This window comes from Acinetobacter nematophilus (assembly GCF_026344175.1).
GTDB classification, from domain to species: Bacteria; Pseudomonadota; Gammaproteobacteria; order Pseudomonadales; family Moraxellaceae; genus Acinetobacter; species Acinetobacter nematophilus.
The window spans coordinates 461,373-576,715 of record NZ_JAPKMY010000002.1 but is presented as its reverse complement, the minus strand read 5'-3'; the positions used below and the strand labels follow the sequence as shown (position 1 = coordinate 576,715).

The 115,343-nt window shown below is 37.5% G+C and carries 113 protein-coding genes and 1 riboswitch (2 of these 114 cut by a window edge); of the genes, 67 read left to right on the top strand and 46 right to left on the bottom strand.

Annotated elements, in window-relative coordinates:
* Positions 1-1,475: the 3' portion of a DUF4034 domain-containing protein gene (locus tag OSH00_RS06440; protein ID WP_266129738.1), read on the top strand. Its footprint begins 553 nt before the window's first position; 1,475 of the gene's 2,028 nt are visible here — the last part of the coding sequence; its start codon lies beyond the left edge, outside the window; the stop codon is at positions 1,473-1,475.
* Positions 1,476-1,587: 112 nt separating this feature from the next.
* Here the strand turns inward: OSH00_RS06440 and OSH00_RS06435 are convergent, their stop codons facing one another.
* Positions 1,588-1,812, bottom strand: coding sequence for a hypothetical protein (locus OSH00_RS06435; protein WP_266129737.1), 225 nt, complete (start codon positions 1,810-1,812; stop codon positions 1,588-1,590).
* Between the two features lie 204 nt (positions 1,813-2,016).
* Positions 2,017-3,315, bottom strand: a complete 1,299-nt coding sequence (locus tag OSH00_RS06430; RefSeq protein WP_266129736.1) for an MFS transporter — start codon at positions 3,313-3,315, stop codon at positions 2,017-2,019.
* A 596-nt stretch (positions 3,316-3,911) separates the two neighbouring features.
* On the opposite strand from OSH00_RS06430, the gene OSH00_RS06425 reads away from it, so the two are divergent.
* The 5 genes from OSH00_RS06425 (at position 3,912) to OSH00_RS06405 (ending at position 9,850) form a co-directional block, all read left to right on the top strand.
* Positions 3,912-6,755: a type VI secretion system Vgr family protein gene (locus OSH00_RS06425; RefSeq protein WP_266129735.1), complete on the top strand. Its 2,844-nt coding sequence runs from the start codon at positions 3,912-3,914 to the stop codon at positions 6,753-6,755.
* 2 nt (positions 6,756-6,757) lie between these two features.
* A complete protein-coding gene (locus tag OSH00_RS06420; RefSeq protein ID WP_266129734.1) occupies positions 6,758-8,071 on the top strand; it encodes a LysM peptidoglycan-binding domain-containing protein in 1,314 nt (437 codons plus the stop codon).
* Positions 8,072-8,079: 8 nt separating this feature from the next.
* Positions 8,080-8,559, top strand: a complete 480-nt coding sequence (locus tag OSH00_RS06415; protein ID WP_266129733.1) for a hypothetical protein — start codon at positions 8,080-8,082, stop codon at positions 8,557-8,559.
* A 288-nt stretch (positions 8,560-8,847) separates the two neighbouring features.
* Positions 8,848-9,183, top strand: coding sequence for a hypothetical protein (locus OSH00_RS06410; RefSeq protein WP_266129732.1), 336 nt, complete (start codon positions 8,848-8,850; stop codon positions 9,181-9,183).
* Between the two features lie 214 nt (positions 9,184-9,397).
* Entirely contained in the window at positions 9,398-9,850 is a 453-nt protein-coding gene (locus OSH00_RS06405) for a hypothetical protein (RefSeq protein ID WP_266129731.1), read from the top strand.
* A gap of 102 nt (positions 9,851-9,952) precedes the next feature.
* Here OSH00_RS06405 and benE read toward each other — a convergent pair whose 3' ends face one another.
* The 6 genes from benE to catA form a co-directional block, all read right to left on the bottom strand.
* Positions 9,953-11,179, bottom strand: a complete 1,227-nt coding sequence (gene benE, locus OSH00_RS06400) for a benzoate/H(+) symporter BenE (RefSeq protein WP_266129730.1) — start codon at positions 11,177-11,179, stop codon at positions 9,953-9,955.
* Positions 11,180-11,238: 59 nt separating this feature from the next.
* On the bottom strand, positions 11,239-12,024 hold the full coding sequence (gene benD, locus OSH00_RS06395) for a benzoate diol dehydrogenase BenD (protein WP_266129729.1): 786 nt from the start codon (positions 12,022-12,024) through the stop codon (positions 11,239-11,241).
* 26 nt (positions 12,025-12,050) lie between these two features.
* Positions 12,051-13,067, bottom strand: a complete 1,017-nt coding sequence (gene benC / locus OSH00_RS06390) for a benzoate 1,2-dioxygenase electron transfer component BenC (protein WP_266129728.1) — start codon at positions 13,065-13,067, stop codon at positions 12,051-12,053.
* 95 nt (positions 13,068-13,162) lie between these two features.
* Positions 13,163-13,672, bottom strand: coding sequence for a benzoate 1,2-dioxygenase small subunit (gene benB, locus OSH00_RS06385; RefSeq protein ID WP_196076381.1), 510 nt, complete (start codon positions 13,670-13,672; stop codon positions 13,163-13,165).
* On the bottom strand, positions 13,669-15,069 hold the full coding sequence (benA, locus tag OSH00_RS06380) for a benzoate 1,2-dioxygenase large subunit (protein ID WP_266129727.1): 1,401 nt from the start codon (positions 15,067-15,069) through the stop codon (positions 13,669-13,671). The genes benB and benA overlap by 4 nt, the downstream gene beginning before the upstream one ends.
* Positions 15,070-15,146: 77 nt before the next feature.
* Positions 15,147-16,067 (bottom strand): catechol 1,2-dioxygenase, encoded by a 921-nt coding sequence (gene catA / locus OSH00_RS06375; protein ID WP_266129726.1) that lies wholly within the window; start codon positions 16,065-16,067, stop codon positions 15,147-15,149.
* 279 nt (positions 16,068-16,346) lie between these two features.
* On the opposite strand from catA, the gene OSH00_RS06370 reads away from it, so the two are divergent.
* The 3 genes from OSH00_RS06370 (at position 16,347) to OSH00_RS06360 (ending at position 20,495) form a co-directional block, all read left to right on the top strand.
* Positions 16,347-17,270, top strand: a complete 924-nt coding sequence (locus OSH00_RS06370; protein WP_196076378.1) for a LysR family transcriptional regulator — start codon at positions 16,347-16,349, stop codon at positions 17,268-17,270.
* A 511-nt stretch (positions 17,271-17,781) separates the two neighbouring features.
* Entirely contained in the window at positions 17,782-19,146 is a 1,365-nt protein-coding gene (locus tag OSH00_RS06365) for an MFS transporter (protein WP_266129725.1), read from the top strand.
* Positions 19,147-19,223: 77 nt separating this feature from the next.
* A complete protein-coding gene (locus tag OSH00_RS06360; protein WP_266129724.1) occupies positions 19,224-20,495 on the top strand; it encodes a DcaP family trimeric outer membrane transporter in 1,272 nt (423 codons plus the stop codon).
* Between the two features lie 73 nt (positions 20,496-20,568).
* On the opposite strand, the gene OSH00_RS06355 is transcribed toward OSH00_RS06360, so the two are convergent.
* Both OSH00_RS06355 and OSH00_RS06350 read right to left on the bottom strand, forming a co-directional pair.
* A complete protein-coding gene (locus OSH00_RS06355; protein WP_266129723.1) occupies positions 20,569-21,480 on the bottom strand; it encodes an alpha/beta fold hydrolase in 912 nt (303 codons plus the stop codon).
* An 8-nt stretch (positions 21,481-21,488) separates the two neighbouring features.
* Positions 21,489-22,040: a PadR family transcriptional regulator gene (locus tag OSH00_RS06350; RefSeq protein WP_266129722.1), complete on the bottom strand. Its 552-nt coding sequence runs from the start codon at positions 22,038-22,040 to the stop codon at positions 21,489-21,491.
* A gap of 165 nt (positions 22,041-22,205) precedes the next feature.
* Here OSH00_RS06350 and OSH00_RS06345 point away from each other — a divergent pair, with 165 nt between their 5' ends.
* From OSH00_RS06345 to OSH00_RS06335, 3 genes are all read left to right on the top strand, one after another.
* On the top strand, positions 22,206-24,230 hold the full coding sequence (locus OSH00_RS06345; RefSeq protein ID WP_266129721.1) for an NADPH-dependent 2,4-dienoyl-CoA reductase: 2,025 nt from the start codon (positions 22,206-22,208) through the stop codon (positions 24,228-24,230).
* A 412-nt stretch (positions 24,231-24,642) separates the two neighbouring features.
* Positions 24,643-25,053: a nuclear transport factor 2 family protein gene (locus OSH00_RS06340; protein WP_266129720.1), complete on the top strand. Its 411-nt coding sequence runs from the start codon at positions 24,643-24,645 to the stop codon at positions 25,051-25,053.
* A 75-nt stretch (positions 25,054-25,128) separates the two neighbouring features.
* Positions 25,129-26,214: a YheT family hydrolase gene (locus OSH00_RS06335; protein ID WP_266129719.1), complete on the top strand. Its 1,086-nt coding sequence runs from the start codon at positions 25,129-25,131 to the stop codon at positions 26,212-26,214.
* Positions 26,215-26,719: 505 nt separating this feature from the next.
* Here the strand turns inward: OSH00_RS06335 and OSH00_RS06330 are convergent.
* Positions 26,720-27,184, bottom strand: a complete 465-nt coding sequence (locus OSH00_RS06330; RefSeq protein ID WP_266129718.1) for an internalin — start codon at positions 27,182-27,184, stop codon at positions 26,720-26,722.
* Between the two features lie 229 nt (positions 27,185-27,413).
* Between OSH00_RS06330 and OSH00_RS06325 the strand changes: the two genes are divergently transcribed.
* The 10 genes from OSH00_RS06325 (at position 27,414) to OSH00_RS06280 (ending at position 38,104) form a co-directional block, all read left to right on the top strand.
* A complete protein-coding gene (locus OSH00_RS06325) occupies positions 27,414-29,054 on the top strand; it encodes a CTP synthase (protein ID WP_266129717.1) in 1,641 nt (546 codons plus the stop codon).
* A gap of 25 nt (positions 29,055-29,079) precedes the next feature.
* Positions 29,080-29,937: a 3-deoxy-8-phosphooctulonate synthase gene (gene kdsA / locus OSH00_RS06320; protein WP_004830563.1), complete on the top strand. Its 858-nt coding sequence runs from the start codon at positions 29,080-29,082 to the stop codon at positions 29,935-29,937.
* A 45-nt stretch (positions 29,938-29,982) separates the two neighbouring features.
* On the top strand, positions 29,983-31,272 hold the full coding sequence (gene eno / locus OSH00_RS06315) for a phosphopyruvate hydratase (protein WP_266129716.1): 1,290 nt from the start codon (positions 29,983-29,985) through the stop codon (positions 31,270-31,272).
* A 10-nt stretch (positions 31,273-31,282) separates the two neighbouring features.
* Complete coding sequence (gene ftsB / locus OSH00_RS06310; protein WP_196076781.1) at positions 31,283-31,669, top strand: cell division protein FtsB; 387 nt, start codon at positions 31,283-31,285, stop codon at positions 31,667-31,669.
* The gene (gene ispD / locus OSH00_RS06305; protein WP_266129715.1) at positions 31,632-32,357 is read left to right on the top strand and encodes a 2-C-methyl-D-erythritol 4-phosphate cytidylyltransferase; all 726 of its coding nucleotides are present in this window, start codon (positions 31,632-31,634) and stop codon (positions 32,355-32,357) included. Before ftsB ends, ispD begins: the two co-directional genes overlap by 38 nt.
* Positions 32,358-32,458: 101 nt before the next feature.
* Positions 32,459-33,595 carry a rod shape-determining protein RodA gene (gene rodA / locus OSH00_RS06300; RefSeq protein WP_266129714.1) on the top strand — a complete coding sequence of 379 codons (1,137 nt, stop codon included), beginning with the start codon at positions 32,459-32,461 and terminating at the stop codon, positions 33,593-33,595.
* 392 nt (positions 33,596-33,987) lie between these two features.
* On the top strand, positions 33,988-35,256 hold the full coding sequence (locus OSH00_RS06295) for a D-amino acid dehydrogenase (RefSeq protein WP_266129713.1): 1,269 nt from the start codon (positions 33,988-33,990) through the stop codon (positions 35,254-35,256).
* 20 nt (positions 35,257-35,276) lie between these two features.
* Positions 35,277-35,933 carry an Imm19 family immunity protein gene (locus OSH00_RS06290; RefSeq protein WP_266129712.1) on the top strand — a complete coding sequence of 219 codons (657 nt, stop codon included), beginning with the start codon at positions 35,277-35,279 and terminating at the stop codon, positions 35,931-35,933.
* A 106-nt stretch (positions 35,934-36,039) separates the two neighbouring features.
* Positions 36,040-36,528: a hypothetical protein gene (locus OSH00_RS06285; RefSeq protein WP_266129711.1), complete on the top strand. Its 489-nt coding sequence runs from the start codon at positions 36,040-36,042 to the stop codon at positions 36,526-36,528.
* Between the two features lie 72 nt (positions 36,529-36,600).
* Positions 36,601-36,689: riboswitch (glycine riboswitch) on the top strand.
* A gap of 170 nt (positions 36,690-36,859) precedes the next feature.
* The gene (locus OSH00_RS06280; RefSeq protein ID WP_266129710.1) at positions 36,860-38,104 is read left to right on the top strand and encodes a D-amino acid dehydrogenase; all 1,245 of its coding nucleotides are present in this window, start codon (positions 36,860-36,862) and stop codon (positions 38,102-38,104) included.
* 129 nt (positions 38,105-38,233) lie between these two features.
* Here OSH00_RS06280 and nfsB read toward each other — a convergent pair whose 3' ends face one another.
* The 3 genes from nfsB to OSH00_RS06265 all read right to left on the bottom strand — a co-directional run bounded on the left by nfsB (position 38,234) and on the right by OSH00_RS06265 (position 40,489).
* Entirely contained in the window at positions 38,234-38,887 is a 654-nt protein-coding gene (gene nfsB, locus OSH00_RS06275) for an oxygen-insensitive NAD(P)H nitroreductase (RefSeq protein ID WP_266129709.1), read from the bottom strand.
* 281 nt (positions 38,888-39,168) lie between these two features.
* Entirely contained in the window at positions 39,169-39,888 is a 720-nt protein-coding gene (locus tag OSH00_RS06270) for a UDP-2,3-diacylglucosamine diphosphatase (RefSeq protein ID WP_266129708.1), read from the bottom strand.
* A 91-nt stretch (positions 39,889-39,979) separates the two neighbouring features.
* The gene (locus tag OSH00_RS06265; protein WP_004830577.1) at positions 39,980-40,489 is read right to left on the bottom strand and encodes a peptidylprolyl isomerase; all 510 of its coding nucleotides are present in this window, start codon (positions 40,487-40,489) and stop codon (positions 39,980-39,982) included.
* Positions 40,490-40,656: 167 nt separating this feature from the next.
* Here OSH00_RS06265 and OSH00_RS06260 point away from each other — a divergent pair, with 167 nt between their 5' ends.
* The 3 genes from OSH00_RS06260 to OSH00_RS06250 all read left to right on the top strand — a co-directional run bounded on the left by OSH00_RS06260 (position 40,657) and on the right by OSH00_RS06250 (position 43,587).
* Entirely contained in the window at positions 40,657-42,378 is a 1,722-nt protein-coding gene (locus OSH00_RS06260) for a glutamine--tRNA ligase/YqeY domain fusion protein (RefSeq protein WP_266129707.1), read from the top strand.
* A gap of 134 nt (positions 42,379-42,512) precedes the next feature.
* Positions 42,513-42,833 (top strand): pyrimidine/purine nucleoside phosphorylase, encoded by a 321-nt coding sequence (locus OSH00_RS06255; protein ID WP_196076790.1) that lies wholly within the window; start codon positions 42,513-42,515, stop codon positions 42,831-42,833.
* 310 nt (positions 42,834-43,143) lie between these two features.
* Positions 43,144-43,587, top strand: a complete 444-nt coding sequence (locus OSH00_RS06250) for an SRPBCC domain-containing protein (RefSeq protein ID WP_266129706.1) — start codon at positions 43,144-43,146, stop codon at positions 43,585-43,587.
* A gap of 43 nt (positions 43,588-43,630) precedes the next feature.
* On the opposite strand, the gene OSH00_RS06245 is transcribed toward OSH00_RS06250, so the two are convergent.
* Positions 43,631-44,167, bottom strand: coding sequence for a lecithin retinol acyltransferase family protein (locus OSH00_RS06245; RefSeq protein ID WP_266129705.1), 537 nt, complete (start codon positions 44,165-44,167; stop codon positions 43,631-43,633).
* A 182-nt stretch (positions 44,168-44,349) separates the two neighbouring features.
* On the opposite strand from OSH00_RS06245, the gene OSH00_RS06240 reads away from it, so the two are divergent.
* On the top strand, positions 44,350-45,105 hold the full coding sequence (locus OSH00_RS06240; RefSeq protein WP_266129704.1) for a phosphodiester glycosidase family protein: 756 nt from the start codon (positions 44,350-44,352) through the stop codon (positions 45,103-45,105).
* 72 nt (positions 45,106-45,177) lie between these two features.
* On the opposite strand, the gene OSH00_RS06235 is transcribed toward OSH00_RS06240, so the two are convergent.
* The gene (locus OSH00_RS06235) at positions 45,178-45,423 is read right to left on the bottom strand and encodes a hypothetical protein (RefSeq protein WP_196076794.1); all 246 of its coding nucleotides are present in this window, start codon (positions 45,421-45,423) and stop codon (positions 45,178-45,180) included.
* Positions 45,424-45,594: 171 nt separating this feature from the next.
* Positions 45,595-46,836 carry an OmpP1/FadL family transporter gene (locus tag OSH00_RS06230; RefSeq protein ID WP_266129703.1) on the bottom strand — a complete coding sequence of 414 codons (1,242 nt, stop codon included), beginning with the start codon at positions 46,834-46,836 and terminating at the stop codon, positions 45,595-45,597.
* Between the two features lie 415 nt (positions 46,837-47,251).
* Between OSH00_RS06230 and OSH00_RS06225 the strand changes: the two genes are divergently transcribed.
* Together OSH00_RS06225 and OSH00_RS06220 are read left to right on the top strand one after the other, a co-directional pair.
* Positions 47,252-47,875 (top strand): TetR/AcrR family transcriptional regulator, encoded by a 624-nt coding sequence (locus OSH00_RS06225; RefSeq protein WP_196076796.1) that lies wholly within the window; start codon positions 47,252-47,254, stop codon positions 47,873-47,875.
* A 280-nt stretch (positions 47,876-48,155) separates the two neighbouring features.
* Complete coding sequence (locus OSH00_RS06220) at positions 48,156-48,842, top strand: class I SAM-dependent methyltransferase (protein WP_266129702.1); 687 nt, start codon at positions 48,156-48,158, stop codon at positions 48,840-48,842.
* 118 nt (positions 48,843-48,960) lie between these two features.
* Here OSH00_RS06220 and plsB read toward each other — a convergent pair whose 3' ends face one another.
* Positions 48,961-51,162: a glycerol-3-phosphate 1-O-acyltransferase PlsB gene (plsB, locus tag OSH00_RS06215; protein WP_266129701.1), complete on the bottom strand. Its 2,202-nt coding sequence runs from the start codon at positions 51,160-51,162 to the stop codon at positions 48,961-48,963.
* A gap of 232 nt (positions 51,163-51,394) precedes the next feature.
* Here plsB and cysK point away from each other — a divergent pair, with 232 nt between their 5' ends.
* Complete coding sequence (gene cysK / locus OSH00_RS06210) at positions 51,395-52,393, top strand: cysteine synthase A (protein WP_196076799.1); 999 nt, start codon at positions 51,395-51,397, stop codon at positions 52,391-52,393.
* 123 nt (positions 52,394-52,516) lie between these two features.
* Here the strand turns inward: cysK and OSH00_RS06205 are convergent, their stop codons facing one another.
* Positions 52,517-53,053 carry a lytic transglycosylase domain-containing protein gene (locus OSH00_RS06205; protein WP_196076817.1) on the bottom strand — a complete coding sequence of 179 codons (537 nt, stop codon included), beginning with the start codon at positions 53,051-53,053 and terminating at the stop codon, positions 52,517-52,519.
* 419 nt (positions 53,054-53,472) lie between these two features.
* Between OSH00_RS06205 and OSH00_RS06200 the strand changes: the two genes are divergently transcribed.
* Complete coding sequence (locus tag OSH00_RS06200; RefSeq protein ID WP_266129700.1) at positions 53,473-54,072, top strand: GNAT family N-acetyltransferase; 600 nt, start codon at positions 53,473-53,475, stop codon at positions 54,070-54,072.
* Between the two features lie 54 nt (positions 54,073-54,126).
* Here the strand turns inward: OSH00_RS06200 and OSH00_RS06195 are convergent, their stop codons facing one another.
* The 6 genes from OSH00_RS06195 to OSH00_RS06170 all read right to left on the bottom strand — a co-directional run bounded on the left by OSH00_RS06195 (position 54,127) and on the right by OSH00_RS06170 (position 57,993).
* Complete coding sequence (locus OSH00_RS06195; protein WP_266129853.1) at positions 54,127-54,387, bottom strand: CbrC family protein; 261 nt, start codon at positions 54,385-54,387, stop codon at positions 54,127-54,129.
* 125 nt (positions 54,388-54,512) lie between these two features.
* The gene (locus OSH00_RS06190) at positions 54,513-54,668 is read right to left on the bottom strand and encodes a CbrC family protein (protein ID WP_266129699.1); all 156 of its coding nucleotides are present in this window, start codon (positions 54,666-54,668) and stop codon (positions 54,513-54,515) included.
* Positions 54,669-54,711: 43 nt separating this feature from the next.
* The gene (locus tag OSH00_RS06185) at positions 54,712-55,752 is read right to left on the bottom strand and encodes an AlbA family DNA-binding domain-containing protein (protein ID WP_338150151.1); all 1,041 of its coding nucleotides are present in this window, start codon (positions 55,750-55,752) and stop codon (positions 54,712-54,714) included.
* Positions 55,753-55,951: 199 nt separating this feature from the next.
* Complete coding sequence (locus OSH00_RS06180) at positions 55,952-56,590, bottom strand: DUF4304 domain-containing protein (protein WP_266129697.1); 639 nt, start codon at positions 56,588-56,590, stop codon at positions 55,952-55,954.
* A gap of 41 nt (positions 56,591-56,631) precedes the next feature.
* Positions 56,632-57,315 (bottom strand): hypothetical protein, encoded by a 684-nt coding sequence (locus OSH00_RS06175; RefSeq protein WP_266129696.1) that lies wholly within the window; start codon positions 57,313-57,315, stop codon positions 56,632-56,634.
* A gap of 27 nt (positions 57,316-57,342) precedes the next feature.
* The gene (locus OSH00_RS06170) at positions 57,343-57,993 is read right to left on the bottom strand and encodes an A1S_1983 family putative colistin resistance protein (protein ID WP_266129695.1); all 651 of its coding nucleotides are present in this window, start codon (positions 57,991-57,993) and stop codon (positions 57,343-57,345) included.
* A 103-nt stretch (positions 57,994-58,096) separates the two neighbouring features.
* Between OSH00_RS06170 and ispF the strand changes: the two genes are divergently transcribed.
* Complete coding sequence (ispF, locus tag OSH00_RS06165) at positions 58,097-58,591, top strand: 2-C-methyl-D-erythritol 2,4-cyclodiphosphate synthase (RefSeq protein ID WP_266129694.1); 495 nt, start codon at positions 58,097-58,099, stop codon at positions 58,589-58,591.
* Between the two features lie 306 nt (positions 58,592-58,897).
* Here ispF and rpsT read toward each other — a convergent pair whose 3' ends face one another.
* Positions 58,898-59,164: a 30S ribosomal protein S20 gene (gene rpsT / locus OSH00_RS06160; RefSeq protein ID WP_004720657.1), complete on the bottom strand. Its 267-nt coding sequence runs from the start codon at positions 59,162-59,164 to the stop codon at positions 58,898-58,900.
* 213 nt (positions 59,165-59,377) lie between these two features.
* Between rpsT and OSH00_RS06155 the strand changes: the two genes are divergently transcribed.
* From OSH00_RS06155 to OSH00_RS06110, 10 genes are all read left to right on the top strand, one after another.
* Entirely contained in the window at positions 59,378-60,040 is a 663-nt protein-coding gene (locus OSH00_RS06155; RefSeq protein ID WP_266129693.1) for a Rossmann-fold NAD(P)-binding domain-containing protein, read from the top strand.
* A gap of 15 nt (positions 60,041-60,055) precedes the next feature.
* Entirely contained in the window at positions 60,056-60,568 is a 513-nt protein-coding gene (rraA, locus tag OSH00_RS06150; protein WP_266129692.1) for a ribonuclease E activity regulator RraA, read from the top strand.
* Between the two features lie 42 nt (positions 60,569-60,610).
* Positions 60,611-61,396, top strand: a complete 786-nt coding sequence (locus tag OSH00_RS06145; RefSeq protein WP_266129691.1) for a glutathione S-transferase N-terminal domain-containing protein — start codon at positions 60,611-60,613, stop codon at positions 61,394-61,396.
* A gap of 52 nt (positions 61,397-61,448) precedes the next feature.
* Positions 61,449-61,931: a DUF6678 family protein gene (locus OSH00_RS06140; protein ID WP_266129690.1), complete on the top strand. Its 483-nt coding sequence runs from the start codon at positions 61,449-61,451 to the stop codon at positions 61,929-61,931.
* Between the two features lie 195 nt (positions 61,932-62,126).
* Positions 62,127-63,068: a Dyp-type peroxidase gene (locus OSH00_RS06135; RefSeq protein ID WP_266129689.1), complete on the top strand. Its 942-nt coding sequence runs from the start codon at positions 62,127-62,129 to the stop codon at positions 63,066-63,068.
* A 111-nt stretch (positions 63,069-63,179) separates the two neighbouring features.
* The gene (locus OSH00_RS06130; RefSeq protein WP_266129688.1) at positions 63,180-63,536 is read left to right on the top strand and encodes a hypothetical protein; all 357 of its coding nucleotides are present in this window, start codon (positions 63,180-63,182) and stop codon (positions 63,534-63,536) included.
* Positions 63,537-63,896: 360 nt separating this feature from the next.
* A complete protein-coding gene (locus tag OSH00_RS06125) occupies positions 63,897-64,424 on the top strand; it encodes a hypothetical protein (protein ID WP_266129687.1) in 528 nt (175 codons plus the stop codon).
* 66 nt (positions 64,425-64,490) lie between these two features.
* Positions 64,491-67,952, top strand: coding sequence for a transcription-repair coupling factor (gene mfd, locus OSH00_RS06120; protein WP_266129686.1), 3,462 nt, complete (start codon positions 64,491-64,493; stop codon positions 67,950-67,952).
* A 229-nt stretch (positions 67,953-68,181) separates the two neighbouring features.
* The gene (locus tag OSH00_RS06115; protein WP_004830893.1) at positions 68,182-68,616 is read left to right on the top strand and encodes an HIT domain-containing protein; all 435 of its coding nucleotides are present in this window, start codon (positions 68,182-68,184) and stop codon (positions 68,614-68,616) included.
* 57 nt (positions 68,617-68,673) lie between these two features.
* Positions 68,674-70,110, top strand: a complete 1,437-nt coding sequence (locus OSH00_RS06110) for an adenylate/guanylate cyclase domain-containing protein (protein ID WP_004830892.1) — start codon at positions 68,674-68,676, stop codon at positions 70,108-70,110.
* 131 nt (positions 70,111-70,241) lie between these two features.
* On the opposite strand, the gene fdx is transcribed toward OSH00_RS06110, so the two are convergent.
* The 8 genes from fdx to OSH00_RS06070 form a co-directional block, all read right to left on the bottom strand.
* Complete coding sequence (gene fdx, locus OSH00_RS06105; RefSeq protein ID WP_004830890.1) at positions 70,242-70,580, bottom strand: ISC system 2Fe-2S type ferredoxin; 339 nt, start codon at positions 70,578-70,580, stop codon at positions 70,242-70,244.
* A 17-nt stretch (positions 70,581-70,597) separates the two neighbouring features.
* Positions 70,598-72,457, bottom strand: coding sequence for a Fe-S protein assembly chaperone HscA (gene hscA, locus OSH00_RS06100; protein ID WP_196076814.1), 1,860 nt, complete (start codon positions 72,455-72,457; stop codon positions 70,598-70,600).
* A 66-nt stretch (positions 72,458-72,523) separates the two neighbouring features.
* Positions 72,524-73,039, bottom strand: a complete 516-nt coding sequence (hscB, locus tag OSH00_RS06095) for a Fe-S protein assembly co-chaperone HscB (protein WP_196076815.1) — start codon at positions 73,037-73,039, stop codon at positions 72,524-72,526.
* A 100-nt stretch (positions 73,040-73,139) separates the two neighbouring features.
* A complete protein-coding gene (iscA, locus tag OSH00_RS06090; protein ID WP_004830887.1) occupies positions 73,140-73,460 on the bottom strand; it encodes an iron-sulfur cluster assembly protein IscA in 321 nt (106 codons plus the stop codon).
* A gap of 46 nt (positions 73,461-73,506) precedes the next feature.
* Positions 73,507-73,893 carry a Fe-S cluster assembly scaffold IscU gene (gene iscU, locus OSH00_RS06085; RefSeq protein WP_058971838.1) on the bottom strand — a complete coding sequence of 129 codons (387 nt, stop codon included), beginning with the start codon at positions 73,891-73,893 and terminating at the stop codon, positions 73,507-73,509.
* 108 nt (positions 73,894-74,001) lie between these two features.
* Positions 74,002-75,219 (bottom strand): IscS subfamily cysteine desulfurase, encoded by a 1,218-nt coding sequence (locus OSH00_RS06080; protein WP_266129685.1) that lies wholly within the window; start codon positions 75,217-75,219, stop codon positions 74,002-74,004.
* A 1-nt stretch (position 75,220) separates the two neighbouring features.
* Positions 75,221-75,694: an Rrf2 family transcriptional regulator gene (locus tag OSH00_RS06075; RefSeq protein ID WP_004830884.1), complete on the bottom strand. Its 474-nt coding sequence runs from the start codon at positions 75,692-75,694 to the stop codon at positions 75,221-75,223.
* Between the two features lie 141 nt (positions 75,695-75,835).
* The gene (locus OSH00_RS06070) at positions 75,836-76,489 is read right to left on the bottom strand and encodes a hypothetical protein (RefSeq protein WP_266129684.1); all 654 of its coding nucleotides are present in this window, start codon (positions 76,487-76,489) and stop codon (positions 75,836-75,838) included.
* A gap of 270 nt (positions 76,490-76,759) precedes the next feature.
* Between OSH00_RS06070 and OSH00_RS06065 the strand changes: the two genes are divergently transcribed.
* The 3 genes from OSH00_RS06065 (at position 76,760) to OSH00_RS06055 (ending at position 79,682) form a co-directional block, all read left to right on the top strand.
* A complete protein-coding gene (locus OSH00_RS06065) occupies positions 76,760-77,239 on the top strand; it encodes a phasin family protein (protein ID WP_266129683.1) in 480 nt (159 codons plus the stop codon).
* Positions 77,240-77,404: 165 nt separating this feature from the next.
* Entirely contained in the window at positions 77,405-77,677 is a 273-nt protein-coding gene (locus tag OSH00_RS06060; RefSeq protein ID WP_004720620.1) for an HU family DNA-binding protein, read from the top strand.
* Between the two features lie 130 nt (positions 77,678-77,807).
* Positions 77,808-79,682, top strand: a complete 1,875-nt coding sequence (locus OSH00_RS06055; protein WP_266129682.1) for a SurA N-terminal domain-containing protein — start codon at positions 77,808-77,810, stop codon at positions 79,680-79,682.
* An 82-nt stretch (positions 79,683-79,764) separates the two neighbouring features.
* Here OSH00_RS06055 and OSH00_RS06050 read toward each other — a convergent pair whose 3' ends face one another.
* On the bottom strand, positions 79,765-80,685 hold the full coding sequence (locus OSH00_RS06050) for an AraC family transcriptional regulator (protein ID WP_196076864.1): 921 nt from the start codon (positions 80,683-80,685) through the stop codon (positions 79,765-79,767).
* Positions 80,686-80,876: 191 nt separating this feature from the next.
* On the opposite strand from OSH00_RS06050, the gene OSH00_RS06045 reads away from it, so the two are divergent.
* From OSH00_RS06045 to OSH00_RS06035, 3 genes are all read left to right on the top strand, one after another.
* A complete protein-coding gene (locus OSH00_RS06045; protein WP_266129681.1) occupies positions 80,877-82,094 on the top strand; it encodes an alkane 1-monooxygenase in 1,218 nt (405 codons plus the stop codon).
* Positions 82,095-82,408: 314 nt separating this feature from the next.
* Positions 82,409-82,891 carry a winged helix-turn-helix transcriptional regulator gene (locus tag OSH00_RS06040; protein WP_266129680.1) on the top strand — a complete coding sequence of 161 codons (483 nt, stop codon included), beginning with the start codon at positions 82,409-82,411 and terminating at the stop codon, positions 82,889-82,891.
* 412 nt (positions 82,892-83,303) lie between these two features.
* Positions 83,304-84,617, top strand: a complete 1,314-nt coding sequence (locus OSH00_RS06035) for a hypothetical protein (protein ID WP_266129679.1) — start codon at positions 83,304-83,306, stop codon at positions 84,615-84,617.
* A 78-nt stretch (positions 84,618-84,695) separates the two neighbouring features.
* Here the strand turns inward: OSH00_RS06035 and OSH00_RS06030 are convergent, their stop codons facing one another.
* From OSH00_RS06030 to tusD, 4 genes are read right to left on the bottom strand one after another with little or no spacing between them, the layout of a single operon-like run.
* On the bottom strand, positions 84,696-85,007 hold the full coding sequence (locus OSH00_RS06030; protein ID WP_266129678.1) for a TusE/DsrC/DsvC family sulfur relay protein: 312 nt from the start codon (positions 85,005-85,007) through the stop codon (positions 84,696-84,698).
* A gap of 42 nt (positions 85,008-85,049) precedes the next feature.
* Positions 85,050-85,334, bottom strand: coding sequence for a DsrH/TusB family sulfur metabolism protein (locus OSH00_RS06025; RefSeq protein ID WP_266129677.1), 285 nt, complete (start codon positions 85,332-85,334; stop codon positions 85,050-85,052).
* A gap of 20 nt (positions 85,335-85,354) precedes the next feature.
* On the bottom strand, positions 85,355-85,705 hold the full coding sequence (locus OSH00_RS06020) for a hypothetical protein (protein ID WP_266129676.1): 351 nt from the start codon (positions 85,703-85,705) through the stop codon (positions 85,355-85,357).
* 43 nt (positions 85,706-85,748) lie between these two features.
* Positions 85,749-86,117, bottom strand: coding sequence for a sulfurtransferase complex subunit TusD (tusD, locus tag OSH00_RS06015; RefSeq protein WP_042087054.1), 369 nt, complete (start codon positions 86,115-86,117; stop codon positions 85,749-85,751).
* A gap of 69 nt (positions 86,118-86,186) precedes the next feature.
* On the opposite strand from tusD, the gene OSH00_RS06010 reads away from it, so the two are divergent.
* On the top strand, positions 86,187-87,191 hold the full coding sequence (locus OSH00_RS06010; protein WP_266129675.1) for an NAD-dependent epimerase/dehydratase family protein: 1,005 nt from the start codon (positions 86,187-86,189) through the stop codon (positions 87,189-87,191).
* Between the two features lie 162 nt (positions 87,192-87,353).
* Entirely contained in the window at positions 87,354-88,748 is a 1,395-nt protein-coding gene (fumC, locus tag OSH00_RS06005; protein WP_266129674.1) for a class II fumarate hydratase, read from the top strand.
* A 98-nt stretch (positions 88,749-88,846) separates the two neighbouring features.
* Here fumC and OSH00_RS06000 read toward each other — a convergent pair whose 3' ends face one another.
* On the bottom strand, positions 88,847-88,993 hold the full coding sequence (locus OSH00_RS06000; protein WP_196077782.1) for a hypothetical protein: 147 nt from the start codon (positions 88,991-88,993) through the stop codon (positions 88,847-88,849).
* A 578-nt stretch (positions 88,994-89,571) separates the two neighbouring features.
* On the bottom strand, positions 89,572-90,015 hold the full coding sequence (locus tag OSH00_RS05995) for a BLUF domain-containing protein (RefSeq protein ID WP_266129673.1): 444 nt from the start codon (positions 90,013-90,015) through the stop codon (positions 89,572-89,574).
* 400 nt (positions 90,016-90,415) lie between these two features.
* On the opposite strand from OSH00_RS05995, the gene OSH00_RS05990 reads away from it, so the two are divergent.
* From OSH00_RS05990 to OSH00_RS05980, 3 genes are all read left to right on the top strand, one after another.
* A complete protein-coding gene (locus OSH00_RS05990) occupies positions 90,416-90,880 on the top strand; it encodes a hypothetical protein (protein WP_266129672.1) in 465 nt (154 codons plus the stop codon).
* A gap of 344 nt (positions 90,881-91,224) precedes the next feature.
* Positions 91,225-91,716: a hypothetical protein gene (locus OSH00_RS05985; protein ID WP_266129671.1), complete on the top strand. Its 492-nt coding sequence runs from the start codon at positions 91,225-91,227 to the stop codon at positions 91,714-91,716.
* 548 nt (positions 91,717-92,264) lie between these two features.
* Positions 92,265-92,867: a nitroreductase family protein gene (locus OSH00_RS05980; protein ID WP_266129670.1), complete on the top strand. Its 603-nt coding sequence runs from the start codon at positions 92,265-92,267 to the stop codon at positions 92,865-92,867.
* 70 nt (positions 92,868-92,937) lie between these two features.
* On the opposite strand, the gene OSH00_RS05975 is transcribed toward OSH00_RS05980, so the two are convergent.
* Complete coding sequence (locus OSH00_RS05975; protein ID WP_266129669.1) at positions 92,938-94,725, bottom strand: acyl-CoA dehydrogenase; 1,788 nt, start codon at positions 94,723-94,725, stop codon at positions 92,938-92,940.
* A 127-nt stretch (positions 94,726-94,852) separates the two neighbouring features.
* Between OSH00_RS05975 and OSH00_RS05970 the strand changes: the two genes are divergently transcribed.
* From OSH00_RS05970 to OSH00_RS05950, 5 genes are all read left to right on the top strand, one after another.
* Complete coding sequence (locus OSH00_RS05970; protein ID WP_266129668.1) at positions 94,853-95,830, top strand: GlxA family transcriptional regulator; 978 nt, start codon at positions 94,853-94,855, stop codon at positions 95,828-95,830.
* A 293-nt stretch (positions 95,831-96,123) separates the two neighbouring features.
* On the top strand, positions 96,124-96,561 hold the full coding sequence (locus OSH00_RS05965) for a DUF2946 domain-containing protein (RefSeq protein ID WP_266129667.1): 438 nt from the start codon (positions 96,124-96,126) through the stop codon (positions 96,559-96,561).
* 281 nt (positions 96,562-96,842) lie between these two features.
* Positions 96,843-98,279 carry a cytochrome ubiquinol oxidase subunit I gene (locus OSH00_RS05960; protein WP_266129666.1) on the top strand — a complete coding sequence of 479 codons (1,437 nt, stop codon included), beginning with the start codon at positions 96,843-96,845 and terminating at the stop codon, positions 98,277-98,279.
* Positions 98,279-99,283: a cytochrome d ubiquinol oxidase subunit II gene (gene cydB / locus OSH00_RS05955; protein ID WP_266129665.1), complete on the top strand. Its 1,005-nt coding sequence runs from the start codon at positions 98,279-98,281 to the stop codon at positions 99,281-99,283. The genes OSH00_RS05960 and cydB overlap by 1 nt, the downstream gene beginning before the upstream one ends.
* Positions 99,284-99,381: 98 nt before the next feature.
* On the top strand, positions 99,382-99,489 hold the full coding sequence (locus tag OSH00_RS05950) for a DUF2474 domain-containing protein (protein WP_196076409.1): 108 nt from the start codon (positions 99,382-99,384) through the stop codon (positions 99,487-99,489).
* Positions 99,490-99,645: 156 nt separating this feature from the next.
* On the opposite strand, the gene OSH00_RS05945 is transcribed toward OSH00_RS05950, so the two are convergent.
* Entirely contained in the window at positions 99,646-100,401 is a 756-nt protein-coding gene (locus tag OSH00_RS05945) for a DUF805 domain-containing protein (protein WP_266129664.1), read from the bottom strand.
* A 292-nt stretch (positions 100,402-100,693) separates the two neighbouring features.
* On the opposite strand from OSH00_RS05945, the gene OSH00_RS05940 reads away from it, so the two are divergent.
* Both OSH00_RS05940 and OSH00_RS05935 read left to right on the top strand, forming a co-directional pair.
* Positions 100,694-103,462, top strand: coding sequence for a type VI secretion system Vgr family protein (locus tag OSH00_RS05940; RefSeq protein ID WP_266129663.1), 2,769 nt, complete (start codon positions 100,694-100,696; stop codon positions 103,460-103,462).
* A gap of 9 nt (positions 103,463-103,471) precedes the next feature.
* Complete coding sequence (locus OSH00_RS05935; protein ID WP_266129662.1) at positions 103,472-104,875, top strand: hypothetical protein; 1,404 nt, start codon at positions 103,472-103,474, stop codon at positions 104,873-104,875.
* A gap of 1,254 nt (positions 104,876-106,129) precedes the next feature.
* On the opposite strand, the gene OSH00_RS05930 is transcribed toward OSH00_RS05935, so the two are convergent.
* Entirely contained in the window at positions 106,130-107,047 is a 918-nt protein-coding gene (locus OSH00_RS05930; protein WP_266129661.1) for a LysR family transcriptional regulator, read from the bottom strand.
* 107 nt (positions 107,048-107,154) lie between these two features.
* Between OSH00_RS05930 and OSH00_RS05925 the strand changes: the two genes are divergently transcribed.
* From OSH00_RS05925 to OSH00_RS05905, 5 genes are all read left to right on the top strand, one after another.
* Positions 107,155-108,393: an acyl-CoA dehydrogenase family protein gene (locus OSH00_RS05925; protein ID WP_266129660.1), complete on the top strand. Its 1,239-nt coding sequence runs from the start codon at positions 107,155-107,157 to the stop codon at positions 108,391-108,393.
* Positions 108,394-108,516: 123 nt separating this feature from the next.
* Positions 108,517-109,638 carry a phosphotransferase family protein gene (locus OSH00_RS05920; protein WP_266129659.1) on the top strand — a complete coding sequence of 374 codons (1,122 nt, stop codon included), beginning with the start codon at positions 108,517-108,519 and terminating at the stop codon, positions 109,636-109,638.
* Entirely contained in the window at positions 109,635-110,333 is a 699-nt protein-coding gene (locus OSH00_RS05915) for a histidine phosphatase family protein (RefSeq protein WP_266129658.1), read from the top strand. The genes OSH00_RS05920 and OSH00_RS05915 overlap by 4 nt, the downstream gene beginning before the upstream one ends.
* Before the next feature lie 41 nt (positions 110,334-110,374).
* Positions 110,375-111,118 (top strand): SDR family oxidoreductase, encoded by a 744-nt coding sequence (locus OSH00_RS05910; protein ID WP_266129657.1) that lies wholly within the window; start codon positions 110,375-110,377, stop codon positions 111,116-111,118.
* A gap of 204 nt (positions 111,119-111,322) precedes the next feature.
* Positions 111,323-112,048, top strand: coding sequence for an SGNH/GDSL hydrolase family protein (locus OSH00_RS05905; RefSeq protein ID WP_266129656.1), 726 nt, complete (start codon positions 111,323-111,325; stop codon positions 112,046-112,048).
* Positions 112,049-112,061: 13 nt separating this feature from the next.
* On the opposite strand, the gene OSH00_RS05900 is transcribed toward OSH00_RS05905, so the two are convergent.
* Positions 112,062-112,412 (bottom strand): hypothetical protein, encoded by a 351-nt coding sequence (locus OSH00_RS05900; RefSeq protein WP_266129655.1) that lies wholly within the window; start codon positions 112,410-112,412, stop codon positions 112,062-112,064.
* Between the two features lie 331 nt (positions 112,413-112,743).
* Here OSH00_RS05900 and OSH00_RS05895 point away from each other — a divergent pair, with 331 nt between their 5' ends.
* Both OSH00_RS05895 and OSH00_RS05890 read left to right on the top strand, forming a co-directional pair.
* A complete protein-coding gene (locus OSH00_RS05895; protein WP_266129654.1) occupies positions 112,744-113,445 on the top strand; it encodes a hypothetical protein in 702 nt (233 codons plus the stop codon).
* Between the two features lie 190 nt (positions 113,446-113,635).
* The gene (locus tag OSH00_RS05890) at positions 113,636-114,226 is read left to right on the top strand and encodes a uracil-DNA glycosylase family protein (protein ID WP_266129653.1); all 591 of its coding nucleotides are present in this window, start codon (positions 113,636-113,638) and stop codon (positions 114,224-114,226) included.
* A gap of 18 nt (positions 114,227-114,244) precedes the next feature.
* On the opposite strand, the gene OSH00_RS05885 is transcribed toward OSH00_RS05890, so the two are convergent.
* On the bottom strand, positions 114,245-115,108 hold the full coding sequence (locus OSH00_RS05885) for a DMT family transporter (protein WP_266129852.1): 864 nt from the start codon (positions 115,106-115,108) through the stop codon (positions 114,245-114,247).
* Between the two features lie 154 nt (positions 115,109-115,262).
* Between OSH00_RS05885 and OSH00_RS05880 the strand changes: the two genes are divergently transcribed.
* On the top strand, positions 115,263-115,343 hold the 5' end (the start) of the coding sequence (locus tag OSH00_RS05880) for an aminotransferase-like domain-containing protein (protein ID WP_266129652.1). 1,305 nt of this gene lie beyond the right edge of the window; the window shows 81 of its 1,386 coding nt (coding positions 1-81); it begins with the start codon at positions 115,263-115,265; its stop codon lies beyond the right edge, outside the window.

Below are 115,343 nucleotides of genomic sequence, written 5' to 3'. Positions count from 1 at the left end.
AAATTGCAAAGTTAAGTGGATTATCAACAGATTTAGCTTTGACATTGCCTCAGCAGATTCCAGACATGCTGAAACCTTATCTGGATTTAAAAGCTGATTTGGATTTACCGCAAAATGAAGCAGCATTTTGGTTAAAAGTTTTTCTTGATCAGTCTCAGTATGGTCTTGTTGCTGCAATTGATTATTGTTGGTATTTATTGCCGCGTTGGGGTTATAACTATCAGGCAATTATTGAGTTTATACAATCTGATTGGTGTGATCATTTTACTGAAATAGAAAAAAATGAACTTCACTTTGTAATGTGGTATGACGCTGTAGAGGACAGCTACTCAGATGATCAAACTGGGGAGATCAAAAAACATATTCAAATCGCGTTGGATTTATTAAAACGTCCTTTGAGTGAAAAAAATCGCGCTAAAATCTATCTGCGTTTGGCCTATTTTTATACCTTGTTGAATGAGTCTGATGCAAAAATTCTAGATTGTTATTTACACACGATTGGGCATGATGTATTTGATGAATATGATTTGCAACGTGCTATTTATTATTGGTTTAAATATGCAAAAGATCATGATTTTTTAGGTCATATTGCGATTTCAAACCGAAAAACATTAGCCAGTGCTGCGGTTCTCTATGGATTACTTACTCAACATGGTTGGTCTGGTGTAGAAAAAAATCCATTGGTCGCTCAGTCTTGGTTTGAGTTTGCCAAAAGTTTAGAAAAGCCGAAAGCCTTTCCTGAAGGTGAATACTGTTGCTTCTATCGTGTCTATAAAAGTTTTGATGAACTGGAAAGCTATCCAGATGTGATTGATATGCTGCATGCCGCATCAGAGCTCGGTTATGTCAATCCTAGCTTCACTTGTGGATATATTCATTCAAGAGAAGACTCAAGTTTATATGATGTAGATATAGCAAAAAAATATTCAAATAAGGCCGCTGAACAAGGGCATTATATTGCCATGTACAATATGGGGGTAAATTACCTCAATCGGGGTATTAAAGATGATGAAAGCAATCCCTTTCCGTTATTACAGCAAAGTTTAAACTATTTTGAACAGGCAAGAATTGGGCTTGAAAAATCACGCACGGAGGGGACTTATGAATATCAAGAACTTGAAGATGACATCATAGACCTATATGCGGATCGCCTATATCACTACAGTTATTATCCAGAACTTGGAGATATTATTCTTCCTCAATTGATTTCACATGGCTGGAATCGACATATTAAGGCAATGAGTGCTTTAGCAAGGCTTTATGCAGATCAAGCCAATCGTCCGCACTACTTTGACTATACGACCGCAGTAAAATGGTGTGAAGCGGCTCGCATACAAGAACCTGAAAATGATGATGTGCTGAATGCAATTGCGGTGGTTGAAACAGATTCGATGAAAAAGATTTTAAAATATCAATTCACTGTCGACAAAATCCCTGTTGAAGATATGCCGGGACGACAAGACGTATTGTTTTAATTAACAGTTTATGGTCAAAGTGTTGTATGAAATTTTTCATCAACACTTTGATTTATTTTAAATAAAGAAATATTCAAGATGCGTTTATATCATTGCAAAGTGTGGAGGACGATTATTCGAATAATTTAATGAATTTGATAAAGTAAAATGATTCATCATGACTAGGACCTGCCACCTGTCCTGCATTTTTTTCAAATTTGATCTCTGCCTGAACTTTTTTATCGATATATTGCTTTTTTAATGTTTGTCCATCTATTTCTTCATCTGGATCGAACCATTTTCCACATTTCTGATTGCAATAGGCATGGATCGTCTTGCCCTGCATATTTTTCAACATCAATGAAAGGTCATCTGCGCCACCACCATCCACCAAAAGATAGTTTTGTTTCTGGCATAGGCACTCAAGCTCATCATTAGAAAGGCGGGTATAAGCAACAGTCTTTTTATTATGTGCTCAAAATATTCTATAGTCTTATGATTTATTGGTTTTTTACAGAAAATTTAAGGTCTGTATCAACAGACCTTAAATCATTGCAGGGTATTAATGGTCGTGGTGTAAATATTTGGGTTGTTTGGGCAACTGCATGCTACAGAATAAACAAATAACTAGCATGACAATGACATAAATGAAGAATGTATTTTCATGCCCTAAATCTTTCAGTTTTAATGCAACCGCCGGAGCTGATCCGCCAAAAATAGCATTACCAACGGCATAGGCAAAACCTACACCAAGTGCACGGATATGCGGTGGAAACATTTCGGCTTTTACCAACCCACTAATCGAGGTGTAAAAACTCAGCAACATCATAAGGAAGACCAGTAGCAAAGTTACAATAACAGCTGAACCACTGAAATAAGGCATTGCAATCACCATCACTGGATAGATAAAAATACCACAGGTGATACTGAATAGCATCATGGATGAGCGTCTGCCAATGCGGTCTGCCAGCATGCCAAACAAGGGTTGAGCACACATAAAGATAAACAGTGCAATGGTCATCATGTAACCTACTGTTTTATCAGAAAATCCTAAACTGGTAATATAGGTTTTGGAATATACCGTGATGATATAAAAACATAGAGAACCCGCAGAGGTATAACCCACCACCAGTAAAAAGGTGCTCCAATTTTTAGTCAGCAACTCTTTTAAACTACCTGAGCCTTCTTTACGCCCATCATCTTCAGACAAAGTCTCTTTGAGATGGCGACGTGCAAAAAAGGACAGAATCGCAACCACACCACCAATGATAAATGGAATGCGCCATCCACCATCCATGAGCTGTTCTTTTGACATCAGTGCCAACATGATCACCCCAAGTAAACTCGCCAAGAGCTGTCCGCCCGATAGTGTCACGTACTGGAACGATGAGTAAAAACCACGTTGACCTTTTAAAGCAACCTCACTCATGTAGGTGGCTACGGTGCCATATTCACCACCTACTGAAAGCCCTTGTAATAACCTGACAGCTAACAATAAAAACGGCGCAGCCATACCGACTTGTTCATAGGTTGGAAGTGCTGCAAATAAAAATGAGCTGACTGCCATTAAACTAATGGAAATGATCATTGACTTTTTACGTCCAAAAGTATCTCCAATCCAACCAAACAGCCAACTGCCAATCGGGCGCATAAAAAAACTGGCAGCAAAAACTCCCCATACATAAATCGCTTTGGTGGAGTCATTCATATCAGGAGCAGTCAATGCGTGGGTAAAATAAGTGGCAAAAGCGGCATATATATAAAAGTCAAACCATTCTACTAAGTTACCAGATGCAGCGCCGACAATTGCCATAACACGATTACGTTTTTCATGAGGCGCATAGGTATGTGTTTCAGTCATAAAACATCCTTATTCTAGTGCTGCAATAATTTATGTTTAAAAATGAGAAAATTAGGCTTTTAACTTCCAAATTCTGTGAATGATTTTAGATTTAAATCATGAACGAAATGCGTCATTGGAACAAAAAATACACAGCTTACTACATGCCTATCTATAAATTAATGCATGAATACTGTTGTTTTTATTTGCATAATATGAGAATTTATAGATTAATAGCATGCTATAAAATAAATATACAATATTACTAACCAGACATGTTTAGTGTACTTACAAGTTTTATAATTTTTAAATTTCCTTTGTTAAAAACATATTTAAACTGATCGGATAAAATGAGAATTTTAATGGGAATGGTGAATTGAGTTTTTATTTATCAGGTTTATATAAAAATAACTATAAATTATATAATAACTCAGAGAATTGATAGGCAATCATACAATAAATTGAATTTCATAATATGTCCTGCAATTTATAAAATACTGTGAAAACTATCAATAAATCAATGATTTGGTATTCATGTGAAAAATACTTTATGGTAGACAAATCATGATATTTTATTATATGGTGATGGTGAATTTAGAAAAAATACACAATAGATCATGTTTAATAATATTAATTTTGTTTTGGAAAAAATGGGACTTTCTGCTCAAAAACGGGCTTTACATATTCAATTTAGCAATCCCAATTTGGCTGCCCATGTATTTTTGCAACATATCGATGGGACACATACCATCAATGATGGCTTGAATTTACAACTTATTTGTTTATCTACACGAAACAACATCGCCTTAAAAAGCTTTATTGGGTGTCGTGTAGCCGTTGATATGGTCAATGATCGCTCTGAGCTGCATCGTATTTCAGGAATTGTGACTAAAGCTGAGCTGGGTTCCTCGGATGGTGCGTTGACAATTTATCGCCTTTCTGTAGAAGACCCAACTGCGCTTTGGAAGTATCGAAGAAACTCGCGAGTATTTATGAATATGTCTGCTTTACAGGCAGTAGAAGTCATATTTAATGAATGGCGAGAAAGATCTCCACTGTTTGCTTCAAGTTTGACTTTGGATAAAAGTGGTCTAACCAAAGACTATGATATTCGACCATTCATTATGCAGAATAATGAACGAGATATAGATCTTATTCAAAGACTTCTAGCATCGGAAGGCGTGACGACTTTAATTGATGAGACACAGCTTAAAGTGTCTTATTTTAATGAACAAATCCAACCTCAAAAGCTTCGTTTAATTGATGACAATACTCAATATAAAAGTTTAGAACGTCGCATTATCCGTTTTCATCGAAGTTCGGCTGTCGAACAGCAAGACACCATCACAGCATTGACAGGTTTACGTTCACTTCAACCGACGTCTGTACATATTCAACGATGGCAAGCTGATATATTAGACATAGAAGAAGGCGCAGGCAATGTTTTAAGTAAGCATCAGCAGAGTGAAAACTATGACAATGCCAGTTTAGGTTTAGAACAGGTATGGCAGTTTAGCCCTGCATGGGTCCAAGACCTAAATGGAGAAGATGGTGTAACCCCATCAGGCAACATTCAAGTAGAACGTTTTAACCAAAACCTCAGCGATTACTATGACGCTCAAGCCAAACAATTTACAGCTGTTTCGACAGTAAGAGATGCACAGGTCGGCTATTACTTCGAACTTCACCAACATCCCACACTGGATCAAAAAGATATTGCTGATCGGCAGTTCTTGATCATCTCCAAGACCTTCTATAACCAAAATAATTTACCGAAAGATTTGTCTCATCAAGTTGAAATGTTATTGAAACAAAGCCAATGGCGACTCACGCATATCACCACAAACAACAGCGAACAACGCCATGCGAATCAACTCATCCTACAACGACGCAATATAGCCGTTGTCCCTGAATACAATCCGCTGAAACATCGACCCACTACATATCCAATGCGAGCGAGAGTAGTCGGACCGAGTGGGGAGGAAATATATGTCAATGAACGAGGTCAGATCAAGGTAAATTTCTTGTTTACCCGTCACGAAGACCACCAACATGATGGTGGCGCAGGCGCGAACAATAATGATACTGACTCGGCTTGGGTGGATGTACTGACGCCATGGGCAGGAGAAGGCTATGGAGTACGATTCTTACCGAGGATCGGAGAGATCGTCATGATCTCGTTCAGTGATGGTGACATTGATAGACCATTTGTAGTGGGACGAATTCATGAAGGGTATCGCTATCCGACCAAGTTTGATGACCAAGGCAAGTTGCCAGATACCAAAAAATTAGCAGGGATTAAAACTAAGGAATATCAGGGTGGTGGATATAACCAACTGCGTTTTGACGATACCACCAACCAGATCAGTACTCAGTTACACAGCAGTCATGCGACAAGCCAATTGAATCTAGGGAATTTAAGCCATCCAAAAGAAACCGAGACCAGCGAAGGGAGAGGTGAAGGCTTTGAGTTAAGAACGGATCAATGGGGTGCAGTACGTGCCGGGAGAGGCTTATTACTGTCGACCTATCAACAAGAACATGCCAAAGGCGATCATCTTGACGCAGCGCCTGCCAAGAAACAACTTGAAGGCAGTCAAATCAAAAGTAAAGCACTCAGTGATATCGCCAAGAACCAAAAAACCGATGAGATAGAATCAGTTGATCAACTTAAAGTATTTGCTCAACAGCTCCAACAACAAATTGCCAAATTTAATCAGGCTGTGCTTTTACTCAGTTCCCAGGATGGGATTGCTTTAAGCACGCCTGACAATATCCATTTATCTGCGGATGCCCAAATCAATCAAATTGCTGGTGACAGCATTAACTTTAGTGCGCAAAAGAACTGGATTGTGCATGCAAAAAATAAAATAAGTTTATTTTCTGTGATGAATGGCATCAACCTTATTGCAGCACAGGGAAAATTTAATATTCACGCGCAGGCAAATGCTTTAGAACTATTTGCCAAACTGGGGATCACGATATCTTCGACAGAAGACCGTGTTGAAATCAATAGTTCGAAAGAAGTTCAGATTACAGGCAAATCTTCAAGGATTACCTTGAACGGTTCTGGCATTTTATGCGAAACAGATCGAATGTTTGAAGTAAAGTCTGGACAACAAAAGTTTCAGAGCGGGACTAAAGTTAAAACCGAAATTCCATTACTTCCAATTATGAATAATATTAAATCTTTTACGAATAAATGGGATTTTTATAACTTATTTTATGAAAATAATTTTTCAGAAGTTAAATATAAGTTAATCAATACCAAAAATAGCACCTACATTTCAGGAACTTTAGATGCACATGGTCGAACTCAACATGTAAATACAGATGAAAATCAAGACTATGAAATTCTTATAGGTACAGATGAGGCATGGACTGTATCTATTGATGATGGCAATGAAAATGATGATTTTGAGTATCACTGTAACTGTGATTCACATGAGCAAGAGATATAATTATGGATTGTTTAGCAAATATTCGGTTTTTAGATGCCTTAGATCAACCTATTAATGGTTTAGTTCATCAACTTTGGGTGGGCACATTGCTTATATCAGACTTTGTCACTACTACAAACGGTGAATCAGTGTGGATCAAACGTCCAATAGGTACAATCATAGATATTCGAGTAAGAAATATAACTTCAGGAAAATATGAGTCAAAAGTAAAAATACAGTTAATTGGAGAAAAAACTACTTTTATTATACGTAGCCCAAAAGTACTGTTGAAAGGTTTAAATCTTTCTGCAAAAGATGTCGCTACTGGGGCGTATATAAGATCAACATATGTCGTTGCAGAGGGGGATTATTTATCTCGAATAGCAGTGGATAATAATACCACAACAGCTGAATTAATCAGGATGAACAGTCTAAAAAGTGATACTGATATTCATCCCGGGCAAGTATTAAAGCTTCCCGTTAAACAAACAAATCTAACGTTTTCTCCAGAAAATAAACCAAAACCACAAGAAGCAAAGCCAAGTCAGCAAGAAAAAACGAAGATTATTGTTGTTCAGCAAACTGATACTTTAGCTTTGATCGCCAAACTCACAGGAAATACAGTTGATGAAATTAAAAGACTAAGTGGTCTAAGTCGTGATCAATTGAGTCCTAATCAAAAGTTAAGAGTTTATGACCGTCAAGTAAAATCAGCTACAATGAAGAAAACAGAGGAGAAAAAGCCTGTAACTCCAAAAGTAAAACAAGACGCGTCAAAAAATAAGGAGTCAACGCCTGTGGCGACAGTGGAGTCGCCTGAGTCCGTTAATGCAAATGGTTTGTTGCCTGAAGCATGTGGTGGAGAAAAGCATTACAAAAGGGCATTAGCTCGAATTGCTGAACTTCATCCAGTATATCAGCCATATGTAGTGAAATTAATCAATACAGGCTATCAACAATTAGCTATATGTTGGACAATCACAGATGGATATAGAAGCCCGTCTGCACAAGATGCGCTACCAAGTGCAAATACAAATGCAAAAGCTTTACAAAGCTATCATCAATATGGCTTAGCTATAGATATTTGGTCGGTAAGAGATGGCGAAATAGTTGCATATAATAAAAAAATTGGAAGTAACGCTGAAAAGATTTCAAGCATTGATCATAACGCTTTAGGACCTATTGGAGAATCTTTAGGTTTAGTCTGGGGTGGTCGATGGAAAAGTAAAATAGATCGTCCGCATTTTCAATTAATTCCAAATGGGAAAACATGGAGAGTTTTGAAACCTCAACTTTTAAAAATTGGCGTAAAAAACTATAAGGAACTAACTTTTTAGGTATCATTATGAAAAAAAAATACATGTTTTCTATTTGTTTGCTGGCAATTTTAGCAGGTTCTAATAGTACAAATCTATTTTCGAAAAATTTAACAGGACAGGATTTAAAGTATAAATATAAAAACATTGAGAGTTTTATTTATAGTTTTGAGAACGAAGAATTAGATGGAGCAATAACAGAAACATATGTAAATGTTTATAAAATTAATAATAAAAAATGTGTAATTTTAGGTAGAACTTATGGGGATTCAGGTTATGGAGGGAGTGAAGATTTAATTTTATTTAAAAACAAGGAATTGCTATCAGCTACTTTGAGACCATTTATAATATCAAATATTAAAGATAATAATGTAAAGACTAATGACCCGAAGCGAGTTAATTATGAAGAACCTTTTCCAAATAAAGACGTTAAATCTATACTTGAGAAAAAATTTCAAGGATATTTAAAGAAAATGGATGAAGTTACTTTAAGAAAGTGTTCTAATTAATTAAAAATTTTTCCGTTGACATATTCCCATTTTGGAAGATGTTAAATTACAATTAGAATTACATCCTAATGGTAAAACATGGCGTGATTTAAAACCGCAACTTTTACAACTTGGTGTAAGCAATTATAAAAAACTAAAATTTTAAAATTAGGAATACATATGAGGATTTTTTTTATACTAATATCTATAACATTATTATCTACTGGTTGTCTTGTTAAAAATAATTTTCTCCATAAATATGTAAGTAGTGAAATTGATAGTAGATTTAAAAAATTACAGGAATTTACTATGGAATATGAATTGGAAAATGGCGGCCCTGTCTTTGATAGTGATGTAAGTATCTATAAAATAAATAAAAAACAATGTGTTCTTGTTTCAAAAATTGATGGTGATTCTGGAGTATATGGTACAGAAACCATTTTATATTTTTATAACTCAGAAGTTTTATATGGATACTATGTGAATTACAACTATAGATTTTTAAATGGTGAGGGTTCTATTAAGTTAAATGAGGTAAATTATGAAAACCCTGAAATTGGAAACTCACTGATTGAGTTGGAAAAAGAATTTAGTAAGTATATAAATGATATTGGTAAAAATACTTTAAGTGAGTGTTCTAATTAATATAATTCTTTTATAAATAATTTTTACTCAACTCTAAATCATTAATACCTATTAATTAAGTCTTAAGCTAAGTGGTTTTTTATCTATTTTATTATGATTCTAAGAATTTGCATAGTCATAGTGTTTTTTATAACTACAAATGTCAAAGCAAAAGAGAATTTACTTACTGGTGAAGAAATTAGTAAAAGTAATATATTTTAGTGGAGGGTGTTTGATGAGATTTTTAATTGCAACTATTTTTATATTTAGCGTTTGTAATGTACAAGCAAAAACTGATATTAAATATACTGGTTACGAGATTGGTAATAGATATAAAATGTTACAAAGTTTTATTGCTGACTATGAGATTGAAAATGGAGGTCCTATATTAGATAATAAAGTAACTATTTATAAAGTTAACAAGAATCAATGTGTGATTGTTTCAAGGATTGATGGCGATTCTGGTGGGTATGGGAGTGAGGATATTTTATACTTTAATGGTTCTAAGTTTTTATCAGGATATAGTCTAAATTATAGTTACATATTCTTAAATGAGGAGGGTGTAAAAAAATCAGATAAGCCAAATTATATGGAATTTATTGATGATAATGATAATTTGAAAATTTTAAAAAATGATTTTATTAAATATTTTAGATTATTTAATAAAGTTACTTTAAATAAGTGTTAAATTATTATATTGGATTTAAACTAATGTTCTGCTGTTGGAAAAATATAATAAAACCCCATTTAATCAATGAGGTTTTATAACAAGGATAAATGAGTTTTTACTTTACTGACTCGGTGTAGAGTCGTGAACTGGCGTTGGATTCTGAACTTTTGACTGCTTTGGGGTTAATAACAAATGACTGATCATTCCAATACAAATACCCCAAAAAACCGAACTAAACCCTAAAAAGTGCATTCCAGAAACCGTGGCAAGAAATGTAATTAAGGCGGCATCTCGCTGAGAATCATCTTTCATAGCAACACTCATATTGGTTGCAATTGCCCCTAACAATGCCAAACCCGCAAGTGCTGCAATCAGTTCTTTAGGTAAAATACTAAAGAGCATGACGAGGCTACCTGCAAATAAACCGCCCAGAATATAAAAAATACCATTGGCGATACCTGCAATATAGCGTTTTTCTTTACGCTCATGAGCATCTTTACCTGTGCACAGTGCGGCAGTAATTGCAGCAAGTACAATGGTGATTCCTCCTGTAAACGCAACTGCAATCGAGGTGATACTTGCGACAGTTAAAATAGGTTTGGCAGGAGTTTGATAACCACTGAGTTTTAAAATAGCCATACCAGGTAAAAATTGCCCGGTTAAGCTGACAATGGTGAGTGGAATCGCAAGGTTTAGTGTAGAAGACCATGTCCATTCAGGGTAAATCATATGTGGAATCGCAAGAGCAAAATCCATTGCAACAGGTTGGATTTGCCCTAGACTGAAACTCAGTACGACACCTGCAATCAGTACCCAGATAATGGCATAACGGGGAGAAAACCGTTTTGCCAATAAAAAACAGATCAGCATACCAAAGACAAGGTAAGGCATGTGATCCGTGGCTTTAAAAAGTCCCAGACCAAACTGAAAAAGAATGCCAGCCATCATACCGGCAGCCAGTCCTTGAGGAATCCATTTTAAAAGTTTATCAAATGACCCAGTGATACCAATTATAAAAATAATCACTGCTGATGTGATATAAGCAGCGACGACTTCATTTAAAGAAATATGTGGGAACAATGCCACAAGCAATGCTGTTCCGGGCGCAGACCATGCTGTAATAATTGGGGTTTTAAACTTGATGGATAAAATAATACCCGCAATTGCTGCGCCAATCGAACTACCCCAAATCCATGATGCCATCATGGAAGAAGAAACGTTGGCTTGTTGAGCAGCTTGAAAAAAGATAATCATGGGCCCCGCATAAGAGATCAGTACAGCTAAGAACCCAGCGACTGTTGCGGAAATAGACCAATCTTGCTTAAGTGTTTTTAACAGGGTTGCCATTGGGCAAAGCCTCCATGCGATGAATTCAATGTTCCTGTTGCATAAAATGGGCGATCAGTTTATCCCTGATCACCACCACCGACAGGAACAATCGTACCTGTCATATATGAAGATTCATCTGATGCCAAAAATAAAATGGCATTGACCTGTTCTTGGATCGTGCCATAACGTCCCATAAAAGTACGATCTATGGTTTGATCAACAACATCCTGCATCCATTGTTGTTCATTTTCAGTCAATGCTGTGCTATTGCGTGGTACTTTACGTGGTGGCGCTTCTGTTCCCCCTGTCGCCACAGCATTGACGCGTATTCCATCTTTTGCATGTTCAAAGGCGAGTCCAGTCGTTAAACCATTGACGCCACCTTTGGATGCAGAATAGGGTACACGGTGAATACCACAAGTTGCGATCGAAGAAACATTGACGATCGTGCCTTGTTGGTTTTTAATCATCTCAGGTAAAACTGCACGACAACACCATAACGTCGGGAACAATGAACGATTCACTTCTTTGATAATTTCCGCTTCAGAAAATTCCTGAAATGGTTTCATCCAGATCGCGCCACCGACATTATTGACCAAAATATCGACTCGCCCGTAGCATGTAATCGCTTTGCTGACGACGGATTCAGCACCTACAAAAGTTTCTAAATCTGCATGAATGGTGACGCCTTTACCACCAAGCTGTATGATTTCAAGCAAGACCTCGTCTACATATGCAGAACGATCTGCCATGACTACTTGCGCACCTTCGACAGCCATTTGTAAGGCAACGCCACGGCCAATACCTTGAGCGGCACCTGTAACAATCACCACTTTATTTTCAAATCTTTGTCTGTTTAACATGTTCTCAGCTCCAAAATCAGACCAAATTAATTGGCTGAGAATTTTTCAAATAAGAAATTTGCAGGTTGAATCCCTTCTTGATTTAACCATGTACGAACGGCTTCCACCATAGGTACGGGACCACAGAGATAAACATCGACATCACCTTGATTTAACCAGTCATTTTCAATATGACCCGTCACATAACCTTTACGTTCATGTGTCGATTCTGGATGGGCAACGACTGTTCGAAATTCAAACCACGGTAACTTATTTTGGAGTTCATTGAGCTTGTCTAATGCCACAAGATCAAAGTCATTGGTGACACCGAAAACCAAACGAACCGGTTGTGTTGAGCCTTTTTCTTCAAGCACCTGTAACATGGACATAAACGGCGCAATACCCGTACCGCCTGCGAGCATAAGAACAGGGCGAACAACATTTCTAAGGTAAAAACTTCCAAATGGACCTGTAAATGTCATTTTGTCACCTGCTTTAGCATTGGCACTTAAAAAATCACTCATTTTTCCATTGGGAACATTGCGAACCACAAAGCCTGTTAAACGATGTCCTGGTTTGGAACTAAACGAGTAGGAGCGTGTTTCACTGGTTCCCGGAATAGCAACATTGACATACTGTCCTGCGAGGAAATGAATATCAGGCTGTCCCTCATCCAATTGAATATCAAATGTGATGGTTGAATCAGAGAGGTTTTCTACACGTGACAGCGTACCTTGAAAGGCATGAATTTCGGTTTTACATACCTCAGATGAGGCTTGAATTTGAAAAACAGCATCTGAATTGGGTCTGCATTGGCAAGCTAAAATATAACCTTGTTCTGCTTCTTCTGCTGTTAACGCATCTTCAATATAGTTTTCTTCAGGCATATCGAATGTACCTGATTCACAAAAAGCTCGACAGGTTCCACAAGCGCCATCACGGCAGTCTAATGGAATATTAATTTTTTGACGGTAGGCTGCATCAGATAAAGTTTCACCTTGTGCAACTGAGATAAAACGAGTTACGCCATCTTCAAATTGAAGTGCAACATTATGGTTTGACATGGCTGGTGGTCCTATAAAAATCTTTAAACATTGGATCGCACTTAGCCCAACGATGTTTGAGCTAGAGCAAAGATCAGCTTATGGTGTCTGCACAATTAGAGGTGATAGATATCAATCACTTGATTGATGTAGTCATTTTTCAACACCACATATTTATTTAAAATCTGGGGTTGAGGACCTGAAAAGTCGATTTCGTAGCGTGACATTCCAAAGTAGCTATAACTGGTTTTATAGCGGAAACTTAAAGTGTTCCAATTAAAACGAACCGTGACTTTAAGCCCATCAGTCGCAACCACTTCAATATTATTGATATTGTGACTGGTACGTGTATCAGGCATCGTTGCTGAAGAACGTTCGGTTTTTATACGGAAGATGCGATCTTCCAATCCTTGGCGATCTGGATAGTAGATCAATGAAATTTCTGCTTGCGGGTCTTCTGTAAGACGATCATCATCATCCCAAGCAGGCATCCAAAAAGACGCAGTGGGTGCATAACATGCCAACCATTGATCCCATTCTTCATCATCTAAGAAGCGAGCTTCACGATAGAGAAATTGAGCAATATTTTCTAAAGACACTTGTTCAATATGTGCTGTTGCATTCATGCGATTTCTCCTTGCATGCTCGTTTCCTGTTGAGCCAATTGTTTTTCTGATTGGATGGCATGTTTCATGACCTCTAACCAGTATTGATGCTGTGCAAGGTATAAACCTTCATCTTCTGTTTTAATGCCACTGAGTTTTGGCTTTAAACCGATTTCATTGGCAGCATCGTCTGGACCTTGGATCCAATGCTTTGAACCGCGGCACATATCATTCCATTCCAGTTCAATACCCGCATAACCCGCTTGGCAGGCACGGAACTCTTCGAGGTCGTCAGGAGTCGCCATACCCGATGCATTAAAGAAATCTTCATATTGGCGGATACGGCGTGCACGTGCCTCTGGTGCTTCACCTATAGGTGCAATACAGTAAATCGTGACTTCAGTTTTATTGACTGAAATCGGGCGAAGTACACGTATTTGTGATCCGAATTGATCCATAAAATAAACATTCGGATATAGACATAAATTACGAGAGCGTTCGATCATCCACTTCGACATGGGTGCGCCGAATTTTTCAGTATATTCTGCGGCTTTTGGATAGTTCGGACGATCTTCAGGATTTGCCCATTGGGTCCATAACAGCATGTGACCATGCTCAAACCCATAAGAGCCGCCACCTTGTTTACCCCAGGCGCCTGCGCTCATGGCACGAACATTATCATTTTCCTGTTGTTTTTCTTTTCGTTGTTGGGTGGTTGCAGCGTAGTTCCAATGTACAGCCGAAACATGATAGCCATCAGCACCATTTTCAGCGGTAAGTTTCCAGTTTCCATCGTAGGTATAAGTCGATGCGCCACGTAAAACCTCTAAACCTTGATCAGACTGGTCTACAATCATGTCAATGATTTTGGTGGTTTCACCAAGGAATGAAACCAGACTAGGTACATCAGGATTTAAGCTTCCGAAAAGAAAACCTTTATAACTTTCAAAACGCGTAACTTTTTTGAGATCATGAGACCCTTCTTGGTTAAAGCAATCTGAATAACCTGCTTCGCTTGGATCTTTAACTTTGAGTAATTTACCTGAGTTATTAAATGTCCAACCGTGAAAAGGACAGGTATAAGTCGCCTTATTGCCACGTTTATGACGGCATAACTGTGCGCCACGATGGGAACATGCATTGATCATTGCATTTAATTCACCATTGCGATTACGTGCAATGATGATCGGCTGGCGACCAATATGCGTGGTGTAATAATCATTATTGTTGGGGATTTGACTTTCATGTGCCAAATACACCCAATTACCTTCAAAAATATATTTCATTTCAAGATCAAATAGACTTTGATCTGTAAATACTGAGCGATGAAGTTTAAATTCACCTGTTTCAAAGTTATCGACCAAAAGTTCATCAATACGATCAAGATGGCTGGTGTTTATCACTGGAATACGTGGCATGTTGTTTCTCCGGATTTCCAAATAAGATTGCGGAACCGAAATATCGAAATGAATTTTTTTCGGTTCAATGCGTATGTTTAAGCGTGAGCACGTCGACGATCGACTTCTGTCGATGGGGTTTGAACTTGTGTCTGGATCAGTTGAATATTGAATTCAATCTTTTTAAAGGCTTTGTTCAAACCATAACGGGCAATTTCAACTTCATCGGTGACGTCTATGGCAACTGCGACCAGACCTTCACGTGTAGCAAAAGCAAAGTCATCCCAAAGGTATTGATCACCTTCAATATTGAATTGGGTGGTCAGTTTTCGATAACCTGGTGCTGAAACAAAATAATGTACATGCGAAGGACGATTGCCATGACGCCCCAATTGATTTAAAAGAGCTTGAGTTGTCCCTTGAGGTGGGCATCCATAACCCACAGGCATCGTGGTTTGAGCGACATATTTTCCATTTACATCGGTCAAAATGGTGCGGCGTAAATTAAAATCAGCTTGCGATTTGTCGAAAAAGGAATATGCGCCTAGGCGATTGGCATGCCAAATCTCAACTTTGGCATTGGGGATGAGATTGCCTTGGAGATCTGTAACAGTCCCTTCAATCAACAGGGTATCAATCAGATCAACTTCAGAACCATCATCCATACGGGCAAAACCGACTGATTCTGGTGCGCCAGAAACATAAAGTGGACCTTCGATAGTACGTGGTGTTCCACCTGTAATCCCTGCTTTGACATCGGCTTCATCAGCACGCAGATCTAAAAAATGCTCAACTCCTAAACCTGCGGCCAAGAGCCCCAGTTCATTAGCTTGACCTGCATCGGTAAAATATTCCAGTCCTTTCCAGAGTTCAGTCTGGGAAATATCGAGATCATCGATGGCTTGAAAAAGATCAGCGACTAGGCGAACCACAATTTGTTGAATACGAGGATTAACATTCCCTGTTGCTGTATCGATATTCATTTGCTTGACTAAGGCATCGATTTCTTGACGATTCATACTAAGCTCCTTAAGTATGAGTGGTTTGGCATCGCATGCTGAATAAATTTGCTCGCAACTTTGCTGGCCACTTTCCATGTTCTTGGCAACAAGATTTCTAGCTTAGACTGGTTTGTAAATTCATTTGGCTAACAGAATGTCATTCTTGGGTTGGCTTTGAATCACTTAAATTTTCAGTATTGCTTTACATCTTGCTTTTGATATACCTTAAAAGAATGAATGATCGCTGTCTAAGATCAAATTTGCATTTTTTTATATCTTAAAGGTATGGAGTTTGAGATGGAACTCAGGCATTTACGCTATTTTGTTGCTGTTGTAGAAGAACAGAGTTTTACCAAAGCGGCTGAAAAGCTTTATATTGCTCAGCCCCCGTTGAGCAGACAGATTCAAAACCTTGAAAGTGAATTGGGTATCTCACTTTTTGAACGAGGAAGTCGTCCATTAAAAACTACAGAAGCGGGGCAATTTTTTTATCAACACGCCGTTAAACTTTTGTCTAATGCTGAAGAAGTAAAGTCGATGACCAAACGGATTGGTTTGATTGAAAAAACAGTCACCATGGGTTTTGTCGGCTCACTATTGTACGGTTTACTGCCCAAAATTGTTTATATGTTTCGACAACAACAACCCCATCTCAAAATTGAATTGGTTGAAATGAGTACCAAAGATCAAATTCAAGCTTTAAAAGAGGGGCGTATCGATGTTGGATTTGGGCGTTTAAGGATTTCTGATCCCGCTGTTCGACGAGTTTTATTACGAGAAGAACCCTTAATGCTGGCTGTTCATATCAGTCACCCTTTGGCTGATTCAAAAGGGACCTATTTTGCGGATATAGAAGACGAGAATTTATTCCTCTACCCAAGCCATCCGAAGCCCAACTTTTCTACACAGGTCCGTCATCTGTTCTCTGAACATGGTTTAGATCCTAAAAATTTAAAAGAGGTTCGGGAAATTCAATTAGCCTTGGGCTTGGTTGCAGCAGGTGAAGGTATGTGTGTTGTGCCTGAAAGTGCAAAAACCATTCAATTACCGAATTTAATCTATATCCCCATGTTGGACAGTTCTGCAAAAAGTCCTATCTTTATGGCAATTCGTTGTATGGATGAAAGCGAGGATATTCGATCTTTGTTTGATTGTATTTATCAGGTTTATGATTTGGAAGGTTTTCAATATGATCGTGCAAGTTTTAGCACAATATATTAGAGGCGGTAACCCATCATAAATGGTTGGCATTATGGACTAAAATTAAGGATGTAGATTTATTGCAATGAAACAAGCATGAGATCAGATACTTCATTTAAAAGTTCATAATGCAGACTGACACTTGGGTTTCTTTCTTTATATTATTTTAATTACATGCATTGTCCAAAATATTAATGCCAATGATTAAGGATATTTAATTCTTTTAATTATGATATCCATTATTGTTGCTATATTACGTGAAAAGTAATGTATTGAAAAATCAGAATAAGTCGTTTGATTTGCTTTGAAAATCTAAAAATAGCCAATTAAAAGTTAAAATAAAAAAATAAATGATCAAAAATATAAGGCTGTATTATTTTAATCATACTTTTTAATCTATTGTTTATTCAAACAAAAATATTAAACCGACTTTTTAGGTATGGATATATATTCAATCGGTTTTGGACAAAAAATAGCGCTTACTCCATTGTCTGAGAAAACTTAGATGACGTTTCTCAGCAGGAGGCTGAATATGCAATTAAATATCAATCAGATTGTGGACGAGGCAAAATTTACCCCATTTCATTGGGGGGTTTTATTATGGTGTTTATCTATCATTATTTTTGACGGTTATGATTTAGTCATTTATGGCGTAGCTTTACCGTTGCTGATGCAGGAGTGGGGGCTCACTGCTGTTCAAGCTGGAATGCTTGCCAGTACAGCACTATTTGGCATGATGTTTGGTGCAATGAGTTTCGGGACTTTATCGGACAAACTAGGTCGTAAAAAAACCATTATGATTTGTGTGGCAATTTTCAGTGGCTTTACTTTCTTGGGTGCTTTTGCAAGCACACCTGTTGAATTTGGAAGTTTACGTTTTCTAGCAGGTCTTGGAATCGGTGGTGTGATGCCAAATGTGGTGGCCCTGATGACTGAATATGCACCTAAACGTATTCGCAGTACTTTGGTTGCAGTGATGTTTAGTGGATATGCCATTGGAGGCATGGCTTCAGCATTATTAGGTGCGTGGTTGGTAGTGGATTATGGCTGGAAAATTATGTTTTACATCGCCATTATTCCTTTTTTAGCACTGCCTTTGATCTGGAAATTTTTACCTGAATCTTTGATGTATTTGACTCAACAAGAAAAAACTGACCAAGTCCGTGAAATTGTACAAAAAATAGCACCACAACAAGATTTAACAGCATCCACTCAGTTTGTGTTGAATGAAGTCACTGCTGGAGATGAAGCGCCGTTACGTGCTTTATTTCAACAAGGTCGTACTTTTAGCACCCTCATGTTTTGGGCTGCATTTTTCATGTGTCTATTGATGGTTTATGCACTGGGGAGCTGGTTACCAAAGCTGATGATTCAGGCAGGTTATTCTTTAGGTGCAAGTATGATTTTCTTATTTGCATTGAATATTGGCGGGATGGTCGGTGCGATTGGCGGAGGTGCATTGGCAGATAAATTTCACATTAAACCTGTATTAACCATCATGTTTGCTGTTGGTGCTATGGCACTCATTTTACTTGGTTTTAAAAGTCCACAGGCCGTGCTTTATACCCTGATTGCAATTGCAGGTGCAGCAACAATCGGTTCGCAAATCCTACTTTATACCTTTGTTGCTCAATTTTATCCTGCCGCTGTACGTTCAACGGGGATGGGATGGGCGTCTGGTATTGGACGTATCGGTGCAATTGTAGGTCCAGTCCTCACGGGTGCATTGCTCACGTTTGAACTTCCTCATCAAATGAATTTTCTGGTGATTGCAATTCCGGGCGTAATCGCTGCATTGGCAATCTTTCTCGTTAACCTAAAGGCTTCTGTAGAAAAAAATCCAGTGCTTTCTTCAGCCTCAACGCAACAAAATATTGTTGGAAATACAACAAACTAATCTTTTTCTCAGCCTGAATCATGGAGATTAAGGCTGGTTTAAAATAATCAATCGTAGAGAATAGGATGCTTTCTACAATGAAAAAAATGAATTACAACATTATTTTGGTTTCAATTGGCTTATCTAGTCTAGGTATGACTCATGCAAGTTCACTTTCTGAAGTTGAACAATTAAGGAGTGAAGTCAAACAGTTGCGTGAAATGATTGAGCAGCATCAGAAACAGCAAAATCAAGCTGTTCAACTGATACAAAATCAGCCACAGACCATTCAACTGCCAGTCGCAAATTCCTCAACCTCACCGTTAATAATGCGTTCTAAAGCTGGCGCTGATGTCAACCTATATGGTAATGTCCGTGCAGATTTGTTATATCAGGCAGAAGGTGGAGGTGCTGATCGACTTTATAATCAAATCAATACCGTACCATTGAAAGGCAACAACGAGAGCAGTGATGTACTAAAATCAACCCTGGCAGCAACACGCATAGGTCTAGATTTTAAAACCGCGGATCAGGATATAAATGCAAAAATAGAAGTTGATTTCTTGGGAGCAAATGATTCATTGAGGATCCGTCATGCTTATTTCAATTATGGTTCATGGTTGGTTGGTCAAACTTGGTCAAATTTCGCAGTTCCAGATTATATGCCTGAAACGATTGATGCTTTGGGGTACGTGGGCGGGGCAGTAAAGCGTGATGCACAAGTCCGTTATACGCATAAATTTAATGCGGAAACACAATGGGTCAGTGCTGTGGAAGATTCAAAAGATGCACTAACGAGTATGCGTTTGCCTGTATTTTCCACACGTTTGAATCATAGCTTTGCAGATCGTGCAGGTACCTTGAGTTTAAGGGCAATGATGAGTCAAAAGCGTACTGCGACAGATGATGAATTGGCGTGGGGTGTGGGTATCGGAACAAAATATGAACTGAGTACAAAGACCACATTAAAAGCTGATTATTATCATGTAAAAGGAGATTCTAGTTTAGTGTCATGGACCAATGCCGGATTTTCTGTGGATGCCAACAAAAAAATCATGGCATTGAATGAATTTGATTCTATCACTCTGGGTGTGACTCAGCAGTTTAATCCGCAATGGCGCTCAACCTTGGGATATGGTTATATGAAAGCGGATGAAAATCAGAAATATATTCAGTACTTGAGCGATCCAACGAAAGCCAATAAGCATTTGTGGCAGGCTTGGGCAAATGTATTTTACAGTCCGAAAAAACCATTAAGTTTTGGATTGGAATATGTCTATGGTGAGCGTCAAGCTTTTGCAGCGGGTGCAAATGGGCAAGATACAGGGGAAGATAATCGATTTAATGCAGTGGCAATGTATAATTTTTAAAGCAAGATTTTAAAAAGGGGTTTTAAAAACCTCGTTTAAAGTGAATTAAACGAGGTTTTTTTGTAAATATCGCTTAGGCAGACTGTTTTAAAAAAGAACGAATTTCTTGACTAAACTTGACTGGTTCTGTGATGAGTGGGGTATGTCCAGAACGTTTAAAAATAATATTCTTCGCATTGGCTAAGCGATTGGAAATTTGCCTTTGTCCTTCAGCTGGATAAAGTGAGGACTTTTCACCAATGAAAAAGGTGGTTGGGCAAGCCAATTGAGCAATGGCATCACGATAATCTTCATTATGATGGAGATAATTATCGATATACCAAGTTAAATAGTCCATACGACGGATTGGCAAGAGGTGTTTTTGCAGTTGCGGATGTTTTAAGGCTAAATTAAACATAAATGGACTTAATTTGTTACTGCCTTGAATCTTAATGAAGTTCAGCCAAATTTGCATCAGTTCTGTTCGAGGTTCAAGTGGCAATTCATCGACAAAACGATAGTCAGAATACTGATGTAAAAAGTCTGAAAAATCTTTGAGTAATCGCTTTATTTTAAAATATTTTTTGCCAAATAAACCAAATTCCCAAGTTTCGTCTGTTGAAATTTTAGGGGTTTGATCGATATGCAAATAGGCTTTTAATTTGCCAGCCAAATTCCCATACTGCATACCATGCATTGCAGTGGTTGCACCCATAGAATACCCCATGAGAATAAAATCATTTAAATTCAGTTGCGCAATTAAACTGTCAAGGTCACGCCAGTGATTGGATATCGCGTCAATATCCTGTGGAATATTACACGTTCTTGAGCCACCAAAACCACGCCAGTCGGGGATATAAAATTTATATTGTTTGATGTTGGGTAATAGGAAAGGGAGCCATTGCCAGCTATGCATGCCTAAACCTGACAAAACAAGCACAGGTTCGCCTTGACCAATTTCACGAACAAATAATTTTTCGCCATCAGGCATTGTATAGTGTGGCATGCATATTCCTACGGATTGTCTTTATTCTCAAAGGCTTTTAGTTGTGGAATTACTTCATTGAGCCAGTTGATCCAGCCCGTTTCCAAGTCTATTCCCAATTGTAAAATCATTTTATGGATATATAAAGTACGATCAAGTACCTCTGTGTGTCCAAAATCTTTGGAAAAGATTTGAAGATAGAGTTTTAGGTTTTCTTGATGCAATTTTAAATGACGCTCTAATTCAGGTAAAACAGTATTTCCACCAAATTGTGCTTCAGCACGTAAACGTACCATCAGCTCTTCACGCAGTTGAGCAGGTTGCCCTTGCTTGATCATCCAGTCGGCCAACTCGACACGGCCAAGTTGTTCAACCTGATAGGTTTTTTTACGACCTTGATCTGCTTGGTCTTCTAAAGTCGAAATCCAGCCTTTTTTTTGCATGCCGTTGAGTTCACGGTAAATTTGCTGATGGGTCGCATTCCAAAAGAATCCCATCGATCGGTCAAAGCGTCGAGCCAACTCAAAACCTGTGCTTGGTTTTTCAATCAGACTGGTCAATAAAACATGGGCTAATGACATTGTGTAATATGAGATCAATAAAATGAATATAAAGTCATTATGCAACATGTTGCATAAAAATCAAATCTCGATTATAAATACCCAAACTATGCAACTTGTTGCATTAAAAAATATTAGACTTTTTCATCAGATTGATAGCTAGCGAATGCACGCCAAGGAGTTTACATGTCTAATTATCCGCATCTACTTGCGCCTTTAGATTTAGGCTTTACTACATTAAAAAATAGAGTGTTGATGGGTTCTATGCACGTTGGACTGGAAGAAGTTCAAGGTGGATATGAGCGCATGGCTGCATTCTATGCAGAACGTGCTGCAGGTGGTGTAGGACTGATTGTTACAGGTGGTATTTCACCCAATGATCATGGTGTAACTTTTTTTGGCGGTTCAAAGTTAGATCATTTAGAAGAAGCAGAAAAACATAAAGTGATTACCCAAGCAGTTCATGATGCTGGGGGTAAAATTGCACTGCAAATTTTACATACTGGACGTTATTCCTATCAGCCTGAAAACGTTGCACCTTCTGCGATTCAAGCCCCAATTAATCCAACCAAGCCACATGCACTTACCTCAGCAGAAGTTCATCAAACCATTGCAGACTTTGCCAATTGTGCCAGATTGTCACAGAGTGCTGGCTATGACGGTGTAGAAATTATGGGATCAGAAGGTTATCTGATCAACGAATTTATCGCCGCCAGAACCAATCATCGTGATGATGAATGGGGTGGCAGTTATGAAAACCGTATCCGTTTTCCGATCGAGATCGTAAAGAGAACCCGCCAAGAAGTGGGTGAAAACTTTATCATTATTTATCGCTTGTCTATGTTGGATTTGGTTGAAGGTGGATCAACGCTTGAAGAAGTCATTCAGTTGGCGAAAGAAATCGAAAAAGCAGGTGCAACCATTATCAATACAGGAATCGGTTGGCATGAAGCCCGTATTCCGACCATTGCAACCAAAGTACCTCGCGCAGCGTTTACTTGGGTGACCAAAAAATTAAAAGGTTCAGTTAAAATCCCTTTAATCACATCGAACCGTATCAATACCCCAGAAATGGCAGAGCATGTGTTGGCTCAAGGGGATGCAGATATGATTTCTATGGCGCGTCCAATGCTGGCAGATTCTCATTTTGTGCAAAAAGCAGAACAAGGGCGAGCAGATGAAATCAATACCTGTATTGGATGTAATCAGGCATGCCTAGATCATATTTTCTCAATGAAAATTGCCACTTGTCTGGTCAATCCGCGTGCATGTTATGAAACCGAACTGATTTTTAAGCAATCCGATGCTGTTAAAAATATTGCCGTGATTGGTGCTGGACCTGCGGGTTTAAGCTTTGCAACCTATGCAGCAGATCGTGGACATAAAGTTACAGTTTTTGAATCGTCCAATCAGATTGGTGGTCAGTTCAACATTGCCAAAACCATTCCCGGCAAAGAAGAGTTTTACGAAACTCTACGTTACTTCAAACGTAAGATTGAATTACAGCCCAACATTAAACTGGTACTCAACCATACTGCGACCTATGAGGGGTTAAGTGCTGCAAAATTTGATGAGATTGTTGTGGCTACAGGGGTGACACCACGTCATTTAAATATTCAAGGCATTGATCATCCCAAAGTATTGTCCTATATCGAGGTTTTACGTGATCGTAAACCTGTTGGGAAGAAAGTTGCAATCATCGGCGCAGGTGGTATTGGCTTTGATACTGCTGAATATCTTTCACATGAAGGTGAAAGTGGTAGTTTAAATCCTCAGAAATTCTATGATGAATGGGGAATAGATACATCTTATGCACATGTGGGTGGTTTAAAGCAGCCAGAAGTTGAACAGTCGCCTCGTGAAATTTATTTGCTGCAACGTAAAACCAATTCTGTTGGTGCAGGTTTAGGAAAAACAACAGGATGGATTCATCGTACAGGTTTAAAACACCGTCATGTCAATATGATCCCTGGTGCGAGCTATGACAAGATTGATGATCAAGGCTTACATATTACTGTCGGTGATAAAGTTATGGTTTTAGATGTCGATCATGTAGTGATCTGTGCAGGTCAAGAGCCATTTACAGCAATGTTTGAACAACTTCAGGCAGATGGAAAGTCAGTACACTTAATTGGTGGTGCCAAAGAAGCTGGCGAATTGGATGCGAAACGTGCCATTCGCCAAGGTGCAGAATTAGCTGCAGTGATTTAATCCAACTTAAAAACTTAGTCAAAATCCTTTCTTGGTTCAGTGGTCTCTGAAAATTTTCAAGAGAGGATTAGGGGCTGTTGATCATTCGTCCATGTTTGCGACTAAGTGTTTTTTTTTTGATGATTCTAGGCACGAAATACGAAATTTAGTCATTCTAAATGATGAGAAAATCGTTTCGTAAGGTAACGAAGAAGCGACAGAAAACACACTAGTCCCCCGCTGCGCCTTGCGCTGCAAACAAAGCAGTGTTTTGTTCTTGCTCAGGGTTGTGGCTAAAATTTTCTCAGGCTACGTTATGAAACTTGAAAATAGTCTCGCTATTCTCTTCGTTTCATGCCTTACCTGCTCAGTTTTAACCTACAACGCAAGCCATTTATGAAATGTCAATAGACCCTATATTCAGGATGAAAAAATGAGTTTTACACAAACCAAATCGGCAATTCAAAAATGGCATCATATGCTTGCAAGTGGTGATATGAATATACTAAATGAATTACTTGCGGACGAAGTGGTATTTCGCTCACCTGTGGCTTATCACCCTTATGAAGGAAAGCAAGTTGTTTATTTTATTCTAAGCAATGTCATCCAGATTTTTGAGAATTTTACTTATCATCGAGAGTTTTATACAGACGATGAACAAAGTGTCGTTTTGGAGTTTTCAGCCAATGTTGGTGAGAAAAGGTTAAAAGGGATTGATATGATTCGTTTTAATGAGGATGGGAAAATTATAGATTTTGAAGTGATGATTCGACCAAAAAGTGGATTGGAGGCTTTGGCTGCTCAAATGGGGCAACGTATGGCTGCATTTATCCCGCAAGCGTAATAGTATAAATAAATCGAGGGGGCTTGACTCCCTTATTTTCAATGTGATTGTCATCAATAAAAGTTGAGGTGGAAAATGTCTGTACTGCATAAGTTTACTGAGATTACCCAAGGTTTGTTGGATCAAGTGACAGGTGCTGAACAGCCAAAGCTGTATTTTAACCAGCATGGAAAAATGTCTGAAATCTTAGAGAAGCTACCTCAATTACAAGATAAGTATCGTCCAACACCGTGGCTAACCAATACGCATGCGCATCTTTTATATTTTGATTTAATCAAAAAGAAGACTGTTAAGCTGCAATATGATCGAATTGATCAAATCACCATGCAAGATGGTGGTATAACTGCCATTGCATGGTATGGTTATGATTTGCCTAAAGATACGCCAACTATCGTCATCATGCATACCATTACTGGAACGCCAGAGAGCATGCGTGAATTGGTTAAAGATTTACATGAGTATACAGGTTGGCGAATTGCACTCTGTTTACGCCGTGGGCATGCAGGTTTACCTATGCCTGTGCCTTTAATGTCAATTTTTGGTTCAACATCTGATTTAAAAGAGCAATTGGCGTATATACAGGATTTATTTCCACTGAGTGATTTGTATGCAGTGGGTTCATCAGCGGGTACAGGATTATTGGTACGTTATCTGGGTGAGCAAGGTCTAGACACACCTTTTAAAGCAGCATTTGCAATGTGTCCGGGATACGATACTGAAATTGGGTTTGAAAATGTACATCCTTTTTATACCAAGGTGATGACCAAAAAACTGTTTAAAGCATTTATCACGCCTTATACACAAACATGGACACCAGTACATTCAGTACAAAATGTATTGAAAACAAAAACCTTACAAGAGTTTCAGAGTGAATATTTTGAAATGGCGGGTTTTTCAGATTATGACAGTTATTCAAAAGCCACCAATCCGATCTATGTTTTTGAAAATGTCAAAATTCCATTGATGATTTTGAATGCAGAAGATGATCCTGTGTGTTCAATTAAAAACTTGGAACCCTATAAAGAAACCATTCAGAATATGGAGAATGTGGTAGTGGTGACAACCAAAAAGGGCAGTCATTGCGGTTTCTATGAGGGCTTGAATACCAAATCTTGGGCTTCACGTTTAATGGCAGACTTTTTAAAACAGTATTCAGTATAGTCAATCTGTTGAAAAAACCATACTGTAAAATATCTTTTCTCTTAATCACTAAAATGAATGCGATCAATATATTGTTTGATGATGTAAAGCTTGCAATGCCATGCTTTACATCTAAAGTTTAAATCGTTTTGTGCAGGCGATGACTCACTTTTCAGAGATGAAAAGTGACAAGAGTCTTTCGTTTAACAGGGTTCTTGCACTGCAAACAAAGCAGTGCTTTGTTTATGCTCATATACCCCCGCTCAACATGGCGACATCTATGTCAACTCACGATAGCACCATATATGATTCAAAAGGATAAAATAAATGAATCATCAAAATCTCATAAAAGCATAAGGTTCATTGGATATCAATGATATATCAAAATTGCTTGTATGAATAATTAGGTGGTTTTACCATATCTTAATATTATATTTGCTATGAAAATTATAAGTATCAAAAAACCAGTCATGAATGACTGGTTTTTTCGGGTTAAAACATTATTTCTGTGCAGAAAAGTGGTGTTTTAGTTTTTCAGTGCAGGTGTAGCCGCAGCAATTGCAGCTGCAACTGCATCATCTTCAGATTGTGCAGTGCCAGCACTTGCTTTTGGTGCAGTCTGAGTCTTTGGTGCTGTTTGAACGGTTTCATTTTTTACTGCTTCTGCTTTTGCTGGTTTAGCTTCTGTTGCAGCAGGTTTATTTTCAGTTGCCTGTGTTGTTGCAAGCGCTTCATGTGTTGGTTCACGGCGAATTTCTGTAGTTGTATTCGCTGTTTCAGTGCGTTCAACTTCAACATGTGCAGGAATTTCGGCTTGTTGAGTATTTTGTTCAGCACTTGGCAAGCTTTCGAACTGAGCTGGTTCAGATGTTGCTGTTTGAGCAGTTTCAACTTTCTCTTGCTCAGTCTCTTTCGGCTCTTCTTTTTTTACACAAGCAGATACAAGTAGTGCTGTCGCAATTGCGCCACAAATTAAAAATTTCTTATTCATAATTACTCAAAACAAAACAGATTAGAGAGATGTTACCTAGTATAACAGTAAAATGATATTTAAAAATCATCTTCTCAAGTGCTAATTTTTTATTGGAAATGCTGATAGAATAGCCAATTGTTTATTGTTCTATGAATTGATGTGAATTGACTTTGCTTTCTTGGTACAAGGTAAAGTAAAATCGCACAACATTGTAGGCCAATTTAGGCTCCATTGTACGAGAAACTTGATGACCCATTTTATATTCGTAACTGGTGGTGTTGTATCATCACTAGGTAAAGGTATTTCAGCTGCTTCAGTTGCTGCACTTTTAGAAGCCCGTGGTTTAAAAGTAACCATGGTCAAAATGGATCCATACATTAATGTCGATCCTGGGACGATGAGCCCATTCCAGCACGGTGAAGTATTTGTCACAGAAGATGGTGCTGAAACTGATTTAGATTTGGGTTATTACGAACGTTTCTTACGTCGTGCCAAAATGACCAAATTGAATAACTTTACTTCTGGTCGTGTATATCAAGATGTTTTAAATAAAGAACGTCGTGGTGATTATCTTGGTGGTACAGTCCAAGTTATTCCTCATATTACGGATAATATTAAAGAACGTGTACTTCGTGCAGGCGAAGGTTATGACGTTGCTATCGTTGAAATCGGTGGTACGGTTGGTGATATTGAATCTCTCCCATTCATGGAATCTGTACGTCAGTTAATGGTTGAACTTGGTCATAAGCGTACCATGTTGATGCATTTGACTTTATTACCTTATATCAAGTCCGCTGCTGAACTTAAAACCAAACCAACTCAACACTCAGTTAAAGAGTTATTGTCAATTGGTATCCAACCTGACATTTTGATTTGCCGTACTGAGCATGATGTTGATGCGGATACTACGCGTAAAATTGCACTGTTTACCAACGTTGAAGCGCGCGCGGTTGTGGTATGTAAAGATGCACGTTCGATTTATCAAATCCCACGTACATTCTATGAGCAAAATGTTGATGATTTAATCTGTGAACGTTTTGGTTATATCAATTTGCCAGAAGCAGATCTTTCTGATTGGGATCACGTTGTAGAAGCTTTGCTTAATCCTGAATATACCATCCGTGTTGCCATGGTGGGTAAATATGTTGAATTGCCAGATGCTTATAAATCTGTCAATGAGGCACTTTTACATGCAGGTATTCAAAATCGCGTTAAAGTTCAGATTGATTATATCAATGCAGAAGAACTGGAAAGCCAGAACCCTGCTGAAATCTTAAAAGATGCCGATGCAATCTTGGTGCCTGGTGGTTTTGGTGAGCGTGGTACTGAAGGCAAAATGCAAGCTATTCAATATGCACGTGAAAACAAAGTACCATTCTTGGGTATTTGTTTAGGTATGCAATTGGCTGTGATTGAATTTGCACGCCATGTGGCAGGTATGCCAGAAGCGACATCTACAGAATTTAATCGTTCAACAAAATTCCCATTGATTGGTTTAATTACGGAATGGTTGGATGAGCGAGGTGAAATTCAGCATCGTAGCACTGAGTCAAATCTTGGTGGAACCATGCGTTTGGGTGCGCAGACATCAGAGTTAGTGGAAGGTACGAAAACTCGTGAAGTTTATGCAAAAGCAGAAATTACCGAGCGCCATCGCCACCGTTATGAAATGAATGATCGTTTTATTCCTGCCATTGAACAAGCGGGCATGAAAATTTCAGGTTATTCAACTGCGCAGCATCTCGTTGAAACAGTAGAAATTCCTGACCATCCTTGGTTTATTGCTGTACAATTCCATCCAGAATTTACAAGTTCGCCACGTGATGGGCATCCATTATTTGCTAGTTTTATTGACGCTGCAAAAAAGCAGCACCAAAACAGTAAGTAAGTGTAAAACAAACTAGGAAGTTTAAATGTCACAATTAAAACCACAAGAAATTGTACGTTTAGGCGATATACAAATGGCAAATCACTTGCCATTTGTACTATTCGGCGGAATGAACGTACTTGAGTCTAAAGACTTGGCTTTTGAAATTGCAGAGACTTATGTCGATATTTGTACACGCTTAAATATCCCCTATGTATTTAAAGCCAGTTTCGATAAAGCCAATCGCTCAAGTTTACATTCATTTCGTGGTCCGGGTTTGGAAAAGGGAATTGAATGGTTAGCCGACATTAAAAAGCATTTTAATGTGCCGATTATTACGGATGTTCATGAACCTTACCAGGCTGCACCTGTCGCTGAAGTGGCAGACATCATTCAGCTTCCTGCATTTTTAAGCCGTCAGACTGATTTGGTTGAAGCAATGGCAAAAACACAAGCCATTATCAATATCAAAAAAGCACAGTTCCTTTCTCCGCGTGAAATGAGCCATATCCTGAATAAGTGTCTAGAAGCAGGTAATGATAAGCTCATCCTGTGTGAGCGCGGTACATCATTTGGCTACAACAACTTGGTTGTTGACATGCTTGGTTTTGATACCATGAAAGAAATGAATGTTCCAGTATTTTTTGATGTTACCCATGCTTTACAAACACCAGGCGGTCGAGCAGATTCAGCGGGCGGACGCCGTGCGCAGATTACTACTTTAGCGCGTGCAGGTATGGCAACAGGATTGGCTGGATTGTTCTTGGAAGCACATCCTGACCCTGAAAAAGCAAAATGTGATGGACCTTGTGCATTGCGGATGTCTCAACTTGAGCCATTCTTAGCACAATTAAAAGAATTGGATACCTTAGTTAAAGGTTTCAAAAAGTTAGATACTCATTGATGCCCTTAAAAAGCATCTTATTTTTAATCAACTGAGGAATTATTCATGAGCCAAATCGTTGACATTCGTGCACGTGAAATTTTGGACTCTCGTGGTAACCCAACCATCGAAGCAGACGTAATCCTAGACTCTGGCGTTGTTGGCCGTGCATGTGCACCATCTGGTGCTTCAACTGGTTCTCGTGAAGCTTTGGAACTTCGTGACGGTGACAAATCACGTTACTTAGGTAAAGGTGTTCGCACTGCAGTTCAAAACGTAAATGGTCAAATCAAAGACTTATTAAAAGGTCAAAACGTATTTGAACAAAAAGCGCTTGATGACAAAATGATTGCGCTTGATGGTACTGAAAATAAAGAAAAATTAGGTGCAAATGCAACTTTGGCTGTATCTTTGGCTGCTGCACGTGCTGCTGCAACTGAGAAAAAAACAGAATTGTTCCAATACATTGCAGATTTACGTGGTCAAACAACGTTGAGCATGCCTGTTCCGATGATGAATATCTTGAATGGCGGTGCTCACGCAGATAACACTGTTGATATCCAAGAGTTCATGATTGAGCCTGTAGGTTTCACTTCATTTGCTGAATCTTTACGTGCTGGTGCAGAAATTTTCCATGCGTTGAAATCTGTTTTGAAAAAGCAAGGTTTAAACACTGCTGTGGGCGATGAAGGTGGTTTTGCACCAAACCTGCGTTCAAATGAAGAAGCGATTACAGTCATCCTTTCTGCCATTGAAACAACGGGCTATAAAGCAGGTTCTGACATCATGTTGGCGCTTGACTGTGCATCTTCTGAATTCTACAAGAATGGTCAGTATGTGCTTGCGGGTGAAGGCAATAAAGCATTTACAAGCAACCAATTTGCTGATTATTTAGCAGGTCTTGTAAAGCAATATCCAATTATCTCAATCGAAGATGGTTTGGATGAGTCTGATTGGGAAGGCTGGAGCTACTTGACGTCTATCCTTGGTGATAAAATCCAATTGGTTGGTGATGATTTATTCGTAACCAATCCGAAAATCTTACAACGCGGTATTGATGAGAAAGTAGGTAACTCAATCTTAATCAAATACAACCAAATTGGTACTCTGTCAGAAACTCTGGATGCAATTTATCTTGCTAAAGCCAATGGCTATAGCACAGTCATTTCACATCGTTCAGGTGAAACTGAAGACTCTACGATTGCTGACTTGGCTGTAGGTACTGCTGCCGGTCAAATCAAGACAGGTTCACTTTGCCGTTCTGACCGTGTTGCAAAATATAACCAATTACTTCGTATTGAAGAGTTGACTCATGCAGCTTATCGCGGTAAAGCTGAATTCAAAGGTCTGAATTAATCTCTTTGAAATGTTAGAAGTCTTTAAAACAACTTCAAGTAAAGTGATTGCAGTACTGGCGATTTTAATCGTTGCAGTATTGCAATATCGCTTCTGGTTTGGTGAGGGAGGTCATTTTCCTCACCAGGCTTTAGTGCAGCAAATTGAACAGCAAGCTGAAGTCAATGCTGATCTAAAAGAACGTAACCGTATCCTTGCTGCTGAAGTGTATGATTTGAAAAATGGTTCTGAAGCCATAGAAGAGCATGCACGTTTAGACCTCGGTCTAGTGAAGCCACATGAAACATTTGTACAAATGAGTACCATCAGTACCCATTACAAGCAGATTTATACAGATCCAAATGCAGACTTAAGAACCAATGAAGACGAAAACGAACCTGTGCCAGACCAACCGTAAAATTTGGGCAATTGTTCCTGCTGCTGGCTCAGGTCGTCGTTTTTCAAAAACACAACTCAAGCAATATCAAATAATTCAAAATAAAACAGTCTTAGAGCATACAATTGACCGTTTAAATGCGTTGCCACTTGCAGGTTATGTGCTTGCAATTGGTGAGCAAGACCATTATGCCCAAACCCTGGCTCTAAAAAATAAACATTTAAGTCATTTTTGTTTGGGTGGCAACGAGCGTGTTGACTCTGTATTAAATGCTTTAATGTATTTAGAACAGTTTGCGCAGGCGGATGATTTTGTATTTGTACATGATGCTGCACGTCCATGTGTGACACAGGAGTGTCTTGTTGATCTATTCAATACAGCAATCCATTCGAATAGCAATGCGATTCTTGCGATTCCAGTAAGAGATACTTTAAAGTTTGTTGATCAGCAACAAAAAATTGTCAAAACAGTGAGCCGTGATCAATTATGGCAAGCACAAACACCTCAAATATCCACATTTTCAATCTTAAAAACTGCCATTGAAAAAGCACTGGAAGATGGGGTCTTGATTACAGATGAGGCGAGTGCTTTAGAACACAGTAATCAGATTGTCAAAGTCGTGATGGGGCGTTCAGATAATATTAAAATTACCTATCCTGACGATTTGGAGTTGGCAAAGTTAATTTTACAGTCACAACAATCGCATTAAAAAGCTGCGAAATTAAAAATAATTCTTAAAGGATAGATGTTCTCCTTGAATATTTATCTCTATAATTTGGCTAGATTAAGCTAGGTTTAAGATTTGCATTTATGACACCCTCGCCCCAGTATAAGTTTTTACGTCAGTCCGTTCGAGATGGTTTAAGTATTAATCAGAAAATGTCGCGGTGGGATAGATTGCACCTAGATCCTTGGCTATTGAGCTTATTATTAATCAATATGGTTCTTGGTCTATTAATGGTCTATAGTGCTTCTTCTGAAGATATGACCATGGTGGTTCGCCAAGCTGTCAGTTTTAGTGTGGGCTTTGTTTTGCTGTTTGTATGTGCACAAATCCCTCCAAAAGTTTATCAAGCGATTAGTCCGTGGTTTTATCTGTTTGCTATTTTTTTACTGATTTTGGTGTTGTTGATTGGTGATGTACGCTTAGGTGCAAAACGTTGGCTAACCATCCCTGGAATTGGCAGCATGCAGCCCAGTGAATTTATGAAATTTGCCATGCCATTGATGATGGCATGGTATTTTGCACGTAATCCCTTGCCTCCGAAATTTAAACATATCGTGGTGGCTCTAATCATTATGGTGGTGCCATTTGGGCTGGCACTGCTACAGCCTGACTTAGCTATTGGTATTGTCATTGGTGGGGTCTTTGCCTTATTTCTCAGTGGCATGTCATGGACTTTAATCATCGGTACTTTGGCTGCTTTAGCAATGGCTTTTCCGTTGATTTGGACATTTGTGCTGCAAGCCTATCAAAAGAAAAGAATCATGACTTTATTTGATCCTGAGTCAGATGCGTTGGGCGCAGGATGGAATATTATCCAGTCTAAAATTGCAATTGGTTCAGGAGGAATGACGGGTCGCGGATTCTTAGAAGGCACACAATCTCAGTTGGGTTACTTACCAGAACACCATACCGATTTTATCATGTCGACTTATGCAGAAGAATTTGGTTTTATTGGGGTATTTTTCTTATTTGCATTGTATACCGCAATGATTTTTAGATGCATGATCATCAGTTTAAACAGTTTCCATAATTATGGGCGCCTTTTGGCTGGAACAATTGGTCTATCATTGTTTTTCTATGTTTTTGTGAACTCAGGAATGGTGAGTGGTATCTTACCTGTCACAGGTGATCCATTGCCATTAATGAGTTATGGTGGATCGGCTGTGATCGCATTGCTGGCAAGTTTTGGAATCGTGATGTCCATTCATACCCATCGATAAATACCTGGGTTGGATCGATTCTACAAAACTCTCTGAATCGTCATAGATGAAGAGCGTTTTTTATTGTGTTGCGGTCAGCAATCATGTTTGAGATTCAATAATCCTTAACACAGTTAATCAATTGCAGAAACAATAGCTCCAAAAACAAGTACTGCCTCACACAGTTGAGTATGATGGTTCCTTTGAGCATATTTGATTAAAAAATTTTATTCAACTGATGTTGATCAAATATAAAAAACGATAATTCAGTAGTATATGTGATCTTAATCGCTCAATGTGAATTGTATATTGCCAAATTCTGTCTAAGTGCTACATTAAAAGAGTGACAAAATAGCGTATAACACATCACGATTGATTATAAGACGATAGATTCGTATAAGGTTCGGTTCAGTATGCATATCATCATTATGGGCGCAGGTGTTATCGGAACAACATCGGCTTATTATTTAAAACAAGCGGGTCATGAGGTGACAGTCATTGACCGACAACCCAATGTAGCACTAGAAACTAGTTTCGCCAATGCTGGGCAGATTTCACCAGGATACGCATCACCTTGGGCTGCTCCCGGCATTCCTTTAAAAGCATTTAAATGGATGTTTCAACCACATTCCCCCCTTGCCATTAAACTGACGGGAGATATGTATCAGTATCAATGGATGGTTCGTATGTTGGCTGAATGTAATATCAATCGCTATCAAATCAATAAAGAGCGAATGGTGCGAATTTCAGAATATAGCCGTGATTGTTTGGATGAGCTGCGTGCGGAAACGAAAATTCATTTTGATGAGCGTCAGTTGGGAACCTTGCAACTTTTTCGTAAACAACAACAGTTGGATGTTGCTGGCAAAGATACAGAAGTCTTAAAGCATGAAGGTGTGCCATTTGAATTATTGGATAAAGCCGGCGTAATCAAAGCTGAACCCGCTTTGGCACATGCTACGGTAGACTTTGTCGGTGGGTTACGTTTACCCAACGATCAGACTGGTGACTGTCAAAAGTTTACGACAGAGTTGGCTGAACTTGCTGCACAGCAAGGTGTGAATTTTCTTTTCAACACTGTAATCGAAAAAATTGAAAAAGATTCTGATCGGATTGCTGCCATTCAATTTAAGGATGGCAGTACATTGAAAGGTGATGTCTATGTGATGGCCTTGGGCAGTTACAGTCATGAAATGTTAAAACAGTTGGATATTGATGCGCCTGTATATCCATTAAAAGGCTATTCGATCACCACCAAGATCATTGATCCTGCATTATCACCAATTTCCACGATCTTAGATGAATCTTATAAGATTGCTTTAACCCGTTTTGATGATCGTATTCGAGTGGGAGGAATGGCCGAAATTAATGGTTTTGACCGCTCTTTAAAATCAAGCCGAGAAGATACTTTATTGATGGTACTTCAGCAATTATTCCCTAACGCCAGTGATATTACAGATGCCCATTTCTGGACGGGACTAAGACCTGCAACTCCTGATGGGACGCCGATTGTCGGTAAAACCAAGTATCAAAACTTATATACAAATACTGGACATGGCACATTAGGTTGGACCATGTCCTGTGGTTCGGCAAAATTGCTTTCCGATATTATTTCAGGAACGACACCACAAATTGAATATGACGATTTAAACATGTTTCGATATGATGCAGTAAATAATTAATTACATTTAAGCAAGAATCAATGAGTCAACATATTTTGGAAAATGAAATTAGATTCAGCAATGACCATTTTTGGCACTGGTTTATTGCATTATTACGTGGTTTTGATGAAGAAAAAGAATTGAATTTGGATGAAGCGATTGAGGAAATGACAGGCTTAGACCTTTACTCTCGAGAGATTAAAGAATGGTACATGTCATTTTTACCTGAATATACAGATCAAGCAAAGCGGAATTATCATTTAGCAATCCGTTCTAAGCTCTACGTTGATATTCAGTTTACACCAGAGGAAATTCGTTATTATCTCAATGATTTATATATCGGTAATATTGGAGGGCATTTTGAAGCATGGTTTTTTAGCTTGAAAGAGTTTCAGCGCTTGCAATTGACAGATCTACATTTCCTATTGTTGTTGCCAATGTTGGCTGTTGAGCAAAACCAGTCAACAGTTGTTACAGCACTGATTGCAAAACGGTTATCGAATATAAAATCTTTTCAAGGACATGAAGATTATATTGCAAGCTGTTTAGTGAATGGTTTAGTCCTGCAACAGGATTTTTATCTTGATGAATCAGTTGGAGTATGTAATCACCAAAATCACAGTATACGCAATATTGAGCAGTGTACTCATGCCGTTGAACATATTCAAAAGTTAAATGAACTATTAAATACAATCTAGGATTAAATTTTAGATTACAGTGGATTAACTTTGCAGCCAAATCATGGCTAAAGTGAAATAGGATCAAATGTAATCATCAAATTTGATTAAAACTATCGAGTAGAAAATGAATGCGTTAAAAGTTTTACGTTTTGCTGTAGATGGTATTGCTGTAATCGCAAATACTCAGAATGGTCAGATTAAACATTTATTAGATGATTTTGCAGCTTATGCCTATGAATCAGAATTTGAAAGAATTATGTATTTTTCCGCGACTGATTTATATGTAGCGTTAGAACTAGACGCGTTACATATACAATTGCTGGTCAACTCGTGGACAGGTAAGACTTATACACAATGTAATATGAGTGTCGAACTTAGTGAAGCATTGGTTTCAGAAAGTGGTGTCGCATTGATTTTAACTGAACAAGATGTTGACGAATCCATTTGGCTGGAGCACTTATATGCTGAAAATATGGCTGAATTAAATGAGGCATTAACTAAAATTGAGCAAGCAGCACAATTAAAACAAAAAAGCATTCAAGCTTATATTTTAAGATTCTTGACGGATGAGGATAAACAGCAATTTTTAGCTGAGTTTGGTAAGTCAGAATAATTTTTACTATTGATTACCGCAAAAGTGTATCTATTTTATTTAAAATGGCATATACATTGCTATATAAAAGGAAAGATGATTGCAGGAGAGAAGTCTCTTGTAGATTCGCCGAAGGAGCAACGACCCCGGAAACTCTCAGGCAAAAGGACTGTAATTATCGTAAACCTCTGGAGAGAAGTCATTCTATTGAAAACAAAAAGAAATGACTCACCGAAGGGGAAGGTAAGATCTAAATAGTTTAGGTTTTTATCGAAGCTCTCAGGTACACATGACAGATGGGGCATACATTGACAATGTAATGAAAAGAATTGCATTTCAAAGGAGTGTGTGTATGTGTCATGTGGTTATTATTGGTTCGGGTATTACAGGTGTAACCTCAGCTTACGAACTTGCTCAATTAGGGTATCAAGTTACTGTTATTGATAAACATCTATTTCCTGCTATGGAAACGTCTTTTGCCAATGGTGGACAATTATCTGCATGTAATGCCGAAGTATGGAATCAAAAATCAACCGTACTCAAGGGCATCAAATGGATGGCAAAAAAAGATGCACCGTTGTTGCTGAATCCTTCCTTTGACCTACATAAATATGCTTGGTTGGTGGAATTCCTCGGTAATATCAAGCACTATAAAGCCAATACCCAAGACACAGTCAGAATGGCACTTTTAGCGCGTCAAAGGCTGTTTAGCATTGCAGAGCAAGAAGGTATTGATTTTGATTTAGAAAAACGTGGAATTTTACATTTCTACCATTCTGAATATGATTATAAAGTTGCAACAAGTGTCAATGCACTGTTATGCAAAGGCGGCTTAGAGCGTCATGCAGTAACCAATGAGGAAATTAAGGCTATAGAACCAAGTTTAACTGGCGAATATTACGGTGGTTTTTATTGTCCAGGTGATGCAACTGGAGATATTCATAAGTTCACAACAGGGCTGGCGAAAGCAACTGAAAAGTATGGCGTAAAATATTTATTTGGAATGGAAGTAGTTAATGTAGAGCACACGTCCAAAGGGATAAATATTCAATACCATCCGAGTGTAGAAAATATGGAAGGACATTCGGCGACTATCGAGCAGTTAAGCGCTGATGCCGTAGTCATTTGTGGTGGTGTAGGAAGCTATAAGTTGGCCAATCAGTTAGGTGATCGAGTAAATGTTTATCCTGTAAAAGGGTATTCCATCACGGTCCAGCTCAATGATGAACAAAGTATCAATGGTGCACCATGGGTCAGCTTGCTCGATGAAAGTGCAAAAATTGTAACGTCTCGTTTAGGTGCGAATCGTCTACGGATCGCAGGCACAGCTGAATTTAATGGCTATAACCGTGATATTCGTTCTGACCGTATCCAGCCTTTAACGGATTGGGTCAATAAAAACTTTGATATATCAACGGAGCATTGTGTGCCATGGGCAGGTTTACGTCCAATGATGCCCAATATGATGCCTGTGGTAAAACGAGGTAAACGTGAACGTGTATTCTATAACACAGGACATGGACATTTAGGTTGGACCTTATCTGCTGCAACTGCCGTGATGATCAGTCAGGAGGTTGCAAGTTCACATCCGATCTAGCTTTGGGCCATGTTGTAGATACAAATGAATTAAATGTAAATGGCATTTTCTGGGTGATATGATCTGAATGTCAAAGTAAGAGGGGGATATGCCCCTCTTAATCTTTATTGTCTAATCAACATTTCAGACTTAAAGACGAGTAATGATATCTTTCTGAGCAAGACGAGATTTGGGTAATTTGGCGTTGAAATCGACATCACTGCGATAACCAAGCGTCATAATAACAGAAGGAATTAAGTTCTTTTCAACTAGACCAAGTTCCTCTGTTAAAATTGCTTCGTCAAAACCACCAATGGGAGTAGCATCTATTCCTTCAATTCCTGCGGCTAAAAGCATTTGCCCAAGCGCAATAAAGGTTTGATTTTCTGACCAACGTTGAATATCACCTTTTTCGTTGCGATAATAACAAATATACCCATTGCGTCCATCATTTTGATCTTGTTTGGCTTGTTCGTCTTTAAAGCGTCCACTCAGATCGTCTTGTCGAAGTAAATTTTCAAGATGCTGTTCAGTGATGTCTGCTTGGGTGCAGAATACGATTGTATGTGATGAATCCAACACTTTGGGCGCGTTATAGGCATATTTGCCGATAAGGGCTTTTGCGATGCGTTGTTTTGCCGCATCATGATCTGCGATAAAGAAATGCCATGGCTGAATATTGAGTGAGGATGGAGTTAACCGCAAAATTTCAACTAAACGCTCAAATTGTGCTTGTGGTATTTTTTTTGAAGTGTCATAAGCTTTAGTGGTATAACGTATTTTTGCTACAGTCAATAAATCCATAGGGGGGGGCTCATATATCGTAAACTATCGATATACTATATACTCAAACATACTATAAGGAATCTTAAAATCGTAAATAAATATGAAAATCATGAGTGAATTGAAATATTTGTATAAATTTTAACTGAATTTTCTATTTCATCTTCAGATTTTAAAGATTTTATTTAAACCCGTGTAATGAATGGTGCGCAGGTAAATGGTGTTGTATCTAAATGATGCTGCTATACAAGCCTGAAAATAAATAGTATCCATTTCTGCATGCGATCTGTGTGATCAAGTTGTTATTGAATTACCCATTGAATCAATCGCCATTCCGCATTTTCATTGACTTCCAAAAGCATTGCTTCAGAAGTTTTTTCTCGCCAATCACCAAGAACAATTCGAGGTTTATTCTTTACATCATGAATTGCTGGACGATGGGTATGTCCATGAATCAAGACATCTGAATTTTCTAAAGCCTGTTCTACAGCCTTAGGATTGACATCCATGATTTCGTAAGATTTGTTTTGTTGTGATTCGCGGCTTTGTTTACGAAAACCATGGGCAAGTTTCTGCCTAAAGCTGAGAGGCGTAGTTTTTAAGATTTTCAATACCAGAGGATGACGGATGACTTTCTTAAATCTTTGATAAGCAACATCATCAGTACACAATGCATCGCCATGTTCAAGACGGAACTGCGTTTGCGCAATTTTAAAATGATAAATTTCAGGAAGTAACTGGCCGTTAAACTGATCCAAAAACGCTTGACCTAAAGCAAAATCACGATTGCCAACTTGAAAGTAAATTTGATTACCTGCTTGGTTAAACGCTTGTAAATGTTGAACAACTTCATTGAGCCAAGGCGCAGTATAATCATCGCCGATCCAAGCATTAAACCAATCGCCAAGAATAAACAATTGAGTGTTTTGCGTTTTATAATGATCCAATAAAGCAAAAAACCCTCGAACCAGTCGAGGGTGTTCTGGTGACAAATGTAAATCAGCGATAAACAGATAGGTCACTTTTTTTCCTATAAAATTATCCTACTCTCAGCATTTTATGACGGGATGCAGTGCTGTTCTTTAATCAAAGTATAAAAGTAGGATTTATTTATTATTCAGCAATGATTTTTGCAGATTCGATCACTACATTTTCAAGCGGAACGTCAGCGTGGTAACCACGGTTGCCTGTACGAACACCTTTAATCGCTTCAACAACATCCATACCTTCAGTCACTTTACCAAATACTGCATAACCCCAGCCTTGTGCAGTTTTACCTGTATGGTTAAGGAAAGAGTTATTTTTTACGTTGATAAAGAATTGTGCAGAAGCAGAGTGGGGTGCTTGTGTACGTGCCATTGCAATCGTACCTTCGTCATTGCTCAAACCGTTGTCAGCTTCATTTTCAATTGAATCACGGGTTGTTTTTTCTTTAAAGTTTTCATCCATGCCACCGCCTTGGATCATAAAACCGTCAATAACACGATGGAAGATTACGCCATCATAAAAACCATCACGAACATATTCTAAAAAGTTAGCAACAGTTTTTGGTGCTTTTTCAGAGTTAAGTTCAAGAACAATACGTCCTTTGTTGGTGTTTAATTCGACTTGAGGAAAACTCATTCTATAATCTCCTAATCATGACGAAAAATGTCATGGGTTTTTGGTTGAGAGAAGCATAAGCAAACTGTAAACTACATAGCAAGTAAAAATGTGAAATTCTTTTGTTAAAAAGGATAAAATCGCATTTTCTATATTCAATTTTAACTTTTAGAAGTGATTTATCAACTATGAAGCCAAATGATGTTGTTTCAGAACTGCCGAAAAGCCCGACAAATAATGCCAGCCCTGTCGATAATGCGCAGCAAGAACAACAACCGGGCTTAGATTTCGTACGTCAAGTGATTACTGATGATCTATCAACAGGTCGTACACAACAAGTCGTGACTCGTTTTCCACCTGAGCCAAATGGTTATTTGCATATCGGTCATGTTAAAGCGATTTGCTTGAATTTCGGTATTGCAGAAGAATATGAAGGCTTATGTAACTTACGTTTTGATGACACCAATCCTGATGCTGAAGAACAAGAATATGTCGACGGAATTGCCAACGATGTAAAATGGTTGGGCTTCGAATGGAATGGTGAACCACGTTATGCATCAAGCTATTTTGATCAATTGCATGCTTGGGCAATCCAGTTAATCAAACAAGGCGATGCTTATGTAGATTTGCAAAGCCCTGAAGAAATTAGAATTAACCGTGGTAATTTCGTAGAACCAGGTAAAAACTCACCTTATCGAGATACTTCTATTGAAGATAATCTTGTTCGTTTTGAAAAAATGAATAATGGTGAATTTGCAGAAGGTGAAGCCGTATTGCGTGCCAAAATTGATATGGCTTCTCCGAATGTGCATATGCGTGATCCAATTTTATATCGTGTACTTCATTCCGAACATCATCAAACAGGTGATAAATGGAAAATGTATCCAATGTATGACTATGCGCATCCATTGTCAGATGCAATTGAAGGCATTACCCATTCATTATGTACATTGGAGTTCCAAGACCACCGCCCATTCTACGATTGGATTGTTGAAAAGGTTCATTCAAAGGCTGTACCACGTCAGTATGAATCAAGTCGTTTAAATGTAGACTATACGATTACTTCTAAACGTAAATTGCGCAAATTGGTTGAAGGGAATTATGTCAGCGGTTGGGATGATCCCCGTATGCCAACAGTGGTCGGTATGCGCCGCCGTGGATTTACTCCTGAAGGTCTACGTGACTTCTGCAAGCGTGTAGGGGTATCTAAAACTGATGGTATTGTGGATGTGGCAATGCTTGAGTTCTGCATTCGTCAATCACTTGAAAATACAGCAGCTCGAGGGATGGCTGTATTAAATCCATTAAAAGTGACATTAACCAACTTGCCAGCAGATATGGATTTAACCCATGCACGTCATCCAAATGTAGATATGGGTGATCGTGTTATTCCGTTAACTTCTGAAATTTACATCGATCGTAAGGATTTTGAAGAGGTTCCCCCTAAGGGCTTTAAACGTTTGGTTCCAGAAGGTGAAGTACGTTTACGTCATGCCTATGTGATCAAGTGTGACGAAGTGATTAAAGACGAAAACGGTGAGGTTGTTGAGCTGAAATGTTCAATTGACCCTGAAACTTTAGGTAAAAATCCTGAAGGGCGCAAAGTAAAAGGGGTTATTCATTGGGTTTCAGCTACTCAAGGGATTCCAGCTGAAGTCCGTATTTATGATCGTTTATTCACTGAAGCCGCACCGGATGCCGATGATGATTTCTTGAAGTTTTTAAACCCTGAATCATTAAAAACCGTACAAGCAGTGGTTGAACCTGCTTTGGCTCAAGCTAAACCGGAAGATCGTTTCCAGTTTGAACGAGAAGGTTATTTTGTTGCAGATCAGTATGATCATACGCTTGCAAAACCCGTGTTCAATCGTATCTTGGATTTAAAAGACAGTTTTAAACCGGGCAAATAATATTTGCATTGAGCGCCAAATCTTTCTCGACTTTAAACCTAGCTTCGGCTAGGTTTTTTTGATTGCGAAATTGATTGAGCAATGATATCGAATAGCGATATATTAAGCGTACAAATAATAATCAGGATAAGCCAATGTCTTCCCAATTTGATTTTGTTACGGTTCATATAAAGCCTAATGTACATTATAAAGGGCGATCAATTAGTTATGTTATTGAATGTCAAGATGGTTCAAAAAAAACATTAGGTGTGATTTTACCTACTGAGAAACCGTTGATATTTGAAACACATGTTAGCGAAAAAATCGAAATTATTTCTGGGAAATGCTTTGTAAAAAGAGAGCAAAGTGAAGAAACGGAAGTGTACCATTCAGGTGAGTTTTTTACAGTTCCTGCAAATAGCCGATTCAGTATGCAATCGACAGAAGTGGTTGATTATATTTGTCATTTGGAGTAATCCCCATTTTTGAAATGTGCATCATATCGATCAGATGCTTTGACAGCCCTATATTTTGAGAAAAATTTTACTTAATTTACTTGAATGAATGATCGCTATTCAATTGCATGTTTTACATCTAGAGTTTAAATAGATTTGTGTAGGCAATCCCTCACTTCTCAGAACAACATCTTTGTTTGATTGAATCATCAGTTATTAATCACTAAAGCTATAAATTTATTAACAAAAATCTGATACTGATTCGTATCTGGTTATGCGATCAGTATGCTATTGTTCATCCAATCGTTATCCCTATAAAAGAGTTATAAGAATGAATCCAACAATTGAAACACAAATGCTGATTCGTAAACCGATATCCGAGGTTTTCAATGCATTTATTGATCCTGAAATAACCACTAAGTTTTGGTTCAACAGTGCGACCGGTCCATTAAAAGAAGGCAAAATTGTGCAGTGGAGTTGGGATAAATATCAAGTAAAATCAAAGGTCATGGTTTTTAATATTCTTGAAAATAAATTGATTCAAATTGTTTGGGGAGAACCTAAAACATCTGTGGATTTCATCTTTGAGGAAGTGGGTGCCGAGCAAACGTATGTCACTATTCGCAATTATGATATCCCATTGCAGGGCGCTGAACTGATTAAATTTATTATAGACGCGACTGGCGGATTTACAACGGTGTTGGATGGTTTAAAAGCCTATTTGGAACATGGCTTGGTATTGAGTTTGGTTGAAGATAAATTTCCACCATTTTAACGGTGTTGGCTTGACCATTTCACCGATCTGTGCATTAAAAGAACTACTTCTTGGTTTGTTGTTCTTTTAATGATAGATAAGTTGGGAGTTTGAGTTTGGACTGAGCTCTAAGTTTCATTTTGATATATAGCACCAAAGCAAAACAGGTGGTGGCAACAGTTAAAAATAAGCCATTCATATAGGTCATGATTGAACTGATATAACCAATTGTGGTTAATCGATTCATCATTTTCACCACTTGAGGGCTACTTTCAATCCCTGTAATTGCCCAACTGCAGAGATGCTCGCAGTTATTGATAATAAGGTGGTAGTTGTTTTCATGCATACGTGAGCGCATACGGCGTACGACATGGCGACCCGAAAACTTGGGTTGCTCATAAAGACGTATGCGAATGGTTTTACCATGTGAGAATTTTTCCAGAGAGGTCATTTCTATCGGACGTTTTTTAAAGAAATGTGCAAAACCAGAATAATGAATCACGCGACCTCGTCCTGCATAAATGCCATGATGGCTATAGCCAAAATGTTTGACGATTAAATGTGCTCCAATCGGGTATTTCGTTATTTGTTTTGTCTGCATATGCCACTCAGTTCAAATAAATTGTACACATGTATTTAATTGAAAGGATAGAATGATTATAGCGATGCATAATGAATTTAATAGCCCTTAAAGTGATAATTAAGTAAAAAATTACATTTAAAATGCAAAATAGCATGCATTATGAATTAAAAAATTGAAAAGATGATTTGGAATTAAAGTTTATGCCTTTGAGATATTGGATGTACAGCTTTCTGACCAGTATTGGATTGAGTACTTTTCCATTTCAGCTACATGCTGAGACGACTTATATCAAAATCAGTAAAGATCAGAAAGTGATAGCAGATGTGGTGCGGATTGATGATTTGAGTAAGCTACAGTTATTCCTCAAAGACCCACAGGCTAGACCCTATAAGAAATTCGCTGCGTTACAGAAGAACCTGAAGCAATGTAATATCAGTTTTGCTATGAATGCAGGGATGTATCATGCCAATTTCACACCAGTCGGACTGTATATCGAGCAAAACAAACAACAGGTTGAATTGAATCAACAAAAGAATAAATTTGGTAACTTCTTTATGCAACCGAATGGTGTGGTAGCATGGAATGATCATCGAGCGGTAATTCAAACCACACCCCAGTATCAGAAGTCTAAGTTTAAAGCACGCTTTGCAACACAATCTGGTCCGATGTTGGTCATCAATGGGCAGATTAATCCAATCTTTGTAAAAGACTCAGATTCATTGAAAGTTAGGAATGGCGTGGGTGTTAAAAATAATCAGCTCTATTTTGTGATTAGTCGTGGCAAAATTAATTTTTATGCATTTGCTGATATTTTTAAAACCCAACTCAAGACTGATCAGGCTTTATATTTAGATGGAAGCATTTCAAGCGCATACATTCCACAAGCCAAAAGAAATGATCAAATATATGATCTAGGTCCTATGTTTGTTTATACAGAAGCAGAGCAGTGCCGTTAATCATGGACTAAAAATGGTGGAAGAATATATGGATGTGGATAAAGACACATCCATATATCGATGTTGATTAAATTATTTAACCATGCCAATAATTGATGATTGTGCTTTACATGCTTTGATTGCATCTTCTTTTGACAATTTTTTGATTTCTTCTTCAAAAGCCTTTTTCTGTTCTTTCAGCGAATCTTCAGGAATACCGCTCTGTTTTGCTAAATCTTCCATATGTTTCCAAGATTCTTCGCATTCCTTTGGCAACCCACCACATGCCGTTAACGCTGTTGCTAAAGCAATCATTGCTGTTAAATTTAATAATTTCATATTATTACCCTTAAATTGAAAGTTGATTTTTATTCATATTGATCATTAAAGTTTTTAGCATTCACAAATGACGATGAAATGAATTTTTTCAATAAAAAAGACTTCATTCTTCAAATATATACGCCAGAATGAAGTCTACGCTAAAAAATAAGTTTAACCAAATCGTTGTTTTTAGAAGCGGTAGCCGATTTTTAGACCATAACCGATAGCATTGTTATTTCTATAGTCGCCTTGTTGTGCGATTTCAGAAGCGCCTGGAACAGGAATATAATATGTTCCATCCTGTGCTGTTGCATCACCAATCCATAGATATTTAATGCCTCCAGCAATAAAGTAGTCTGCAGTCGGATTGTATTGCACACCAATCCCCAATCCCCACCCACCTTTGGTTGGATTTAACACAGAAGCAGGATTACCTGTACCAGAGTCCCATGATACATCTGCTGAAGCTGCCCATTTTTCAGTAAATTGATGTCCCAGACCGAGTGTTAAATTGTATTGGTCTTTTTGATAATCGTCGAGATTGAATCCTCCCGAATACAATCCTTGACTCAGTTCAGCCGTGGCAAGTTCGGTTAAGGCGCCGAATTGGGTAGGGCGAATTTTAAAATCTTTCCAGTTTACCCAGCGTGCATTTAAATATGCAATGGTGTCTTTATAAACACCAGTTTGTAAGTCTACATTGACAGATTGAGGTGTATTGATTTCAGTCGCTTTATCTTGAGTGATCGCCAGTGATTCACCAAAAATCGTTTCTTGCGCATCAATCTTGTGTTTAATTTTAGAGCGGTAGGTTACTGCGGCTTTTAAGGCAATTTCGGGAATTTGAAAAGCTGCACCTGCCATCCATCCTGCAGCACTGTCCTGTTTGAATTTTGCGTCATAACCATTGAATACACTCATGGAATTGCCGCGTAAAGATACTGATCCCTTGACCGTCTGATAAACGCCACCACCATACAAATTAAAATGTGTATTTGGCTGAAAACCCAATAGCATGGTTATATTCTGTGTATCTACATGGGCTGAAGTACCTTTCATGGAAATTTCAGTATCAGAAAAAGTATTATTGCTACGTAAAGGATATTCAATATCCGCACCATAGGGTTGATCGTAAATCACGCCAAAAGAAAATTTTGGTGCAATTTGAAGCTTCAATGCTGCATTATAGTATTGAAATGATCGTGCCATATCGCCAGTACTCAGATCATTACTACCAGCATTGACCAAATCTGGACGATTCCTGACTTTACCGGAAACATCTGGATCAACTGCGGAAATGCTGGCTTCAAAATAGTTTTTGTCTTCAAGAAATGCCAGTATGGATTGTCCGGATTGATCCATTGCAGCCGCCTGTGCATAAGCTGTCGAGAATAGGGTGAGTATACTGAGAAGAAGTGGCTGTGTTTTCATGCTGTTCGTTCCTTGAATGTTTTTGTTATTACGGTCATAAAATTAAAATAAAATGGAAACCATTAAGCTATCTTAAGTCATTAGTTTCACTGATTTTATTTAAACACTTTATAGGAAGAGTGAAGCATTTTTGATCATGTGAAAAAAGGGGATGAGTGACCGATTAAGGGGGGATTAACGGACAAAGTAATCATGTTTTAATGATTATTTTAATAGAATTGTTTAAAGGATTGGCTTGTTTAAACCATGCTTAATCCTTCATTTCTGTAAAAATTCAGCGCATAACCAAAGCATTATTTTTTAGATAACAAAAATGGATATCACGATGAAATCACGCAGATTGATAGCTTATTGATTTAAAATTTATTAGTATTTAACCTGAATTATCTTATTTTAATGGAACTTACAGATTGCTATGAATTATAAAAGATCCTCTGTCATGGAAGAAAAAATGCAGCAGAATCGTGAGATGATTTTATTGTCAGCTCGCGAACTGGTAGCACAAGGGGGATTTAAAGACGCTCAAATTCAAGCAATCGCTGATCGAGCGGGTGTATCAAGTGGTTTGGTTTACCGTTATTTTGAAAATAAAAATCAAGTACTGATCGAAGTTTTAAATGCTGCTATTCATATTGAAGTGAATATTTTGAATGATATTGCCCATACTGAATTAACTGCTGTTGAAAAATTGCATCGCGCAGTGACAACCTTTGTCAAAAGGGCGATGAATAGCCCACGATTGTCATACTCCCTGTTGTTTGAACCTGTTGATCCGCAATTTGAGCTTGAGCGCTTCCAAAGCAAGCAATTAATTAAAGAAAGTATTATTAAAATTTTGACTGAAGGACGACACTCAGGTGAGTTTATATTTGAAGATTTAAATACCACCGCATTATGTATCGTGGGAGCAATGACATTCGTTGTGATTGAGCCCCTCAGTATTGCAAAAACAAAACGCTTCGATAAAACCTATAAAGAATATTTTGTTAAACAAATTGCAGATTTTTGTCTACAAGCCGTAAAAGTAAAACATAGTTAAATTTAAGTTCGTGCTGCCCCTATCTTTAGCTTCTTAACACAATGGTTTTGGTTGATTCTTGCTGAGTTTTTATCCAATCGCCGCTTGAACCTGTGGCGAGTCTTAGTTCTGATTAGGTGTAAGCTGAAAAGAGCTCTTGGTTGGAAGAGATGTAAATGACATCTTTGGATATCATATTTCATCCTAAATTTTTATCGAACTCATGTTACTTTAATTTCAGCGGGTTGATGACTCATCTATAAATCATTTTTTTTAAAACGTTAATTAGGAGGGGGAAATTATGGCAAAGGATTTTAATGATCCAAGAGTGGTGGAAAGTTATGACGAACATATCCGTAAATTAATCCCGGGTTATGAACTGTTTCATTTACAAGTCCATGCTTTACTACAGACTTATGTACCTTCACAAGCCGATATTCTGGTGGTGGGATGCGGTACAGGGTATGAATTACAGTATTTGGCAGAGAAATTTCCACTTTGGAGATTTACTGCAATTGATCCTGCTCCAAATATGATCGAAAAAGCCAAACAACATATTGATGATTCAGGGCTATCATCTCGAATTCAATGTATCGTGGGTGATAGCTCAATACTGCAAAATATCACCACAACTTTTGATGCAGCCTTGGCAATTTTGGTCTCGCATTTTGTTCCAATTGGAAGCAAATTAGTTTTTTTTAAAGATATTGCAAATAGCCTAAGCAATACAGGGATATGTCTAAGTGTAGAATTGACTCAATTTGAAAATAAACAGGATTTGGACGCTTTAAAAACCTTGACCCTAGATTTAGGATTACATGAAAAGCAAGTACAGGTTATGGCAGATCGCATTACTGATGATTTTGCTTTGGTGAGCGCAGAAAACATGACTGATCTCTACCTAAACGCTGGTTTTAGTTTCGTTAAAACTTTCGCACAAGTGTCCAATTATTATGGTTTTATTGGGTTCAAGTCTTCAATACGTTGATAAACTTTATATTTTAAAATTTTAATTATATTTGTAGTCTACGCTATCTATACTGGGAGATCAAAACCACTGTTTTTGAGTTAATCCCCGTATAGATTGATTCAAATTTACATGACTGTTATTTATCCTTTACGTCTTTTTCAGCCTCTTTCACCACATTGACATCATATAAGTGTGCAAGTGCTGAAAGTAAGCGAATTTTAGGATCAGCCTTTGAAATATTGATATTCTGCTCTGCATCTATATCAATCAATTTTTCAGCACTGAAATATTCAAGAATACATTCAATTTGGGTATCCACTTGAGTTTCATCCCATTTTAAGAAAAATGCCTTATGGATTGATGGATATTGTGCAATCACCTGTGAAAATAATTCAGATTTTATAATTTTAAAATGCTGTTGCTCGGTATTTCGTTTTAATACTTTTGCAATCAGAGCAGGCAAAATAAAAGTGTGCAGGATGTTATTACTAAAATATTTCAGTAAACCGACCTGAAGATCACTGACTTTTACCCAGCGTTCATTGTCATGTTCAATCAACTCAACTTGTTTGAGTTTCATAGCATATTGAATGATTTCTTTGTTGGAGAGTTCAGTGATTTGCATACGCTCATCATAGCGATGGTGTTTCAATAAATTGCGCAATTGTTCCAAACGAACTAAAACTTCACGTTCAGCTAAGGCATGTGTAGGCGCATTTAACAATACCAGAGAAATCAAACTGATTGGATTGATCACTACAGCTTTGTTGATATTTTCCAAAATGTCGATTGCAACATCATTTACACTGGCTTTGACACTGTCAGGGATCTCGTCGTGCAATCCGACATGTTGGGGTGCTTGATTTTTTAGCAGAATATCTTCAAGAAAAACAGGTTCACCCAAATTAACATGTACCACACCAAATACTTTTTCAATTTTTTGAATAGACTTTAATAAACCAAATAAAGATTCAGCCTGTTTCTTTTGACCGCCCAATTCCTTGATGTATGAACTGCCTTCAATGAGCTTTTCATAGCCGAAATAAGTTGGGATAAAAGCAATAGGTTTACTGTTTCCGCGTAGATAACTTTGGATCGTCATTGCTAACATGCCTTTTTTAGGCGGTAATAATAATCCAGTACGGGAACGCCCACCTTCAATGAAGTATTCCATCGGTGTGTTGCGATTCAACATACTGTAGATATATTCTTTAAAAACTGCCGTGTATAGTGCATTGCCATTGAAACTACGGCGAATGAAGTAGGCACCTGCACCACGCATCAATTGCCCAACCACAGGCATGTTCAGGTTAATACCTGCTGCAATATGTGGAACCATCAGCCCACGGTTATAAATCACATAAGACAGTAATAAATAGTCAATGTGGCTACGGTGGCATGGGGTATAGACAATCTCGTAATCTTTGGCGAGTTCACGCACTGTATCAAAGTTATGTACTTCGATTCCATCATATAACTGGGTCCAAAGTTTGGTTAATGCAATCTCAGCAAAACGCAGCGTCGAGTAGGAAAAATCAGAAACGATTTCATCTAAATACTGATGTGCCAGATTTTCAGCTTCATTGATACTGATTTTTTTATGAATACTTTCATTAAGAATGGCTTCTTTTATCGCTTCAGTGGTCATCAATTTATTAATCACATTACGACGATCTGAAATATCAGGACCCAGAATAGCTTCTTTATAGCCATTAAACTGTTTATTCAGCTCAGTAACCACATAATGAGCAGGTGAGAAATTCGGTGTAAGTTCGATGGCTGAATTGATCAATTGACGCAGAGAAATTGCTTGATGGAACTCGATATAATTGTCACGGCCATAAAGCGTGATGTTGAGCGCTTGTTTAATACCTGTCGGTTTTGCCCAAGCATCTGCCATCAGTGCTTTATACCAACTGTCCTCATTTTCAGGGGCACGTCCCCATAAAATCGTCGTCGGGATCAGCAATACATCCTGTTCAGGATGTTTCAATAAAAACTCAACCAGACGAATGATTTTATCTGGGTAATATGCAGATGCATTACTTTTTGTCGGCTCTAAAGTTATAAAAGAATCATCTTCTTGATAGTCGGAAGAAAGTTGAAGAGGTGCGAATGCAGGACTAAGCTTTCTTTTTTCAGTTTCATTATCAATCAAGACTTTATTTGATGTCGAATCATCTTGGATCACATAGCAAATTGGAAAATGTGCTGTATCTGGATCATTGATTGTATTTTCAAGTGTTTGTGTATCACCCAGAACTTGTGGGCTGACAATTTTATTTAAGATTTTTTTTGTAAATTGACGGTAAAATTTTTGATAAGCACTGCTTGCCATAATCTTCTCTTTAGATGAGTTATAGGGTTATTATGCTTGAAATAATATACAAATATATACTTTGATTTGCTGACAATTCAGTCAAATACATTGCGTAAAAACTAAACTTATGATTTATATCAATAAACTGTTTGATTGTTGCTATAATTAAATTCAGTTACTGAATATCAAAGTGTCATGCCACAGCATTGTGATAGATTGATATAAACTCATTTAAATTCAAGGAAAGACCATGTCTACAGATCCAAATTTCCCCAACACAGAAAATCGAGGTATCGCCGTATATGCCAACAATGCTGAATCCATTGGCAATACACCGTTAATTCGTATCAATCGTCTGATTACAGGTGGAGCAACTGTTTTAGCAAAAACAGAAAGCCGTAATCCTGCATTTTCTGTCAAAGACCGCATTGGTGCAGCATTGATTGCTGATGCAGAAGCCAAGGGGCTTTTAAAAAAAGGCATGCACATTGTTGAACCAACCAGTGGCAATACAGGGATTGCGCTGGCATTTGTAGCAGCAGCAAAAGGTTATGAAATCACGTTAACCATGCCGGCCAGCATGAGTATTGAGCGTCGTAAAGTATTAAAAGCCTTAGGTGCGAATTTAATTCTAACTGAGCCTGCAAAAGGGATGAAAGGTGCAGTCGAAGAAGCCGTGCGTTTAGCTACAGAGCAACCAGAAAAATATTACTTACCGCAACAGTTTGAAAATCCAGCCAATCCTAAAATCCATGAAACAACTACAGGTCCCGAGATTTGGGCAGCCACCGCAGGTAAAGTTGATATTCTTGTGGCTGGTGTGGGTACTGGCGGAACGATTTCAGGAATCTCCAGTTATTTTGAAAATGTCAAAAATCAAGCGATTCACTCAGTTGCGGTTGAACCTGCTGACTCTCCAATCATTGGACAAATCAAGCGCGGTGAAACCTTAACTCCTGGTCCACATAAAATACAGGGTATCGGCGCAAACTTTATTCCTAAAAATTTAAACTTAGATTTGGTTGATGAAGTGATTGCTATTGAAAACCAAGTTGCCATTGATTTTGCACGCAAAAGTGCAACTCAGGAAGGTATTTTTGTGGGGATTTCCAGTGGCGCGGCATTAGCAGCAGCGGCACAATTGGCAGCTCGTCCTGAAAATGCAGGAAAAACAATTGTGGTGATTTTACCAGATGCGGGCGAACGCTATCTGTCTTCTGTGCTATTTGAAGATATTTCTGCAGATTAAGTTCCCCTAAGTTGAATCGTATACCGCTGCTGTTCTAGGTTGCATCGACTATACATTAAGCCCTCTCAAGCATGACAAAGAGAGGGCTTAATGTGTTGATAGATAAATTTTACTGTTAGATTTCTACAAGGAAGATTTTAACTGTTTTTCATGCTGTTTCACTTGTTTGGCATATCTTTTCCCTTGACGTTTCATCTTACGGTTTGTTTCGTAATTTGTCGGTCCCACATTGTAATAAGCCAATGCTTTTTTCCAACTTCCTGCAGATTGGTTGTATTTTGCTAAAATCATGGTTCCACATCGCACATTGGTATATTCATCGAATAAATCTCCAGGGCATGCTTGTTGCCAGAAACGTGGCATTATCTGTGTTAAACCAACTGCACCTGATGGAGAAGTGACATAACTGCGGTAACTGGATTCCTGGCGAATTGTAGCTGCAATCAGTAATGGATCGACATTATATTGATCTGCACTTTGTACAATAAAAGGTGAGACTCTATTTGCAATATCTGGGGAAACTGAATAAGCCTTCTGTATGCCTGTCGAAAGTTTGGCTGCGCGTTTTTGCACAGAACCACCGCCTAAAGAAGAGCATGCTGTGATTGCAAGGGTTACACAAATTGTAGAAATTATTTTTAACTGATACTGAAAATTCAAAACAAAACCAATAACTGCGAATCTGAGATTGTTCAAGATGTTAAGTGTCGAATGTTGAGCTGTCAATCTGACAACCTCGGTAGATTTATTCTTGATTTGTATCTCCGTCTTTGAATGGTCTATTATTTAACCAGAATTGCTCTAAAGACAGTTTGTTTCAGCAATAACGTTTTTTTAAGAAGAATTTATCGAAGCGATTGAAAAATATAAAATGATACAAAAGTCAGATTAAAAAAGCATAAGCTCATATTTTTCTCGAAATGATTGTAAAAGCGCAGCATCTTGTTATATCAAAGATTATTGAGAAATCAGATCATTTATAATTCATGAATTGTCATGGTAATTTCATATTTTGATCATAAAAGTTTCAAAAACATAGCGGACAATCGGGGAGCTTTCTCTACATTGGTGTAATTGCTATGAATCAGGATATTTTTTCACCGCTTTACACATCACTGCAAACATCACAGGTACAGCTGTTGCCATTGCAGGCAGAACATGCACTGGCATTGATGGAGGTATGTAAGGATGGAAAGTTATGGGAGTTGGACTATACCTCGGTACCACACTACTCGCAGATGCAGACATATATCGCAAAAGCCCTTGAGCAAAAATCACAAGGTTTACGTGTTCCATTTGTGGTTTTCGATCAACATACACAGCGAATTGTCGGTACAACCAGTTTTAGAGATTTTCTCTGGGATGTACGTCGTGTTGAAATTGGTTATACATGGTATGGCGAGTCTGTACAACGTAGTCATATCAATACCAGTTGTAAATTTCTGCTCCTTCAGTACGCTTTTGAAACTTTACACGCCAATTCAGTTGCATTACGTACGGATATTCGCAATTTCAAAAGTCAAAAAGCAATCGAACGATTGGGCGCCCAGCGTGATGGGATTTTGCGTCAGGATGCCTTAAGAAAAGATGGATCAGTACGTGATACAGTCATGTATAGTATTTTAAAAGAAGAATGGCTGGAAGTGAAACAGCATTTGACTGAATTATTATCTCGTTAAGTGATTGATAATTTTTATTTTTTGATTGACATGAATGCTGATTAATTTTTCTGTCTAGCTGCAATCGATATGTAAGCCATGTTGTCGGCAATGGATGCATTGAAACAGATAGCCTGTGAAATCACCTTCGATCATGAGGTGATCGCATATTAGCTCTAATGGATAGCCATTTTCTTCGATATCGGCTTTAGCTTCATTCCAAATCGGTTTGAGCATTTCACTATCAGCATAAGCAATAAACTGACATGGTGCATTGCAATGCACGAGCCAAACTTCTTGTTGCCAACGATGATAACTTGGTGTCCGTCTACAGATTTCATCTAAAAATTCAGGATTGTTTTTGGAAATGCATCATTTGGCTTTGAAGAAACTCCTTCAATGCTGCAGTAATCATTGTATTCTCCATCATATTTCTGTGCTGCTGCGCCGTTGGCAATACATCATGGACAGATATAGTCGGGTTCATCTACGCTATAGAAACAACCTATGTACTTTAAATCATGTTGTTGATTGCAAATCGAACACCTACCGATTTGATTTTCAAATAGATCAAGTCTGTATGCATTGGGATGATATTTAAATTGAGGGTAATCCATATTTTTTTAATTCTTTTCTCTAAATGTTTTTACTGACCTAAGACTAGCAATAAAATTCTATACGAAAACTTTCGATTAGTTCTGGTGGTACCCGTGTTGTCTGTCCATTGGTCCGCATAAATAATTCGCCTTTATAATATAAAGGACGATCGGACTTATTACACTTGAACACCAATACTGTTTTTCCCTGGATCTGTATTTCTTCCAATGTCGTGTAAATATTTGAGATTTTATTGCTTTCATGTGCAAGCTTGTCTATCAAACTTCTTTTCATTAAATCAAGTGAATCATTAAAGTGTTCGGCAAGTTCTTGTTCAACGCCCACTATTTTTAGATCGTCTGCCACCCCAATAAATACATAACCATTTCGTGTATTCATAAAGGCAAAACAGGCTTTAACCCATTTATCAGATTTACGATTGGTAAGTAAATCTGTGGTACGTTCTTTAAATTCAACCCTTTGATTTTCACCAAGCTGTATCAAGTTCAAATAGAAGTCGGAATGAGCATTCTGTTGGTAGCATTTTAAAGTGTTTTTAATTTTTTCCAATGATTTGTAAGCTGTTACAGTTTCTAGATTATGAATGTCCTGCCATTGATAAATAAGTTTGGTTTTCAGCTCAGTGAGCACTTTGGGATCTGCAATATATTCGAAACTTGCACTAAGCTGCTGTAAAATTTCTCTATAAATGTCATGACTTGAAACAGGAATAGAAATTTTATTCAAAGTATCTCTGTTTTTTTCTAATTTTTTATGCACTTCAAACGGGTCTTGATAAAAACTTAAATATTTTAATTCATTTAAAATGTGTTCATACGGGCGATGAAAGGAGCTTGGAAAAAGATGTTTGGGCGGGATATGAATATATTTTTCAATCTGTTGGAAATAATGCCTAAGTGTTGGATATTTTAGAGCTTGATAAATGTTGATTTCAAATTTATCGGAAAAGGGAGTAGTGGTGTAAGCTTGAAAAAATAGTAAAGTTTGGATCTCTTTGTATTTATTGGGGTAATCATGCCAATGAGTTTCTAGAAACTCATTAAAATTCTTAAACTTATTGGTGATATACATGTTCAAATCCATAGCAACACCTTTTATCCTCTATCATTTGGTGTTCGGTATTTACAACAAATATGTCATCAGACTATTTATATATACTTATATATAAGTGAAATAGGGCAGGAAATAAAGTGTAATGATTTAAATCGTATATTTAAAGTTGTTAGAAAATATAACAAATATTTCAATTTGATGAATAAACACTGAGTACGGTATTGGATATTTAAGGGGTGATTTTGGGTATAGCCAAACTTGGATTCACAATAAATGACTCTAAACGAGCTCTTAAGGATGTTGCCCGATCAGGTACATAAGGAAGAGCAACTTCTGCTAGTTGTTTCACGAGTTCTAAATTACCAGCTGCGCCAGAGACATAGCATAAAGTACACATTTCACTTGGATGTACGGGTTTTTGGATTGCCAAAGTTGCTTTTTTGATGAAATCTTCAGGCCATTGCGCCATTTCTCCAAAAAAAAGCTGACTCTGACGATCCCATTCAGATACTAAAAATTCAACCATTTGTGCTGCATCTTGCGCTGACTGTGTATATGACCAATCACTATCATAATCATTTATCAAGCCTGAAAGAATTGAACCACGCCACGCGCAATCATAATCATGCATTTTCTCAATCTCTAAACCTTTGCCGGTACAGCCCATTACATATTCACCTAATGAAATGAGATGTATGCCTAGATTAATTTGAAAGCAATGCCTTTTTGTAAAATGCTGAATATCTACAATTCGAATGACTTCACCATCCACTTGCCAAAATACATCAGCTTTTTGGGTAAACCCCTGTGCTTTTAAAAGCGGATAGAATTGAGTGCGTAACTGTTTGGAAATAAATTTTTTATCCATATTGAATATCACCCAATTTGAGTCGAACGTGTCATAAAAAGCTAACTTTGGACAACATAACCAAATAAACCCGCTAGGCTTCCATTTACGGTCAAACCTAATGCCAGTCTAGGTAAGACACAACCTGTAATCACTGTTCCATGAGGATAGTCTTTGCGATCGATTTGTTCCAACTGCATTGCGTCACCAATACGGATAAAGGCAGAATCAATAAAATCATTCTGCTGAGTGAACCATTCTTTCATTTTTTTCCAAGGTTCAAAGTAGCTTGGTGGTGATTCTTCACCATCTTGTTCAACTTCTTTCCACCATAAGGTATTTGAAGTCATTGGTTCTACAGTAATTGTTGCAAGTGGAAAAATGGTGTTGGCGAATGACTGATAAATCAATTCAGGGGTAATCTTTTTAACAGGGACCTTTTGCTGATGCACAATATAGAAAGGGTGGAAATAATCACCGGAATTTGAACCCATGCCCACTTCTACATTTGCCATAATCTTGGCAATTTGAGAACTGAGGTTCTGGCATAATCCCAATCCATTTTGATCAATTGTATGATTTAGGCTTGCTGGATATTTTGTAATCGTTCCATCATTATAGACTTGGGTAAAACGCGAAAGAATATTGTTTGGCCATTCATCGTGGTCTGAACCGACATCATGGTTCTGCATGCATGGTGTTAATACCGTTAATTTATCAGGATCGAGTGCAAGTGCCATATTCATTATTTTTTCCTGATCATATTTTAATTGCTAATCATAGAGACGATAGATTCCGTTAAAACGCTCACAACCTTTTTGTTGTGTAGAAACAGATAAAATTGCTTTTTGAAAGTTTAAAGTGTATTTACAGTCATGTTCATTGTCTAAGATTTCATTCTTTTTTTCTGGAGTCGTATAGGCCAACAATGAAATTGTTTGGGCTTCTTTGCGGTTGTTCGGATTTCGGTATGCAATGCCCTCTACTTTAATACGATCCTTACTCAACTGATGTATTTGTAAATGAATCGGCTGTTCTGCAATTTTACCATGTTGGTATTTAATAAAGTGCTGAGTGAGGCTTTGATTCATGGATGTGTAAAAATTTAAATCTTCAAGACGAATATCGAACTGCTGTTTGAAACAATCTGAAGTTTTACACTGTTTTAAACGGTTAAGCCAAAGGTGATGGGTATCATTTATCAAACGTACTGGTGCGTCTGTGACTAGATAGGTGGTGAGGTAACTTTCATTAAGTTGTTCACGAAGTTCTTTGTATTGTGGACTACATAGTTTCTTGAATAAAGCAGCGTCTTGATGTTTACAGTCCATAGGGAGTGCATAAACAGCAGACGTGCTGATACAGCTCAAAATGAGACCAGACAAGAGCGTTTTAATTTGATTAAATTCTGTATTCAACAGCATGATCGCTTATACTTTCACAATGTTTGCATACGTACTATAGCGAAAGAGAAAGTACGAATACAAGATTTTTTAAAACTTAAAAACTGCATAAAGGGAGTTGAAAATGAGCGTACCGATTCGTATAGGGCAAGGAATGGATGTGCACGCCTTTGAAGAAGGTAACTTTGTCACTTTGGCAGGTATTCAAATTCCTCATTCTCATGGCTTAAAAGCACATTCAGATGGTGATGTTGTATTGCATGCGCTGTGTGATGCTTTATTAGGGGCATTGGCGTTGGGTGATATTGGTCAGCATTTTCCTGATACAGATGCTGAGTTTAAAGGTGCTGATAGTCGTAAACTATTAAAACATGTCTATCAGTTGGTTTTAGATCGTGGTTATGTGTTAAACAATGCGGATATTACAGTTGCGTGTGAACGTCCAAAATTAGCCAAGCATAATTTGGAAATGCGCCAGAGTATTGCAGATGTACTGGATGTTGAAATCACGCAGATTAGCATTAAAGCAACCACGACAGAAAAGCTCGGTTTTACAGGACGTCAGGAAGGGATATTGTCAACAGCAACAGTTTTGATTTCGCATCAAACTCATATATAAGACATCATAAGTAAATTCAGATGATTTTCTTTTTATGAGGATTTAAATAGTGTAAGGGGGCAGATATTCGGTATCTGCTCTTTTAGGCTAGATATAGCGACAGCAATCCTTTTAGAGTGAATTCATCAGAATTGTTCTCTATTTGCATATAACATGTGGCGATAAAGATTGAGCAAATAACTGGTTTGTAAGGGTTTAATCTTCAAAAGATAAAAATATAAAGTGCAAGATATGCGTAATTGGAGCGACTTCTTGAATTTTAGGTACAAAAAAAGCCCTGTAAAGGGCTCTTTTTACATGCATAAATTAGTTAGCTAAAGCTTTAACTTGTGCATTTAAACGGCTCTTATGACGAGCAGCTTTGTTTTTATGGATGATACCTTTATCAGCCATACGGTCAATTACTGGAACCGCAGCTTTATAAGCTTCAGTTGCAGCAGCATATTCACCAGTAGCGATTGCAGCGATTGTGCGTTTGATATAAGTACGTACCATAGAACGCAAGCTTGCGTTGTGTTTGCGTGCTTTAACGTTTTGACGAGCACGTTTTTTTGCTTGAGCAGAGTTTGCCACTCGTGCACTCCTTGATTAGATTGGTCTGGGCGGGCTGAAATCACATCTGAAAACCAACATCAGAGGATTATCACCAGCCCGTAAACAAGTGCCATATTGTGATTAAACAGGCCGGCAAAGTCAAGTCTTGACATGCTTTGACAACATTTTTGTTGAAGAAAAATTTGAAATAAAACGTTAGATTAGTAGTAAATCAAGGAGATTGTTTAAAAAATGACTAATTCGATAAAAAATGCGATTGTGATTGGAGCAACAGGTTTAGTCGGTCAATGTTTAATTGAGCAACTCAATTCATTGACAGAATGCGAAAAAATTACGGTGGTTGTTCGTCGCCAAAATGCTGAATTTAACTTATACAAAAAAGTTGAGCAATTTGTTTTGGAGGATTTTCTGTTATTAAATGATCAAGATGTAAGTGGCTATAGCCATGCATTTAGTTGTTTGGGGACGACCATTAAAAAAGCGGGTTCCAAAGAAGCTTTTTACAATATTGATTTTGAAATTAATGCCCATTTTGCAGATTTATTTGAAACAACAGAGACACATTTGGTTTTAGTCAGCGCTATGGGCGCGAACGCGAATGCGTCAATTTTTTATAACAGAGTCAAAGGTGAACTTGAGACCTATATTCAACAGCTGGATTTATATCGTTTTTCAATCATTCGTCCATCTTTGTTGTTGGGTGACAGAAATGAAAAGCGTTTTTTTGAGGATATTTCGCAAAAGCTTTATAGAAAATTTTCACATTTAGTCCCCAATTCTTTTAAATATAAGCCAGTGACAGCACAACAAGTGGCTCATACTATGGTCGAGGCTGCACAAACGCAAACTCATAAAATTGAAATTTATGATAATTTACATATACAAAATGCCTAATTAGGGAGAAATAACGTGACAACAGTACCTTTTGTAACCTGTGATTTACTCGATGACAATCCAGATAAAGAAATTCAAACGCTGATCCCTTCATTAGATGGTAAATTTTTTAAAAGCTATGGGGCACGCAAAAGTTTTGGTGGTCAAATCGTGACAGTGAAGTGTTTTGAAGATAACTCTCGTGTAAAAGAGTTATTGGCGACAGTGGGTGCTGGTAAAGTCCTGGTTGTGGATGGTGGGGCATCCATGCGCTGTGCATTAATGGGTGATATGATTGCAGAATCTGCTGTAAAACATCATTGGAATGGTGTCATTATTTATGGTTGTGTTCGTGATGTAGATGCACTTGCTGAACTCGATCTGGGGGTACATGCATTGGCTTCAATTCCACAAAAAAGTCATCGTAAAGGCATAGGCGAAGTCGATATTCCTCTATATTTTGGCAGTGTAGGCTTCAATTCTGGTGATTATGTTTATGCAGACAACAACGGAATTGTGGTTTCAAAAGAAAAACTAGTGGATTTATAGACACTTTATAAAAATGTAGAGTGACTGCTCGAGGGTAGCAAAATGGTACATCATCAAATTAAAGTCGTACAAGCATTAGCTTCAACGCTGACTGCAGGAGGACGTGGGGTTACTGGAACAGCATTTCCCAATCAACCTGAAAAAGCCTTAAAGCTTTATGAGTTTGAAGGTTCTCCATTTTGCCGCCGTGTCAGAGAAGTGATGACTACATTAAATTTGGATTACGAAGTTTATCCATGTCCTAAAGGTGGAACCAAATACCGCAAGATTGTTAAAGAAAATGGTGGAAAATTACGTTTTCCTTATTTTGTTGATGAAAATACTGGAACAGCCATGTATGAATCAGTGGCGATTATTGATTATTTATTCAAGCATTATGGAAAAAGCGGTAAAACACCAAAGAAGTATGCACATTATCCCCGATATCCTGTGATTGCTTTGGCTGGAACGGTGATCAATGGCGCACGTGGCGTATGGGTAAACCCAAAAATTATTGATCGAGCTGCACCTGAAAAGTTATTAAATTTATGGGGCTTTGAAGCAAGTCCATATACAAGAATTGTGCGTGGCGTATTAACAGAACTGGAAATTCCATTTGTATTTCATAATGTCGCTAAAGAATGTTGGCAAGATCAGGGTCCTGCGGCTTTACGTTTAAAACCGGGTAAATATGTACCACTCAAGGGTGGAAAGCGCGAAAAAATTGTTTCTGTGATGGGACGTGTTAAGCAAGATATTCAAGTGCCTTATTTGGAGGATCCAAATACAGGAGTAAAATTGTTCGAATCAGAATCCATCGTCAATTATTTGCAAAAACAGTATGGTTAATTCAAATATATCAAAGCGCCTTTTCTGAGGTGCTTTGTATAAAGAGATCAATGTGAGTATAGCCGAAAATTATATTGAATATAAAAATCATGTCAGTGCATTGGAAAATGATGCTCACTATAAAAAGCAGGTTTTGAGAATTCAACAGATTGTTCACCAGCGCCAGTTGGTATCCTGTATGAATGATTCAACATGGATCAAGCTTCTTGATGCCATAAACAGTTTAGATTTTCCACCAGCTTTTATGGCTAAACTGTTAAAAGATCCAATTGATCAACACGCAGAAACACAGTTCTTAAATACTGTTCCGTGGTACTGTGGTGATTGGCGACCCTTTTATCAGGAAGGCATGCCGATTTTTATCAGTATTGAGTATTTAATCGTAAAACCGATGTTAATTGAACATCAAGGGCGTTTAATTGCTGCCAAAATTTTAGATCAGACTGATCGATTTCGAAATTTGTTAAAGTCTTTGAATGTGATGTATCAGGAATATGAATCCAATGGCGGTTTTAAGATTTATGGGTACAGATAGGAAAACATTATTTATGGACAAGTCTCTTATTTCCTAAGTGTGTTGATTGTGTATTTAAAAATAAACCGAATCAGGTTTTTGTTGCCGTCTAAACGATCGATACTAGAGAAAATGATTATAATTATACGGATAAAACTTAAGCTTAAAAACAGTCTATGTTAGATTGTAACCAATAAAATATACTTGAGAACTGGAATGACTTTAACTCGAATTCAACCTGTGATAAATCGCCCAGGAGAAAATGCCTTATTTATTGTATTAGGTTTAAAACAAGGGACTGAAGTTGTCGATACGGTGATTGATTTCGCAGCTAACTTTTCTGCATTCACACGCAGTTTAAGCAACCGTTATCCTGATGAACAATTTAGTGCTGTATTGGGCTTTGGTGCAGGTGCTTGGGATTGTTTATTTCCAAATCAACCTAAGCCACAAGAATTAGAGACATTTAAAGAAATACAAGGACCCAAATACACCGCTGTATCAACTGATGGTGATTTGTTCTTCCATATCCGCGCAAATCGCCAAGCTTTATGCTTTGAACTGGCAGACATCATCAATACTCAATTAAAACAGGTGAGTTATCCGATTGATGAAGTGAATGGTTTTCGATATTTCGATGGTCGTGCGATTATTGGCTTTGTGGATGGGACTGAGAATCCTGAAACGGAAATTGCCGCAGAATATGCTTTAGTGGGTGATGAAGACCCCCTATTTAAAGGTGGCAGTTATGCTTTCATTCAAAAATATATGCACGATATGGATAAGTGGCGTGAGCTAAGTGATGAAGAACAAGAAAAAGTGATTGGACGGAAAAAGTTTAATGACGTTGAGTTGGGGGATGATGTAAAACCCAAAACAGCACACAATGTGGTCAGTAAGGCGCATGATGAACAAGGCAATGAATTAAAAATCATGCGTGCCAATATGCCTTTTTCCAATCCATCTAAGAACGAATATGGTACTTTCTTTATTGGTTATGCCCGAAAATTTAGTGTCACGCGTCAAATGTTGGAGCATATGTTTCAAGGGGATGATGAAGGAAATTTAGATCGTCTGCTTGATTTTAGTACGGCTTTGACAGGAACATTATTCTTCGTGCCTACTGTAGATTTCTTGGATAACTTGGGTGATGAATAAATCATTAATTGGTATAAGCAAAGAAGGGCGTGAAAACGTCCTTCTTACAGCGATTTCTAGCTGAATTTGTTAAGATACGGGTTTGTATTGTTTATTGGTTGAGTTTTAAACATGTTAACGAAGATAGCCGCTTTATTTAAAAACAATAGAAACTCAGCGGAACAAGCTTTTTTGCAACAACATCATATTCAAATTGATGCTGAAAATGGTTTTGTTGTTGATGGTATAGTTTTAAATACAGAACTGGCGGAACGACTTGAATACTTTTCCAATCGTAAACTGAATAATTTTGATGATTTGCAGGCACTATTTTATAAAGCAATCTTGATCAATGAAAAGATTGATTTAGAAATTGCCTCTGGTCGTTATGTGGTTAGATTAGGCAATACTGAAGAAAATCTAAAGCAGTTTAAAGAAATTGTTCGGAAACTAAATGATTACTATAAAGAATTTAAAAGAGAAAAATAGATTATGGTCGTGATGTTGATATTTTATCTTGATTTTTAAATTAAGATTGAGCAGGCATAAGACATTGACTCCGCAAGTAAACGAAGTGAATAGCGGAACTATTTTCAAGTTCTATGGCGGAGGCTGAGATAATTTTAGCCACAATCGTAAACAACAGCAAAGCATGGCTTTGTTTGCGGCACAAGGCTTAGCGGGGAACAAGCGTATTTTTGCTGCTTCACATGATCTTGCGAAAACAGTGTTTGTCATTATTTGGAATGACTAAATTTCATATTTAGCGTCTAGTATCGTCTAAAAATGCCTTGTCTAAACGACAAATTATTAACAGACCCTATACGAATAGGAAAAGAAAGATAGACCATGTTAACTGCAAAAAACTGGGCTGAAATTTCCGAACAAGCCGAAGAATTTATTCAATTTTTACAAGGTGATAACTTTTTTAGTCAGCCTTATACAACAGATAGAGATTATTGTGTCATCACCGATGTTGATCTGGCGATGAATTTTTCAACGGACAGTAGTTGGGATAAATTTACAGATTGGGAAACAGTCGTTGATTCACAGTTTCCTGAAGATTTTGATTGGCAATTGAACTCAAGAATTAACTATCAATTACAGCAAAACAATTATTACGACTTGTTCACAAAAAATTTAAATGGATTGCTTGAAAAGTGGACAACATTTGATGGAATAGGAATAGCTCACGAATTAATCATGCATGATATCGGTTATATTTTTAATTGTTATGCAAATGACTATTTTCCACCGATTTGGCAAGAGATTTTACAGGTTTATTATGCAGGTGGTTTACCGTGTGGCTGGAATGGATTTTATCCTGACGGAAAAATGGTCGTGTTTAGCCATCAATCGAATAAATTGGACAAATAAAATCACTGAATTCAACAAAGTCATCATGTTAAACTATGGCTTATGTCTTTTAGACCCGATATAAACATGTTTAAGCAAGAAATCTCTGACCTTAATTTAAAACAATTGAAAGCAGGCGAAAAGCGTTGGATTGGTACAATGCTTGGCTCTTCTGCTGCCTTACTCTTTAAGGAAATAACGGAGAAGTCTGAACAACTTTTTGTACTGGTTGCGCGCAATAATCAACACTTGACGCAACTTGAAAGTGAACTTGAATTTTACGGTGTTAAACCAACAATTTTTCCAGATTGGGAAATCTTGCCCTATGACCGTTTATCACCACATCAGGATATAGTGTCTGAACGACTGTCTATTCTTGCCAATATGCCACAAAAAGGTATTTTGTTGGTATCAGCAACAACATTGGCACAGCGAGTTGCGCCAACCTCATGGATTTTAGGTGAACATTTTGATATTAAGGTTGGTCAGAAGTTTGATTTAGAACAACAAAAATTAAAACTAGTGCAAGCAGGTTACCATTTGGTGGATACGGTTTATGACCACGGTGAATTTGCAGTACGGGGCAGTATCATGGATATCTATGCGTCTGGGCAAAATGCACCAATCCGCATAGATTTGTTTGATGATGAAATAGACAGTTTAAAATTCTTTGATCCTGAGACTCAAAGAACAACAACAAAACTTGAGCATTTAACTGTATTACCCGCTAAAGAGTTTCCTTTAAAAGAAGCGCGTTCAATATTCAGAGATCGCTACGCTGAAAGTTTTCCAACAGCAAATCCCAAAAAAAATCCAATTTATCAAGATGTATTAGAGGGAATTGCATCGCCTGGATTGGACTTTTATTTTCCTTTATTTTTTACCCAAGCTGCGATGCAGACACAAAGCTGTTTGACATCGTACTTACCCAGCAATGCAATTGTCATTACAGATAAGTACATTGAGGAAGGTTTAACCCAATTTTGGGCAGATGTCATGCGCCGTTATGAAGATAGACGGCACAATATTGATCAACCACTACTGCCACCTGAAGAAGTTTTTATAAAACCCAATCAGTTGTTTGAACATTTAAACCAGTTTGCAAGAATCATTGCATCTACAGAGCAGATCGAATTAAAAACAGGTTGTATTAATCTATCTGTCGAAATACCACCAAAATTACCTGTCGACCCAAAACAAGAACAACCTTTTAAGGTCGTCAAACAATATGTTGATGATGCCAATCATCCTGTGCTATTGGTGGCAGAGAGTGCTGGACGTCGTGAAACTTTGAAAGACGCCCTAAGAGCGAGTTTGGGAGAAATCCCTGTTGTTGAGAATTTTCAAATTTTCCAGCAATCGAATTTCTCCGTTGCGATCACAAACGCGCCTTTAGACCGTGGTTTGGTCGTTTGTGATGAATTATCGGTAATTTCTGAAAATCAGCTTTATGAGCATCGGGTTGTACAGCGTCGTCGTAAGCGTCAACAGGAAGTTTCCGAAGAGTTTTTAATTCGAAGTTTAACTGAACTGAATATCGGTGCACCCGTGGTTCATGTTGACCATGGTGTTGGTCGTTATGCCGGTTTGGTTACATTGAATATTGATGATCAGGATTATGAGTTTTTGCAACTCAACTATGCCGACGGTGCAAAAGTTTATGTACCTGTGACCAATCTGCATCTCATCAGTCGTTTTAGTGGGGGTGATCCAGATTTAGCACCTTTGCATAAGCTTGGAACGGATGCATGGAACAAAGCGAAACGAAAAGCACTCGAACAGATTCACGATGTTGCTGCTGAATTATTGCATATTCAAGCACGACGCCAGTCAAAACCGGGTATCAGTTTTGAATTGGATCAAAGTACATATATGCAGTTTTCGAGTGGCTTTGCCTATGAGGAAACCCTAGATCAAGCCAATGCAATCGAAGCAACATTATATGATATGCAACAAGCCAAACCGATGGATCGTTTAGTCTGTGGTGATGTGGGGTTTGGTAAAACAGAAGTTGCGATGCGAGCAGCTTTTGTGGCTGTTCAGAACAATCGACAAGTGGCGGTTCTTGTACCTACCACATTGTTGGCACAACAGCATTATGAGTCTTTTAAAGATCGTTTTGCTGATTGGCCGATCCGTGTTGAAGTGCTCTCTCGTTTTGGAACAAGTAAAAGTCATGTCAAAATAATTGAGGATTTGGTTGAGGGTAAAGTTGATATCGTCATTGGAACTCACAAAATCCTTCAAGAAAATGTGCAGTTTAAAAACTTAGGCTTGATGATTGTTGATGAAGAGCATCGTTTTGGTGTAAGGGATAAAGAACGCATCAAAGCCATGCGTGCTGATGTGGATATGCTGACGCTGACGGCTACCCCGATTCCACGAACGCTGAATATGGCATTTGGGGGGATGCGTGATCTTTCGATTATTGCAACACCACCGGCACGTCGTTTAGCTGTTAAAACTTTTGTGAATGAGCAAACCAACGAGACCATGAAAGAAGCGATTTTACGTGAATTGCTTCGTGGTGGGCAGGTTTACATCCTGCATAATGAAGTCGATACCATTGAACGAGCTGCGGAGAATATTCGTCAACTGGTTCCTGAAGCACGGGTCGCTGTTGCACACGGTCAAATGCGCGAACGTGAACTCGAACAGGTCATGCAGCAGTTTTATCACAAAGAATACAATGTTCTGGTGTGTTCAACGATTATTGAAACGGGAATTGATGTTCCGAATGCCAATACGATTATCATTGAGCGTGCAGACAAGCTGGGGCTTGCGCAATTGCATCAACTGCGTGGCCGTGTCGGGCGTTCGCATCATCAAGCGTATGCATATTTGATGGTACCTTCGCTGAAAGGGCTAAAAGGTGATGCAGAAAAGCGTTTAGATGCGATTTCAAGAGCATCGAATCTGGGTGCAGGTTTTATGTTGGCAACTGAAGATTTGGAAATACGTGGCGCCGGTGAGTTACTTGGTGAACAACAAAGTGGTTCAATGAATGCCATTGGTTATAGTTTATATATGGAAATGCTGGCTAAAGCGACCAAAGCCATTCAACAAGGTAAAACGCCAAATTTTGATACTCCGCTTTCGCTCACCTCGGAAATTACTTTACACATGCCTGCATTGATCCCTGATGAATATCTAGGTGATGTACATCAGCGCCTTATGTTCTACAAACGGATCAGCAATACAGATACAGCAGATAAATTAGACAATATTCGGATGGAACTGATAGATCGTTTTGGTGTGCCACCACAACCTGTCAAACAGTTATTTAGTGTGCATCAAATTCGTATCAAGGCAGAGCAGTTGGAAATCACCAAGATCGATATTGGTGCACATGGTGGTGTGATTGAATTTTCACCTGATACACCAGTGCAAGCGATCAGTATCATTCAATTGATGCAAAAACATCCGACCTGGTTCCGTATGGAGGGTGGTCAACGCCTGAAAGTAATGGTCATGTTGGAAGAATACGAGAAGCGGATTCAGTTTGTGCAAGATTTATTGAATAACTTGCTTGCTGAATTAAAGCGTTAATTTATCAATATGTTGAAGATGAATAATCTTTATTCAGTACTGAGAAAAAATCATGAAATTTTTTCAGAGATGCTCTTGAAAAAAAACAACGATTCTTTAAAGTGTAATTGTGATCAGGTTCAAAACAAACTGTGTTTATTTGTACCGAAACACGAGATAACCAATATTCACACGAAAACCGATGTGATAGTATTAGCCATCCTTTTAATTTTGCGTCATTTATAAAGATATGTTTAGTTTGCATCCACAACTTGCTCAAGATACTTTTTTTGTAGGCGATTTCCCGCTTTCAACATGTCGTTTAATGAATGATATGCAATTTCCGTGGTTAATTCTTATCCCACGCGTACCTGGTATCACTGAATTATATGAATTGAGCCAAGCTGACCAAGAACAGTTTTTGCGCGAGTCAAGTTGGTTGTCTAGTCAACTGTCACGTGTTTTCCGTGCTGACAAGATGAATGTGGCTGCATTGGGCAATATGGTTCCACAATTACATTTTCACCATGTGGTGCGTTATCAAAATGATGTAGCTTGGCCTAAGCCTGTATTTGGCTTGCAGGCGGTTCCATACACCAATGAAGTGCTAGCACATATGCGTCAGACATTGATGTTGGCATTGCGTGGTCAAGGTGATATGCCGTTTGATTGGCGTATGGACTAAGTTTTTAAAACAGCACAAGGGAAGTGTTTAATAAAATGACATCCGAGGTAAAATATTTTGCCATTTGAACGTATGTTAGATAAAGAGCCTAAGCAATTTGAAATATTCCAGCGTTTTATGGGATATTTGATTATTGCACTGCTTGTTATCATTTATTATTTTACTTCTCCTGTTGCTAACTATCAGTTCTATGTTCCTTTTTTCATTGGTTTTATTTTTTTAGCCAGCCCCAAATTTTCTCGCTGGCTGGAATACTCTTACGGTTCAAAAATCCGTAAAAATATCTATTTTTTAGTGGATGTTATTGTTGTTTCGACAGCACTGGCTGCAGTACATTTGAGTTTGGTGGTTTCTTTTGTACTGTTGTTTGCACTGATCTATACTGCCATCAACAGTAAAATTTCTTTCATGATGGCGTCTTTAGCTATTCTGATCGCTTTTATTGTTTTCTATACCAACATTATCTTCATTTTTGGCTTCTACGATTATTTCCAGCAAACCAGTCCCGAACTTTCAGTGCTGTCTTTTATTGGCATTATTCTGTTCGTTAATATCGGTAATTATTACCAAAATCGCCGTATTAAAAGTGTGGAAATCAAAAAAAACACCTATTTCAATGAAATGAACCGCTATATCGAGTTGTCAAATCAACTCAGCCGATATGCACCATTGCAACTTTGGCAAGCGATCATGCGTGGGGACACTGAAGCAAAAATTGAATATAAACGTAAAAAAATCACAGTTTTCTTTTCGGATATTCAAGGTTTTACGGAATTATCGGAAACATTGATTCCAGATGATTTGGCATTTGTTCTAAATGATTATCTGAGTCATATGACTGAAATTGCAAAGCAGTATGGTGCAACCATTGATAAATTTATGGGCGATGCAATTCTGATTTTCTTTGGTGACCCAGATTCACAAGGTGTGGAGCAGGATGCAAAAAACTGCATCGATATGGCAATTGCCATGCGACAGCAAATGAAGTTTCTGCGTGAACGCTGGGTGAAAATGGGATATGCGCCATTACATATCCGTATGGGTGTGAGTACAGGCTATTGCCACGTTGGGAATTATGGTGCTGTACATCGTATGGCCTATACGATTGTTGGTCGCGATGCAAACTTGGCTGCACGTTTGCAATATGCTGCGGATATCGATGAAATTCTTGTTTCAGATGAAACTTATAAATTGATTAAAAATGATTATCTCTGTGCGCCTAAATCACCTATTGAATTAAAAGGTATTCAAGGTAAGGTGAGAACTTGGCAGGTCATGGAGAAATACTCCGCCAGTAAAAATGAAAATCAGCAATGGTTTGACTATGAATATAAAGGCTTTCATTTGGTGCTCAATTTAGAGGAAGTGCAAAATTTTGAGTATCCAGAACTGGTTGAAGTACTTGAAAAAATGGTCGACCGTATTAAAGTTCAGCAACGACTGACCAATGCTCAGGGTGTTGCTAGATTAAATGCTGAAGATGAAATTCGCTAACTGGCTTTAAAATTTTAGGTCATAGATTCAAATCAGCTGTTAGGGTTCAAGATTGAACAATGAATTAAAAAATAAAAAACCACTCAATTGAGTGGTTTTTTATTTTTTAATTCAGCATTTTTATGAATCATTTAGTGATTTTCAGAAGCATGGTTAATGGTGTATTTAGGAATTTCTACTTCCATATCTTCATCGGTAATTTTAACTTGGCATGAAAGTCGTGAGTCAGGCTCTAAGCCCCATGCGCGATCAAGTAAATCTGCTTCAATATCATCCATTTCTTCAAGTGCATCAAAACCTTTGCGTACAATAACATGACATGTAGTACATGCCTTAGACATATCACAGGCATGCTCAATTTTAATACCATTGCTTAATAAACTTTGGCAAAGATTGGCATTTGGTTCAACTTCAAACTCAGCACCATTTGGACAAATTGTTGCATGAGGTAGTACTTTAATACGTGGCATAGTCTTTACCTTATAAATTAGTTTGAGTTTGACCAGTCATCAAGTTTAGTGCCTTTGAGCGCATGATCAATATGCTGATTCATACGCTCTGCAGCAAAAGCATCACTATGGATTTTTAACTGCTCAACAGCATGTTCAATAGATTTTATATCGTCTGTTTCAAGCTGTGCTGTCAACTGTTCAGCTGCAAGATTCAATCCTTGCAGTTGTTCGGGACTGAGTAATTTACTATCCACTTTCAGTGCTTGTTCTAAAGCCTCGAGTTCACGACGAGCTTCAACCTTTGTTTCATTCAAGTGACGTAAATGTTTGTCTTCTTCAGCGAACTTATAACCATCAAGTAAAAGACGTTCTGTATCCGCTTCAGAAAGACCGTAAGAAGGCTTGATGTCAATCTTTGCATGGACCCCTGAAGTGGTTTCTTTTGCAGACACGGAAAGTAACCCATCTGCATCGACCTGAAAGGTCACTTCAATGCGTGCCTGACCCGCGGTCATAGGAGGAATACCATGTAGTACAAAGCGCCCTAAACTACGGCAATGCTCAACCAAATCACGTTCACCTTGCACAACATGAATCAACATGGCGGTTTGACCATCTTGATAGGTGGTGAATTCTTGACGGCGTGCTACAGGAATCGCTGTATTGCGAGAAATTAAGCGCTCTACCAATCCCCCCATGGTTTCTAAACCAAGTGAGAGAGGCGTTACATCAAGCAGTAATGAGCCATCCTTTGAGTTGCCAATCAGTTGATTTGCAGTGATGGATGCGCCGATCGCTACGACTTCATCAGGATTGATTGTGCAGAGGGGTTCTTGGTTGAATACTTCACGAACTGCTTTTTGAACAGCATAAGAACGAGTAGAACCACCCACAAGTACCACATTTTGGATATCATCCAGGGTAAGCTTTGCATCGCGCATGACACGTTTGCATACACTTATTGTTTTATCGAGTGCTACTTGTATAATCTGTTCAAAGCTTGTGCGGTCTAATGTGAGATGGTGTGTCAGCACTTTAATATCAACAGATTCAGCATCACTCAATGCTTCTTTAGCTTTGCGAGCAGAAACAATGAAATGTGCGTATTCTGCATCGTCCAGAGTATCAATGTTAAGTTGCTTTTTTGCCCATTTTACAATCAAACGATCTAAATCATCACCACCCAGTGCAGTATGGCCGCCCGTGGCTAAAACTTCAAAAACACCTTGTGAGAAACGTAGGATCGAAACGTCAAAAGTACCGCCACCTAAATCGTAGATAACATAATTGCGATCTGTTGCAAGGTTGGTGTCTTGATCTAAACCATAGGCAACAGCTGCTGCAGTAGGTTCATTCAATAAGCGTAATACATTCAGCCCGGCCAACTCAGCGGCATCGCGTGTTGCCTGACGTTGCGCTTCATCGAAATAGGCAGGCACAGTAATAACGGCGCCATTTACAGGATTACTCAGGCTTTTTTCAGCACGGTCTTTTAATTGCTTTAAAATTTCAGCCGAGATTTCTACAGGCGTTTTTCGACCTTGTGCCGTTTCAAAAGTAGGCATTTCATTGTCTGCACCTGTTAAAGTATGTGGGTGCTGAAATTTAATATCTGCTTTAGAACGTCCCATAAAACGTTTTACTGAGACAATGGTATTTTTGGGATCGGTCGTAATGAATGGTTTTGCTGCATCACCATATTCTGTCGAATTTTTAGAATAATGTACGATGGATGGAAGTAACACACGACCTTGTTCATCATTCAGCACTTTGGCTTTACCTGATAATACCGTCGCCACCAAGGAATGTGTTGTACCTAAATCTATTCCAATGGCAATACGGTGTTCGTGTGGCGCACTTGATTGTCCTGGTTCAGCAATTTGCAAGAGTGCCATTTGTTACATCCTTAAAATAAAAGCTAAAAACAAATTCATGTTCAACATGTAGTTAAAATTAAAAAGTTAGAAATCATCATCCAAGCTAAAATCTTCATCATCAAGAAGTTGATCTTCAGCTTTGTCTATGTCATTCATTACTTTTTGGAAAAAACGCAATTTCCGTACAGTATCACGTGCTTCAGCCCAGTCTTCTTCAGCAAAATCAATTTTGAATTCACGAACTAAGCCATCGATCCATTGTTGCACTTCTTTTTTTAGAGAATGCAGTTGATCTGTATTTGTTGCTTCATCGAGTTGCTCACGAATTTCTAGAGCAGATTGCAAAAATTCAAAATCATTAATTGATTGATCTAAATGATGATCTTGTTTTTTGAGTGAAAGTAAATATGCGGCACGGCTATCTACATGTGATAGGGCTTTATATGCTTGATTAATCTCACTCGATTTAATTAAAGCTTTGTCTTTATCATCCGCTTTATCAGGATGATACTGCTGCTGCAAGTTTAAGAAATTAGCTTTTAATGTTGCTAAATCAATATCGAGTGCTTCAGGGAGATCGAACAACTCAAAATGACTCATGGGAGATACTCATCCACGATGTTTTGCTAGAAAACAGGGTAATTAAATATGATTAAAACAGTGCAAGACACTGTTTTAACATGAAAAAAGTGCAGGGCGATTATACAGTGAAAGATTCACCACAACCACATTCACCTTTTTTATTGGGGTTATTGAACTCGAAACCTTCATTGAGACCATTTTTTACATAGTCCATTTCCATGCCATCGAGATATACTAAACTTTTAGGGTCTACAAAAACTTTAACACCAAACTGTTCAAAGATTTGATCATGTTCGTCAATATCATCAACAAACTCAAGTACATATGCTAAACCAGAACAGCCTGAAGTTTTCACACCAAGACGAATACCTTCACCCTTACCGCGATTCTTTAAGTAATTGCTGATATGAGTTGCAGCATTTTCAGTTAAATTGATCATGAAAACTCCATTAAAAAATTATCTGTAAAAACTTAAGCAACAAATATTAAGCTTTAGTTTTCTTGCTACGGTAATCTTCAACAGCAGCTTTGATTGCATCTTCTGCAAGTACAGAGCAGTGCACTTTTACAGGAGGAAGAGCAAGTTCAGTTGCGATATCAATATTCTTAATCGCTTGGGCTTCGTCTAAAGTTTTTCCCTTTAACCACTCGGTTACTAATGAGCTAGATGCAATTGCAGAGCCACAACCATAGGTTTTAAAGCGTGCTTCTTCGATTACACCATTGTCATTCACTTGGATCTGTAAACGCATTACATCGCCACATGCAGGTGCACCGACCATACCTGTACCAACATTTTCTGCATTTTTATCCAAAACACCAACATTACGAGGATTTTCGTAATGATCAATTACTTTTTCACTATAAGCCATGATGCTTCTCCAAACCTCGGGGTCAGCGTTAATAATATGTATTGCTACAATCTAATATGGTGGCATTTCACTGATTTTCAATGAAATGCCGTGTTTGATTTTAGAAACTTAGTGTTCAGCCCATTCAACTGAATTTAAGTCGATACCTTCTTTGTACATGTCCCAAAGCGGTGAAAGTTCACGCAATTTCTCAACAGCAGCTTTGGTAATTTTAATCACATGGTCGATATCTTCTTCAGTCGTATAATGTCCGAAGCTGAAGCGAATTGAGCTATGCGCCAATTCATCAGAAAGACCAAGTGCGCGAAGTACATAAGAAGGTTCAAGTGTTGCAGATGTACATGCTGAACCAGATGAAACCGCAACATCTTTGAGTGCCATCATTAATGATTCACCTTCAACGAAGTTGAAACTTACGTTTAAGTAGTTTGCAACATTATATTCAGGATGACCATTTAAGAACACTTGTTCTAAATCTTGTAAACCATTCCAAAGCTTGTCACGAAGTACACGTAGGCGCGCTTGTTCTTCATGTAAAGTTTTACCTGCGAGTTCAAATGCCTCACCCATACCCACAATTTGGTGAGTAGCGAGTGTGCCTGAACGCATACCGCGCTCATGACCGCCACCATGAATCTGTGCTTTTAAACGTACACGAGGACTACGACGTACAAATAATGCACCGATACCTTTAGGACCATAAACTTTATGGCCAGAAAAGCTCATCAAGTCGACTTTCATGGTTGAAAGATCAATTTCAACTTTGCCCGCAGCTTGCGCAGCATCTACATGGAAGTAAGTCTTGTTGGCACGAGTAAGTTCACCAATCGCAGCAACATCCGTAACTGTACCAATTTCATTATTGACCATCATCAATGAAACAAGAATAGTGTCTGGACGAAGGGCAGCTTGGACCATTTCTGGAGTAATCAAACCTGTTCTAGGTTCTGGTTCAAGATAAGTAATCTCAAAACCTTCTTCTTCCAATTCACGGCAGGTATCTAAAATTGCTTTATGTTCAATTTTACTGGTAATGATATGTTTGCCTTTAGAACCATAAAATTGAGCAATACCTTTTAACGCAAGGTTATCAGATTCAGTCGCGCCTGATGTCCATACGATTTCTCGTGGATCAGCTTTAACTAAATTTGCGACTTGTTCACGTGCATATTCAACTTTTTCTTCAGCTTGCCATCCATAAGCATGAGAGCGAGAAGCTGCATTTCCGAAGGTACCATCAAAGGTTAAACACTCCATCATGCGTTCTGCTACTTGAGGATCAACAGGCGTAGTTGCTGCATAATCAAGATAAATCGGACGTTTCATGTCAAATACCTGTAACCGATAAAAGGGCTGAATCATGGGGTGCTGAATTTTGGCGAACCGCAACGGTTTGTACATTGTCGCGAGCGACTAAGTCGGCAAGGGTGATTTTAGCTAAATAATCGGCAATATGGAGAGAGAGTTCTTGCCATAAATCGTGAGTCAAACACATTGCGCCATTTTGACAATTGCCTTTATGATCACAACGAGTTGCATCCACAGTTTCATTTACAGCTTCAATAATTTCTAAGACAGTAATTTCTTCAGCATGACGCGCTAAGTGATAGCCACCATTCGCGCCTCGAACACTTGAAACTAAGCCATGACGCTTTAATTTAGCGAACAATTGTTCAAGATAAGCGACAGAGATCGTTTGGCGGGCTGCAATTTCTGCAAGCGTAATCGTTTGCTCAGTAGGCTGCAATGCTAGGTCGAGTAGTGCAGTCACTGCATAGCGACCGCGAGTAGTTAGGCGCATGATTCGATACACATGTTTTAGACTAGATGTATGAATTTTATGAATCCTGACTAAATTAGTCAAGTATTTTTAAGCTTAATTCTGACTAATTTAGTCAGAATTATTGATTATTGTTATAAGAATAAAATCACATAAAATATTTTACATGAATATTTGCCATAAATTATACATGATTAGTGCAACAAATAGAAAGCCTAATACACCTAAAGCCGTATATAAACGCTGTTGATTTTGCTGCAGACGACGAACACGATTTTGATATTGTTTCACCTCAACTTGAAGGGTATTGATCTTTGAGCGTTGCTGATCAATTTTTTCCAGCAAAGGGGCGATACGTTTTTTTGATGCACGTGTCTGATTGTCATCATCTGGATGAGTTAACCACTGTTTCCAATCTGACAAGAGTTTAGGTGCTGTCAAATGAATCACCAGATCACGAAACTGATCTTTAAGAATGTCACTGCCTTCTAAACGCATTTTTTTCATACTGCGGCGATTGGCAAAAACAAAAATTTGGACCAAATCAATTAATGTACTACTAACAGAAAGGTCTACAGGTTTTTCAGGCGCTTGCAAGTCAAACAAAATGCCGCGATCGGTAAATTGAATATAGAAGTCAAAATAAGGAATGTAACTATTTATTTTAATGGTCATTTGCTGTTCGACAAATTTTTTTGCTTGTAAACGAACAACACGATCATGCTTTAATACAAAAGAATAAATAGTTTCCAAGATAATCATGACAATGTTTAGCAACAAACGAGAGTGACCTTGCTTTTGTTGCGATTCATTCATAAAACATTCCTATAACAAATTGAGAATCCGATCTCTAAAATAACTTTGAAACAAATTTATCTGTGATGTGAAACACATTATTTCAACAATCATATAAAAAAAATATTTAAATGACCATTGTTGAATTGGCAAGTGTTCCTTAACATTAAACAATTACTTTGCTTTTGTAGAACAGTTTAGCAAAAGGTTCAATAGCTTTATTTGATATTATAGATATATTTTCTACATAATTTGGTCATATAGGTCATTAAAAGCTGGAGTTTTGGGCAAATGGAGCAGGATATGAAAAAGAGCAATAAAGAACAATTCGGTCTGCAGGAAGACCAAAATGAACAGCATTTATCACATTCAAAATCGAGAAATCATAAAAAATCAGCACTAGATTTTAGAAAATATACAAAACAGATTTGGTTGGCGGGGCTGGGTGCCTTTTCGCGTGCAGAAGAAGAAGGCAATAAATTATTTGATTCTTTAGTCAAAGTTGGAGAGGAACTTGAATCAAAAACAGTTGAAGTCACTGATCAAACGGTCAATAAAGTGTCAGAGAAAACCAAAGAATCTGTCACGGAAACCAAAGATAAAGTAGAAAAGCTTCTCGATCATGGTGTAAATCACTCGCTTAATCGAATAGGTCTCGTCACGGCAAAGGATCTTCAACACCTTGAGAGCTTGATTATGCAGTTACACCACAAGGTGGATGCATTGGCGGATGAGAATCAAAACTTACGCGAGCAATTGCTCAAAAAATGAAATAATCGGGATGAATCAAAAAAAAAACTCATTTTTAGTCGTAATTTTTGAGAAAAGCGTGTTTGGAGTCTTGCGTTTTCCCCCAAAGCATTGCTATAAAGTCGTCATGGCCTTTGATCTACAGCCTTGGAACTTAAACAAACGAAATAAGAGGACGTAATCTTCATGAATAAATCAGAATTAATCGATGCGATTGCAGAAAAAGGGGGATTGTCAAAGTCTGATGCAGGTAAAGCATTAGATGCGACTATTGCTTCAATTGGTGAAGCGCTTAAAAAAGGCGACACGGTTACTTTAGTAGGCTTTGGTACTTTTAGTGTTAAAGACCGCGCTGCACGTACTGGTCGTAACCCTAAAACTGGTGAAGAGCTTCAGATTAAAGCAAGCAAAGTGCCTAGCTTTAAAGCTGGTAAAGGCTTAAAAGACTCAGTAGCTTAATCTGAGCTTATCGAAAGCGCGCCCATGTGGCGCGTTTTTTATGAAATAAAATTAAATTATCAGTGATTGCTCGTTCATTCATCTCACAATTTCAGTTAGAATCCTTACGAAATATAATATTGGAATACTCATGGAATCGTTTCGCACTCTCATAAGGGGCTGGTTTGGTAAAGTTCTCCTTGTGTTATTTTTAGCGCCATTTGCGGTGGTCGGTATTGAAGGTTATTTCAGTGGTGGGCAAAAAGCAGATGTGGCTAAAACTGTTAATGGTCAAGATATTTCTAAAAAAGAGTTAGAAACGGTCACCAAAAGCTATACGGATCAGTTATTGGCAAACCCTGCAGTCCATGGGGACGAGTCATTGTTAAACAAAGAATTTATTGCAAATAAAGCACTGGATTATCTGATCAGCCAAAGTCTTTTGAGACAACAAGCAGATAAATTGGGTGTGACTTTGAGTGATGCTCAAATTGAACAGAAAATTGCGCAAATTCCTGCTTTTCAGGAAAATGGTAAATTTTCGAATAATTTGTATGCGAATTATTTACGTTCACAAGGCTTAACCAGTCAAGCATTTATTCAAAATATTCGCCAGGATTTTGCGTTGAGTATTCTGAGTTCAACGATTTCAGATAATGCATTGATTAGTCAGTTGGATATTCAACAGATCGCAAATTTGCAGTCTGAACAACGTGAATTATTTTTATCGAGTGTAAAACTGGATGATTATAAAGCTAACGTTAAAGTAACGAACCAAGAAATTGCAGATTATTACAACAAGCATCTAAATAAATTTAAACAGGTTGCTGCTGTAGATGTGGATTATGTTGTGTTGAGCCCTGCAACATTGAGCCAACCAAATGCTGCTGTGTCCGATGCAGAGTTGAATCAAGCATATGCGCAATTTGTAGAGAAATATAAGCAAAATTTAAAACATGATGTAAAGCACATTCTGATTACAACCGATTCACGTACTCCTGAACAAGCTGCAACTTTGGCAAATGAGATCTATGCAAAAATTCAGGCAGGTATGACTTTTGCTCAAGCGGCTGCACAATACTCTGAAGATCCAGATTCTAAAGTAAAAGGTGGCGCGCTCGCAGCCTATACGCCTGGTGTGTTCGGAGCTGATTTTGACAAAGCTGTTGCCTCGACTGCGAATGGTCAAGTGGCGAAACCTGTAAAAACAGATTTTGGCTATCATATTATTGAAGTCAATACACCTACGGGAACAATTCCATCATTGGAAAGCAAAAAGGCGGAATTAACAGCTGAAGTACTGAAAAACAAATCTGCAAATTACTTCTCAGATACTGTAAATAGCTTAAATGACCAAGTTGTGAATAGCGATTCGCTTGATGTGGTAGCCCAAGCCGTGAAAACAGTACAGGTTCAGTCAGCGAAGAATGTTAATTTAGCCACGAACAATCCTGTTTTGGCAGATCCTGCGGTTAAAACGAAATTATTTGCCGAGGATGTTAAAAACGGCAATACAACAGCTTCTGGTAATATACAAATGGCCAATGGTGATGTGGTGTGGATCAAGGTCCGTAAATACTATCCAGCGGGCACCCAACCTTTAGCTCAGGCTACAGCACGTGTGAAAGCACAGTTGATTGAACAGAAAGCATTTGATGCTGCACATGCAAAATTGAATGCAATGATTGAAGATTTCAAAAAGTTACCTGCACAAGCAGTGACTGCGAAATACCAATCTAATTTTGTACATGCAGGAACATTCACGCGTTCACAAGGGCTTAAACGCGAAATTGAACGTGCTGCATTCAGTCTGCCTGTACCCAAAGCGGGTATGTGGTCTGTGACTACAGCCAAGTTACCTGATGAATTGGTCGTTGTAGCAGTTGCCAATGTGAAAAAAGCAGATATTGCTCAAATGAATCCGGCTGAAGTACAACAGTTGACGCAAATGTACCAAAAATTCCGTGGTGAACAATTACTTGATGATTATTCTCGTTATTTGAAATCACAAGCCAAGATTAAATAATTGTGAAATTTAGCAAATAAAAAAGCGCTTCGGCGCTTTTTTATTTGCTTGTGTGTTTTGCCCTGAATCTGTGTAGTCATGGTTAAAGCTGATTACGGTATTGACTTGGGCTTAGTTCAAATTGCTTTTTAAATGCTTGGCTGAATGCGGTTTCAGAAGAATAGCCTACTTGATGGGCAATTTGCTGAATGGAGAGTTGACCTTGTTTAAGCAGTTGGCTGGCCAGACGTAAACGGTGCTGCTGTAAATATGCCAGCGGTGTCTCGCCAATAATCTGATTGAATAGACTGGCAAATTTTGAGCGAGACATACAACAGGTTTCAGCTAAACTTTCTACGGTCCAGTTATGTTCAGGGCGACTATGGATGGCTGCTAAGGCATTTGATAATTCAGGATGAATCAATGCATTCAACCAGTTATTGTGGTCTTGCATTTGTTCAATGAAATCTCGCACGGATTCAATCATTAAAATGCTCACCACATGATCCATAATCTTGTTTTTGCCTGCGACAGTTCTACGCGTTTCAGCAGATACAAAATACAGCCCGATTTTAAGCCACTCGGGCGCTTCATCACTCAATGCATTTTGAATGTGTAGGAAGGGAGGGAGTGCATTGATTAATGGACGTGCCATAATCGCATTCATATGGCAGCGTACAGTCAGTATCAAAGTTTTTTCTGAACTACCCTGACCAAATTCGATGGCATCCTGTCTGAGTCCATCAAACAAAGGTTCAATATTTAAGTTTTCAATCAGTTGGGTATTTGGCTGGTTTTTAACGGTATGGGCTAATCCTGCGGGAATTAAAAACATATCACCCGTGTGTAAAGTGACATGCATTGAAGGGGAAAATTCTAAATAAGCATCGCCATACAAGACAATATGTGCAATGACCGCATCTTGTTTAGGGCTCTGGAATGACCAGTCGCCTTGCGCTTGCAGATAAATATATTCTGAATGGTTGAGATGAATATCATCAAAAATTTTACTTAAAGCATCCATAATTATGGTTTAAATTTCCTATTTTCAAATAATAAAAAGCTGTGATGTAATTAAAACATGTGCGTAAAGGACAATCCCTGTGTTGAAGATGCCAAAGACTTTTTCATAGGTTTTATGGACGCTTGCAACTGTCTTTCAAGTGATCTTTATTTAAATATATAGATAAGTAGAAAGATAGGGAAGATACAGCCATGAATGCACCAGTTCAATTGACTGAACAGCAATTGCTAGAAATAAAACCGAAGTCTGGTTTGGCACTTGATAAAAAGCGTTATCTTTGGATGATTAGTCCATCACTGCCAGTGATTGGTTTGGGTATTTTGGCGGGCTATCATGTTGCACCTAAGCCACTTAAAAAAGTTTTTGCATTGGGTGGTCCGATTGTATTGCATGTGATTATTCCTGCTATTGACTCTTTAATTGGTAAAGACCAAAACAATCCAACGGCTGAAGATGTCAAATTACTCGAACAAGATCCTTATTATTCTCGATTAGTTAAATCTTTTATTCCTATTCAATATGCAGCAAATGTGTATGCGTGCTATTTGGTTGGGCGTAAGCAAACTTCATTGCTTGATAAGATACTCTTGGGTATTTCAATGGGTGCGATTAACGGGATTGCCATCAACACGGCGCATGAACTCAGTCATAAACATGATCGTATGGATCATATTTTATCACATTTGGCTTTAGTTCCTTCTGGATATAATCATTTCCGTATTGAACATCCTTATGGACACCATAAGCGTGCTGCAACTCCAGAAGATCCAGCTTCTTCACAGATGGGTGAGACTTTTTATGAGTTTTTACCGCGTACAGTCATCGGATCATTTAAATCCGCAATCGAAATTGAAACCAACCGCCTTAAACGCAAAGGGCTTGGGTTTTGGTGTAAAGACAATGAGTTGTTGCAAGGCTGGAGCATGACTGCTGCATTCCATTCATCCATGGTAGGGCTATTTGGTCAAGGTATATTGCCTTATTTGGCTACGCAGTCCGCATATAGTATTGGTTTATTTGAGATCATTAACTACATCGAGCACTATGGCTTATTGCGTCAAAAGGATGAAACAGGCAAATATGAACGTACCATGCCAGAACACAGCTGGAATAATAATAATATTGTGACGAATCTGTTCTTGTATCAGTTACAGCGTCATTCAGATCATCATGCTTATCCTACACGCCCATTTCAGGCATTACGTCATTTTGATGAAGCCCCTGAGTTACCAAGTGGTTATGCAAGTATGTTGTTGCCAGCGATGATTCCATCTTGGTGGTTCAAAATCATGGATAAACGTGTATTTGACCATTACAAGGGCGATTTGAGTAAAGCCAATATTTATCCAAAACGTCGCGCCAAAATCTTTAAAAAATTTGGTGTAATTGATAAATTACTCAATAAGTAAGTATACAACATGTAATAAAAGTCCAATATTGGGCTTTTATTACATTTAACTTTTTGATCAATCAAGTGCTTTTTAATATCGAACAACATATAATCGTTTGAATTCACCATTTAATGAATTACATCATCCTTGAAAAAAATGATCATTTAAGCAGATTGTATGCTTCAAAAGAGGTTGTTGAATCGGATGAAATTTTATTCATTAAAATAGCGCCAGACAAAAAAATCTTTTTAAAAATACTATCTTTCTTATTGTGTTTCTTCCATAGTATAAATAAGTAATTTTAGATGCTAATAGGTTATTTGGACGTTTATATGAAATGGGAAGAAATAGGCAATCAACCTTGTTCAATTGCGCGCACGTTGTCAGTTCTAGGTGATCGTTGGACGATGCTTATTCTTCGTAATGCATTTATGGGAATGCGTCGTTTCGATGATTTTCAAGCAAATTTAGGCGTCACTCGTCATGTACTCGCGGAGCGTTTAAAACGTTTGGTTGAACATAAAATATTGATCAAAGTTCCCTATGTTGAGCGACAAGAGCGTTTTGAGTATCGTTTAACGGAAAAAGGTCTAGAGCTTTATCCAATTTTATTGACAATGGTGACGTGGGCAGATAAATGGATGGATGAAGGTTTAGGTGCACCGATGGCATTTGAGCATACTGCATGTGGGCATAAATTTACTGCCGTTTTGATCTGTTCTGAATGTCAGCAGGCCATTACAGCACGTCAGGTCAAACCTTCAATTACACCCGCATTTTTTCAATATTTAGAGAAAAGTAATAAACAGGCATGATTGACTTGTGTGAATCTAGCCTTACTTAAACCTGAACGATAAAAAGGTCAGCCATGTAATAATAAAACATAAAGCTGAAATATCTTTAAAAAATAAGCATCGTTTAGGCTGTAATTCCATCTTAAATGGTATTTTTCACAGACATTCAATATCATCTATTATTTTGATATATTGATGTATGTGAAGGTGTGGGAAATTTATACCATATGGGATAAAAAAATATATAATTAAAACTTGAATTAAAAATTTGAGTTTAAAGCTAAACAATAACTTTTTGTGAAACTAACATTGAGATCATTAACAATGAATAATCTTTTATTTTAATTAAAAGTTATAAGTACTTAATAGATGATAATTATTTAAATGAAAAAATATTTTAATAGCTTAGGAAAATGTAATACGGAGCGATGATATGGGAATTGGATCAAGCCCTACAGTTGGAGAAACATGTGATAGTTGCTTACAGAAGTTCACAATTCACTTTCGAAGATGTGAAGATAATATCTATGATGGAAGTTATGGTTTTGATTGGTACAGACCCGAATATTTTAAAAAGTTAACCTATTTTAGAGCCAATACCGCAGCAGAATTTGGAAAAAAAGTCGCTTTAGTCAGTGGTTCTATAGCCTCATTAAAAGCGACTTATACCAGTGATCAAATCAGTAAAATTAGCCCATTTGGTACTGAATATATTCCTGCGTGGTTGGCGATCTACCCATTTTCACAGGAAAATATGGACCATTCTAATTCTTTGAATCGTGAGGTGAGGTTAAATTTAGAGTTAAAGTTATTAAATTCAGAAAATAATTTTTCCTTAAATAATGATGGTTCCAAGATTAAATTTGAGGTTTCGAATCCTCATATTGTTATTGAGCCAACAGAGCTCAGTATCGAAGATTTTATTTACGCAAATAAAATGACCCGAGATTTAGGTGAAGAGAATAAAAGAGAAGAAGAGACTTATTATCTAGCATCCGAGATCGTTAAGATTAAGTGTGTAGGTCCTTTACAAAAACATGGAGAAATCATCGTTACAGCAATAAAAGGTGAGGCGCAAGAGAAAGTAGGGAAGCTGATGATTTACCATAATGCGGTAATTCCAACTTTAAAAGTTGTTTTTGTAGATGTAGTGACTGATGGCCTAAGCCAAAAACGTACGCATGATTATGAGGATTTTTTAAAAAATAGATCATTTAACCAAGCCTTAATTAATGTAGAAATAACAAATGCTCCAGAGTTTGATTTTAGAAAATATCGTAAAAATGATGTCGATGTAAATATTTCTTTAAATAAACTTAATATCAATGATACCAGTTATTTTTTAAGTGATTTAAGTAAATTTTATAAAAAATATCAAGATAAAAATTTAGCAATAAAAAACTATGTTTTTGTAACAAATGTTTCAAAAAAAGAAGGCGTTGGAAGTGGGGGAGAAAGTGTTGTTTTATTAAAATGCCCACAGAATATATTTAATCAAGTGGTCGTACATGAGTTGGGACATCGTTTTGGACTAGATCATATATTTGAAGCACAGAAATTAACTGCCAAAGGATCGAGTTTTCAGTTTTTACGAGGCACAACAGCTAATTTTTTAGATTATGATCATAGAAAAAGTGATGATAATGAAAAGAATAATAACAAGTCTAAAGCTATAGCCAATCCCAATTTATCATTGAAATATTTTTTCAAATACCAATGGGATTTACTTAGAAAAAGAGTGAAATAATCTATTTATCTAAGCCCTAATCTAGAAGGGTTCGTTCACCTTAACATATATGTGAACGAATCACTGTCTATAAATAGATTACAAGCAATTTGCAGGTTTAGGAATACCTGCCAAACGACTTAAATGTCGAGCAACTAGGCCTGTATTAAACTTATCTTGCAACACAGCATTATCAATTTCAGGACTTACACTTTTCATTAAAAATTTAATCAATGGGCGAGTTGCAGGAGAGTGGCCAAATTGAGTGTAAAATTGACGAACAGCGTATAGAATTTCGAAATGCCAAGGAGTAAGCTCCAGTTCTAAACTTTGTGCCAGCGCTTGAGCAACCTGTTCATCCCAAATCGTATAATCAACTAAGTGACCGTCTTGATCTAATTCTAAACGCATAAAACAACCTAAATGATAAAGCAATAAAACCACAGTGATAATTTATTTTAAACTAACGCAGCGTGTGAAGTCTAAAACCAGTTCTGCAAACTGTGCATAGTTGATTAATTGAATGTGATTTGGGCACTTTTCTGGGAGAATTTCCGCATCATTTTCTAAGATGTACAAATTTCTCTTCTGTTCTAAGCGATCGTCATGTGCGTATAGCACGGCGTCCCCCATTAAAATGATATGATCATGGGGAGAATACATTTGATCAAGTTGGGTTAAAATTCGATCTGTTTGGGAAAAGCATGATTGAATTAAGTAAAGTGTTTTATCAGACATTCGTAATTACCTTAATCATTTTACCAATACAGAACATGGTCAAAGGACTGAATAAATTCACTATTCAAATCGATGAATGCTAACTCTTGTTGTGATTGAGTAACAAAAGCGTTGCTTTTATTCATATTCTCTACTAAAACTGGGGTTAGATCATAAAATTCAAAGCTATCGACCATGTTCGACGCAAGTTTAAATGCCTGTTTTAGAGCTTCAAAATCCAATTCGGATTTTAACAAACTTAGACCGGCATCTTTAAGTAACACTTTGACTTTGCATCCAAAAGTAGCAAGAACCATGGTTGCTGACAAGCTTTCATAAACTTGCAGATTGGTTAAGTTTGCTTGGGTTATAACCACGAGTACAGTATTCACACAAATTACCTTTTAAATGCAACACTCTAATGGGAAGATAAACTTAGAATTGAATGAGACGATCTGTAGATTGGACTGCATCTGCAAGTTCTCCAAGTCCAACAAGATCAAAACCTTTTGCAAGATTATGTGTTTGAATTTGATGGCGTTTAGCATTTTCTTGATCTGTTATTCCACGCGCTAGGGCGGCACTCACACAGACTGGAAGTCGAATTGCGAGTTTTTGCCACTCTACAGATAAATTACGTTGATCATCAGGAATCCATTGCAAGTTGTTGGCAACTTGTACACCATCTTGATAGAAGAACACACGAAATTCTTGATCTTTTGCTTTTAAAGCCTGAGCTAACCCCAATGCATGCCATGCATGAATTGAACTTGGAGCAGCAGTGATTAGTAATAAAGTACTCATTTGATGGCGATTCACTTGGAGAATGGACAGTTTGCAACATTCAAACTTGATAATGATAGGTAGTATACAATGATTTTAGTGACTGGTGGTTTAGGCTTTATAGGCTCGCATGTGGTTTTAAGTTTGCTAGCTCAAAGGCAAGAGGTCGTCATTGTTGATAATCTAGCCAATGCAAATCTGCAGTGTTTAGAGCGTTTGGAATTTATTACAGGAATGTATATTCCATTTGTTAAAATTGATATACGTAATACCCCGGCGCTAAATAAAGTATTTGAACAATATTCAATAGATACCGTGGTGCATTGTGCGGGGTTCAAATCTATTGAAGAGTCTAATCTCAAGCCACTTGAATATTATAACGACAATGTCAGTTGTATTATGAGCCTTTTGCGGGCCATGCAACGTACAGGCGTAAGAAATTTAGTTCATCTTTCTAGTCTTATGGTCTATGCGCAATCGAGTTTAAATTTAAACGAAGAAATCGCTTTTAATTATTCTTATCCGAATCCTTATATCAAATCTCAACAAATGATTGAAGAAATCATCAAGGACACGTTTAGAACTGATCAAGAGTGGAAAATTGCGATTCTAAGATTATCAAATGTAGTTGGAGCTTTTGAGCATGGTGTACTAGGGGAGTTTATTACGCCATTACCAAAAAATATTGTTCCATTAGCATTGCAGGTCGCAGCACAACAGCGTGACTTGATTGAAGTTCATCGTCATGCCGATACGGAAGACAAAACCACTGAGCGTAGTTTTGTACATGTACTTGATGTCTGTGATGCTATTCAGTCCAGTATCTATTGGTTGCATGAGCAAAATAATGTCTGTGAGAGCTTTGATATTTCAGGAACTGTAAGCTCAATCCAAGATTTAATCAACACGATTGAGGACGTGACCGCACAGAAAATACATCAAATAGATGCAGTTTACGAGATTGATGAGCTTGATCAGGTGGCTTCGAATAGTCATAAAGCCCTCGATGTTTTAAAGTGGGAGGCAAAACGCCCACTTCAACAAATGATTCAAGATGAGTGGCGGTTTTACCAAAATACGCTGAATAATTATTGATGAGTAAGGGATATAGCAATGTAAATAATTATCATTTACATTGAGAGCCTATTTGTTTAGCATAGGATTTCGCTGGAGTAATGGCTTGTATTCATTGTCTAGAGATGATCATATTATAAGCTGTCACTTGAAAATAAAATTCGGACGATTAAGAGGTTGAAAATGCAGACACGTATTGAACACGACACGATGGGTGAAGTTGAAGTTCCCGGTGAGGCAATGTGGGGAGCACAGACTCAACGAAGTGTAGAAAACTTTAAAATCGGCACCGAACATATGCCACGTCCTATGATTCGAGCAATGGGGCTTGTTAAAAAAGCCGCAGCGATTAGCAATGCGAGCCTCAATCAAATTCCGCAAGAATTATCACAATATATTGTAGAAGCAGCTGACGAAGTCATTGCTGGTCATTGGGACAGTCAATTTCCTCTAGTGGTTTGGCAAACGGGATCGGGTACACAAAGCAATATGAACTGTAATGAGGTGATTGCCAATATTGCCAACCAAAAACTCGGTAATCCTTTAGGTTCGCAGAAACCAGTTCATCCCAATGACCATGTCAATCGTGCCCAATCTACCAATGATTCATTTCCAACCGCGATTCACGTAGCAGCAGCATTGCAAATCAATGAATTACTCATTCCAGCAGTCAAACGTTTACGTGATACTTTAAATCGTAAATCCGAAGAATTTAATGATATTGTTAAGATTGGCCGCACACATTTACAAGATGCTACACCTCTGACACTGGGGCAAGAGTTCAGTGGCTATGTATCGCAACTTGATCATGGTCTAAAACGTTTGCAACAAGCTTTGATTTGGTTGTATGAGCTACCATTGGGTGGTACGGCAGTGGGTACGGGTTTAAATGCACATCCGAACTATGCAGAAAAAGCGGCTGAAGAATTAGCAAAATTAACAGGTCTTCCATTCATAACCAACCCCAATAAGTTTGAAGCACTCGCTGGACGAGATGCTGCTGTATTTGCTTCAGGTGCATTAAAGACTTTAGCTGCGAGTCTTAACAAAATTGCCAATGATATACGTTGGTTGGCGAGTGGTCCTCGTTGTGGATTAGGTGAGTTACGTATTCCTGAAAATGAACCAGGCTCAAGTATCATGCCGGGTAAAGTGAATCCCACACAGTGTGAAGCAATGACGATGGTCGTGGCCCAAGTGATGGGCAATGATACAACAATCAATTTTGCAGGTGCAGCTGGTAATTTCGAACTCAATGTATATATGCCTGTGATTGCGTATAATCTAGTACAGTCGATTCAATTGCTCGGTGATGCTTGTAACAGTTTTGATGAGCATTGTGCTGTAGGTATTGAACCAAATCGTGAAAAAATTGATTACTTCTTGCATAATTCTTTGATGCTCGTGACAGCACTTAACCCTGTGATCGGTTATGAAAATGCAGCAAAGGTGGCGAAAACTGCTTATAAACAGGACAAGACGTTAAAAGAAGTTGCGGTAGAATTAGGATTTGTGACTGCTGAACAATTTGATGAAGTGGTTCAACCTGAAAAAATGGTGCATCCAAACGTAAAATAATTAGCTGACGATATAAAATTGGCTAAGCCAGCTTAGCCAATTTGTTAGGCGCATGTAATTGATGCTACGAATCGATTGCACTCATGTCCAGTTCACTGTTAGCCACGCCATGTAGAAAGCATGTAAACAATAATAGCAACTAAAAATAGAGCAACTATAAATAAAATATATTTCGGAATACGACGCTTTTCTTGTGCTTTCTCAATTCTTTCTTCAGTTGGAGAATGATTGTTATCGATTGACATATTAATTAACCTCTAAATTAATTAAGTACTTGTTTTTATGATGAACGAATATTTTCTCTATTGTGTGAATAAATGTTGTTTGAGCGCTTTATAAGCGTAAGTGAATGAAACTTTACGTAGCAAGTAAATCTAAAGAAAATTTTGCAAATCCTGCGTCGTAGATCTAAATAGCTTGAAAAAGTTATGCAATATTTTCTACTTACAATTTATATGATAATGAGATGTATTCTTAATAATGGTGAATAAAATGTTTACAGGAAAAAATTTCGATAATTTTTTAAAATTCAGTTTTATTCTGTTTACGGTATTAACTTTTTTCGCTTGGACAAAGCCTCTATGCCAAGCTGTTTGGCACAGCAGAACAAATTGAATTAAAACCAGCATTAATTTTTATGTTTTTCGCTTTTTTTGCCAAATATCAATATGCTTTCCAATATTGGACAAAGCGTCTTGAACGAATCAATGGAGAGGAAAGACAGCGACAACTCAAAAGAGACGAAGAGAGAATAATTTAAGGCCAGACTCAACCACTACCTCAACGATTAAAAATCATGAGGTGGTGGTTTTTTAAAGAATCCCTAAGCGACAAACTCGTTCACATGATATTCAGGCTCACAAGCCAAAATAGATATAAATTTTTCTGTTGTTTCGGCAGTGAGTAAATAAGGATTGAACTCTTCTAAATGGTATTGCATAAAAAACTCTGAAATCTTTTTATTGATTGGAGAAAATTTCATCGTCCATTGTGAAAATAAGTTTGTCTGATTTTTTTCGTAATATAAGATTTCGCAATTGATATGCCGTTCATCTTTGACGATTCGATTATAAAATAAATCATCAATGATGCTTTGATTTCCCTCTAGACATTGGACAAAATATCCATGTCCATAATACAGCACGCCAGTAACGCCATTGCGATAATTAAAATCTATTGCTTCGTCTAAGATATTGATTAAATTTTGTTTTAAACCTGAATCCACGGTAGCAATTTTACTGACATATAAAAGTCGAACTGACTCCATCTGTGATTCTCTTTTTTTCGGGAGGGAGTGTTGATTGTTACATAAAATGATCTCAATCATATATTTTTATGTAAACATCAATGATTTTTTTAATAAAATTAATGTTACTTTTCTTATAAATGAAAAAAATAGACCTGCTTCCTGCAGGTCAGTATCCACTTTCTTTATTGTCGTGTTGACCACTCTCTTCAATGGTCAGAGATACTATACAGATGTTCTTTAATAAAGAAAACGCAGTAAAACAGTTGGAATAGCTGTCTAAAACTGGGGGAGAAGCCATGATGGCTGCTTGATGTAAATCGATTGATCATGCCTTTTGCATGAATTATAAATATTCCATAATAAACCTTATAGGAATAGAATACTGGCTTAAACAGTGACTTAAATAATGAGAATAAAAATGCATTATCTATTTTTCTTAGCTGCGCTATTGATGAGTGCTGAATTAAATGCTCAAAGCCCATTAGATCAACCTTTTTTGCAAAGTGGAGCAGTAGATGAGCAGTTCAATATCATTAATCTCAAGTTATATAATGAGTTGGTCAAAGCAATTAATCACAATTTTAATAACATTACCACGAATCAATCAGATCGTGACTTTATCGTTTCCAGAATTAGGCTGATTAGCAATGGATTATGGATTGAGTCAGATTTGAAAGATATCAAGTCTATAGAAGATCTAACAAAAAAATTTGATCAACAAAAATATCAGCGTTTGATTAAACAAAATATGTGTAAAAAAGGTGACTTACTAGCGTCAGAAGTTTTTAAAAAAACTACAGGTGGTAATTTTATTTATCAAATAAACAATGCAGAAGGTGATTTTTTAAAAAGCTTTACAGTAAATTATAGGGAGTGTTTATAAATAATTGATGTTTAATGTGAAATTTAAATATATATTGCTTGAGCTGATAGGGGCATTTTTAATTGAGAAAAGATTTTTGAATAGTTCCTTAAATTGTCATGGAACATACTTTTGATAGAGCAGCATCAAACCTATTAATTTTTAGCGCGAACATGGGATGAGATTAAAAAATTAGAATAAACCATGATTCTATATCCTACAGGGTAGCTGAAATAGTTTTTTCTACTTAAATTAGAATTGAATATACTGTTATAATTGTTAGAATGCATTTTTTGCTGTTTTTTACTTATTTGTATTTTTATAAATAATTGAATGTAAACAGCGTCTTAACTAAGGATTTTTTAATGTTGTCTATTTATTTAACAGATGTCCAGAAGCATGTTCAGTTTAAAGATTATCCTGGTGAACATCCTGTTAAATTTATTTTAAATTTCAAAAAGATTTTTCCAAGTGTAATGGAAATTTTACTTCCTGTACTTCCTGAAGACGAAGATCTAGAAAAAATGACATGGGAATCGACCAGTGAAGACTTTGAAACCTTTAAAAAACTATTGACAGGTTGGGGAGTAATCGAATTACGTTTACAAGCGATCAGTCAATATAAAACCAAAGATTTTGCGGATCAACTGTTGAAACAGGCACAAGTCAAGCGTAAAGAATTTGCCAAACAGCAACCGCAATTATCTACAGTCGAATTAGATTATTTATTTATGCATGAAACACATGCCTTGATTGATGCAGAGTTGGTTGATCTGGGTGAAAAATTCTATTTGCCGACATTACGTGAGCTTTGGAAAAATACAGTTTCTGCGAAGGTATTAAATGCACATTTTTAATTAAATGTTGAAACAGCATCAGTGTTCACAAGGGCAGTCAGCCCTGTTCTTGTTGAACTTATAATGGCGTTATTTCAGTGGCTTGCTATGATTGAACTGCTATAATGAATAGATTGTAAAAAGTAAAATAAAGATTGCACAGAGAAGACCCATTAAATTTAAGACTTTCATTTATAACGCATTGTTTTTTTTAAACAGTTTAAAAGTTGACACGCTTTGATTGCAAAATGTTGTAGAGACACCATTTAAAAATACGCTACTTATATGTATTTACCATGAAAAATTGTGTAAATAACAAACATGCTGTTCTGAAAAAAATTAAATTCATTGACTGATAAAACATTGGCATTCGATCCAACAGTGCTGCATGTTGATGATTTGTTTTAATTCAAAGCTTATATTGAAATCAGATATTCATGCACAGCTTATTTATGTTGTAATACTTTAGATTTTATCAATTCATTGAAATTAATGATTTTTTAAAATATCTTCATAATTTTTCTCGTGTTATCGGATTTTCCCGAGGATATATCCAAGGATTTTAAGTCATGTCGAATGTTTTTTTAGATTTAATTCATAAACGCCGTACTATTTATGCAATTGGACGTCATGTCCATCAATCTCCCGAATATCTTTCTGATCTCATTCAACAAGCATTCAAGCAAAGTCCCTCATCTTTTAACTCACAATCATCTCGAGCAGTGATTTTGTTCAATGCTGAACATGAAAAATTTTGGAATTTTGTCAAAGCACAACTCAAAGCTTATGCTAAGGATGAAGCCAGTGCTTTAAAAACTGAATCGAAAATGGATAGTTTCATTGCAGGATTTGGAACAGTTTTATTCTTTGAAGACCAAGATGTGGTGAAAGGTTTACAAGCACAGTTTCCTTCTTATGCCGATAACTTTCCGGTATGGGCAGAGCATTCTACTGCCATGGCACAGTTTGCAACATGGACTGCTTTAAGTAGTGATGGTTTAGGTGCTTCTTTACAACACTATAATCCTATTGTCGATGAACAGGTTCATGCTGAATGGGATATCCCTAAAAACTGGAAACTTCGTGCACAGTTGGTGTTTGGTTCAATTGAAGCTGATGCGTCAGAAAAAACTTATATGGATGATGCCGTACGTTTTAAAGTTTTTAAATAACTTAGATGGATATTTACAAAGCACCCTGACAGGTTCGTTAAGGTGCCTCCATGGATCTTTTTTTCAGAATTTAAAACCAGTCTTTTTGCATCATTGAGCAGGTATCATCAAAGCTGATCAAGCGTTTGGCTTGATGTTCGATTTCCGGAAGTTCCCACATCATAAAATAACGTGCTGCTTGAATTTTTCCTGCTAAAAAATTTATATCCTCTTGATGTGTTGAGTCTTTGAAAGCTTTTAGTGCTTTATTGACCATCTCAAGCCATAACCATGCAACCAATAACTTTCCAAACATGTCGAGATAAAGTGCAGAGTTGGCAAGTACTTCTTTGGTTTTGCCTTGTTGAAGTGCTGAGCCAAGTATATTGGTGGTTTTTTCAATGGTGGCTAAATGTTTACAGAATATATTGGCAATTTTTCGTGAAGTATCATCATTGACTTCATCAAGGGTTCGATTAATACGTTGCAGCAGTAATTTTAAGCCTTGTTGATCATGTTGCCATAATTTACGCCCCAATAAATCCAAGGATTGAATGCCATAGGTGCCTTCATGAATCGGATTTAGACGATTATCGCGGTAACACTGTTCTACAGGATAGTCTTTTGTATAACCTGCACCTCCAAGCACTTGTATTGCTAAATCATTGGCTTTGGGACCATAAGCGGAGGGAAATGACTTCACTACGGGTGTAATTAAGTCTAAAAGAACGGCGCTGTCTGTATTGTCAGCTGCCTGATGTTCATCGATTAATCGTGCGGCAAATAAGCATAAAGCCAATGAGCCTTCTACATAAGATTTTTGTGCCAACAACATTCGCTTCACATCACTGTGCTCAATAATATTGACAGGTTTACTGAATGGATCTTTTTCTTCGACCAATCGACCTTGAGGTCGGTTTTTTGCGTAGTCTAAAGATTCTAAATAGCCACGATATCCGATCATCGCTGCGCCTAACCCCACACCAACACGTGCTTCATTCATCATTTTGAACATGTATTTTAAGCCATCACCAGCTTTTCCAATAAGAAAACCTTGGCATTGATCATTTTCACCAAAACTAAGCACAGTCGAAGTTGTTCCTCTATAGCCCATTTTATGTAATAAACCACTTAAATGGACATCATTTGATTCTGCTATGGAACCATCTACAAGCGTTTTAAACTTGGGTACAATAAACAGTGAAATTCCTTTAACACCTTGCGGCGCACCTTGAATTCTTGCTAGAACCAAATGCACAATATTTTCAGTAATATCTTGATCACCACCAGAAATAAACATTTTCTGACCTTTGATGAGATAGCTGCCATCTGCTTGTGGCGTGGCTTTTGTGGTTAAATCCCCCAAAGAAGAACCGACATCTGGCTCTGTGAGCGCCATTGTTCCAGCAAATCGACCATCAAGCATTGCCGCTAAAAAGGTTTGCTTGTGCTGAGGTGCAGCAAAGGCTTGAATCAGGTTTGCCGCCGCAGCAGTGAGAAACGGATATGCTGCTGTAGAAGGGTTGGCAGACATAAAAAATGCATGACATGCCATATGTATTAAAGTGGGAAGCTGCATTCCACCCAGTTCATAATCATGCTGTGCAGACAATAAACCAGAAGCAGCATATTGCTGCCATGCTGTTTTAATTTCTGGAATGGTCGTTACACGTGTACCATCAAAAATAGGTTCATTTTGGTCCGCTTTAGCATAATGTGGTGCAAAATAATCTGTTGCTATGCCTTGAGCAATATTCAAAACGCTGTCAAACGTCGTTTTATCATGCTCACTGTATCGATTTAATTCCGTCAATTTCTCCGCATCAAAAACCTGATAGAGCAAAAAATTGAGATCTTTAGTATGAATCAATTTAGACATGAAAATTCCTTTTTAAATCGTTTTATTCTGAATTGAGCTTAATCAAAAAATGTAAACATAAGACTTGTCAGAAATGACATCAATAGTGTTATAAATGACATTATTCTCGTCACCGCATTTTTAAAACATGATTAAAATCACCGTGGTTGGATTTGATGGTGCTTTGGCTTCAGCTTTAACCTGTATTGTTGATTTATTTTCAATGACAGGTGCCAGTTGGAATCGTATTCAAAACCAAGATGTTCAGCGTCTATTTCAAGTCCAAATCGCCAGTTTGGATGGAAACCCCATTCAATGTATAAATGGTATACAGATTCAGACGGATATTGCCTTTCATGCGATTCAAAGCACGGATGTGATTGTTGTTCCGACGATTGGTGCTGCTATTGAACAGGTCATTCGCCAACAACAGGGAGTAATGGATTTTATTCGATATGCAGATCGACAGCAGTGGATGATTGTTGGCATGTGTACAGGTAATTTTTTCTTAGCAGAGTCTGGAATTCTAGATCATCGGCTAGCCACAACACATTGGGGGTTTAAAGACTTATTTGAGCGCTGTTATCCAAATGTTAATTTAAAGACTGAGCAATTGATTACCCGTGCTGAACATCTCTATTGTGCTGGTGGGGGACTGGCGTGGTTCGATATGGGACTGCATCTGATCGAACATTTTTATGGTTTTGAAATTGCGCTTCAAACAGCGAAATCTTTTGTGATTGATTATCGCCGTAGTAGTCAGTTGTCATATTCAATTCTACGGATTTCTAATCTCCATCATGATGAGTTGGTGCAACGCATACAACAATGGATTGAAGTTAATTTTTCAGAGCAAATTAGTATTACTTTTTTAGCACAGCAATTTAATGTGACTTTGAGGACATTGATTCGCCGCTTTAAAGCAGCTTTAGGACTACCACCGAACAGTTATATTCAGGCAATTCGTATTGAAGCCGCTCAAAAGCGTTTAGAGGAAACCGAACAATCCATTGATATGATTATGCAGAGTGTAGGTTATCTTGATCCAAGTTCATTTCGACGATTATTTAGAAAGATGACAGGATTGACTCCATTGGAGTATCGTCGCCGTTTTAGCCGTTGCTAGAATCCGCTGTTCAGGATGTATTGTTATTATTTATGTTGAATAGGTTGAAAATTAATCAACGTATCTATTCAAGTGATGATTTATATAGGAAATCTAAATGAAAAAAAGTGCAAAGTATTGCTGAAATAGTGCTAAAGAGGCTTTGAATAATAAAATAAATGTACTATAGTAATATAAGAAAAGTTGAGTAATAAGCTTGGTTTTTGTTCAATTATTATTGATCACAGATTAAGAATGATTGGTTCAAGTGACATTTTGCTTTTCCGTATCTCTCTCAATATGAGCAATCAATTGTGTTAAGACGCAGTGGTTTGTTGCTGGCATTTGCAACAGTATTTTTACAGCTTGCGGTTTTTTTACAGCCGCTCTTGCCTGAGCAATATCAAATTGCTCCGGTCTGTGAAGACATCACTCAATCTTTGTTACGTCCAACGCATGCGCATAGTCATCACGAGCAAGGCTCAAGCTTTATTCATCACTATTTACATCTGGATCAACCACAACAGGCAGCATCTTCAGATCATGATCATCATGATATGAACCATCAATGCCAGTATTGTGTGGTTTATGGCAATTTAGTGATGCCACCAGAAATTGGCGTAAAAGAAATATTGGTGCGTATCCAAATACGCTTATTGGCTTATGTTGAAGCCTTCCAGCACGTCTATTTTGAATTACAGCGTTTATTTCTCATTCCTCAGGGGCGAGCCCCACCAACATTCTCTGCATAAAACATTCATGTATTCATTGCTTCCATGTGTCAATTTTAGACATGTAAAACAATGTAATGCTATTTAGAATCTTTGATGTTGAGAATCACCATGATAAATTCAGTTTTCCTTAAATGGCAGGAAACAGGCCCTTGCATGCAATTTTTAGGGTTATCCGTGCAAAATGAAAACATAAAGCAACAGACTGTGACTAAATTACAGGCGTATGCTGATCTGGCAAAACAAAAAATATTGCGAGATGCATTCAAAACTCAACCTTTATCGATGTATAAGGTGATGTCATGAATTTAGGATTAACGGCTTTAGAATTGGCACGCATACAGTTCGCCTTTACTGTCTCTTTTCATATTATTTTTCCTGCAATTTCAATAGGACTGGCAAGTTTTTTGGCAGTATTGGAATGGCGTTGGCTCAAGACAAAAAATCCTGTATACCAAGATTTGTTTAAATTTTGGGTGAAAATTTTCGCTGTGGCTTTTGGGATGGGCGTTGTATCAGGCGTTGTCATGAGCTACCAATTTGGCACCAACTGGAGTGAATTTTCACGTGTTGCAGGTTCTGTAACCGGTCCATTATTGGCGTATGAAGTGCTCAGTGCATTTTTCCTTGAAGCTGGTTTTCTTGGAATCATGTTGTTTGGTTGGGGGCGTGTTGGTCCACGAGCACATTTTTTTGCAACTGCAATGGTCGCAGTAGGGACATGTATTTCAATGTTTTGGATTCTGTCTTCAAACAGTTGGATGCAAACGCCTCAAGGTTTTACGATTGAAAATGGCATTATCGTTCCTCAAGACTGGTTCGCCATCGTATTTAATCCATCATTTCCATACCGTTTAGCGCACATGGCAGCTGCGGCATTCCTTGTGTCTGCATTATTGGTTGCTGCAACAGCAGCATGGCATCTACTTAAAGGTCGCCGTGACGCCTTGGTCAAAACCTCATTTTCCATGGCGATGTGGATGATTTTAATCCTGGCTCCATTACAAGTTCTGATTGGTGATAACCATGGTTTAAATACCTTAAAGCATCAACCTGCCAAACTTGCTGCGATTGAAGGGCATTGGGAGACCAATAAAGGTGAAGGTATGCCTTTATATCTATTCGGGATTCCAGATATGCAGGCTGAAGAAACCAAATATGCGATTGGTATTCCTAACTTGGGTAGTTTGATCATGACCCACACCATGGACGGTGAAGTGAAAGGCTTGAAAGAATTTGCCCCTGAAGATCGTCCTAATTCGACCATCGTATTTTGGAGTTTTCGCATCATGGTCGGTTTAGGTATGCTGATGATTTTACTTGCAGCATTTGCTTTATTTTTACGCAAGGGCGGTAAGTTGTATGAAAATAGATGGTTGCACCGGTTTGCCTTTGTAATGGGTCCATCAGGTTTTATCGCTTTGCTTGCTGGCTGGTTTACCACAGAAGTAGGTCGTCAACCGTGGGTTGTGTATGGCGTGATGCGGACTAAAGATGCTTTATCCCCAGTATCTGCTGAACAAGTCGGTTTAACCCTGATTATTTTTGTGGTTGTCTACTGCATCGTATTTGGAATAGGCATTTATTATATGCTGAAGCTGATGCATAAAGGTCCGCAATTTATTCACGCGACACCAGAAGGTGCAGCGCATAGTGAAGAAGCTGTAATTCTTGCATCTAAACGACCACTGACAAGTGTCGATGAAAGTGTTGATTCAAATGAACAGGAGCGTAAATAATGATTGATTTATCTCTGATTTGGATTGTCATTATTGCCATTGGCGTCTTTATTTATGTGGTACTGGATGGCTTTGATTTGGGAATTGGAATTCTGTTTCCATTTTTTAAAGATCAGCAAGAACGTGATGTAATGATGAATACTGTTGCCCCTGTCTGGGATGGCAATGAAACATGGATGGTATTGGGTGGTGCAGGTTTATATGCTGCATTTCCAATGGTCTATGCCACAGTTTTATCAGCACTGTATATGCCTATTATCCTGATGGTTGTGGCTTTGATTTTCCGTGGAGTGGCTTTTGAGTTTCGCTTTAAAGCCAATAGAACCAAGCATTTATGGGATAAGGCCTTCATTGGCGGTTCAATTCTTGCCAGTTTTTTCCAAGGTATGATTCTAGGCGCCTATATTCAAGGAATTAAAGTTGAGAATCATATGTATGCGGGTGGAGGATTGGATTGGTTGACTCCATTTACTGCCTTCACCGGTATCGGCGTAGTGATACTTTATGCCGCTTTGGGGTGTGGATGGCTGATTTTTAAAACTGAGCTTGATTTACAGCATCGTATGTATCAGCTTATGCCTAAGCTGGTGATTGCATTATTGGTCATTTTTGGCGCCGTGAGCATTTATACACCTATGGCTCATCCCGAAATTGCTGCACGTTGGTTTAGCCAGCCTCAATTGATGTATTTTAGTCCTGTACCGATTTTGGTGGTGATCTTTACGGTTCTGATTTTGCGCGCATGTAAAACACACAGTGAGCTTCGTCCTTTTATCTACACCTTGGCTTTGGTATTTCTTGCTTATACCGGGTTTATCATCAGTTTATGGCCTTATGTGATCCCACCATCGGTTACGATTTGGGATGCGGCAGCACCTGAAAGTAGTCAATTATTTGCCTTGATTGGTGCATTAATTTTAATCCCGATTATCTTGATTTATACAGGGCTTTCTTACTGGGTGTTTAGAGACAAAGTACGTATTGGAGATGAGGGGTATCACTGATTCATTCAGTAGCCTTTTAAGGATTGACGATTGGGTGATCAAACTGATCACCTGGTCGATTTAAACCAGATACATTGTCAGTAGCGAGGTCGTGAATTTTGAAACTTTCTCAAACTCAGTGGTTTATTTTGTTATGGCTGGGTGGTTTTTTAACTTTAGCCATCATTGCTGGTTTTTTTAGAATGCTGATTCAACTGGCATATTAAAGTTTTCAACACATACAATAGACCAAAATGAGGAATTAAATTCCTCATTTTTTATTTATAAAAATAAATGACTGAATTTGTAATGCTAAAACTGATATGTGAATTGCACAATAAAAAAAGAGGTCTCTATCAGACCTCTTTAGCACGCATAAAGCATTATCTTTGATTGACTTCTTGCGTATTGGAGTGACTGTCTTCATTTAGGTGTTCTGTTTCAGTACTTTGTTCAGCATCTTGTGCTGAGTGTTCGATTTCATCACTTGTTTGTTCAAGCTCTTGAGCTGCTTGCGCAAGTTCCTGTTCTAAGTTAGAAGTATCATGCTCACTCATCTCCATACTATCCATGCTTTGTGGAATGCTACCTTGCATTGAAATCACCCATACTGCAATCGAACCGTAAGCCACAATAAAAATAGCTAAGAAAACAGCATATAAGCTACCGAGTAACTTTTCTGTTTGTTCTGTCTGTCGCTGTGGACCATAGTTATTATTGCCCTCAGTACCTTTGGCACACATTACATATATACCAAAGAAAATATTCACAAGCGGAATCAAAAATAACAACCAGAGCCAACCACTTTTATTTAAGTCATGTATACGTCGGATCGCGATACAAATATTGACCACGGTGAAAGCAATAACCACAGCAACAGCAAGGAAAATAACAAAATAGCCTAAGCTAGACTCCAGTAAAGCAGCAGGATTTTGACTTCCTGTTTGCATGAGCGCGACAACGGCAAGACCAGCAATAATAAACAGTACGCATGTGTAGAGCATGCTGATAATAAACAGCCAAGCCAGATAAGACAGGCGACCAAAACGCCCTTTAGGTGAAAAAGGGTTATCTTTATTGGGGGTAAACGAAGCAGGGTGAGGCTGAGACGTAGAAGTCTGAGTTTCAAAAGGGTTCATAAGTTTCCTATACGTTGTTTTTATTTAAAAATGTCTAAATTTTCACCTGCATTTTAATCAAAAATATCACCATAAACAAGAATAATAATAATCGAAAGAGAAGAGAGATAAATAGCCTAAGCAATTGAGTACAGGATAATCATGATAATCGTCTCAAAAGTTAATATAAATATGATAAGTATATAAAAAATAATATTTTTTTAAATAATTTGAAACAATATAGAAATGATTAAAATAGAGATTTACTAATCATTTTGTTAAGTTTTTCTATATTAAAAATAAGGTCATAATAATGCTTAATAATATTTTTACTGTTTTGGATCAACTGGGCTTTGGGACACAAAAACGGGCGATTAGCGTTCACTTTTCAAATTCGGAACTCAGTTCACAAGTGATGTTGCAACGAATTGATGGTTATCATGCCCTCAATGAGGGCTTGTCTGTAGAATTGATCTGTATTTCAATGAATCCATTTATTGAACTCAAACAGTTTATCGCTTGCCAAGTGTCAGTGGATCAAGTCACAGATTCAGGCAAGCTGTTTAGAACGACTGGGATTATTACAGGTGCCTCACAAGGGCAGAGTGATGGTGCTTTTACGCTTTATCGCTTGACCCTGCAAGACGCAACGAGCTTATGGCATAAACGACGCAATAGTCGGGTATTTTTAGATAAAAGTGTTCCTGAGATTTTAGAGATTATTTTCAATGAATGGGTCTCTAAAAGTGCTTTGTTTGCCTCCAGTTTAAAACTGGACCTGAGTGGCCTCAGCAAGACCTACGATGTACGCCCATTTTCAATGCAATTTAACGAATCTGACCACACATATTTGACTCGGATTTTACGTGAGGAATCAATTAGTTGGCTAATTGATGAATCTAATTATATTACTTTAAACTATAATCAGAATATCGAACCACAGAAACTTAGATTAGTTGATCGTAATGATCAATTCAAGGCACTTGAACGCCGTAACATCCGTTATCATCGCTCAGATGCAACAGAAGCTTATGACAGTATCACCAGTTTAATTGCTCAACGGAATTTACAGTCAACAGCGATCCATCTACAACGTTGGCATGCAGACAGTTTAAGTCAGGAAGATGGCGCAGGTACAGTGCTAAGCTCACATAAACATAGTGCTCATAGAGACAACGAAAGTTTAAGTTTAGAACAAGCATGGAGTATTTCACCTGCTTGGATTCGTGATCTTAAAGGTGAAGATCAGGCCACGACATCAGGCAATCATCAACTGGATAAACTCAATAGCCAACTGAATAGCTACCAAGCCTTGCAAGCTAAATATTTCAAGGCTCAAAGTAGTGTACGTGACCTACAGGTTGGCTATTGGTTTAAGTTAACAGGTCATCCGGAGCTGGACAGAAATCATCGTGAAAATAATGAGATGCTAATATTGAGCAAGCATTTTTACAATCAGAACAACTTTCCCAAAGACATTCAAGATCAAATCGAAAAACTACTTACCCTAAGCCATTGGCAAATTAACAAAGACAGTCAACAAGAACGTCAAGCCAATGAGCTGATGATTGTGCGTCGAAGTATTGAGGTTGTCCCCGAATACGATCCACTGATACATCGCCAAAATACATATGTTCAACGTGCTATCGTGGTGGGTGATGGTGAAGAAATCTATGTCGATGAATGGGGACGGATTAAAATCCGCTTCTTGTTTACCCGAACAGAAGATCATGCCCATGATGGTGGTGCAGGTTCAAATGATAATGATACCGACTCTGCTTGGGTGGATGTGCTGACACCTTGGGCGGGTGAAGGCTATGGTGCAAGATTCCTCCCTCGTGTTGGCGAGATTGTCGCAGTAGATTTCTTTGAGGGGAACCTTGATCGTCCATTTGTGACTGGACGAATTCATGAAGGACATCGTAGTCCAACCAAGTTCGATATTAAAGGCAAGCTACCTGACACCAAAAAGCTCAGTGGTATCCGTTCAAAAGAGGTTGCTGGGGAGGGCTTCGGTCAGCTTCGTTTTGACGATAGTACAGGGCAAATCAGTAGTCAGCTCCAATCCAGTCATGGTGCCAGTCAATTGAATTTGGGGAATCTGAGTTACCCTAAAGAAACAGCAGAAAGTGAGGGGCGTGGTGAAGGCTTTGAGTTAAGGACGGATCAATGGGGTGCGATTCGGGCAGGAGATGGCTTATTACTTTCCACCTATCCACAATCACAAGCTTCCGGTCAGCATTTGCATGCAGATGAAGCTAAAAATCAATTGAATAGTGCCGAACAGTTTGTACAAACACTGAATAATTTCGCAAAAAATCAAAAAACAGACGAAGTTGAACTATTAAATAATCTCAAGCAGTTTGCTAAGCAAATTCAAACTGATATTGCTCAATTTAATCAAAATATGATGTTGTTGACTTCACCTACAGGAATTGGTTTATCAACAGCACAAGATATTCATTTATCTGCTGATGGTCAGATCAATAGTCTTGCACAAGGTAATATCCACCTCAGCACTCAAAAAAACTTAATTGCACATGCACAGAATAGAATTAGTTTATTTGCTGTCATGAATGGAATTAATTTCATTGCTGCTCAAGGTAAATTCAATATTCATGCACAATCAAATGCGCTTGATATATTTGCCAAACTGGGGATCACAATCGCATCGACCGACGACAAAATTGTAATCAGTAGTCCGAAAGAGGTTCAAATTAAGGGCGGATCTTCAAAGCTTACACTTAATGGTGCAGGGATTTTAGGCGAAACGGATCGTTTATTTGAGGTTAATGCTGGTCAGCATAAATTTAAGGATGGGACAAAAATTGAGAATATGCAAGTGGCTCTACCAGATCTTAATAATCCATACATTCTTCAATACCAAGTGAAAAATAAAGACGATCAAGCGCTTTCAGATAAGAAATATATTGTCATTGATGAGGATGGCAATGTTTACAGTGGTATTACTGATCAAAAAGGATTGATGAAGCTAAAAACAGCACCAACTTCGCAAACAATTGTTGCAAGAGTTATGGTGAAAGACATAGAAGATGCACAAGAAGAAATCAGTAAAGATTAGGATAAAAATATGTTTTATAGTCGTTTGAAATTAACAGTACAAGAACCTTTAAAGTTAAAAGATTTGACGTATAAATTTGTTGTCACAAATAACCATACCAAGAAAAAAACTATCTTTGAAGGGCGGTTTGATGAACAAGGATTAACAGGATGGACTGAAATATATAATGCAAATACTACATTGATTTATGAGGTGTATTTACGTGGAGAAATTCTTCAGAAAATTGCAGCAAAAGCTTATCCTAACCAAGAAACACACAGTACATATACCATTAAAATCACATCAGAGATTACCAAGAATGTAAAAGAAAATATAAAGGAAATCTATCTGAATGATGGAGAGGTCGCATGGTATCTGATTAAAAAAACAGAAACGATGCTGGATTGGTCAAAAAGAGTTTTTAAAAAGCCTTTGATTGCATCAGACTGGGATACGTTGAGAGCCAATAATCCACATATCGCGAATATGGCTGCGATTGTATTGTTAAGCCCAGGGCAAGTGATTGTTTTATCTAACTCGACGACAGCAAAGGAACTTACGCAATATAAAAAAGATGCTCAAGAGGCTCAAAATAATTTAGAACGAATGAAAAAAGATCAGGATTTTGATGCGACATTTTTCGCTCAAAACTATGAATTTTTTTATGATGCGTTCAATGACAGTCGAACGGAGATCACTCAGCATGATATTTTTAAAAACAATGATCATCCTTTGGTACAAAAATTTGACAATACTTCAAATGACAGTGGAGTGGCATGGGGAGCAATCACAAAAGGTGGAATTGATGGTGCATTGAGTTTTTCCAATGGTGTAGCGCAAAGGATGAATAAAATACATGGCGAATTGGCATTAAAAATGGCAGAAGAAAAAGCCAAAGGTTCTGGTTTGGCCAACCCTAAAAATTTTAAAGCCTTTAGGCAGAAGTATGCTTATCTCTATGAGGAGTTAAATAGAGAGTCGGCAAAAAGAATATTTAAATGGGATCAGTCTATTCAGACCAACAATATGCGACGAATGATCAGTCAATCTAGTCTGGCACGAGGGGCAACATACAAGGGCGGAATGAGAGAGTATGTTAAAAAAATGAGTGAGCTTGGAAAAATGAGTAAAGTTGTAAAGGGTGGAGGTCATTTATTCTTGGCATTGGATGTTTATAATGCCAGTAATGCGATTGCCAATGCCAAGCCAGATGAAAAAACCAGAACGACTGTTGTTGAAAGTTCTAAAATCGTTGGGGGCTTAGCGGGAGGAGCCGCAGGAGCTTTTATTGTGATAACTGTAGCATCAGGGGGAACATCTCTGATCGTGCTCGGTGTAGCAGCAGGAGCTTCTGCTTTGCTTGGTTGGGGAGGTAGTGAATCTTTTGGGATTGGTGCAGGGTATATATATGATCGAGTATATAAAAATAATTAATTTATTATATGAAGACGGCCTATTTATCTTATTTGTTCTTAGCTATATTTTTTTATTTCTATTTTTTATTTTTTATATAATACAATACATTTATATTTCCTATAATTTAAAAGGAATTTGTAAAATTATTTTCTATGATGAAAAATATTTTAGATTGCCATTGGAGCCTTTTAATTGTTTTTTTATTAGTTTGTTTCCAATCGTTTTTTGGAGGGAAACATTAAATATAAAAAAGGATTTTAAATTTAAAAAACTTTATGGGAAAGAGTTTTACTATCCAGTTGGTGAAAGTCAATTAAATGAAATGTTGCTGAGATATCCTAAATTTTTCTACATTCAGTATTTGATTTATTTTTGTGGTTTGTTGTCAGTGTTTTTAGTGATTATAGGGGGTGTTGTATATAAGTTTTTATAAAAATTATACCTGTGAATATGATTAAATGCATATAAATAGGGATTATGCGAGATGTGATGACGTGTTTAGTCTAGCTGCTGGAACATCAGCTTTGCTTGGTTGGGGAGTTAGTGAGGGCTCTGGAAAATTATCAGGATTTATATATGACATATCGAGTAATAATAAATGAGCCAATTCATAAATTTGTTTATTGAAAACAGGGTGTTTACTTATTCTGTACTTTACTTTTTCTTTCTGTTTCTGTTTTTTCTTTTTTATATAATACAATACATTTATATTTCTTATAATTTAAAAGGAATTTGTAGAATTATTTTTTATGATGAAAAGTATTTTAGATTCCCATTGGGAACATTTGATTGTTACTTTATAAGTTTGTTGCCCATCGTTTTTTGGAGGGAAATATTAAATATAAAGAAAAATGTTAAATTCAAAAAACTTTATGGAAAAGATTTTTATTATTTAATTGATAAGGAACAACTAAGTGAAATGTTGCTGAAATATCCTAAATTTTTCTATATACAATATATTATTTATTTTTCAGTTTTTATTTCAATAATTTTTTTAGGTATGGCATATTTTTTGATAAATTTTCCACATAAATAAAGATTATTTTTTATAGTTGTTAATATTGATTTTAAGGTGTGTTATATATAAATTTTTATTAAATGAACTTAACTCAGATTTTTTAATTCACAAGGAGCAATAGGGAGGAATGAGATAGTCTTTAAAAATGTCAGTAATGCCAAGCCAGAAGAAAAAACCAGAACGACTGTAGTTGAAAGTTCTAAAATTGTTGGGGGCTTAGGAACAGGAACTGATATAGAAATTTTATAAATAGCCTAAGCAAAAATTTTAAAAATTTCATTTCTTAGAAAAACATGCCGAGAATTTTCATTTAGTGCTTGATGCCAATACATCCCCATATTTAATACTGGTAACTCAACAGGTAGATCAAAAATATGAATACAATCTTCAATATATAGATGTGCCAAAATTTGTTTTGGGATGGTTAAAATAGCATCGGGATACTGTGCTAAAACTTGAAGGGCAGTTGAGTAATGTTGACAACGTAAAAAGATTTGTCGACTGAACTGTTCTTTATTTAAATAGATATCTTCGATTAGTACCCCTGTACGGCGTGAAGACACACCTATATGTGGAGATGAGAAATAAAGCGCTTGATTCATTTGCTTATGTTGAGTGCAAATCACAAATTGATCTTGAACCAGATTTTGATAACTAATTTTTTCAGCGTAGTTTTGTTCTAAATCAATCACAAAATCAACTTGCTGGGTGGCTAAATCAGCAACTACATTTTTACGATCTAGTTTGCTACTTAGAAATTGAATATTTAAATTTAATTTCTGAAAATGCTGAATTAACTGTGGAAAAATAATAGGTTCAATTTCATCATGCACAGCAACTTTTAATGTTTGTATTGAATGGGGATCAAACTGTTGTTTTTGTTTTGAAATATTTTGAAAAGCAAACAAAGCATTCTTCACAGTTGGATAAATCTGTTCTGCAAATGGCGTAGGCAACATTTTACTGCCTGTACGAACAAACAAATCATCTTGTAAATGTTGTCTTAATCTCTGTAAAGCATGACTCGCAGCTGATTGGGTGATACATAATATTTTTGCTGCTTTAGAAATGCTTTTTTGCTCATAGATGCTGATAAAAAGCGGATATAAATTAATATCAACATGATTAAAAATTGATATGTCTAGATGGGCATTATTATGAATCATATTCATAGTTGAGTATTGAATTAAATCATTTGGTTCATAATAGATTTTCAGCTAATGTAAAGTAAAGGGTCGTTATTCAGATAGTGATCAAAATATTTTACAGGAAGAGAAAAATGTTTGAGCTTTCAGCACGTGCAAAAGAATATGTAGAGCGGACCAAAGCGTTTATAGAAAATGAAATTGAACCTGTAGAAACTGAATTTTGGAATGAAGTCCATTCTCTTAATCAAGGCGGTGATTGGACAAAATGGCAATGGCCAGAACAATTGGAAAATCTTAAAAATAAAGCAAAAGATGCAGGGTTATGGAACATGTTTCTGCCAGATCCAGAATTGGGGGCTGGCTTGTCTGTGCAGGAATATGCTCACATTGCAGAACTGTCTGGCCGTAGTTTAATTGCACCAACCGTATTTAATTGCAATGCGCCAGATAGTGGCAATATGGAGGTTATTTGGCGTTATGGTTCTGAGCAACAAAAGCAGCAATGGCTTCAACCTTTATTGGAAGGCAAAATTCGTTCAGTATTTTGTATGACAGAACCTGCTGTTGCTTCCTCAGATGCAACGAATATGCAGGCAACTGCTGTAGTGGATGGTGATGAAATTGTCTTAAATGGTCGCAAATGGTGGTCTTCAGGTTTAGGTGACCCAAATGCCAAAATCATTATTTTTATGGCACATACACCTGATGCAAGTAAAGATCGACACCATCAACATTCGATGGTTCTGGTTCCCGTGGATACGCAAGGTGTAACGATCGAACGTATGTTACCCGTATTTGGCGATTACGATGCACCACATGGTCATGGCGAAATTAGTTTCAACAATGTCCGTGTGCCTGTCAGTCATTTTATCGGTGGAGCAGGACAAGGTTTTGAAATTGCACAAGGTCGTTTAGGACCAGGACGTATTCATCATTGCATGCGTTGTATTGGTGCTGCAGAAAAATCACTTGAATTAATGATTGATCGAGGTATGAACCGCAGTGCTTTTGGTAAAGAAATTTTAAAGTTGGGTGGGAATTTAGAGCGTGTTGCGGAAGCGCGAGTAGCAATCGATCAGGCTCGACTGTTAACTTTATACGCTGCCTATAAAATGGATACTCAGGGTAATATGGCAGCACTTACTGAAATCTCGGCCATTAAAGTCGTTGCACCCTCTGTCCTTGAAAAAGTGGTGGATATGGCGATCCAAATTCATGGGGGAATGGGCGTTTCTCGAGATACACCTTTAACTGGTTTTTTTGCTCAAGCACGAAGCTTACGTTTAGCAGATGGACCTGATGAAGTTCATAAAGGAATGATTGCAAAATTAGAATTAAAAAAACGGGGATATGGTTCAAAGAAAAAGTAACAGTTGAATGCTGACTGTTTTATCTTAAAAATGTTATACATAAAACAGTCAGTACATAAAATCAAACTCAGCTTACTATTTACATTTTTTTGATTTAAAACATACAAAATTCAGGGAAAAAGCATGTCGGTTATTGATGTTGGTGGAAAAGTACGTGAAGGTGAAGAACTAGACATTCGTGCAGTCGGCAATTGGTTGATTGAGAATGGCTCGGAAATTATAGGTCCCGTTGAAGTCACCCAGTATTCAGGTGGTGCTTCCAATTGGACCTATCGTTTAAAATATAGTAATGCAGATTTAATTTTACGTCGCCCACCTAAAGGCACAAAGGCAAAATCTGCTCATGATATGGCACGTGAATATCATGTACAGAAATGGCTCGCACCCTATTATCCAGTCTTACCTGAAATGGTTGCACTTTGCCAAGATGAATCCGTGATTGGATGTGATTTCTATGTGATGAAACGCATTGAAGGAATCATTCCCCGTGCAAAACTTCCCCCTGAACTTAATTTTAATGAACAACTGGTTCGAGAGTTGTGTACCAATGTTCTCGATAAGCTGATCGAATTACATCAAGTTCCCTTTAAGGGTACTGAATTGGAAAAACTTGGGAAAGGCGATGGTTACTGTCGTCGTCAGGTTGAAGGGTGGGATGGTCGTTATGAAAAAGCACATACCCTCAATGTGCCAAGTTTTAAATTTGTCCGTAAATGGTTGAACGAAAATATACCTGCTGACTCGACCAGTTGCGTGATTCATAATGATTGGCGTTTTGATAATGTCATTCTTGATCCACATCACCCAACACAGGTGATTGGTGTATTGGATTGGGAAATGGCAACTATTGGCGATCCTCTCATGGATTTAGGTTCTGCTTTGGCATACTGGGTTGAAGATACTGATAATCAAATTTTTAAGTCTACCCGAAGACAACCCACTCACCTTAAAGGTATGTTTAGCCGAAAACAAGTTGTGGATTATTACTTGGAAAAAACAGGATTAAAACCTGAAAATTGGACTTTCTATGAGGTCTTTGGAATTTTTCGTTTAGCAGTCATTGCGCAGCAAATTTACTATCGTTATTACCATAAGCAGACGGATAATCCAGCATTTAAAGATTTTTGGATTGTCATCCATGCTTTACATATTCGCGCTTTAAAATTGATTGGCATTCAGAAAATTGAAGCCAATGAAGTTGCCCAGAAATACATTGAGAAGTTTAAGGAAATTTTAGGGAAATGACCACAATCTATTTGGTACGTCACGGGCAAGCATCATTTGGTGCTGAAAGTTACGATAAATTGTCCCCAAATGGTGAATTACAGGCAAAGTTATTGGGTCAATATCTCGATAAAATTTTGAAAGAAGCACCTTATGTCGTTGCAGGCTCAATGCAAAGGCATCAACAAACAGCTCACTTTGCTTTGGCTGAAAGTTTTGCAGATGTGGCAGTTGTCACTGACCACAATTGGAATGAGTTTAACCATCAACAGGTCTTTGCTCAATATGATCCTCGATTCAATGAACCACATTTACTCAAACAAGATGTGGCTAGAGAAAAAAGTCCTCGTGCTTACTTAGCCCAGATTTTTGAAGGCGCCATTAATCGTTGGACAGGGGGTGAATATCATCATGAATATGATGAATCCTGGCCAGATTTTAAAAACCGTGTTGAAGGTGCACTACAAAATCTGTGTGATGATTTAGCTAAAAGCAAACCTCGTTATGCAATTGTTTTTACCTCTGGTGGCGTAATTTCAGTTGTTGCAGGCAAACTTTTGGATTTGAGCCCTAACAAAACTTTCGCACTCAATTGGGCAATTGCCAATACCAGTCTGACCACGTTACGTTTGGTGGGGAATGAACCGCAATTGCTCAGTTTAAATGAACATCATTTTATTAAGGTTGAAGATCCACAGTTATTGACTTGGATTTAAGCTCACACTTAGAAATATAAAAATTGTTGAAGGAATCTATCATGGCAAAAACGATTTTAATCACTGGCGCAAGTTCTGGAATTGGTGCAGGAATGGCACGAGAATTTGCGCAAAAAGGGTATAATTTAGCGATATGTGCCCGTCGTATAGAAAGGCTTGAAAGTTTAAAGCAAGAGCTGGAGTCTAAATATGGTGTTAAAGTGATTACAAAAATATTGGATGTGACCAATTATGAACAGGTCTTTCAGGTATTTCGTGAATTTAAACAGGATTTTGGAACATTGGATCGAATTATTGTCAATGCAGGTGTTGGTGAAGGACGACGCATTGGAAATGGTAAATTCGAAATTAACCGGGCAACTGTTGAAACCAATTTCATATCAGCATTGGCCCAATGTGAGGTGGCTGTCGAGATTTTTCGTGAACAAACGTTTGGGCACTTGGTGGTGATTTCTTCAATGAGTGCTATTCGTGGTATGCCTAAACATTTGACTGCCTATGGCGCGAGTAAAGCAGGTGTAGCTGCCTTGGCAGAAGGAATTCGTGCTGAATTAATAGATACTCAAATTAAAGTATCGACGATTTTCCCTGGCTATATCCGCACTGAAATCAATGAAGGTGCCAAAAAACTTCCTTTTGAAGTTGATGTGGAAACCGGATCACATTTATTGGTGAAAGCCATAGAAAAACAACCAGTTAAGGCTTATGTTCCACAATGGCCATGGTTACCTATAGGACTCGCAATGAAAGTATTGCCATTAAAATTGGTGAATAAATTAGGTTGATACATTTCATTTATATGTAGACTCGCATTTGATCTGTAAAAGACCCGACAGGGTCTTTTGGATTTATTAGCAAAACAAAATCTATAGACCATCACAGTGAGCATACATTGACTTACTTTCTGAACGATGTGAACAATCAAGACCAATTTAAATTACCTTTGACTCTGACGAATCTTAAACCTGTTGAATTTATTGGGTATTCTTATGTTTTTAAAATTTTCAACACTTGTCTTGGTACCTGCTCTACTTATTCAGGGTTATCGAGTCAAGAAAAATACACCAAGATTACCTGAAGCCAAAGGAATTCGTCATGGCGTTTTGGGCAATGGTCAAGCTTTATCGGTTTTAATTTTAGGCGATTCAGCCGCAGCAGGCGTCGGTGTTGAAAATCAACAACAAGCATTGCTGGGATCAATTTTAAATGAGCTTTGTACAGATTTCGAAGTGACATATCTACTTGAAGCAAGGACAGGTGATACCACTTTGCAAGTTTTGGAAAGAACGCAACAATTACCCAACCAAAAATTTGATGTTGTAATTACATCAGTTGGCGTCAATGATGTGACAAAACTACGTTCCCCCAAAAAATGGATACAACAGCAAAAACAGTTTTATGCCACCATTGAGTCTAAATTTGCGCCACAATTGATTTTGGTTACTGGTGTACCGCCAATGAATTTATTTCCAGCTTTGCCAAATCCATTGGCGTGGTTGTTTGGACAATATTCAGGTGCAATGAATAAGAAATTAGCCCAATTTATTGAAAATAATGAAAAATATAAATTGATTCATTTTGATTTAGCGCATTTTAATACATTAAATCTGCAAATGGCGAGTGATGGATTCCATCCCAGTCAAGACATCTATCAACTTTGGGCAAAAGAGGTTACATCACGTATTTTTACCAAATTTAAGTCCGCAATGTGTTAAAAACTCCAGAAGTTTAAGGACATTGAATATTTTCCTTTTCTTTATAATAACTTAAAGCAATGTCTAAATCTGAAAGCAATTTCGCTTCAGTATAATTTTCTGGATTCAGTTTAAGCAAACTTGGCATGTAATTCGATTTATATTCCTTAGGATAATCTACACATACAATTCTTTTTTTATCATCTAATGTCGTATTTGGATCATCCAACTGATCGAGATATTTACTAATCATTTCATCTGATTGTTCAAATTGTGCTGTCACAGTAGGGCGATCGGTTTGTTTATACGTGTTCTGATCCGGTGTTTTGCTGCAAGCAGTAACAACAAAGATCAACGATAGTGTGATAACGAGTTTACTGTTCATAATATATTGATTTTTAATGTGAATAAAAAATTATTGATAAATATTGAGTTAAGTTGCCTTTCGACAATTCTTTAAAAACCTAACTATTAAATAAATTATCAATTTGTGCAATGATTTTTATTACCATAACTTGAAAAAGTTACAAATTCAAGTGTTTTACATATTTTATTAGAAATTTCATCTTATGAAAGTGTGACGGGTTAAATTGATTTGATTTATATGAGGTTGAATTTTACCCAAAAGCATCATTGATGAAGAAATCTCTAAGCAAAAGTTTATTTTTGAGTTAATTATGCGTATGGTATTCCCCAAAAGACAGAGGGGATATTTCATGAAAAAATTAATGATGATTGCTTTAACAACTTTAGCATCAAGTCTTTCTTTTGCAGAAAATTTACAATGCGAAAAAAGCTATGAAATTTTTAAGCAGCAAGGTGATAAAGAAATTGAAATCTTAAAAAATGGCACACTTGATGACATCATTCATTATTATGATCAGATTGAATATGATCGTAAACTCAAGCCTAATCATCAAGGGCAAACCTTTTCATCCGGTGAGTGGATCAGTGATGCTAAATATAGAGAAGATGTAAAAATTCAACAGGATTTAGCTAAAGATGATTCTTATAAAAATATTGATTTTTCATTGCTAAAACCAAAGTTAAACTATATCTCTAGCGTTGGGGAAGTTTGTGTGGTTCCAATGCGATCTCAAGATGAAATGTTTAAAAAAAATATGCAGACCCAAGCAGATGTTATCTTTGTTCGTGATCTTAAAACCAATGACTGGAGAAGATTTATTTATCTAGGGATTGAAGATAAAAAGGATTTTAATGAATTTTTTCCAGATTTCCCAAAGAATATAAAACTATCTAAGACATTGATCAATAATAAAGATTTTGCAGAAAGTGCTTCTGAATTTGCAATATTAATGTTAGAAGAAATGGGGGCTGAAATTACGCCCGAACTAAAAGAAGCAGTAGAAGCTCAATCTGAGCCTTTCAAAGTTAAGTTAAAAGCGAATGGTTATTGAGCTTTAATGTATTTGCTAATGTTAGACCTAAACCACTCATAAGAGTGGTTTCTTATATTTTATAAGGTCTACAAAAAACGATAAACAATTTATTTATGCTTGTCTTCTCACATAAACCCCATAAATTGACATTTATGCTGCACAGCAAAAATGCTAAGATAGCCATATAATTTTAATTATTTATCTATAAATGTCTGAATCTAGTATAGAAACCCATCCACTTAAACCATTTTTACCATCAAATGCTAAACTGTTGATGTTGGGTAGCTTTCCACCACCCAAAGAACGTTGGAAAATGGACTTCTATTATCCCAACTATCAAAATGATATGTGGCGTATTTTTGGGCTTATTTTCTTTGAAAATAAAGATCACTTTTTAGATTTACCTAACAAAAATTTTAAAGAGCCTTTGATTCGTAATTTTTTAGTTGAAAAGGGAATTGCGATTTTTGACACAGCTTATCAAGTGATTCGTTTGAAAGGCAATGCTTCCGATAAATTTTTACAGATTGAAACTCCGACAGATTTATCTCAACTTTTGCTACAAATTCCTGAATGTCACAACATTATGACAACAGGAGATAAAGCAACGGACACATTGATGTTATCAATGTCAGCGGAAACTGAAAAACCTCAGATTGGGCTTTCTTCAAATGTGCAGTATTGTGGTAGAGAGTTAACTTTATATCGGATGCCGTCTTCATCCAGAGCTTATCCTTTGGCATTGGACAAAAAAGCTGAAGCCTATAAAAGCTTATTTAAAGAAACAGGCTTACTTTAAGTAAGCTTGATATCATTTTTATGCAAAGCGTTTTGCCATCGCTACACAGATCACAACGGCGAAGCATACGATGACCATTGCAATGCTCACATGCTCCCCCAACAATAGTGCGGCAAGCATCAAACCTATAAAAGGTTGTACCAATTGGATTTGTCCCACTGTTGCAATTCCGCCTAGAGCTAGGCCTTTGTACCAGAAAATAAAACCAATCAGCATACTAAATAAGGAAACATAGATTAAGCCCAATGTTTCTGGCCAGTGAATGTTCTCAAAGCTAGTAGGTAAATAATATAGACTGCCAACCAGCATCAATGGTAAAGATACAACCAATGCCCAGCAAATCACTTGCCATCCACCCAATTCTCTAGAAAGTTTACCACCTTCAGCATAACCTAATCCGCAGGTGATAATTGATGCCAGCATATAGAGATCACCCAAACTAAAACTTAAATTACGATTTTCATAAAACATAAACCCAATCACAATGGCGCTGCCAATAAGGGCAAATAACCAGAATTGCAGAGCAGGTCTTTCATTGCCGCGTATTACAGCAAATATGGCTGTAGATAAGGGAAGCAATCCAACAAATACAATCGCATGTGCTGAGGATACTGTTTGCAGTGCGAGTGCTGTAAATAATGGAAATCCAATCACCACACCAAAAGCAACAATGATTAAAGATTTAAATTGTGCAAAATTGGGCTTGGTTTGGCGTAAAAGCAAAAGACAAAGTAATCCAATTACACCCGCAATTGCAGCACGGGCTGTGGTTAAAAATTCTGGACTAAATCCCATAACCGCAATACGTGTAGCAGGTAAAGATCCAGCGAAAATTGCAACGCCGATAAAGCCATTGATCCAGCCAATATTTGTTTTATCCATCATAAATCGCTCACTAAGTTTATGATGATTTAACGCTGATTTAATCTATAAACCCATAGACACTACGATACAATTTTAAAAAACTGTTATGCTATTTAAAGCAGTACAGTTTTAAGAGTATTGAATATAAATCTATCAATTACATGGTTACTCAATGGCTAAAACCAAAATAGAACAAACCATTCAAATTATTAAAGATCAAATTTCCAATAAAAGTTTGATAGCAGGTTCACGT

Coding starts and splice junctions, on each gene's coding strand:
- OSH00_RS06335 (WP_266129719.1), top strand. CDS start 25,129: ATGTCTGTACTGCATAAGTTTACTGAGATTACCCAAGGTTTGTTGGAT.
- benA (WP_266129727.1), bottom strand. CDS start 15,069: ATGCCACGTATTCCAGTGATAAACACCAGCCATCTTGATCGTATTGAT.
- OSH00_RS06065 (WP_266129683.1), top strand. CDS start 76,760: ATGGAGCAGGATATGAAAAAGAGCAATAAAGAACAATTCGGTCTGCAG.
- OSH00_RS06415 (WP_266129733.1), top strand. CDS start 8,080: ATGAAAAAAAAATACATGTTTTCTATTTGTTTGCTGGCAATTTTAGCA.
- OSH00_RS06125 (WP_266129687.1), top strand. CDS start 63,897: ATGTTAACTGCAAAAAACTGGGCTGAAATTTCCGAACAAGCCGAAGAA.
- OSH00_RS06360 (WP_266129724.1), top strand. CDS start 19,224: ATGAAAAAAATGAATTACAACATTATTTTGGTTTCAATTGGCTTATCT.
- OSH00_RS06245 (WP_266129705.1), bottom strand. CDS start 44,167: ATGCAGACAAAACAAATAACGAAATACCCGATTGGAGCACATTTAATC.
- OSH00_RS06290 (WP_266129712.1), top strand. CDS start 35,277: ATGAGTCAACATATTTTGGAAAATGAAATTAGATTCAGCAATGACCAT.
- fumC (WP_266129674.1), top strand. CDS start 87,354: ATGCAGACACGTATTGAACACGACACGATGGGTGAAGTTGAAGTTCCC.
- OSH00_RS05980 (WP_266129670.1), top strand. CDS start 92,265: ATGTCGAATGTTTTTTTAGATTTAATTCATAAACGCCGTACTATTTAT.
- iscU (WP_058971838.1), bottom strand. CDS start 73,893: ATGGCTTATAGTGAAAAAGTAATTGATCATTACGAAAATCCTCGTAAT.
- OSH00_RS05960 (WP_266129666.1), top strand. CDS start 96,843: ATGAATTTAGGATTAACGGCTTTAGAATTGGCACGCATACAGTTCGCC.
- OSH00_RS06435 (WP_266129737.1), bottom strand. CDS start 1,812: ATGTTGAAAAATATGCAGGGCAAGACGATCCATGCCTATTGCAATCAG.
- OSH00_RS05900 (WP_266129655.1), bottom strand. CDS start 112,412: ATGAACAGTAAACTCGTTATCACACTATCGTTGATCTTTGTTGTTACT.
- OSH00_RS06040 (WP_266129680.1), top strand. CDS start 82,409: ATGAAATGGGAAGAAATAGGCAATCAACCTTGTTCAATTGCGCGCACG.
- OSH00_RS06345 (WP_266129721.1), top strand. CDS start 22,206: ATGTCTAATTATCCGCATCTACTTGCGCCTTTAGATTTAGGCTTTACT.
- OSH00_RS05985 (WP_266129671.1), top strand. CDS start 91,225: ATGTTGTCTATTTATTTAACAGATGTCCAGAAGCATGTTCAGTTTAAA.
- tusD (WP_042087054.1), bottom strand. CDS start 86,117: ATGAGTACTTTATTACTAATCACTGCTGCTCCAAGTTCAATTCATGCA.
- rodA (WP_266129714.1), top strand. CDS start 32,459: ATGACACCCTCGCCCCAGTATAAGTTTTTACGTCAGTCCGTTCGAGAT.
- mfd (WP_266129686.1), top strand. CDS start 64,491: ATGTTTAAGCAAGAAATCTCTGACCTTAATTTAAAACAATTGAAAGCA.
- OSH00_RS06130 (WP_266129688.1), top strand. CDS start 63,180: ATGTTAACGAAGATAGCCGCTTTATTTAAAAACAATAGAAACTCAGCG.
- OSH00_RS06145 (WP_266129691.1), top strand. CDS start 60,611: ATGGTACATCATCAAATTAAAGTCGTACAAGCATTAGCTTCAACGCTG.
- benB (WP_196076381.1), bottom strand. CDS start 13,672: ATGAATGCAACAGCACATATTGAACAAGTGTCTTTAGAAAATATTGCT.
- OSH00_RS06010 (WP_266129675.1), top strand. CDS start 86,187: ATGATTTTAGTGACTGGTGGTTTAGGCTTTATAGGCTCGCATGTGGTT.
- cydB (WP_266129665.1), top strand. CDS start 98,279: ATGATTGATTTATCTCTGATTTGGATTGTCATTATTGCCATTGGCGTC.
- OSH00_RS06365 (WP_266129725.1), top strand. CDS start 17,782: ATGCAATTAAATATCAATCAGATTGTGGACGAGGCAAAATTTACCCCA.
- OSH00_RS06355 (WP_266129723.1), bottom strand. CDS start 21,480: ATGCCACACTATACAATGCCTGATGGCGAAAAATTATTTGTTCGTGAA.
- OSH00_RS06250 (WP_266129706.1), top strand. CDS start 43,144: ATGAATCCAACAATTGAAACACAAATGCTGATTCGTAAACCGATATCC.
- OSH00_RS06185 (WP_338150151.1), bottom strand. CDS start 55,752: ATGGATTTGAACATGTATATCACCAATAAGTTTAAGAATTTTAATGAG.
- OSH00_RS06410 (WP_266129732.1), top strand. CDS start 8,848: ATGGAATATGAATTGGAAAATGGCGGCCCTGTCTTTGATAGTGATGTA.
- OSH00_RS06420 (WP_266129734.1), top strand. CDS start 6,758: ATGGATTGTTTAGCAAATATTCGGTTTTTAGATGCCTTAGATCAACCT.
- OSH00_RS06430 (WP_266129736.1), bottom strand. CDS start 3,315: ATGACTGAAACACATACCTATGCGCCTCATGAAAAACGTAATCGTGTT.
- OSH00_RS06330 (WP_266129718.1), bottom strand. CDS start 27,184: ATGAATAAGAAATTTTTAATTTGTGGCGCAATTGCGACAGCACTACTT.
- ftsB (WP_196076781.1), top strand. CDS start 31,283: ATGTTAGAAGTCTTTAAAACAACTTCAAGTAAAGTGATTGCAGTACTG.
- OSH00_RS06425 (WP_266129735.1), top strand. CDS start 3,912: ATGTTTAATAATATTAATTTTGTTTTGGAAAAAATGGGACTTTCTGCT.
- eno (WP_266129716.1), top strand. CDS start 29,983: ATGAGCCAAATCGTTGACATTCGTGCACGTGAAATTTTGGACTCTCGT.
- OSH00_RS06030 (WP_266129678.1), bottom strand. CDS start 85,007: ATGCGTTTAGAATTAGATCAAGACGGTCACTTAGTTGATTATACGATT.
- OSH00_RS05915 (WP_266129658.1), top strand. CDS start 109,635: ATGACCACAATCTATTTGGTACGTCACGGGCAAGCATCATTTGGTGCT.
- OSH00_RS06175 (WP_266129696.1), bottom strand. CDS start 57,315: ATGAATATGGCACTTGCACTCGATCCTGATAAATTAACGGTATTAACA.
- OSH00_RS06265 (WP_004830577.1), bottom strand. CDS start 40,489: ATGAGTTTTCCTCAAGTCGAATTAAACACCAACAAAGGACGTATTGTT.
- OSH00_RS06075 (WP_004830884.1), bottom strand. CDS start 75,694: ATGCGCCTAACTACTCGCGGTCGCTATGCAGTGACTGCACTACTCGAC.
- OSH00_RS06280 (WP_266129710.1), top strand. CDS start 36,860: ATGTGTCATGTGGTTATTATTGGTTCGGGTATTACAGGTGTAACCTCA.
- kdsA (WP_004830563.1), top strand. CDS start 29,080: ATGTCACAATTAAAACCACAAGAAATTGTACGTTTAGGCGATATACAA.
- OSH00_RS05920 (WP_266129659.1), top strand. CDS start 108,517: ATGTCGGTTATTGATGTTGGTGGAAAAGTACGTGAAGGTGAAGAACTA.
- OSH00_RS05970 (WP_266129668.1), top strand. CDS start 94,853: ATGATTAAAATCACCGTGGTTGGATTTGATGGTGCTTTGGCTTCAGCT.
- OSH00_RS05975 (WP_266129669.1), bottom strand. CDS start 94,725: ATGTCTAAATTGATTCATACTAAAGATCTCAATTTTTTGCTCTATCAG.
- iscA (WP_004830887.1), bottom strand. CDS start 73,460: ATGATCAATTTAACTGAAAATGCTGCAACTCATATCAGCAATTACTTA.
- OSH00_RS06325 (WP_266129717.1), top strand. CDS start 27,414: ATGACCCATTTTATATTCGTAACTGGTGGTGTTGTATCATCACTAGGT.
- OSH00_RS06155 (WP_266129693.1), top strand. CDS start 59,378: ATGACTAATTCGATAAAAAATGCGATTGTGATTGGAGCAACAGGTTTA.
- nfsB (WP_266129709.1), bottom strand. CDS start 38,887: ATGGATTTATTGACTGTAGCAAAAATACGTTATACCACTAAAGCTTAT.
- OSH00_RS06070 (WP_266129684.1), bottom strand. CDS start 76,489: ATGAATGAATCGCAACAAAAGCAAGGTCACTCTCGTTTGTTGCTAAAC.
- OSH00_RS06050 (WP_196076864.1), bottom strand. CDS start 80,685: ATGGATGCTTTAAGTAAAATTTTTGATGATATTCATCTCAACCATTCA.
- OSH00_RS06340 (WP_266129720.1), top strand. CDS start 24,643: ATGAGTTTTACACAAACCAAATCGGCAATTCAAAAATGGCATCATATG.
- OSH00_RS05890 (WP_266129653.1), top strand. CDS start 113,636: ATGTCTGAATCTAGTATAGAAACCCATCCACTTAAACCATTTTTACCA.
- OSH00_RS06240 (WP_266129704.1), top strand. CDS start 44,350: ATGCCTTTGAGATATTGGATGTACAGCTTTCTGACCAGTATTGGATTG.
- OSH00_RS06060 (WP_004720620.1), top strand. CDS start 77,405: ATGAATAAATCAGAATTAATCGATGCGATTGCAGAAAAAGGGGGATTG.
- OSH00_RS06045 (WP_266129681.1), top strand. CDS start 80,877: ATGAATGCACCAGTTCAATTGACTGAACAGCAATTGCTAGAAATAAAA.
- OSH00_RS06230 (WP_266129703.1), bottom strand. CDS start 46,836: ATGAAAACACAGCCACTTCTTCTCAGTATACTCACCCTATTCTCGACA.
- OSH00_RS06170 (WP_266129695.1), bottom strand. CDS start 57,993: ATGCTGTTGAATACAGAATTTAATCAAATTAAAACGCTCTTGTCTGGT.
- OSH00_RS05990 (WP_266129672.1), top strand. CDS start 90,416: ATGCATTATCTATTTTTCTTAGCTGCGCTATTGATGAGTGCTGAATTA.
- OSH00_RS06025 (WP_266129677.1), bottom strand. CDS start 85,334: ATGTCTGATAAAACACTTTACTTAATTCAATCATGCTTTTCCCAAACA.
- OSH00_RS06180 (WP_266129697.1), bottom strand. CDS start 56,590: ATGGATAAAAAATTTATTTCCAAACAGTTACGCACTCAATTCTATCCG.
- OSH00_RS06190 (WP_266129699.1), bottom strand. CDS start 54,668: ATGGATTACCCTCAATTTAAATATCATCCCAATGCATACAGACTTGAT.
- OSH00_RS06000 (WP_196077782.1), bottom strand. CDS start 88,993: ATGTCAATCGATAACAATCATTCTCCAACTGAAGAAAGAATTGAGAAA.
- OSH00_RS05940 (WP_266129663.1), top strand. CDS start 100,694: ATGCTTAATAATATTTTTACTGTTTTGGATCAACTGGGCTTTGGGACA.
- OSH00_RS06135 (WP_266129689.1), top strand. CDS start 62,127: ATGACTTTAACTCGAATTCAACCTGTGATAAATCGCCCAGGAGAAAAT.
- OSH00_RS06235 (WP_196076794.1), bottom strand. CDS start 45,423: ATGAAATTATTAAATTTAACAGCAATGATTGCTTTAGCAACAGCGTTA.
- benC (WP_266129728.1), bottom strand. CDS start 13,067: ATGTCAAACCATAATGTTGCACTTCAATTTGAAGATGGCGTAACTCGT.
- OSH00_RS06035 (WP_266129679.1), top strand. CDS start 83,304: ATGGGAATTGGATCAAGCCCTACAGTTGGAGAAACATGTGATAGTTGC.
- OSH00_RS05995 (WP_266129673.1), bottom strand. CDS start 90,015: ATGGAGTCAGTTCGACTTTTATATGTCAGTAAAATTGCTACCGTGGAT.
- cysK (WP_196076799.1), top strand. CDS start 51,395: ATGTCTACAGATCCAAATTTCCCCAACACAGAAAATCGAGGTATCGCC.
- OSH00_RS05885 (WP_266129852.1), bottom strand. CDS start 115,108: ATGGATAAAACAAATATTGGCTGGATCAATGGCTTTATCGGCGTTGCA.
- catA (WP_266129726.1), bottom strand. CDS start 16,067: ATGAATCGTCAAGAAATCGATGCCTTAGTCAAGCAAATGAATATCGAT.
- OSH00_RS06260 (WP_266129707.1), top strand. CDS start 40,657: ATGAAGCCAAATGATGTTGTTTCAGAACTGCCGAAAAGCCCGACAAAT.
- OSH00_RS06255 (WP_196076790.1), top strand. CDS start 42,513: ATGTCTTCCCAATTTGATTTTGTTACGGTTCATATAAAGCCTAATGTA.
- OSH00_RS05930 (WP_266129661.1), bottom strand. CDS start 107,047: ATGAATATGATTCATAATAATGCCCATCTAGACATATCAATTTTTAAT.
- OSH00_RS06115 (WP_004830893.1), top strand. CDS start 68,182: ATGTTTAGTTTGCATCCACAACTTGCTCAAGATACTTTTTTTGTAGGC.
- OSH00_RS05910 (WP_266129657.1), top strand. CDS start 110,375: ATGGCAAAAACGATTTTAATCACTGGCGCAAGTTCTGGAATTGGTGCA.
- OSH00_RS05925 (WP_266129660.1), top strand. CDS start 107,155: ATGTTTGAGCTTTCAGCACGTGCAAAAGAATATGTAGAGCGGACCAAA.
- OSH00_RS05895 (WP_266129654.1), top strand. CDS start 112,744: ATGAAAAAATTAATGATGATTGCTTTAACAACTTTAGCATCAAGTCTT.
- OSH00_RS06370 (WP_196076378.1), top strand. CDS start 16,347: ATGGAACTCAGGCATTTACGCTATTTTGTTGCTGTTGTAGAAGAACAG.
- OSH00_RS06220 (WP_266129702.1), top strand. CDS start 48,156: ATGGCAAAGGATTTTAATGATCCAAGAGTGGTGGAAAGTTATGACGAA.
- OSH00_RS06295 (WP_266129713.1), top strand. CDS start 33,988: ATGCATATCATCATTATGGGCGCAGGTGTTATCGGAACAACATCGGCT.
- OSH00_RS06055 (WP_266129682.1), top strand. CDS start 77,808: ATGGAATCGTTTCGCACTCTCATAAGGGGCTGGTTTGGTAAAGTTCTC.
- OSH00_RS05945 (WP_266129664.1), bottom strand. CDS start 100,401: ATGAACCCTTTTGAAACTCAGACTTCTACGTCTCAGCCTCACCCTGCT.
- OSH00_RS06200 (WP_266129700.1), top strand. CDS start 53,473: ATGAATCAGGATATTTTTTCACCGCTTTACACATCACTGCAAACATCA.
- fdx (WP_004830890.1), bottom strand. CDS start 70,580: ATGCCACGTATTAAAGTACTACCTCATGCAACAATTTGTCCAAATGGT.
- ispD (WP_266129715.1), top strand. CDS start 31,632: ATGAAGACGAAAACGAACCTGTGCCAGACCAACCGTAAAATTTGGGCA.
- hscB (WP_196076815.1), bottom strand. CDS start 73,039: ATGAGTCATTTTGAGTTGTTCGATCTCCCTGAAGCACTCGATATTGAT.
- OSH00_RS06405 (WP_266129731.1), top strand. CDS start 9,398: ATGAGATTTTTAATTGCAACTATTTTTATATTTAGCGTTTGTAATGTA.
- hscA (WP_196076814.1), bottom strand. CDS start 72,457: ATGGCACTCTTGCAAATTGCTGAACCAGGACAATCAAGTGCGCCACAC.
- plsB (WP_266129701.1), bottom strand. CDS start 51,162: ATGGCAAGCAGTGCTTATCAAAAATTTTACCGTCAATTTACAAAAAAA.
- benE (WP_266129730.1), bottom strand. CDS start 11,179: ATGGCAACCCTGTTAAAAACACTTAAGCAAGATTGGTCTATTTCCGCA.
- OSH00_RS06080 (WP_266129685.1), bottom strand. CDS start 75,219: ATGAAACGTCCGATTTATCTTGATTATGCAGCAACTACGCCTGTTGAT.
- ispF (WP_266129694.1), top strand. CDS start 58,097: ATGAGCGTACCGATTCGTATAGGGCAAGGAATGGATGTGCACGCCTTT.
- OSH00_RS06285 (WP_266129711.1), top strand. CDS start 36,040: ATGAATGCGTTAAAAGTTTTACGTTTTGCTGTAGATGGTATTGCTGTA.
- OSH00_RS05905 (WP_266129656.1), top strand. CDS start 111,323: ATGTTTTTAAAATTTTCAACACTTGTCTTGGTACCTGCTCTACTTATT.
- OSH00_RS06350 (WP_266129722.1), bottom strand. CDS start 22,040: ATGTCATTAGCCCATGTTTTATTGACCAGTCTGATTGAAAAACCAAGC.
- OSH00_RS06225 (WP_196076796.1), top strand. CDS start 47,252: ATGAATTATAAAAGATCCTCTGTCATGGAAGAAAAAATGCAGCAGAAT.
- benD (WP_266129729.1), bottom strand. CDS start 12,024: ATGTTAAACAGACAAAGATTTGAAAATAAAGTGGTGATTGTTACAGGT.
- OSH00_RS05935 (WP_266129662.1), top strand. CDS start 103,472: ATGTTTTATAGTCGTTTGAAATTAACAGTACAAGAACCTTTAAAGTTA.